This is a genomic window from Flavobacterium galactosi (genome assembly GCF_048158585.1).
Taxonomy (GTDB): Bacteria; Bacteroidota; Bacteroidia; order Flavobacteriales; family Flavobacteriaceae; genus Flavobacterium; species Flavobacterium galactosi.
The window spans coordinates 230,687-346,029 of the sequence record NZ_JBLNKV010000001.1 but is presented as its reverse complement, the minus strand read 5'-3'; the positions used below and the strand labels follow the sequence as shown (position 1 = coordinate 346,029).

The following is a 115,343-nucleotide window of genomic DNA, read 5'->3' as shown; positions in this document are numbered from 1 at the left end:
TGATGAAATTAATGGTTGGCTCGAAACTTCCCAAAATCCAATAGTGTTATGGTTAACCGTGGTTCCTTTAGCTATAGGTTTCTTGATTTTGTTGCTTTATATCATAGTGAAACCTTTCATTTCTAAAACAAAAACTAGGATTCTAAACCATTCGCCACACAATTTAAAGTTGCAATTCTCTAAAACTGCAATCTATAGCAAAAAAAATATTGCTGTTTCGGTAGATTTTTCCAGCGCTGATGAAGTAGCATTGAACAACGCTTTTCAATTAGGCGGAATTGATGCGAAATACACCTTAATTCACGTGGTAGAAACCGTTGGAGCGCTTGTTTATGGCGAAAATATTGACGATCATGAAACTTTAATAGACGAAAAACTATTAAACGAATATAAAGAAATGTTGTCGGAAAAAGGATTTAAAGTGGAAACAAAATTGGGATTTGGGAAACCTAATAAAGTGATTCCTAACATTATCAATGAAGGAAATTTTGATATCTTGGTCATGGGAACGCACGGACATACTGGATTCAAAGATTTAATCTTTGGAACTACTGTTGATAAACTTCGCCATAAAATTTCGATACCTTTGCTGATCGTGAAAAATTAAATTTCAAAAAATTATGAACTTAAAAAGGAAATGGATCGTTTTTTTACTTACTGTATTTTTTCTAAATACAGTACATTCCCAGGGATTTAAAGCCGATATTTTGGCATTTAAAAAACAGGATTCGATTGTGTTTCCGCCTGGTAATGCAATTCTGCTTGTAGGAAGTTCATCATTTACAAAATGGAAAGATGTCTCCTCTTATTTTCCAAATTATACGATTATTAATAGAGGTTTCGGAGGGTCAACTTTGTTGGATGTTATCCGATATGAAAACGATATTATTTTTCCTTACAAGCCCAAACAAATTGTAATTTATTGTGGAGAAAATGATATCGCTTCATCCGATTCAATCACTGGGAAAATTGTTTTTGAAAGATTTAAAATATTATATCAGGACATTCGAAAAGAATTTCCCAAAACAGCAATTGTTTATATCTCAATGAAGCCAAGTCCAAGTAGGTGGAAAATGAATGAAAGACTAATTGATGGAAATGAACGAATAAGAAAATTTATCAAAAGGCAAGATAATACACTTTTTCTTTCTGTTTGGGAAAAAATGCTTGATGCCAATAAAAAACCGATACCGACAATTTTTTTAAAAGATAATTTGCACATGAATGCGCAAGGATATTCGATCTGGCAAAAAATTATAGAGCCAGTATTATTAAAATAATTTTATTCTTAAAACTTACAACAAAATGACTTTTTCAGAAGAAAATTATCTCAAAACCATATTTCATCTAACGATTCTTTCGGATTCAGAAATAAGCACTAATGCCATTGCCGAAAAAATGGAAACAAAAGCTTCTTCAGTGACTGATATGCTCAAGAAATTGGCGGAAAAAGATTTAGTTAATTACGTAAAATACCAAGGCGTTTCTCTCACCGATAAAGGGACATTGTCTGCAAAAATGATTGTGAGAAAGCACCGTCTTTGGGAAGTTTTCTTAGTCGATAAGTTAGATTTTTCCTGGGACGAAGTACATGATATTGCGGAACAACTTGAACATATAAAATCAGAAAAACTCATCAACAAACTCGATGATTTTCTGGGAAATCCGACCGAAGATCCACATGGCGATCCGATTCCAAATGCGAAAGGACAGATTATAAAAACGGAAAAACAGTTGCTTTCTGAATTGACGGTGGACCAAACAGGAATTTGTGTTGGTGTTAAAGATTCCTCGGCAGATTTCTTGAAATATTTGGACAAGCAAGGAATCGCATTGGGCTCTAAAATTGAAATCATCAGTAAGGAAAGTTTCGACTTGTCTCTGAAAATAAAAGTGGATTCAAAAGAAATGACGATTTCGAACAAAATTGCAGCAAATCTATTTATGAAAGTGGGTTATTGATAATTATAATCGTCACCACAGTTTTATCGGATTTTTTCTTTTTGAAAAAGAATTTTTTAACAAAAAAAATACGGCAATTCCCAGAGCGACAAAGCTGAAATTTCTTGAAATATCCTGCTATATTTAAAATTTATTGTACATTTACTATACAATTTAGTTGCAACTTTCGGATTTTAAATAATCCAGCTTCTGAAAAAGAACACACACACAAATAGCCCCTCTATTAGTTTTTTTGTACTCAATACATATCAAATTTATTCGCAAAACATATCAATAAACGCACCTTGTTTTATTTGTTAGAGGAAAAGATCGAAAATGTAATTTAAAATTTCGCAAAATGTATTCAAAACTAAAAAATACCTAAAGCAGGTTTTCCAATAGCCCGCAATCACTTTGGAAATAACCGGCAAAAAGAACACATCGCAGGGAGCACCGGCATTGCTACGAATGAAGTTAAAATTTTCATGACCATCCTTCTTTTCTTAGCCCTTTTTTTTCACAAGCACAGAATGATTCCATTATGAAAATTGCCTCACTTAGTGAGCGTCGTTAGATGAACTAATGACATCACCGTTGATACTTGTAATTACTGCACAGCAGATTATGGAGGGTATAAGGAATTGGATGACGTGCCAGGATATTGCTCGCAATTGATGAAACTGGCAATAATTTGATTAAAACTTAAAAAGATGAAAACTAAAACTTTTTTTACGCTTCTGCTTGCAATGACATATTATTTGTCAAATGCTCAGGAAGATACAGTTTTAACGGCTTCGAAATTGTTTGAGCTCTCTCTGGAACAATTAATGAATATAGAAATTACAACGGTATCAAAAAAAACTGAAAAGGTAAGTGAAGCTCCTGCAACGGTTTTTGTAATTACTCAGGAAGATATAATGAATCGTGGTTATTTGTATTTGAAGGATGTGCTGCGTGATTTGCCGGGAATGGAAACTATTGAAAATTATTTTTCAGAGCAGGGAACACTCGTTCCTGTGAGGGGTGTGGTGGGAAACAATAAAATAATTGTATTGGTAAATGGTAGTAGAGTAAATCCGCCCGGAGGCGAAGAAATGATGTTTCGCAGCGATTTTAATATTTTACAAGCCAAACAAATTGAAATAATATACGGACCCGGTTCCGTCCTTTACGGACAGGATGCTATAAGCGCTGTAATCAATGTTATTACCGAACAACCACAGGAAAAAATAAAAGTAGATGTATTTAGCCGTGGCGGAATGAATAATGATAAAGAGCTGGCAATATCCATTTCAAGCAGGCTAACGGATGATGCTCATCCCTATATCGGACTTTCTTCATCCTTCAGTTATATCAATTCCGACCTTAGCAAGATTGATAAAGAATATCCCAAATGGTGGGACAGTACTTATAACAAAGTAATTGCAAAAACTAAAATAAGAAATACTCCTTATCGTTTTGATACAGGTTTCAATGGTTTCCTGAGAGTGGAAAGTGAGAATTCATCCATACAATTATGGCACAGAGAATCATCGCGGAGTTCTGCCGAAGGTGGATATACTCCAGTTCTTCAATTTGTAAATGAAGCAATATGGCACGACAGGACAACTGTAGTTTCGGGAACTAATAAATTTAATGTTTCTGATAAAGTAAAATTAAACGCATCAATAACCTATAGTAGGTATGAAATTGCACCGGAAACCCGCTATGTTTTTCCAATAAATGATTCCACCATTATTCTTAATGCCTATAAATATGGAATAGGTACAGGAGTTAGAATAGAAGAACAACTTGATTATGAAATTTCAAATAAAATATCGCTGACAGCCGGATTACTTGTCGGCCTTTATGATATTATTCCTAAAGCGACAGTATTTGGCGGTGCCGATCCTAATAAAGACATTATTTCCCAAGCTGGCATTTTTAATTATTACACAATAAAAGGGGACCCGTTTTCCAAAGTTGAATTGCAAAACGCCACGGATGTAAATTACAGAAATTACGGTGCATATATAGAGGGAAGATTTCAACTCTTAAAAAACTTAAAAGCCATTACAGGTTTCAGGATGGATGTTGACACTCGATTTACAGAATCTCCGTTTAGCCCGCGACTGGCTTTAATTTACAACCCGAGTGAACATTTTAATATAAAATATATTTTTAATAAAGGATATCTTGCCCCAGCGCCTTATTTCAGTTACAATGTATTTGATAACGGGGAAAATATAAATACCTTTAATGCAAGCCTTCAGGCAGAGCGAGTTATATCCAATGAAATCAATTTCAATTGCCAATTCAAAAAACTTTCTTTGAGTTCGGCATTTTATTACAATACCCAGCAAAACCTTATTGAGCTGGATGATGGTCGCGTGAATCCTGCAAACCTTGTTAAGGATGCTGTTTGGGTAAATCCCGATGGAACAGGAGAACGCGTGCTTTCACAAACAGCAAACTCAGGTAATACAATTACCTATGGAACGGATTTGTTTGGTACGTATAAAACTAAATATTTTTCATACTGGGCTTCCTTTTCGTATGTAAATTATACTGTCAATCAAAATAATATTAAATCAGGATTAAGCGGTATATCTCCGGTTAATATTCGTTTTGGACTAACGTGGTTTCCTGTTAAAATGTTATCGATCACTCCAAGTATTATTTTTCGCAGCACACCAGATAATATTATAACTACATTTGGATTAGATGAGGAGATAAAAAATCCATACCAGTTGAATCTCAATATCAACTATAAACCTACAAAATGGCTCAATATATTTATTAATGGCACTAATATTACAAATCATAAATATGCTCTAAAAGGTGTAATTGGTCCTACTCCGCAGGAAACTATCCATGTATTGGCCGGATTAAGATTTATGTTTAAAAAATAAAAATAGATCACAAGGATTTAACTATTTCGAATAAAATTGCCACCAATCTTTTTGTAAAACCGCCTAATCAAAGGCACTATATTTGATATGATTAAAAGAAAAATCAAATGAAAAATAGTCTCTTAGTCTTTTTATTGGTTTTTAGTGTTTCCGTTTTTGCTCAAAACACTCAAAAGGAAAACATAAAATACGTAAAAATCACCCAAAAAATATGCCTTAAAAAAACAGGATATCAATTGGTTCTGGCAGCAGTCATTTCTGATTCCCGTTGTCCGGAAGGCGTTACATGCGTTTGGGCTGGAGAAGCTTCAGCAGTTATTTCTGTTTACAAAGATTCAAAATCAGTTGAGGGCAAAACCATCGTTTTTTCTCACAAAAATGAAGAAGAAAACAAGCAATGGTTTGCTAAATATTTGCCTGAAAAACAAAGAAAAATTAAAAGCATCAGTGTTTTTCCTTATCCAAAACAAGTTGTAACCGTTGTTAAAAAAGACTATTATATAAAAATTGAGTATTTGAAATAAACCTGGATCCAACAGCAAATAACTGTGTTTTACTATCATTCTTAAATGAACTTAAATTTAAAAAAGAGTTCAGTATTTATGTTTAATTGATAGTATAGCTCTATTTTTATCGCTTTTTAAAACCAATTAATTTTCGGTATTTTTGCTCGCTTTCTTCTAAAGCGACCTCAAGTTCTTTGTAAGAGGTAATGTCTTTTATATTAGCAACCGCGGCTATAACATAGTTGTTTTCGTCGATTATTGGTCTACCGCTAATGATAACCCTTTTTTTTGCTTTAGTTTCAGAATCTTCAATTATTATCTCCACATCATCCGTTGATTCCCCTTTTAGTGCTTTTTCCAGTGGAAGATTCTGGGCAGGAAAAATGGTTTTTTCGTCAGGATAATACAATTCATATTTAGTTGACCAATCTAGGGTTGTTGGGGTTGTAGCATCTTGTTTTATTCCTATGATTTCTTCCGCCATGTGATTGGATAAAACAATTCTTTTTTGGTTATCAGTTACAATAATTCCCTCGCCAATATTTTCTAGAATTAATTTTAGTTTAAGCTCATTAAGATGCACTAACTTATCGGCTTCTTTTTTTTCATTTTCCATTTTTTTTCTTAGTGAGATATCTTTGATAAAAGCAATGAAAATATATTTACCTAAAATTGTAGCTGGCGATACAGTTAATTCAACATCAAATTCGACATGTTCTTTGTTAAGGGCTGTGATTTCTATTGTTTTATTAATAATAGGTCCCTCACCTGTTATAAGAAAATTTTGAAACCCTTTAGTGTGATTTTCTCTATACTGTGGAGGAATAATTAACGTATGCATAGGTTTCCCCAAGACTTCCATTAATGACCATCCAAATATTTTTTCGGCTTGTGGATTCCATCTAATAATGTTTCCCTCATCATTTATTACAATTAAAGCATCTGGTGCCTCATTAAATATGGTTTGCAATTGACCTTCGCTTTCTTTTAATTTTTGTTCGGCTGCTTTGCGTTCCGTAATATCTCTCATAATAGATTTATGTCCGGTTATTTTATTTCCTTCTCTTAATTGCATTACCGTTTGTTCTACCCATTTTTCTTCTCTGGATTTGGTAAGGATGGGAAATGAGAATAATGTTTCATCTGTTTTATTTTTAAATTGGTTAAAATAGAACTCCGCCACACGGTCTTTCCACTCGGGAGCCACGATTTCTGAAAAATGTTTTCCTATAATTTCATTTTGAGTGTAACCCGTTAGTTTTTTACATGCAGGATTGATATAGGTAAAATAACCTTTGTAATCAGAAGTATGGACAACATCACTGATATTTTCCACGATTTCACGATATTTTTCTTCGCTTTTGCGAAGGGTTTCTATGGCTTCTGCTAATTGTGAAGTACGTTCTGTTACTTTTCGTTCCAGTTCTTCATTTAGGTTTTTAATTTCGGTTTCTGAAGTTTTTCGTTCTGTGATATCATGAATAACCAGAACTCCGCCTGTTATTCCACCGGCAGGATTTTTTAAAGGTCTGGCAGTTATAATTACAGAAAGACCCTCAGGTTTTTTGTAATTTTGGATAAATAGTTCCATATTATCCACTTCTTCACCATTTAATGCTTTAACCAAAGGAAGTTCGTTTGTGCTAAAAGCTGTTTTGGTGTCGGGCAAAAAGAAGCCATAGGTTTCGGCCCATCTTTCGATAGGAATATCCATAGGTCCCATTCCAATTATTCGTTCACTGGCAGCATTCCAGAGGATGAATTTTTTGTTTTCATCAGCAACTATTAAGCCATCACCCATATTTTGTATGACCGATTGTAAAAGGGTATTTTGTTTATTCAGTTGTTCTTTGGATTGTGCCACTTCATTATCTCTCTTTTCAATATTTTCCAGCATATTATTAAGTCCCACGGAAAGAATGCTGATTTCATCTTTTCCTTCAACGACCATGCGGGTTTTATAATCACCGGTATCCTTTATCTGTTGTATGACTGTTACCAAGTTTAACAAGGGTTTTGAAATGTATTTTTTAATGATCATGGCAATTAAAAAGGCAAGTCCGATTCCGACAATTAATAATACGATTCCTAGACGCAAAACATCCATTTTTATTTTATTCAATTCTGATAGTTCAAAGTTGATACAAACCAATCCTATTGTTTTATTGTCTTTTTTGATTTTGCTGTAAACAAAAAGATTTTTATTGGTAAACAGAAAACTTTTTTGATCCATTGCGGGTACAACAAACCGAAATTTAGGATCGGCTCCCGGTTTAGTGTAGGATGCAAAAACATGGCCCTTTTTGTCCAGGATACTTGCATTTAAAATGTCGCTTTGTACTGTTAATTCGGATAGAATTTTCTTTGCGGCAGCATTATCCAAAAATTCAAGAGCGGAAACACTATTAAAACCTACCACTTGCGCAATGGCTATTGAACTTACCATTTTCCGGTCTTTGAACCCTTTTATGTCTATTAGAACAAAAGCTGCAATACAAAGCACTAATACAAATGCGGAGGTGAAAACCTGCATGAGTACCAGTTTATTTTTAATGGAGATGTTACGTAGATTCATCATTTGTTTGTTGTTTTCCAATATTAAAATAGAGTACTTGGCACACTATAAGTGCTCTGTAAAGTTGCTTTCTTTAATGTCTCCCTTTTTTGCTCAAATTCACGCACAAATGGAACCATACTAATGTGTGATTTGAAACGATTATTGTACGATTATTGCATGTTGCAGCAAGAATGAACTAATCCCAATTCCGGATTTATTTATTGCTTTTAGATTTACTTCAAATTTTAATTTATTTTCGACTATAACAAAATTCATCTGTGCCCCTTTTTTTCCATAACCATTTCGTTCTGTTACAATTAATACTGGCTTACCAGAAAATTTAGAAAGAATGGTTTCAATTGGGATGGTACTATTATATGGGACAAATAGAATATTACAAAAACTAATTTCGTCCAAATTTTTATATTCTTTTATATCAATTTTTTTATTTTTAGGCATCTCAAGTAATGAAGCGGTAATTGGACTTTGTTCCAAAACAGCAATCTTAAAAGCTTGATTTTTAGAATAATCTTTCCAATTAACATAATCTATAAAACGATAAAGAAAAGCAGCTTTTAAAGCATATTCCTTTCCCCCGGCATTCACTTGGGCCGCTATTGAATTTCCCCCCATCAGTATGATGATTACCCCCCAAAAAAAGATGTGATTTTTAAGTATCATGACATTTATTTTTAACGAAGTTTCTACGTAATTTAAAAAATTAATTCTATTGTTTTTTTAAATTCTGATTTTAGAATTTATAGCTTAATGACAAGCTGAACAAGGTTTTCAATTCGCTAAAGTGAAATCGATTGCATCAGAATAACTGTAAAAAGCTTTCATTTACACTCTTAATACATTTTTTTTTGTGAAAAAGTAGCCAATGAAATGAATAATTATAAAAAAAGTTAAGTTGCTTTTTTTATAACGAATAGGTGCTATATCGAGATTTCTTGTAGTTTTCTCCTTTAAATTATTAAAAGATACCGATTACCAATTCATTAGTGGTTCTATAATTCCAATTGCTGGGTAGGAGTAAAGCTAAAAGTCCTGAAATTATGTTCAAAAGCATCTTGATTCAAACACAAATCACAAAACATTTTTTTAAATAAAAATGGAAGTGACTGATTTTGAGTCTAAAACGCGCTTTTATATTATGTAAATTTAGTTAATTTAAATCAAATAGTTTAAATTAATGGCTGGATTTTATTCTTTTAAATTAGTCCAGTTTAATTGTCTCTTCATTCTTAAAGTTTAAAAATGAAATGAATTTAGAAAATAATTTTAATGACAGCCACAATCATCATCATTACCGCAATTTTTATCTGATTTTTTCTTTTTGAAAAAGAATTTTCGGATTAAAAAAGCAAGTGCAATCGCGAGCGCTACAAAAGCTATAATTTCCTGAATATCCATAAATTTATTTTAGAATTTGATAGGCAATAAATGCTACAACATAGGCAAAGCCACTCATGAATATAAGTTGTCCTAATGGCCATTTCCAACTGTTAGTTTCTTTTTTGGTAATGGCAAGTGTGCTTGCACATTGCAATGCAAAAGCATAAAATAACAATAACGATATCCCTGAAGCAAAATTGAATATTTTCTTTCCTGTTTCAGGATTGATCTCAGCAGCCATTTTATTCTTTATAGTGACCTCATTGTCGCTGCCACCAACACTATAGATGGTTGCTAATGTTCCCACAAATACTTCTCTGGCCGCAAACGAACTGATAATGGCAATACCTATTTTCCAGTCATATCCCAAAGGAGAAATCGCAGGCTCAATCGTTTTTCCCATTAAACCAATATAAGAATTTTCTAATTTTTGTGAGGCAACTGCATTTTCAAATTCTGTTTTTGACAACGGTTTCTCTTTGGTTTTTTCAACAACAATAGTTTCTGCATTATTGAATTTCTCTCCAGGGCCGTATGAAGCCAAAAACCATAAAACGATCGAAATTGCTAATATGATTTTTCCTGCACCAAAAATAAATGCCTTTGTTTTTTCGATTACATTAATTCCCACGTTTTTGAAAAGCGGTAATTTATAATTGGGCATTTCAACAACAAAGTAGGTTTTCCCTTTTATTTTTAGAATCTTATTTAAAATGTAAGCCGAAAAAATCGCCATTCCAAAACCCAAAAGATACAATAACATTAAGGTCATTCCTTGCATATTCAAAATTCCAAAAACGTGAGTATCAGGAATTACAAGTGCAATAATGATGGCGTAAACAGGCAACCTGGCAGAACATGTTGTAAAAGGAGTTACAAGTATGGTGATTAATCTTTCTTTCCAATTCTCTATATTTCTAGTTGCCATAATCGCTGGAATTGCACAGGCTGTTCCTGAAATAAGCGGTACAACGCTTTTACCAGATAAACCAAATTTTCGCATGATTTTATCCATCAGGAAAACAACTCTGCTCATATAACCACTTTCTTCGAGAATGGAAATGAACATAAACAAGAAGGCAATTTGTGGTATAAATATCAAAATTCCGCCAATTCCGGGAATAATTCCTTGCGAAATTAAATTGGTTAAAACTCCCGCAGGTAAATGGTCGGCGGCCAGAGAGCTCAACGATGCAAAAGTGCTATCGATGAAATCCATAGGAATTTTGGACCATTCGAAAATAGATTGAAAAATTACAAATAAGATTAAAAAGAAAATTACATAGCCCCACACTTTATGCGTGAGTACACGATCCAGTTTGCTTCGGAAATCTTTAGCGACAGTTTCATCTACTTTCAATCCTACTTTCAGCACGTCATTGATAAACTGATAACGTTTTATGGTTTCTTTTTGTTGCAAACGTTTCAAATCCGAGTGCGATTTTGTCAACGAGCTTCGAATTTCATTACGATCTAAATTCAAGAAATTTACATCCTGAGTAATTACCAACCATAATTTATACAACAATTGATTCGGGAATGTTTTGCGTAACGTATTGAAATATTCTGGATCAATACTGGACGCATTCAAACACGGTTCGCTAGAAATTGTTTTGTAGGTGACAATTAATTTTTTTAATTCATCGATTCCAAAACCTTTTCGGGAACTAATCAACGCAATCTTGGTTTTTAGATGCTCTTCAAGATAAGGAATGTCAAGTGTTATTCCTTTGTATTCCATTCTATCAGCCATGTTTATGACTAAGATAGTAGGGATTTCTAAATCTTTTATTTGTGTAAAAAGAAGTAAATTACGTTTCAAATTTTCAACATCGGTAACTACAAGGGCTACGTCTGGATATAATTTGTCATTTTTATTCAGGAGCAATTCAATAACTACATTCTCATCAATAGAACTTGCATTCAAACTATAGGTTCCCGGTAAATCTAGAATATTGGCTTTTACATTATTGGGTAATTTGCAAAATCCAATTTTTTTCTCAACCGTAATTCCAGGATAATTACCCACTTGTTGGTTTAAACCCGTCAATTGATTGAAAACGGAAGTTTTACCCACATTAGGATTTCCTATAAGAGCGACATTAATGTTTCGATTGCTTACCATAAGTTGGTTTTCATGATTTCAACTTCGATTTCTTTCGCCGTTTCTATACGGATAGCAACATGTGAACCATTAATATTCAAATATAAAGGATCTCCAAAAGGAGCAATTTGCAGTAATTCTACCATATTTCCGGGTAGACAACCCATTTCTAATAGTTTTAAAGGAACGATATCAATATCAAAATCTTTGATAATGGCTTTTTCGCCTTTTTTGAGGGATTGTATCGTTGTTCGCAAGACTTATTTAGATTGAATTAAGATTGCAAAAGTACATATTATAATGCCAAAACAAATGATAATTATCATTTTTGTAATTTTTTGGGATAAATAAAAGCTAAGAAATGGAGACTGTTTATTGGACTAATAAAGAAGGGAAACGGCTGGAATCCAATTTTTTAATTTTTTATTCGGTACACAAAAAATTAATATCCTCTATCAAACGTTTCATGTCTTCTTTTTTAGTTCCGTCATAAAAACCGCGAACCCGTCTTTTGGTGTCGACCAAAACAAAATTTTCGGTGTGAACCATATCATACAACTGTTCTGGCTTTCCTAATTTGACTGCCAAATAGGATTTTCTTGCCATCGTATAAATGGCTTTTTTATCTCCGGTGACCAAGTTCCATTTGCTGTCAACAACCCCATGTTTAATAGCATACGCTTTCAAAACAGGAACGCTGTCAGTTTCTGGGAAAACGGTATGGGATAGCAGCATTACTTTTGGATTATTAATAATTGCTTTTTGAACTTCGGCTAAATTAGTTGTCATTTTGGGACAAATAGAACCACAGGTGGTAAAGAAAAAATCAGCTACATATACTTTGCCTTCGTAATCCTTTTGAGTGATGGTTTTTCCGTTTTGGTTTACAAATGAAAAATCAGCAATGGTATGGTATTTACTGATGTATTGAACGGTACTGTCTACTAATTCCGGGTTTACATCTGATGGATTAAAAATAGGTAGTGTTTTATTTGGTTTTAGAGCCACATAAAACAAGTAAATTGTTATGATAGAAAAGACTAATAAAACACCAAAGAACTTTCGGTATTTATAAAAAATAGATTTCATAAAAGTAATTTGGAGCAAAAATACGAAAAGGTAATTTTAAAAAAGAATCTCTTTTAATTTTATCAATTTTGAATAGCATAAAAATTAAAAACTGCTGTATTTTTAGGACAAATACTATTGCATTCCTTTATCTTTTTTAAAATTTAACTATTAAATTACAAAACAGTTGTCTTCCATGCTGTAAAAATTGTTTTGGACCACCTATTCTTATATTGGGTTGGTAAAATTGGGAATCAAATACATTCGTAACCAGTAATTGTGTAGTGATTTCGGCATCGTATACTTTTATTTTCACATAAGAAAATGTGAAATCAACCTTAGTAAAAGCTGGAATGGTAATTATTTGTGTAATGTCCTTATTACCATGTTTTGCTTGAATTTGAGAATAATAATTGATTCTTGAATTGATTGTAAAGTTATCAGTTGCATTAAAAGTCAAGCCTCCGGTTATTCTGTGCGGATAAACACCAAGATTTACGGTGCTCACCCCAGCGTAATCGTCAGCATCTTTTTTAACATAAGAATAACCAATTTCAGTTTTAATTTTTCCTATTTTATAAAAAAATTGGCTTTCAATACCAAAGACATTTATCACATTACTTGAATTTATGAACCCTCCCGTTTCGGTAGGTTCAATAAAATTTGTTGCTATATTTTTGTAGGTAACGATATTCGCTATTAAATTACTTGTAAACGATTGATTAATTCCAATCTCAAAAGTATTCATACGTGCCGGATCAAGTTCATTAACTACATTATTTACGGATGAGGCACCAAGTTCAAAAATATTAGGTTCACGGAAAGCTTGCCCAAAAAGAAATCGTATTGAAGTTTTTTGAAATGGTGTGTAAACCAAACCACTGCGAAAAGTAAAAATGGATTTATAAATATTGTGGTGATCAAATCTTCCACCCAGCGTGACATATAATTTATCGAAAAGCGTTTTTTGCAACTGTAAAAACAGTGAATTTTTATACTGACGAAAAAATGGTTTGCGCATTCTATTTTCAATAGAGCGTGTTTCATCAAAACTAATATTTAATCTATCTGTAGAACGAGCTAAACCTAACAAATCAAACATATCAAAAGTATAACCACCAATAATAGATAGGGTTTGACTTGGAACATAATTTAATTGGATATTTCCTTTATATCGTTTTGAACCTGAACTCGATTGTTGTGAATAGGCCATCATAAAATTGTCTTTAATTTCATGATCCGTAAGGGAAAAGTCCGGATTATGCCCATTTTTCACAAGAGTGTCATAGATAGCGTTGTCAAAAGTGTAATTTACTCCCCAGAATCTTTCTTTATAAAATTGAAGTTCTGTATTAATTTTAAGTTTGGCAGTAATTTCTTTTTCCATACCGGCATAATACAAGGCTAATTGACGGTAATCACTTTGATTAATGTAATCTAACGAAATATTTTCAAGTCCTTTACTGCCTTTAAGCTCATAACCTTCTATTCCCAAATAAAAACCTTTATAAGAAATTTTTGCAGCATAGGGAAGCGACCAGCTCCTTTGTTTAAATTCTTGGTTTGCGGGAAACGCGTTATGAGGAACTCCTTGTCTGAAATTTATGGTATCTTTTATAAAATCTTTATAATCCCAAAGATTGCTACGGAAATATCTAAAACTCCCACTAATACGAAAATCATTTAGATTTCTTCCAAAAACAATGCTTTGAGATTGAGTTCCTTGTGTCCCAATTCCAGTATGATACTCTATTTTATTAAATTCAGATGAATCATTTTTTGTGATGATATTAATAACACCAACCAGAGCATTTGCACCATAAAGAGCAGAAGCTGGACCTTGTAAAATTTCAACCTGTTTTATGTTATGCGTTGCAAATTGTGTTGAAATAAATGTTTCGGAAGCAAATAAATTTTGCATTTCTCGTCCGTTTACCAACAGTATCGTTTGCGAAAAATTACTTAAAAAACCACGTTGCCCGCCAAAAGTAAAATGGTCGGTTCTTATAGCTACCACACCCGGAACGTTTTCCAATAAATTTGTTAAATCAGTGTAACCGTTTTCAATAATATCTTTTTCAGTGACAACATAAATTGTTGCCGGTGCAATTTTCTGGTTTTCTGATTTTTTCGAAGCAGTTATAACTTCAATATTCATCAGTTCTTCTAAACTGAGTTCAAATAGCTCAACTCCAGCGATCAATGTCATGTTTAAATTTACCATATCACTGGTGATTTCAACCACCTGAACTTTGAAATTTTCTTTTGCAAATTCAAGTATTCCAGAAGTTACCGGCACTTCAATGGAATACTTTCCAGCGGCATCTGTAAAAGTTTTTAGGTCAGTGTTTTTTACACTAACTTTTACACTTTCAATAGGTCTGTTTGTTTTGTCGGTTATTACCCCAGTTACTATTCGTTGTGCAAAAATTATATTTACTGTGAGAACCAATATAATAAATAAAGACTTTTTCATGATTTCTTTTTTTATTAATAATTGATAAAAAACTGTCTTTTGAGTTGTGAATAAATATCTCAATCAACGCTATAAAATATTTCCTCCTGTTACCTTTTAAATAACCACTGGCTCTGGTATGTTTTGGTCGATGGCTTTGCTCAATTTCCATTTTTTTTAATACAACGGTCTTGAAAAATAGTTTTATCGCATTTACAATTTGGTTTTGAATACATGCTGATAAATTATTTTTAAGGATAAAACTAGTATTGTAAAGTATCGCATCTTAGGTGATTTCGGTAACTTTTTTTTTATAGTAGAAAACCAAAAACGATTTTAATGCCTCAGTATAAGTGTTTATCGTGCTCTAAGTATAGCGTTTGGATAGTAACGATTGTTTAATTTTTCTATTTACGTCCTTACCTTTTATAGCTCGAAGTTTAGGATTTTCTTCTTCTATATCTTAAAAATAATTTTATTATCTGATGTATTGGGTAAGCACCAACGTCCAAAGTCGGACTCCATCTTGGACCTTCTTTTAAATAAGCCACAAACCGATTTTCACTTCAGTTTTTTTTATGGGTTTCGCTGTTGATACTTTTTTTGGTTTTGGCGTACTAAAGTTAGTGAATTTTTTGTTTAAGATCGTTGCTTTTCTGATAAAATGGATAAAAAACAACCAAAAACCCGCTTCTCAATTAAAATCGTAATCTAATAGTTGTGAAATTTAAAATACAATTGGTGAAAGTAATAAGTCGATTTTGCGCCAACTTATTTCAGAATGAGACAATGACCAATAATATATATTATCTGCGCCCTTTTCTCAAGGAATAATTCACCATATACAATCCGAATAATGTTACCCCACCTCCTATGCCTAATGCAATAGTAAGCTCTTCTCCAAAAATAATTGTGCCTAGAATTACGGCCACAATTGGGTTAATATAAGCATAAATGCTATTTATTTCTGCAGGTAAGTTTTGAAGCGCATAGATAAAGGCAATGAAAGTAAGAATAGAACCAATGATAATCAAATAAGCAATTGATAACCAGGAGATCATGGGAATAGAACTTAAACTGACGGATGTTCCAGTTGCGCCTGTAAAGGCAAAAAGCAAAATACTGGACAGGAACATTTGCAATCCTAAACTAAAATAAGGATTAAAACTAGCTGCTTTCTTCTTGGTATATAAAGATCCAAATGCCCAAGTTAAAGTAGCAATTATCGAAATAAAAATCCCAAACCTAAAATCAGGGAGTAGGAAATCACTTAGATGATCATAGAAAATTACGCACACACCACCAAAACTGACTATCAAACCAATAACTGCTAGTCGTACCAATCGTTCGCCTCTAAAAAAGCTGATGATGACAACCCATAGTGGAACAAGAGCGCCTATGATAGCACCTAATCCACTACTGATATACTTCACGCCCCAGGTACTTAGTCCGTTGCTTAAAACAAAATTAAGGATACTGAGAATGATAATAGTTTTCCACTGTTTTCCTTTTGGCCAAGGGGTTTTTTTAAACATAAAAAAGGCAATATAAAGAAACCCGGCTAGAAATTGTCTGATGGCGGCAAGTTGTATCGCTGGCATGTGTTTTACGCCTTCTTTTGAAGCAATCCACGTGGTGCCCCAAAAAAAACTGACCCAACATAACGCTAATATAGGTAATCCAATCGCGTTAACTTTAGATGAAAAAGCGTTTTTAATTTTAGTTCTCACTTTATAAATTTGGTTTGGTAAAAGTATAATTTAAAACAGTTTCTATTTTATTACTCAAAATAGTTTTCCCTATTGATGGCGCCGAATGATTAAATTTTGGTAAAGGCAAATTCAAATTTATAGCTTTTTGGGTATAATACCTTTCTCGTGAAGGATGCGATGGTGTTACCGCATTGAAGGTTTCATTCCAAGAATTCGTCTCAATAATCTTTAGAATAATACCAATGCAATCTTCCTGATGGATTAGATTTATAGGAGCTTCGGGATTATCCAGATTTTCACGACCCGCCAGAAATTTTATAGGATGTCGGTCTTCGCCAATTAAACCGCCAAAACGCAGCACAGTAGTTTCAAAGTTTTCATTGCTTTGCAAAAGCTGTTCTGTCTCCAGTAATTGTTTTCCGCTTTCGGTATCCGGTTGAGGTGTTGTTTCTTCTGAAACGACAGTATGAGTATCTCCATAAACGGAAGTGGAGCTAATGAAAATCGCTTTATCAATAGAAGATTTTTCTATAAATGGAATCACATTTCTGATTTTTGAAACGAAGTTTTCTTTTTCTGAACCACGAAGTTTAGGCGGTACATCAACTATCAAAATTTCAGAATCCCCCAGAAAATCGGTTATGTTTCCATCAACTTTACGTTCTGAAAGCGCAATTAGAAAAGGATTGATTCCTAAGTTTTCCAACACTGATAATTTTTCCACTGAAGTTGTCGATCCATTTACTGAAAATCCTTTTCCTAATAAGGCTTTCGCCAAAGGTAAACCCAACCAACCACAACCTAGAATGCTAACTTTTGTCATTTTATTTTTTGTAATCAATTTTTTTTTCAAATTTATATGCGATACAAATATTAAGATATAAAAGTCAAACACGAATTTCACTAATTCGCACGAATCAATTAGCGAAATTCGTGTTTGATTTTTATATGTCTTCACAATTTGTGACCGTATATTTTTAATTACTTTACTTTCATACTGTCTTTCACAATCGTCAAACTATCTTTTGCAACAGGAGTTGCAATCGCACTATTTAAAGTGTTTACAACCACTACTGGACTTAGTTTTATTTTTTCTTTAATCACTACGGCATCATTTAGAACGAAAGGCGTTGGCATCATCCAGTTTTCTCTTTTTGCCATTCCAAATAAAGGATTGGTCATTAAATCAAAAGAACTTTCCATTAATTCCATGTCTAAAACAGCAGAAGCATTAATGCTGAATTGCATTTCCAAAGGGGCATTGTCAACTACATAGTAACTCAATATTTTTTTGCCTTTTCTTTCATACTTGGAACCTTTTTGATCTAATGAAGTTACGCTGTTAGCCCTGAAATTATGAATAGTCATCTTTTCATTGGCAAAAACATCATAACGGTTTACGTTTCGATTCGGTGAGATTCGTATTTTTAAATACCTTTGATTGCCCACGATTCGGTCTTCAAGAAATGCTATAGTTGGTTTTTCCAATACTTTTATGGGAGCTTCGGCTTGATATGTAAATTTGGAATTGTATTTGCTTGGTAATGGCGTGTCCTCCATGGTAGTCGCTTCTTTCGGGTTTTCGCCTAAATAACTTTTGGTCCAGGAATCAAGATTGGTGTCGTACGTTACCCAATTGGCTTGGTTCGTATCAGCATTATAGATGTACAACATACTGTTTGATTTGGCTTTTCCAAATTCGTATCCTGATTCCGAATGCGCTTTCGCAAAAAAGCCAATAGCGAGTACAAAAAACACGAATGACCAGATTCCCTTTTTGGCGAAAGCCCCAAAAACAGGCAACAATAAACCGAAAGTCAAAACGGTAAGAATGGCGCTTCCAAACAGCACTTTTAATCCCAACCCAACAGGGAACATTTGGATAAATGGCGCTATGATGATTAAAGCGGGAATGCTGCAAATAAGATTTAGTATTTTGTTGGATTTTTGGGTTACAATAAAAACGCCAAAAATAAAAACACCAAAGTAAACTGGAATAATCAGGAATCCTGCGCCTTGTAAAACAAAAGCAAGAATCCCATTGATGACAATCCATAAAAATAATGGTGCCACATAATGATTCATCGTGACTTTTTTAGCAGAAAAACGGTTGTAAAATGCCAAACTTATTGCCAAGGCCAAAAGTACAAAGGCTGCGATATAAGCGTGTCCATTATACGTAAATCCGTTGAGTAAATCGTTGTACTGCGGGTAGATTTTCAACAACGTTTTCCATCCGAAGAAAGTAATTAATCCGGTAACAATTAGGGAGCCTAAAAATGGAATAAATCCTCGGCCAATTTCGCGAAAAGATAAAATACGTTTGGCTCTTCCTAAAAATAACAGGAAAATAAACAGTGTCAGTGCGATTACTACCATTGGTAAAACCCAGCTGAAAGGATAACTTATAAAAGTATATGGAATAGTAAAATAAACATTGTCATCAGTGGCCCGCGTGTTAATCAAATCAGCATTCGAAAAGTAATTTAGTAAAGGCATTAAATATGTGCCTTGATGTTCTAGGGTGTTTTTGTTCAAATGATTGATGTCATCCTGAGTGGTATGATAATTAAAATGGTCGTCTATGAATGCAAAATTATATCCTTGAATATTGCCTTGTTCTCTGAAAACGGTCAAATCGGTATCATTGGGCAACATTTTATAAATGCTATACATTAGCGAATTAGAAACAGGAAAAGTAGCTTTTGCAGCAGCAAATTCTTTCACCAATCCTGCATTTCCCTGGTTGGTTTCCATCAACATATAACTGGGTCCTGAAGAACCTCGTGCTTCAAAGTTCAGTACCAAGCCCACTTCTTTTGCCCATTGATGTTGGGTTACAAAAAGAGCTGCACCATTTAATCCCAATTCCTCCGCATCCGAAAATAGGATAATAATGTCGTTTTTATGCGGTGTTTTATTATACAAGAAAGCACGAACACTCTCCAATATTGTCGCTACGCCTGAACCTGCATCACTGGCGCCGTGAGAATAGGAATGTGGTGCGCTGTCATAATGTGTAAGTAGTAGTAAGGCTTTAGAACTATTGGTTCCTTTTATTCGAGCTAATATATTTTTAGATTTTACCAGATTTCCCCAATCGCTCAATGTATATCCTTCTTGAACAGCTGCTTCTAATCCGAGTTTCTTGAGTTCTTTTTGGAGATAGTTGGCTACAACTTCATGATTCTGGGAACCTACGTAATGGGGTTGTTTTGAAATGGCTTCCACTTGAACCAAAGCTCTTTTGGTTGAAAATTCAGAAAGTGGACCTTCATCATCCGAAGTCCAATGTGGCATCATCGTAAAGTAAATCAATCCCAGAATGACTAGGATGAATAAATTGGCAAAAATAGAGGAATAATCTTTTTTCATTATTGGTTAGATAGATTTTGGGGTTGTGGTATTAAATATCTTTTTTGACTAACATATAAAAATCATTGTCCAAGGGTAGGTAGCCTTGGTCGTACAGAAAATAGTAGGTATTTCCTGTTTTGGTTTGTAAAATATTGGTAAAAAATTCAAAATCAAAACCTTTGCTTAGGAGTTTTGCTCTAGTGGTTTTTGATTTTCCTTCAACATTAAGTTCGGATAGAATGCGGTAATTCTTGCGTAATTTATTGTTGATGTTGCGCATAAAATTAGTACTGTCCTTATTTATCTTGTTATTATAAGCGTTACGACAACCGTCGCTGCAAAATTTTTTGTCTTCGCGGCCTACAATTTTTTCTCCACATTCTAAACAGGTTTTATTCATGGATTGATTCTTTTTATTTCGTATAAATCAGTTCTACGGTCTTTTAGGATTCTGGCGCTTCCATGTTCGTGAAGCTCTTTAAGTAAATTCAAATCGACATCTACAATCAAAGTCATTTCGGTATTAGGCGTCGTTTCCGCTTTTATTCCGGTGCTGGGAAATGCAAAATCCGAAGGCGTAAATACCGCCGTTTGTGCATATTGAATATCCATGTTGTTCACTTTTGGAAGATTCCCAACACATCCTGCAATCGCTACATAACATTCGTTTTCTATCGCTCGGGCTTGCGCACAATGTTTTACTCTTATATAGCCACTTTGCGTATCGGTTAAAAATGGTACAAATAAAATATTCATTTCTTCATCGGTCAATAATCTGGAAAGTTCTGGAAACTCAACATCATAACAAATCATGATTCCTATTTTGCCACAATCGGTGTCAAAAGTTTTAATTTGTGAGCCGCCTTTCATTCCCCAATGCAGCACTTCATTTGGAGTGATGTGAATCTTATAATACATTTCAGAGGTTCCGTCTCTTTTGCAAAGAAACCCAACATTGTACAAAGTGCCATTTTCTAAATAAGGCATGCTTCCTGAAATGATATTAATATTATAAGAAATAGCAAATTCCTGAAATTTTTTGCGAATGGGGTCTGCATATTTCGCAAGCTCTCTAATGGCATCAGGTTCCGATAAATGATTGTAATCTGCCATAAGAGGGGCAATAAACAACTCCGGAAAAAGGGCGAAATCACTTTTATAACCGGATACGGCATCAATGAAAAATTCAGCCTGTTCAAATAAGGCATCTATGTTTATTAACGGACGCATTTGCCATTGAATTAAGCCAAGTCTGATGATACTTTTTTGGGTGTTTATTAATTGAGGGCTTTCATCGTAATAAATATTGTTCCATTCTAATAGCACAGCAAATTCTTTGGAATCGGTGTCTCCGGCCAAATAGTTTTTCATAATTCTCATTACGTGGAAATCATTACTCAACTGAAAGGAAAGCACGGGGTCATGCAATTCTTTTAGTTTTACTTTTTCGATATATTTTTTTGGAGTCAGCTTTTCAGCGTATTTTTTATAATTTGGAATCCTTCCGGCAAAAACGATAGCCTTTAGGTTTAATTTTTCACACAATTCTTTTCGGGCATCATACAATCGTCTGCCAAGTCGCAAACCTCTATAATCAGGATGAATAAATACATCAATTCCATACAATATTTCTCCTTTTGGGTTGTGTGTCGAGAAAGTAAAATTTCCGGTTATTTTAGCATAATTAGGATTTTTGTCAACTAAAACTTCGTCCACAATTAATGATAGCGCAGCGCCAACCACTTTTTCGTCGGCTAAAATTACTAATTGTCCTTCAGAAAATAGACCCAGTAATTTCTCAATATCTTGTTCTTTCCAATACGAATCCACCAACTCCGGATAAGATACCACCATAGATTTTTTTAACTGCTTATAGTCGTCAAGTTCTAGATTTCGTAATTCTACTTTTTTTATTTTTGCTTGCATAAGAAGTTGATTTCCATCAAATATAATCAAATATTTCCATTTACAAACGGTTACAAATAGTTACAACCGAAAGTAAACAGTTAGTAACCGAATAATTTTTGGAATGCGCCGCATCTTTGCAATGTTGATTTGAAATAAAAATAATTTTGATGATACACTATCAATAACAAAATTTGATGATACACTATCAATAACAAAAAAAGAATCTGAAACGAGTTCAGATTAAAACATTTAAATTTTACACGCCATGAATGCATTAAGAAACAAAGTACAGTTAATTGGACACGTAGGGAATGATCCAGAAATCAAAACATTTGACGGAGGAAAAAAATTAGCCAATTTCACTTTAGCGACAAATGAAAGCTACAAAAATGACAAAGGAGAAAAAGTAGAAGAAACGCAATGGCACAAACTAGTTGCTTGGGGAAAAACTGCTGAAATCTTAGAGAAATATGTAACCAAAGGAAAAGAAATTGCCATTGAAGGTAAATTAACCCACAGAAGTTACGATGATAAAAACGGAGAAAAACGCTATATTACGGAAGTCGTGGTTAATGATGTGCTTCTTTTAGGGAAATAGTGTTCAGATAGCAGGTTACAGATTTCAGTTTATCATTTGATACTGTTTTGTCATTTCTCCTGAAGTTTCGGAAGAAGGAGCGATCCAATCGAGTTAAGTTAATAGTTGCGGTATTCGGTTATTGTAGAACTGCAATCTGCCGATTTAGACCTGATAGTAAAACAAAAAACCATCGAGATTTTTCGATGGTTTTTTTATGTAAAAATTAATCTTCTTTTTTTCATAAATCAAATCTAGGGCAACGTTTGCAACGCTTGTCTTCCCCTTTTTTATAACTTTCACAACATTTTGATTTGAGTTTACCCTTAGGAACATCCTTTTTATGGGACTCTTTTTTATCCTTTTTCTTTTCCTTATTTTTTTTCTTTTTACTCAATTTTCAAAGAATTAAAAGCAAGTTATATTTCATCATTCTATAGATTCCAAAAAATGTTTGGCTATTTAGAATCGTTGCTTGTAGAACTATTTAAAGCCATTTGTTGGATGTCCCTGTCAAACAAATACAAACCGCCTTTGTCGTCACCAATTAGGTTTATCTTATCTAAAATAAGCTTAGCCTGAGCTTCTTCTTCAATTTGCTCGGCTACATACCATTGCAAAAAATTATGTGTGGCATAATCTTTTTCTGAAAACGAAATGTGAACCAGTTCGTTAATTGATTCAGAAACAAAAATTTCGTGTTTGTAAAGTTCTTCAAACATTTCCTTGAATGTTTCATAACTAATTTTTGGAGCTTTTAATTCGCTTACCCTTGCATGGCCGCCACGTTCATTTATATACCGGACTAATTTAAGCATGTGTGCTCGTTCTTCGTCAGATTGGGCATACATAAATTTTGAAATTCCTTCCAAACCATGAGTTTCTGACCAAGAAGCCATAGAAAGATAAGTTTGAGATGATTCTGCTTCAATACGGATCTGATGATTAAGCGCAAGTTCTATGTTTTTTGATAGCATGGTAGTGAGTTTTAAGTAAAGTTACAAAAAATACTTAATTTATTGATTCCTAATCTCCTGAAATAATCTGCGAATTACTTCACATATAAACTTATCATTAGTTCATGATGCACATGAACGGACATCGCTAGAGCTTCTCTTTCCAGTCTCTGAAATAATCATTTTTGCAAATAAAATTTAAAAGCGACTATCTTTAAGACCAATAGTTTCAGAACGATTAATTTGATTCCAGGCATATATTTGTCATCAGAAATCCTATAGCGAAAGATTTGATTGTATTGACTGCACCAGTGTTTTTGTGTAAGTGATAGATAAATATGCGGCCCTTGCCCATTTTCTAAAATTCTTAAAAATGAAATTTTTAGACATAAAAAAAGCCCTAAAAGAAATTTCCTTTAGGGCTTTTTGATATAAAAGAAGTAGATTATTTTACTATGAAAGTAACTCTTCTAACTAATTTTCTTGCATTTTCTGAAGTTTTATCAACTGAAGTATCTTCACCAGCAGCAATCACATTCAATCTTGAAGCATCAACTTTAGCTTTCACTAATGTGTTTTTTACATTAGCAGCTCTTGCATTAGATAATTTATCATTGTATGCAGATCTTCCTAATTCGTCAGCATGACCAGTAATGTCAACTGAAGCAGAAGGATTGTTTCTCAAGTAAGTTAAGATAAAATCAATACCTTCAGTAGAAACATTCGTTGGTTTAGATTTATCGAAATCAAAATAAACAGCAACATAACCACCATTAATTAAACTTTTAATTAATTCGTTATCATATACAGTAGTCGTATCACCAGTTTTACTAGCGTAATTTTTCAAGATATAAGCTTCTGTTTCATCAGGAACGTTATTGTTGTTCTTGTCAATTGATCTACCTTTAGTGTCAACCATTGCACCAGCAGCAGTATTTGGCTCTTGATCTAAATAATCAGCTACACCGTCATTGTCAGCATCAGCCATCTTTGTTTCGATAGTTGAAAGTCTATTTTCGATAGCAACGAATCTGTCTTCGTTATCAAGAACCCAGTCAGCATGTTTTACATTTTTACCTAAGTAAACTGTTATACCTGCAGTACCGTTAAAAAGAATTCCACCGAAACCTCTAGTGCTTGATTTGCTAGCGCCATCAAAAGCAACATTTTGTTTCGCATTAAGAATTGTTGTAAAATCTCCTGTTAATGCAATTCTGTTAGTTAATTTGATTTGACCAGTTACACCCGCCATGAAATTACCCATTCTGTCTTTTAGAGAAGACTTTTGACTTTCCATTTGAGATAAACCAAAACCAGCATGACCTAATAAACCAATAGTATTAGTCCAAGTTTCAAAACTCATGATTCTTCCTAAGTTAGCAACACCCTGTAAGTCTACTCTGTAGTACTTCATGTTAAAATCTTTAGAATTGTCTTTTCCTTCAAAACTGTTGAAACCAAAATCAGCTTTTAAACCGAATTTGTTGTTAAACATGTAACGAACACCTAAATCAACAACATAAGGGCTCACTAATGTAGTTGAATAACCCGGAGTCATTGGTCTTTGTGGTTTGTTAAAACCGCCAGCTAATTCAACTGACCATTTGTTAAAGCCATCTTCTGTGCTTTTTACAGTTTCTGTTTGAGCACTCATAGAGGTCATTGCAGAAGCAAATACTAAAGTAAGTATGATTTTTTTCATATTGTTTCAATTTTAATTTAATGCAAAATTACATCACAAAGTTTGATTAAAAAATTTAAACAGTTAATTATGTAAGAATTAATATTAATTTTACAAAGGGAAAAAACTGTTTAATAAGTTAAGGTATTGATATGTAGTGTTTTAATAATAACAAGAAAAGTATTCTTATTTTAAAAAAATTAACTATTAATTTAAAAAATACATGATTTTGTACTTGTTTAAGGGCTTATTTGATCAATTATGTAGGTGATTTTGGATTAAAAATAAACTGCTTGAACCTTTTTTTACGCTCTCTAATTGTTCAATTTCAGCTAATTTTAGGTATTTAGTCTCAAGAGCATTAGCTATTCTAATCTTTTTAAAACATCAGCTATCTTTTCAAAAGCGCTGAAGTTTTCATGTTCCACGTTATGGTCAATTTTTTCGTGTGCCCAAGTTGTGTGAAACGGAATATGGACTGCGTGTCCGCCAATGGCTAAAACCGGTAAAACATCTGATTTTAAAGAATTACCAATCATGAAAAATTCTTCAGGTTTTATTTCCAAACGTTTGATCAAATCAGAATAATCTATTTCTTGCTTGTCTGACATCACTTCGATATGATGAAAATAATGACCTAAACCTGAATTATGCAATTTTCGACGTTGGTCTAATAAATCACCTTTGGTGGCAACAACCAATTTGTACTTACCGTGTAAAGCTTCTAAAGTTTCTTCTACGCCATCCAATAAAACAATCGGTTTTTCGAGTAATTCTTTTCCGTATTGAATAATTTTTTCAATAATTTCAATCGGAATTGTATGGTTTGAAATATTCATTGCGGCTTCAATCATCGATAAAATATAGCCTTTTATTCCGTATCCGTACAATTTTAAATTATCAATCTCCACCTTAAAGAGTTCTTTGGAAATCCCTTGATGCGACAAATAATCTTCCATCAAACCACAGAATTTCTTCTCGGTTTCATCAAAATAGGTTTCGTTGATCCATAAGGTATCATCGGCGTCGAAAGCAATTACTTTTAAGCTCATATTTGTTTGATTTTACCGCGAATTCGCTAATTAATATATTACAGAATACATATTAATTAGCGAATTCTCGGTTGATTTTTCTTAGTTTATCGTTTCTCCATTAGCAACTCCATCCGTATCTGGATTCACAAAAACTAATTTTCCTTCAGCATTGGTAGTCATCAAAATCATTCCTTGGCTTTCTACACCACGAAGATTTCTTGGAGCCAAATTCACTAAAACAGTCACGCGTTTTCCAACAATGTCTTCTGGTTTAAAACTCTCTGCAATTCCAGAAACAATGGTGCGAACATCAATTCCGGTATCAACTTTCAAAATCAAAAGCTTGTTGGCTTTCGGCATTTTTTCGGCTTCCAGTATCGTTCCTGTACGGATATCCATTTTGGCAAAATCCTCAAATTGAATTGCTTCTTTTTGCGGTTCGGCTACTTTATTCTCCGCTTTGTTAGCCGTTTTAGTCGCTTCCAGTTTGTCTATTTGTTTCTGGATTTCCTCGTCTTCAATTTTAGCAAACAACAATTCCGCTTCTCCAATTTGATGTCCAGCCGGAATCAAATCAGAATTTTGAGCAATAGTATTCCAGTTCAACGGACTTTCTATTTTTAGAATTCTTGATAATTTTTTTGCTGTAAAGGGCAAGAACGGTTCGCAAAGAGAACTCAACGCAGCAGCAATTTGTAACGCCACATACATTTGTGTTTGCACGCGTTCCGGATTGTCTTTGATAACTTTCCAAGGCTCTTCATCCGCCAAATATTTATTTCCTAAACGAGCCACATTCATTAATTCGCTCAAAGCTTCACGAAATCTGTAACGCTCCAGAGAACTTGAAATCACAGCCGGATACGCTTTCAATTCGGTTAGAGTAGCTTCGTCCACTTCTGAAAGTTCATTCGGTTGAGGTATAATTCCATAGTAATATTTATTGGTTAAAACGACTACACGATTAATGAAATTTCCGTAAATCGCAACCAATTCATTATTATTTCTTGCCTGGAAATCTTTCCAGGTAAAATCATTATCCTTAGTTTCTGGCGCATTCGATGTCAAAGCATAACGCAAAACATCTTGCTGATTCGGAAATTCTTCCAAATATTCGTGCAACCAAACCGCCCAGTTTTTAGAAGTTGAAAGTTTGTTTCCTTCCAAATTCAAGAACTCATTTGCAGGCACATTATCTGGCAAAATATAACTTCCTTCGGCTTTCAACATCGCAGGGAAAATGATGCAATGGAAAACAATATTGTCTTTCCCAATAAAGTGAACCAGTTTTGTTTCTTGGTCTTTCCAGTATGGTTCCCAGTCTTTTCCTTCGCGCAAAGCCCATTCTTTCGTAGATGAAATATAGCCAATCGGCGCATCAAACCACACGTATAATTTCTTTCCTTCAGCACCTTCAACCGGAACATCAATTCCCCAGTCCAAGTCACGAGTTACCGCACGAGGCTCCAATCCGCCGTCAATCCAAGATTTTACTTGTCCGTAAACATTCGGTTTCCAGTCATTTTTATGTCCCACGAGAATCCATTCTTTCAAGAAATCTTCATAACGGTCCAAAGGTAAAAACCAGTGTTTCGTTGATTTCAAAATCGGAGTTTCTCCAGTTATTGTCGATTTTGGGTTGATTAAATCCGTAGCATTCAGTGTTGAGCCACATTTTTCGCATTGATCACCGTAGGCTTCTTCGTTGCCACATTTTGGACAAGTTCCCACCACAAAACGGTCTGCCAAGAATTGATCTGCTTTTGCATCATACAATTGCTCGGTCACTTCTTCGATAAAATCACCTTTATCATACAGTTTTTTAAAAAATTCCGAAGCCGTATCATGATGAATTTTAGCCGAAGTTCTGGAATAATTATCAAACGAAATTCCAAAATCAGAGAATGATTTACGGATTATTCCGTCATATTTGTCAATTACTTCCTGTGGCGTAATGCCTTCTTTTTTGGCTTTCATCGAAATCGCCACACCATGTTCATCACTTCCGCAAACAAACAAAACGTCTCTTCCCTGCAATCTTAAATATCTGGAATATATATCCGAAGGTACGTAAACACCCGCCAAATGGCCAATGTGAATCGGTCCGTTCGTATACGGCAATGCCGCTGTAATCGTATATCTTTTTGGATTCTGTATCATGATTCAATTTTATTGAGTGCAAAAATAAGCAATAGAATTTTTATTTGAAGCTATTTCCCGCTATCCGTTGCAATCTTTTACTTTTTAAAGAAAAAAGTAAAAGGATTTTCACTGCTATCAGGGCTAAGGAATCGTATTGCGACAACTTTTTAAGAGAAGCATATTTAGTTAATTTACAATACTGAAAGATTAAAAAACTTAAGAATAGGAATTTATAGCACTCTAAAAAATAGTATTATATTTACATTTTTTTACTAAAACATTTTAAATCTAAACGCCTACAATTAAATTCAACAATTTATAAGATGAAAAAAATAACGATACTGTTACTGTTTTTAAGCATTTTTTCTGCTCATTCCCAAACTCAAAAAGAAGTTTCTAGCGATTGGACTTCTTTTAATCAAACTATTAGCATTCAAACTGCTGTGCCAAAAAAGTTTAAAGTAATTGCCTCTGTAAAAATGGAGTCCGAAGAACCTATGGCTTGGGCTGGGGTTTGGGCTAGAGTAGATACTAAAAATGAAGAAGATGGCTTTTTTGATAACATGAGTGATAGGCCAATTAAAGCAAAAGCTTGGCAATCCTATACTGTTGAGGGAATCATCGATGCTAATACTAAATCATTAAGTTTTGGCGGCTTGTGTTTATATAACGGAAAATTCTATTTCGATAAATTTGAATTGCTTATTGAAAATGGAAAAGGCGTTTTTGAACCAATTACGGTTTTAAATGCCAGTTTTGAAACTCCTATTAAAAATGGTGAAATTCCAAAATGGGACTTAGGTATATCCAAAAATAAAATAGTTAAAGTGAAAGAATTTAAGATTACATCTGATAAAAGTAGTGCAGAAGGAGTTTTTGGGTTACTGATTGAAGGAAGTGGCATAAAAATTAAAGAAAAAGGGAAAATAGGCAATATTGAAGGAGCTTCACCTCAAATCGGGGCTATGATTTCGATGCTTGAAGATCTTAAAGGGAGAGTTGAAGATGCAGTTAAAGACATGAGTCAGTATGAATTAGATTATTTGCATGATGAGCAAGCGAATAGAATTGGTTCGTTAATCATGCATTTGGCCGCAGCCGAAACTTATTACCAAGTTTTTACCTTTGAAAACAGAGATTTTAATGCGGAAGAAAAGAAAAAATGGAGTACTGCTTTGAATCTAGACCAAGGTGGTCAAGACGAATTTAAAGGGCATGAGGTGCAGTATTATTTAGATATTTATAATCAAGTAAGAGCAAAAACCATAGCTGAATTAAAAAAACGAGATGATGCTTGGTTTGCAGAGGTACAAACACGTTATGACTGGACTAATCATTATTGCTGGTTTCATGTTATGGAGCACCAATCGAGTCATTTAGGTCAAGTTTTATTTTTAAAGAAACGAATTCCGCCTCAAAAAGAACTAAGATTGGAACAAAAGATTAAATACTAACTTAATAAAGATTTATCAATAACTCATCAATTAGGAAGTCGCATTTATAATGTGGCTTTTTTTATATTTGTAAACGTAAATAAAGTAGCGTATAAATTATGGCAAAAGGACCCGAAAAAAACACTAAAAATAAGGCTTTACACACCAAATTGCTAAATCGGAAAAAAGCCAAACTTCAAGAGGAGAAAAAAGAAAAAGCCTTGCGTTTGAAAGCTTTGGTTACAAAAATGAACCAGAAAAAAAATGGTAACGAATCGGATGTCATATAAATCGAATTGCATTTCTTTTCTGTAATAATTTACCCGAAATTTGCAGCACATATTCAAACACAAAACCTATGGAATTCGGTAGAATAATTATTTCAGAAACAGCCTTTAATAGTGAGAACCTTCAAGATGTGATTCACTCTAATATTTCGGTAATCAACTTAATGCGTGAGGAAGGTATAAACGATGATTTGATTCACGAAGATGCTATAATGAGTTATTATTTAGATTATTATACCTCACAATATACCGAAGGAAATTTTGCTCAGTTTGTACACAATTCGGGTTGGGATAAGGAACTAAACGAATTGATAGAAGAAGGTTTGGCACTAATTGGCGCCGAAAAACATTTGGAATTATTTCAACAACAATCCAAAAAAGTAAAATTAATGAGCAGTGTCAAGCTCAACAAATTCTTGAAAGGGAAATTGGAGGGCGTAAATCCGATCCGAGATTTGCTCAACAACGACACTTTTTTCGAAATTGAAGAAAATTTAGTTACGTTGAATGCTGAATTTTTAAAAACGCACCCCGATTTCGAAGTCCTTTCTGTAGATGTCATGTTTGCAACTTTAGAAGAATTTGTAGGTCATGAGATTAAAAGAGCCTAAACTAAGTCCAAAGTCTTAAAAGTGTTTTCTATTGTACGCTATTGCCTTTTCAACATAATATTTAAATAAAGGGTGATTAAATAAGGTTATTTTTAGAGCTTGACTTTGTGACTTTATGACTTTCGACTTTCGACTAATTTTTTGTCCCGTTTCTAGCAAACATTTCCTTAAATTTGCTCCCATTATTATAAAAGTTAGCGTTAAAAAAATAAACTATGTTACAAATCGCATTTATTAGAGAGAATCAAGAAAAAGTAATCAAGGCTTTGGCAAAGAGAAATATCGATGCTACAAGTGTTGTTGAAGAAGTGGTACAACTGGATGAAAAACGTCGCACTACGCAAGTGGAGTTAGACGGAATTTTATCCGAATCTAATAAATTATCCAAAGATATTGGCGAATTGATGAAAGGCGGAGAGAAATCTAAAGCCGCTATTCTGAAAGAAAAAACAGTTTTATTAAAAGAAAAAAGCAAGAAATTAGCCGAAACTGCTGATGTACTTGCCGCAGCACTTTTAGAAAAATTATATACGTTACCCAATCTTCCTGCAGATATTGTTCCTGTTGGAAAAACACCGGAGGAAAACCTAAATGTTTTTGAAGAAGGTGAAATTCCAGTTTTACACGAAGGAGCACAACCGCATTGGGAATTGGTGAAAAAATATGACATCATTGATTTTGAACTTGGAGTAAAAATCACTGGCGCTGGATTTCCGGTTTATAAAGGAAAAGGAGCACGATTACAACGCGCCTTAATCAATTATTTCTTGGATAAAAATACGGCTGCAGGGTATAATGAAGTTCAGGTTCCGCACATGGTAAACGAAGCATCAGCCTATGGAACGGGACAATTACCAGACAAAGAAGGGCAAATGTACCATGATAAAACCGATGATTTGTACTTGATTCCAACGGCTGAGGTTCCTGTAACCAATTTGTTCCGTGATGTAATTTTAAACGAAAATGAATTACCCGTTTTAACTACGGCTTATACGCCTTGTTTCCGTCGTGAAGCAGGTTCTTATGGTGCGCATGTAAGAGGATTGAACCGTTTGCATCAATTTGACAAAGTAGAAATTGTACGTGTAGAACATCCTGATAAATCATATGAAGCTTTAGACGGAATGGTAGAACACGTTAAAAACATATTACAGGAATTGAAATTACCATATAGAATATTGCGTCTTTGTGGAGGCGATATGGGTTTTACAGCTGCTTTGACATATGATTTCGAAGTTTTTTCTACGGCTCAAGATCGCTGGTTAGAAATCAGTTCAGTTTCTAATTTTGAGACTTTTCAAGCGAATCGTTTGAAATTGCGTTTCAAAGACAAAGACGGAAAAAACCAATTGGCACACACTTTAAACGGAAGTTCATTGGCTTTGCCAAGAGTCTTGGCTGGAATTTTAGAAAATTACCAAACTCCGGAAGGAATAGTAATCCCAGAAGTTTTACGTCCGTATTGTGGGTTTGATATTATAAACTAAAAATTTTCAACATATAAGTCATATAAGTTTTTACGAAATTATATGACTTATATGTTGAAAAAAGAGATGTTTGACGAAACAAATTGCAATTAAAAAATGAAAAAGCTCTTTCTTTATATCACTTTGTCATTCTCGCTATTTGCTTTCGCCCAAAACGAACAATTGGCGCAGTATTATTATGACAAAGGCGATTTTGAAAAAGCCAAAATCAGTTATGAAGAGTTACTGGAAAACCTGCCACAAAACACACAGTATTTTTTAAGAACCATTGACTGTTACCAACAATTACAGCAATTTTTTATTGCCGAAAAAGCAATATTAGACCGATTAGACAAATACAAACAAGGGAATCTTCTGGTCGAATTGGGATACAATTACCAGTTGCAAAAAAATGATGCCAAAGCGAAAATTTACTACGAGCAGGCATTAGACAGAATCAAAAAAAATCCAAATGAAGTGTACGGTATTTCCAATTCTTTTGAGAGAAAAGTGTTGCTGGAATATGCCTTGAAAGCGTATCAAACTGCAACAGAATTGGAAGCTAATTTTAATTTCAATTATCAAATTGGGTTGCTTTATGGGCAATTAGGCAATCAGGAAATGATGATTAATACTTTTCTGAATGAAGCCTATGCGAATCCCCAAAATTCGATACAAATTCAAAATCAACTATCTCGTTTCATAGTGGATGAGGGCGATGCCAATTTTAGCGAAATACTTCGAAAAGCATTAATTATAAGAGCTCAAAAAAACCAAGATCTTTTTTGGAATCATTATTTGAGTTGGTTTTATACCCAACAAAAAGAATTCGAAAAAGCATTTATTCAGGAAAAAGCCATTTATAAGCGCGATCCGGAATCCCTTTCTAATATTGTGAATTTAGGGCAACTCGCTATTGAAGAAGACAATCAGGAAGCAGCCAAAGAAATTCTGGGTTTTGTTTTGGAAAACACAAAAGATTTAGAACTGTTGATTCAGGCGAATTCCTATTTGATAAAAATGAAAATAGAAAAAGCGCAAGAAAAAGAGTATGCTGCCATCAATACGGAATTAGAGGGTTTGTTGAAACAATTTGAAATAAGTCCTTTTACCTTATCTTTGCAGCTGATTCAGGCACATTTTGTAGCTTTTAATTTGAAAAAACCGGAGGAAGGAAAAGCAATAGTCAAAAAAGCACTCGAATTACAGTTGAACGATTACGAAGTGGCTCAGGCCAAAATGGAATTGGCGGATATTTTGCTTTACGAAGAAAAATTCAATCAGGCTTTGATCTATTATTCACAGATAGAATTGGATTTAAAAAATGATATTGTGGCGCATGAAGCGAGTTTGAAAGCCGCTAAGACGAGTTATTTTAAAACGGATTTTATTTGGGCTTTGAAACAATTCAAAGAATTGAAATCGGCAAATACACAATTGATTGCCAATGATGCTTTGGAATATTTCCTTTTGATAAATGACAATACCGTTGCCGATTCGACACAAACAGCTTTGAAACAATTTGCCAAAGGAGATTACCTTTTATATCAAAACAGAAATCAGGAAGCGGTAGCGCAGTTTCAAACAATATTGAAAAACTATAAAGGACAGGAAATAGAGGCGGTGACATTGTTGCGTTTGGGTGAAATTTACGAAAAATTAGGTGATTTTACTTTGGCTTTAAGCCAATATCAAAATATAATAGACAAGCACAGCGACTGCATTTATATTGATGAAGCCTTGTATTTCTCGGCAGAAGTTTACAACAAAAAGTTACAACAGCCCGAAAAGGCAAAACCATTATACGAAAAGATAATTTTCAGTCACGAAGACAGTATCTATTTTGTGGAAGCCAGAAAGAAATTCAGGCAATTGCGAGGCGATAAGAATTTATAAATCAGGACTTAAAGATAATAGACTGGTAATATTTTAAAAATAAGAAAATTAGCGTAATTATAATCTACTCTGGCTCCCTCTCCTTCGGAGAGGGCTGGGGAGAGGAAAAACCAAAAGAAATGATAATATACAACGTTACCACAAACATACATGAAAGCGTTCACGATCAATGGATGATTTGGATGCAACACAAACACATTCCCGAAATTTTGGCTACTGGAAAATTTTCCTCGGCAAGAATGGTGCGGGTTTTAATAGAAGAAGAGATGGGCGGAGTGACTTATTCTGTTCAATATATTACGGATAGCAAAGAAACTTTGGAGAGATATTATCAGGAAGATGCACCTACTTTTCGTGAAGAAGGAGTGAAATTGTTTGGAGACAAAATGCTTGCTTTTAGAACCGAGTTAGAATTGATTTCGGATCATTAGAAAAAAGTATTCAGTGATTAGTTTTTAGTGATCAGTTGAGAAATGAAGAATAAAATTGGAGGTCGCAATTTGCGACCTCCAATTTTAAAAAACATATAAATAACACTTTGCGCCTTTGTGCCTTCGTGGCAAAAAAACAAACAAAATGGAAAAAGTAAAAGCCAAAAAACACCTCGGACAACATTTCTTGAAAGACGAAAGCATTGCAAAAGACATTGCTGACACGTTGAACTTAGAAGGATATGATGATGTATTAGAAATAGGTCCCGGAATGGGTGTTTTGACGAAGTATTTATTGGACAAACCAATCAATACGTATGTGATAGAAATAGATACCGAATCAGTGACGTATTTAGACGAAAATTATCCGAAATTGAAGGATAAGATTATCTCTAAAGATTTCCTGAAATACAATATCAACGAGATTTTCGAAGGAAAGCAATTCGCTATTATTGGGAATTTCCCGTATAATATTTCCACTCAAATTGTCTTTCGAGCATTAGAATACCGCAATCAGATTCCTGAATTTGCAGGTATGTTCCAAAAAGAAGTGGCACAACGTATTTGCGAAAAAAAGGGAACCAAAGCGTATGGAATTCTGTCGGTTTTAGTTCAGGCTTTTTATGATGCCGAATACCTATTTACAGTTGATGAAAATGTATTTATTCCGCCGCCAAAAGTAAAATCGGGAGTGTTGCGTTTGCGCAGAAAGAAAGATTACAGCTTGCCTTGCGGCGAAAAATTATTTTTCACTGTGGTTAAAACGGCTTTTCAGCAACGCAGAAAGACCTTGCGAAACAGTTTAAAAACCTTAAATTTGTCCGATAGTTTAAGAGAAGATAAAGTTTTTGATCTTCGACCAGAGCAATTAAATGTAGAACAGTTCATAGAACTCACTCAAAAAATAGAAGCCGATGGAGTTTAAAATCAGCAAAGCGCTAATCCAGGAATTAGAGCAACACATTGTTAATAAAAATGATAAGGAGCTAGAATCCTTACTCAATGACATGCACCATGCTGATATTGCCGAGATTCTTGACGAGCTTGATTTTGACGAAGCAACCTACATTTTTAAAGTATTAGACAGTGAAAAAACGGCAGAGATTCTTCTTGAATTAGAAGATGATTTGCGGGAGAATATATTAAGCAGGCTTTCGCCAAAAGAGATTGCCGAAGAATTAGATGAATTAGAGACCAATGATGCTGCCGATATTATTGCTGAACTTTCGCAAGAGATTAAAGCAGAAGTAATATCAGAACTTCAGGATGTTGAGCATGCCAAAGACATTGTTGACTTATTGCGTTATGATGAGGATACAGCGGGTGGAATTATGCACAAAGAGTTGGTTAAAGTCAATGAAAATTGGAACGTACTGACTTGTGTAAAGGAAATGCGAATCCAAGCTAAAGATATCTCTCGGGTGCATTCTATTTATGTAGTGGATGATGAAGACCGGTTAAAAGGACGTTTGTCGTTAAAGGATTTATTGACGACTTCAACCAGAACGGCGATAAGTGATGTGTACATTCGGAAATTGAATTCGGTGAATGTAGATACCGAAGATGTTGAGGTGGCCAGAATCATGCAGAAATACGATTTAGAAGCCATTCCTGTTATTGATGAATTAGGACGACTTGTAGGCCGAATCACCATTGATGATATTATAGATGTAATCAAGGACGAAGCCGACAAAGATTACCAATTGGCTGCGGGTATTACCCAAGATGTTGAAACGAACGATAGTATTTACGAACATACCAAAGCGCGTTTGCCTTGGTTGTTGATGGGAATGCTCATTGAACTTATAGCTTCTTATGTCATTAAAGGCAATGAAGCCACTTCACAAAAATTTTACACACTAATTATTTTTATGCCTTTGCTATCGGCAACAGCAGGAAATATTGGGGTACAGGCTTCGGCAATTATTGTACAGGGTTTGGCAAATGGTACTTTGAAAGAATTTAGCCGAAGTTATTTTAGTAAGGAAATAGCAGTAGCCATGATTTCCGGGACTATAATAGCACTGTTGGTATTGGGCTATCATACGTTTATGTATGGACAGTTTCAGGTGGGAATGGCGATTTCCATATCCATTGTTGTCGTTATCTTATTTGCTGCTACTTTAGGAACATTGGTGCCGCTTTTTTTGCATAAAAATAATATTGATCCAGCCATCGCAACTGGGCCTTTTATTACAACAACAAATGATGTTTTTGGAATTATGATCTACTTCGGAATAGCCAATATCATTTTAGGATTTTAATTTTAAAAAAAATCATAAAATAGTTACCCCTAAAAGTGAACGATTTAATATGGTAAACGGATGACAGAGATTAAAACAGATTAACATGGGTTTTAATTCATGAAAATAATTTGTGATTAAGAATAAAACCAAAAGACAAAAAAATACAATTAACACTTTTCCATATCGGCTCCCTCTCCTTCGGAGAGGGTCGGGGAGAGGAAAACCACAATCAGCATGAAAGTACACATAATTGGCGGAGGAAACTTAGGCGTTGCTATCGCAAAAGGATTGTCAAAATTTTCGCAAGGAAATCAAATCACCGTAACCCGAAGAAATACAGCGAGCATTCTTTATTTGGAGCAATTGGGCGTAACTGTTTCAACAGACAACACGCATCAAATTCAAGATGCAGATATTATCATTCTTACTATAAAACCGTATCAGGTAGATACCGTTTTGGCCGAAATTCTTCCTGTGATTTCTAATAAAGTAATCGCTTCGGCAGTAAGTGGATTGTCCATCGAAAATTTACAAAATAAGATAGGCGAAGGGAATAGTGCCGTTCGTATTATGCCAAATATTGCATCACAATTTGGTGCTTCGGCGACCTGTATTGCGTTTAACGAAAAAAACAAAGAGAAAGCACAAAATACAGTCGCTCTTTTCCAAGATTTAGGAACAGCTCCTATTATAGACGAAAAATTAATGGATGCAGCAACCGTTCTTGCGGCTAGTGGAACAGCTTTTGCCTTGCGTTACATTCGTGCATCGATGCAAGCCGGAATCGAAATAGGGTTTGACTGGCAAACCGCACTGGCAATTTCGGCACAAACCGTAAAAGGCGCTGCCGAAATGATCATGGAAGAGCAAGTGCACCCAGAACAATTAATTGACCGTGTAACCACTCCACAAGGCTGTACCATTGCAGGATTGAACGAAATGGAAATGCACGGATTCAGTTCGTCATTGATACGCGGAATCAAAACTTCTTTGAAACAAATCAAGGGATAAACGGCATTTTGGCGTCCCCCAATAAAAAAAGGGTCTTCTCAGCGTAACTGTTGAGAAGACCCTTTTTTTATTGGCGTCTGGCTATCCGCGCTACTTAGGTAGCTTGCTACAAATGAAATTCACTGAACTCCTATGAAAATAAATATAATGTGAAGTAATCCCTCACGCAGCTGCGAGCGATTTTGTATGCGGTTTTCTACATCTAAAATCAAAAATCGTTGATCAAAAATCTTCAATCATTTTATTTTTTACTCAAATTATGAAAGCCGTAAAATATTGTGTTTTCTTCCTGATAGATTTGTTAGCGAGACTATTTTGTTTAAAATACTAGTTAGTTTTTACGTCAAATCTGGCGTAGTTAAAATGCATTTTATTGCAAAAATCAGTTTTATGTAAGTAAAATCATTAGTTTTGGTAGAGAATGAATAAACTCTATTTATAGCGCAAAGCCACAAGTTGTGCGCAAGCTTAAAAAATGTATCGTCCTAAAATAGGTTGACTAAAAAAAAATCAAAAAAATGAGGAAAAATATAATAATATTGATTTTGGCAACAACAGGACTTATTTCCTGTAAGCAAGGTAGTAAATCAACACCAAACACTGTTGATATTGAAACTTTGGATTCGACAAAAAATGTCAAAAGTCAAAAGCCATCGGCTAAGCATAATGAAAATAATTTTTACACTAAATATGAATATACTGAGTCTAACGGCGCACGCCTAATAATACAAAACAGCTTTCCAAAAAGTGGAATAAACTACACTGATCCCAATGGTAAGAAATATATTTATGCTGTATTTTGGACTCGAATAACCAATAAGACCAATAATCCTATTGAATTGACAATTGATTTCCCTTTAGATTCATTTGAGATTCCGTCTTCATCGGGCAACTATATGAAATTACTTCTTCCTTCCGACACATTGACAATTGATAAAGAACCCTTGAATGATTATGGTTTGACAATAAAATCTTTTTTAGATAATCATCGTCATAAATCGTCTTTGTTGAAAAGAACTATTAATGCAAAAGGTTCAAGCGCTTTTTATGTTGTGACTCTCTCTAATCGTGGAGTAGGCGGAACTTTGCGAACAGGATTTAGCTTAAAAGGGCAAAATCTATTTTATAGGGTTAACGATAAAGAAATTCTTTGCGGAAAGATTGATTTAACAAAATTAATGTTACGAAAATAAATAAAAAGCCAGCGCACAACAGCTACTCTGCTCCGCAAAGTCTTTGTTGTGCATGCTCTGCAAATATCTTTTTTTTTCGCCCACAACAATGAGCAAATAAAGCAAGTAATTATAACATCACTCTCCCCTGCAAATCCAACTCAAATAAATCGTATATTTCAAAAAAAACTACCATGAAAAAACTATTGCTAATAACCCTTATTTTACTTTCAATCCATACCGTAAACGCTCAACAAGGCAAACAAAAACAAGTGCTACGTCATGTAGTAATGTTTGGATGGAAAGAAGGAACGGATGCCGCATATATCACGAAAGTGGTAACAGCTTTGAGTGATTTAAAACATAAAATCCCAACCATTAAATCATTTGAATGGGGAACCAATAAGAGTCCTGAAAACTTGAACAATGGTTTGACGCATTGCTTTATACTTACATTCAGTAGTGAAAGTGATAGAGATGCCTATCTCATTCATCCGGATCATAAAGCTTTTGTAGCGCTGTTGAATCCTGCTCCTGAGAAAGTCACGGTGTTTGATTATTGGGCTAATAAGTAAGCGAAATCTATTTTAAAAACATAAAACAAATAACTACTAAATAATTAATTCGCATCCTTTAAATGAAAAAAGTAATAGTATTTCTAATTCTGGCATTCAATCTAAATGTAACTGCTCAAGAGGTTAGCGTTGAAAAATCAATTTTTGGAATGCAAACCGGTTTTGGGGTACACACAGGAATTTGGTTCAATAATGAGAGTAAACTATCAAATACTATCGCGTTAAGAGGCGAGATTGGTCTTGAGAAAGATTTTACGGTTGGTAATCATTATGATGGAGCCGGTTTTATTTTGCAACCGGTACTAACAGTAGAACCAAGATATTATTATAATCTCGAAAAAAGGAATTCAAAAGGTAAAAATACTACCAATAATAGCGGAAATTATTTGTCCATTAAAACAAGTTATCATCCGGATTGGTTTGTAATAAATTTAGCCGATAATGTAACTAAAACAGCTGATTTAGCAATTGTTCCTACCTGGGGTTTAAAACGTCTGATAGGGAGTCATTTTACATATGAAACCGCTGTAGGATTTGGGTATCGCGTGGTGTATTTGAAAGAGAATTCGGTTAATGGGAATGTTCAAAATGTAGATGGTGCTTATAATAGAAATCAATACACTCCCTATGTGCATGTGGGAATTGGCTACATTTTTTAGTAAAAAAACCGAACCAATCAAATATATATTGCTATAAAAATAAAAAAATTTTTATACAGCCTGTTAAATGAAGTAGCTTATAAATAGCTCAATTACAATCATAAGTTTCAATAAAAAAAGGGTGTTTAGCTTAAAGCTAAACACCCTTTTTTTATTGGACAAATCAATTAAATGATGGGTTTAATCTTCATTTTTTTAATTGGGTTTTCAAGGTGTATTTCAACCAAAGAAAACCAGCTGTTCCTGCGATAAAGGAAGCAATCAGAATCGCAATTTTAGAATAGGTAATTACTTCTTCGCCGTCATTTTTAAACGCAAGCAGTGTTATAAATATGGACATCGTGAAACCAATTCCTCCCAACATTCCTGCGCCAATAATAGTTTTCCATTGTAAATCTTTGGGCAAAACACAAATCCCCAGAGTAACGCCTAAAAAAGAGAAAAGCCAAATTCCGAGCGGTTTTCCAATCACAAGTCCTAATATGATTCCTATCGTGTTAGGATGATTCAGTCCTTCATGCCAATTAGAATCTATCGCAATACATGTATTGGCTATCGCAAACAAAGGCAGAATAAAAAAGGCTACGGGTTTGTGTAAAAAATGCTGAATTTTATAAGATGAGGTTTTTTTGCCTCCATCGCCAAACGGAATCGCAAAAGCCAATAAAACCCCGGTTATAGTGGCATGTACTCCAGAATTAAGCATGAAATACCACATGATAACGCCACCAATTAAATAAGGGAATAAATTGTGAACCTTCATTCGATTCAGAATAAATAAACCACCAAGAATACCTAAGGCTATAAATAAATTTACGAAAGCAATTGTTGAAGTGTAGAATATAGCTATGATGATTATAGCACCCAAATCGTCAATTACTGCAAGTGCAGTTAGAAATATTTTTAAAGAAGTAGGAACACAATTTCCTAATAAGGATAAAATACCGATGGCAAAAGCAATGTCCGTAGCCATAGGAATTCCAGCTCCGTTTTGTGTTATAGTTCCAAAATTTAATGCTAAAAAAATTCCGGCAGGAACTACCATTCCGCCTAAAGCACCAAAAATAGGCAAGGCAGCATTCTTGATACTGGATAATTCACCATTATAAATTTCGCGTTCCAGTTCTAAACCGATTAACAGGAAAAAGATAGTCATCAGTCCGTCATTAATCCAATGGGTAATGGAATGGTGAGCCAATTGTGTTTCCCAAAAAGCAATATATTCCGTTTGAAAAGGGGAATTAGCAAGGCAAAGAGAAAAAATGGTTGCGAATAGCAAAAGTAATCCTCCCGCTTTTTCACTTTTAAAGAAGGCCTTGAATGTTTTTGTTAATTTCATTTTTGAATGTTTGTTGTAAATAGCTTTAATTTATCCTAAAATAGAAAGCACGCTAATTTAGACATTTGGGAACTATTTTTTTGTTAATTTGGGGTACTAAACTTAGAAACCTTTTTTATGGACATTAAAATCCTTCATATCGATAGTAATAATCCTTTGCTTTGGGATCAACTGCAAAATTCCGGATTTATAAACCACAGCGATTTTACTTCATCCAAAGAAGAAATTGAAGCCAAAATTCAGGATTATCAGGGAATTGTCATTCGGAGTCGATTCAAGATTGACAAAACATTCTTGGACAAAGCAACTAATTTGCAGTTTATAGCGCGTGTGGGAGCAGGTTTAGAAAGTATTGATTGTGAATATGCTTTGTCAAAAAACATTACGCTTATTGCAGCTCCGGAAGGAAATAGGAACGCCGTTGCCGAACATACATTGGGCATGATTTTATCTCTTTTTAATAAATTGAATGAAGCTGATAGCGAGATACGATCCGGTCACTGGAACCGGGAAAGCAATCGCGGTTACGAACTCGATGGTAAAACGGTTGGGATTATTGGTTACGGTAATATGGGAAAATCCTTTGCCAAAAAACTTCGGGGTTTTGATGTCGAAGTGTTGTGTTATGATATTCAAGAAAATGTAGGGGATAGTAATGCTAAGCAAGTTTCCTTCGAAGAATTCCAGCAAAAAGTGGATATGGTAAGCTTGCATATTCCGTGGACACCCGAAAGTGATAAAATGGTTGATGCGGATTTTATCAATGGGTTTGCCAAATCCTTTTGGATTGTAAATACCTCTCGTGGCAAGAATATTGTCACTGCCGATTTAGTTGCAGCGATGGAATCTGGGAAAATACTTGGAGCCGGTTTAGATGTTTTGGAATATGAGAAATTATCATTCGAAACACTTTTTCAAGATAAAAATACGCCAGAAGCTTTCCAGTATTTGTTGCAAGCAAAGAATGTAATTCTGAGTCCACATATTGCCGGTTGGACATTCGAGAGTCATGAACGGTTGGCACAAGTGATTGTTGATAAAATTAAAGCAAAGTATTTTGGTCCAGCCAAAGATGCGGAGCTGGAAAAACGAGTTACGGGAATTGGCGGTTTTTTCTTTAAATCAAAAAATCCTAAAGAAATGGTAGCTTGGTATGGAAAATATTTAGGTTTAAAAACCGATGATTATGGTTCCACTTTTTGGTGGAAAGATAAAGAAGGGAATGATTGTTCTACCCAATGGTCGCCATTTGCTGATGATACTACTTATTTTGCACCAAGCGAAAAACAATTCATGCAAAACTTCAGAGTGGATGATTTAGAAAATTTGTTAAAAAAATTATCGGAGGAAGGTGTAACAATTGTGGGTGATATGGAGTCTTATGAGTATGGGAAATTTGGTTGGATTTTAGATATCGAAGGAAATAAGATAGAACTCTGGGAGCCAATTGATAAAGTATTCCAATAATTTTTATATTTTTAACCACTGAAAAACAACCTTATAACAATTAATTATGGAAAATTCAAAACCAGAGGCATGGAATAATCCACAACCTAATCAACAAGATAATAAAAAACTTGCAGCAGGGCTTCTTGCTATTCTTTTAGGACCTTTGGGGATCCATAAATTCCTTTTAGGTTATACAACCGAGGGGATTATATGGTTGGTAATTAGTTTGTGTACTTGTGGAACAGTAACAGGTATATTAGGAGTGATTGAAGGAATTCTATATTTAACAAAATCAGACGAAGAGTTTTATCAGACCTATCAAGTAGGTAAAAAAGGCTGGTTTTAAAGCATAAAAAATCCCGAATTAATTCGGGATTTTTTTATAATTCGGCATTCTACAGTCAATCTTCCTTTTCGCTCAGTTTTCTTTCCAATTCAGCCTGAAATTCTTCCATTACAGGTTTCATGGTGCTTTCTGGAATATCCGCAATTCGAATGTACATCAATCCATCAACGGCATTGTTAAACAGTGGATCCACATTGAAAGCAACCACTTTTGCATTTTGTTTGATGTATTTTTTAATCAAAACCGGTAAACGTAAACTTCCAGGTTCCAGTTCATCGATAATTTTATCAAACTTATTCAAATCCGATTCGGTTTCATTAAAAATGAAATCTTTGTCGGCATCTTTTAGTTTTACTTTATAGGCTTTCTTGGGGTGAATGTATTGCGCAATATAAGGATCATAATAATTCGACTTCATGAATTCAATCATCAGTGATTTTGAAAAATCTGAAAATTGATTGCTGATACTCACGCCTCCCAGTAAAAATTTATGCTCTGGATAACGCAACGTGGTGTGCATAATTCCTTTCCATAGCAAGAAAAGTGGCATTGGTTTCTGTTGGTATTCTTTGATGATGAAAGCGCGGCCCATTTCTATGGATTTGTGCATCATATCATGTAATTCAGGTTCAAATCGGAAAAGATCGTTGAGGTAAAAACCATTTATTCCGTATTTGGGATAAATTTCTGAACCCAATCCCATTCGGTAAGCACCTGCAATTTTATTGGCATCGGCATCCCACAAAAATAGATGATGGTAATATTGGTCGTGCTTGTCTAAATCAATCGATTCATTTGTTCCTTCACCTACTTCCCGAAAGGTAATTTCTCGAAGTCGCCCAATTTCATGTAAAATATTTGGAATTTTAGATGCTTTAGCAAAGAAAACTTCATAGTTTTTACTTTGTAAAAGTCGGCAATCAGTACTTCGCAAGGCGTCTACTTCCTTAATCATTTTGTCCTGACTGGCAGCAGTAACAATTTTTTTCGGGCTTTTAGGAATCTTTAAAGTTGGTGTCGGTAAAAAAGTACTTTCTTTTTCGAAAGGATTTGCAAGCATGTATGTTTTCTTTCTCAAAAACTCTGAATATTCCTCTAGTGTTGTGTGTTCATTTTGTTCACTTACAGAAATAGGTTTGCCAATACGCACTTTTATCACACGATGTTTTTGGCTAAACACTTCAGAAGGCAATTTTGCAGTTCTAAAAGTTCCGCTTATTTTAGAAAGAAGATAGAATAATCGGCTGTTTTTAGCATGGAAATAAATGGGTACAACAGGAACTTGTGCTTTTCTGATTACTTTAATAGCCCCTTCTTCCCAAGGTTTATCCACCATTAATTTGCCGTCTTTATACGTAGAAACTTCCCCTGCAGGAAACATTCCCAAGGGTTTTCCATCACTTAAATGACGCAGCGTTTCCTTTATTCCTACTACACTTGACTTAGTATCCTTATGATTTTCAAAAGGATTCACTGGCATAATGTATTTTTTGAGAGGCTCAATTCGATGTAAAAGAAAATTGGCGATAATTTTGAAATTAGGTTCCTTGTCAAGCATTAATTTCAATAATAAAACACCGTCAATTCCTCCCAACGGATGATTTGAAATCGTGATATAAGCACCCTCTTTTGGTAAACGTTTTAAATCCTCTTCCGGGATTTTGAATTTTATTTGTAAATCATCCAATATTCCATTGAGGAAATCAACATCTTTCAAATGTTTATTTCTGTCGTATACTTTGTTTAAGGTAGAGATTTTTAGCACCTTCATCAGCATCCATCCGGAAAAAGTACCTAAAACCCCGTACTTATCTACATTTATCGCTTTGGCAACTTCTTTGGCGGTTACTAAACCCATGTATTTTTGTTTTTTTGAGCAAGAAACAAAGATAGCAAAAAACTCCATTTTCTCTCTTTTTCTGAATCAAACTTATACTTTTTTATTACATTTGAAAACTACATACAAACAATATAATTTTTTCGAAAGAAATTCAAAAAATACTTTAATGAGAATTATTTCATATAATGTCAACGGAATCAGAGCCGCTATTTCAAAAGGTTTTATTGACTGGCTGCAACACGCAAATCCTGATATTATTTGCCTTCAGGAAATTAAAGCAACCGAAGAGCAAATTCCGGTAGATGATATCACAAAAGCAGGATATCCCTATCAATATTATTATTCAGCAACTAAAAAAGGCTACAGTGGAGTGGCCATTCTTTCCAAAATCAAGCCTAATAATGTGGTTCATGGAACCGGAATTCATCACATGGATTTCGAAGGAAGAAACCTTCGGGCTGACTTTGATGGTTTCTCCGTAATGAGTTTGTACTTGCCATCAGGAACAAATATCGAGCGATTGGACCATAAATTTATGTTCATGGATGATTTTATGAATTACATTGGCGAACTCAAAAAAGAAACGCCAAATCTGATTATCTGTGGCGATTACAACATTTGTCACGAAGCAATCGACATTCATGATCCCATCAGAAACAAAACCGTTTCGGGATTTTTGCCACAAGAAAGAACCTGGCTCGACGGATTCATGAAGTCTGGATTTGTGGATAGTTTTCGCCATTTCAACAGTGAACCGCATCAATATACGTGGTGGAGTTACCGCGCCGGAGCCAGAGGAAACAACAAGGGTTGGCGCATCGATTACAATTTAGTTAGCGATTCCTTAAAACATAAACTCAAAAGAGCCGTTATCCTTCCAGATGCAGTGCATTCGGATCATTGCCCAATTTTGGTAGAAATAGAGTAACGTTTTCAGGAGCTGTTTCCCGCTATCCGTTACAAATGAAATTCACTGAACACCGAAATAAAATATTAACTTGGTGAAGTAATCTTTCTAGTCCTGAACTTGTTTCAGGATCCTGAAACAAGTTCAGGACTAGAAATGATTTTCACTTTTATCGGGGCTAGGGCATTCGAATATAATTTGATTTTTTGCTTTCAAAACAATAATAGAAACAATATAAATACTAATAAAATGATTAAAAGAGTTTCCATCGGATTACTAGTGCTGGCACTTTCAACTTCATGTGTGTCCAAGAAAATATACAATGATTTAGAAAGCAAGTACACCGATTCCAAAAAAGAAAATAGAAAATTAACGGATGAGAATGAAGATCTTTTAAAGACCAAAAATCAATTAGAACTAGACCGAAGCGCTTTAACATCAGATTTAAGTAAATCAAAATCGGAACTGGATAAGTTGAAAGCGGATTATGTGGCAGCTCAAAATAAATTTAAAGTGTTGCAGGATTCCTATACAGCTTTAGAAAAAAATAGCAGTGACGCTTTGCAAAACAACATGAAGAAAAATCGTGATTTGCTGGATCAATTAGACGAGAAAGGGAAAGCGTTAGCATTAGAACAAGAACGTTTAAACAAAAGCGCACAACGTTTAGATGAGTTGGAATCTTTGATTGCTGCCAAAGAAGCCAGCATGAAAAAACTAAAAGAAACACTGTCTAAAGCCTTGAATAGCTTTGAAGGAAAAGGGTTGACGGTTCAACAAAAAAATGGGAAAGTATATGTTTCCATGGAAAACAAACTACTTTTCAATTCTGGAAGCTGGGCAGTAGGTTCCGAAGGTAAAAAGGCAGTTGTAGAGTTAGGAAAAGTTTTGGGTGATAACCCTGAAATTTCGGTTCTTATTGAAGGACATACAGATGACGATGCTTTCACGGCTTCAGGACCAATTGCTGACAACTGGGATTTATCGACTAAAAGAGCCACAGCGATAGTTGCTATTTTGAGTGAAAACAAGAAAATCAATAAGGAAAACTTAACCGCTGCTGGTAGAGGAGAATTTTCTCCTTTGGGAAGCAATTCAACAGCTGAAGGAAAAGCAAAAAACCGCAGAATCGAAATTATTTTGACACCAAGATTAGACGAGATTTCTAAAATGTTGAATGATATCAATTAAATTGAAGCAAAGGTTCAAAAAATACAAAGGTTCAGAGTTTATACTTTGGGCCTTTTTTAGTGTCAAAACGTATAAACGTTTCCAAAATTTCTGTTAACTGGAAACCAAAACAATAAACTAATTTTATCTTTGTTTTTGAAAAATTAAAATACAATTTTCTTAATTATGAAATATACTACTTTACCGAATACCGATATAAAAGTCAGCAAAATTTGCCTTGGAACCATGACTTTTGGGCAACAAAATACAGAAGCTGATGGTCATGCACAAATGGATTACGCTTTAGAAAATGGAGTTAATTTCTTTGATACCGCCGAGATGTATTCTGTTCCAGCACGTCAGGAAACATACGGAAGTACGGAGAAAATACTAGGAACTTGGTTCAAAAAAACAGGCAAAAGAGAAGAGGTAATTTTGGCTTCAAAAATTGCGGGACCAAATCCTAATTTCACGTACATGCGTGAGAAAAATGATTTTTCGCCAACAAGTATCAAGTTTGCATTAGACCAAAGTTTGCTTCGCTTACAAACCGATTATCTTGATGTGTATCAGTTGCATTGGCCGGAACGCAAAACTAATTTTTTTGGACAGCGTGGTTTCAAAGTGCAAGAAGATGATTGGGAAGATAATATTCACAATGTTCTAGAAACCTTAGACGGTTTTGTCAAAGAAGGGAAAATCAAACATATTGGCCTTTCTAATGAAACACCTTGGGGAATTATGCGTTTTCTGGAGGAAAGTAAATACCATAATTTACCAAAAATAAAAACCATTCAAAATCCGTATTCCTTATTAAACAGACTTTTTGAAGCGGGTTCTGCTGAAATTTGTATGAAAGAAAATGTTGGGTTATTGGCCTATTCTCCAATGGCTTTTGGTGTTTTATCGGGTAAATTCCTAACGGGTGAAAGTCTTCCAAATGCCAGAATCAATTTATTTCCACAATTTTCAAGATACAACAGCGAACAATGTTATGAAGCTACTCGATTGTATCAGGAAATTGCCAAGAAAAATGGACTGACCTTGACTGAATTGTCTTTGGCATTCATAGAGCAACAGCCGTTTGTAACTAGCACGATTATTGGCGCCACCACAATGGAACAATTGAAAGAAAACATTGAGACAATTCATATTTCACTTTCTGATGAAATCTTAAAAGCAATTGACGAAGTTCAAGCGGTAATTCCAGACCCGGCACCGTAATTTGTTGAAAAGAATAGATGTGAATTTAAATTTTCGAGCAACCCTGTCAGAGTTCAAAACTCTGACAGGGTTGCTTTTTAATTTTAGAATTAAAGATCAAATTCTTCGTCAACTGCCAAAGAATCGATTTTTATTTGTGTGGTATCTTGAGCTTTTATCCTTAGAAAAGATTTTGCAGGTCCTGAAATCAGGATAGTCTGTGTTTTGTAAATGGTATCGTCAGGACTCAAAAGTCCTCTCCTAAACATGATATTCGTTAAAAAGGATTCTTGTTTGATGGCGAAATCTTTCAGCATCCCTTGGTCATTAAACTGGTACATGAATTTTCTTGGGCTTGGAATAATTCGGGCAAGATAAAGACATTCATTTAAGTTCAATTCTGAAGGACTCTTCTGGAAATAAAACCGACTCGCTTCCCCTATTCCATATACGTTTGGTCCCCATTCGATGATATTAAAATAGACTTCCAGCATGCGTTCCTTGCTTGCGATGCGATTGTTTTCTAGAATGTAAACCAGTAAAATTTCTTCCAGTTTGCGCGATACTGTTTTTTCACGGGTAAGAAAAACATTCTTTATCAACTGCATGCTGATGGTACTGGCACCGCGGGAAAACTTTTTGGTTTTTATATTTTTAACAATGGATTGTTTGAATGCTTCGCTAATAAAACCATGATGCGAAAAGAACGAAGGATCTTCGGTTGTTAAGACGCATTTTCTTAAATAAGGGGAAATTTGGTCTAATGGCGTATAATTAGGATTCGCTGAGCCAACTAAAACAGGACGTTGCAACACATTTTTTATAAGTGCCCGATAAATAAATTCTCCATTGAGTTTGTTAAGGTTCGCTTCGCCGTATTTTGTGATTTTTAGATTTTCTTTATTCAATTTACTGTCAAAAACCAGTTGATTGGGTTTGTTTTTATTGAACATGAAATTCAAGTTGTAGTCAAAATTGCCTTCGGCTTCCATCCCTTGAAAATGGGTGAATAAACCGTCGGGTAAGGAAGAGATAAAGTCCTGCGCTTTCATTTTTGGGATAGCCACTTTGAGTTTGTAGATGGTATCTTCCTCGGTTTCATAAGCTACATAAGGATGGAATTTGACTTTATTGAATTGAACCGTTGAAGTACTGTCTATTGAAATGAAATCAGAACCCAATAAGAATCGGTAATCAAATTTAGCATTCTTGATGACAACATCTTTATTGGCAATTTTTGGATGATTTATTTTTAAATTGGTAATAGCCATAAAACCATCAATATGAAGTTCGTCACCATCTTTATCGATGTTTTCAATATTCAACCGGATGGATTCAAAGCTCGATTTCAGATTGAAACGTTCGTCAAAATAAGGAACTTTAATGGCACCAGTGTCAATATTTACAAACCGAATATCGGCTTTTTTATTTCTAGGATCTGCAAATCCTTTGATTTTCCAACGTTGTGTAAAGGTATTGGTTTGGACTTTTATCGAAGTTTCAAGCTGCTTATTGACCAATCGTAATTTTTGAAAATTAATCAACGCTTTTTTTCCGTTGTCATCTAGCCGAAACGAAAGATTGTCCAAAACCATATCTGTTGGAACTAAATTCAGCGCTTTCGAGATGATTCTATAAGCAAATTGGGCGTAATCTCTTTTCTCGTTGCTTATTTCTGTTTGTTTGTCTTTTTTTAGAAAAGCATCAAAATTCCTCACTTTTCCCTTCTTCACTAATTGTACAAAGCCATTCTTGATTTCTAAAGTTCCAAGCTGAAGATCACCTACTACTAATTGCCATAAATTGACACTTGTTTTCAGTTTTTGTATTTTAAAAAGGGTATCGGCATTTTTCGGCGCTAATACTACATCAGAAAGATTTATACCTGAGATTCCGTCAAAAGAAGCTTTTTTTACTGAAAAAGTACTGTTGTAATCGACTTTCATTTCATTAGAAACCTTGGCAATGGTCTGCTGTAAAACCGCATCACGAAAGATGTAAAAAGTAACAATTAGAGCTACAAACAATACACAAAGTATTTTTGTCGCTAGAATTATTTTTTGTTTTCCGGTTCTCATAAACAGTTTGATAAATTGGGATAGCAGACCTAAGATAAATTTGGTTTGGCGATCTTTATCTATAAAGAAAAGGAAAAATATTCCTAACGGAAGTAATTTTATGTTTTTCTTTATAATTTCGATTAAATTTCGTCTTTTTTTAGGGTATAAAAAAACTACAATACTTTTGATATCGTAGTTTTTTAATTAATTTGTTAATCAGGATTTATATCCAAGCTGACAAAATCTCACTATTGTATTTTAGGCGTGATTATAGAAATCTTTCACTTTAGCCACAATTTGATTTGATGTCAAGCTATCAGTTGTTTCTACTGATTTTAGTTTGTTGTTGATGGATTTATCCTCTTTTATTTTTTTTTCTAGTTCTATTTTGGTTTCAGCAGGACCAAAAACAAAAAGTTCATCCGATCCGTGGACATGCGATAAAACATCTTTTAAAAAATGATTCATTTGATTTTTTTTTCGTTCCTCTAATTTAGTTTCATTACTTCCATGATGACTTCCTGAGAAGGTTCCTTTGTTGCCTTCGTCATTATGATGAATACGATTTTCAATGTCGGATTCAATTTCCATTATTTTTTCTTTTCCACCATCAAGAGTAACAATAATTGCTTTTGAGGTATCAATCCAGATGCCGGTTTGCTTTTTCATGTCTTTTTTTTTTATGTTAAAACGCCTGTTTTCAAACAGCTTTAAATTTGATTGAATAATACGGTTTCAATATTGATTTAATCTTGTTGTGACAGAATAGTGTTTAATTGACTTAGAAAAACGCGTTCCGATTTATTTTTCCCCGAAAAAGAAGTCGCAATGCTTTTTGCAGTATTTTGTATCAGAGCATTAACCTGCGGGGTGAACAGATTTTTGTGTTCTTGCCTGAACGTTTTGAAGTCAGGAAGTACTTGTTCAAAACCCCAATTACTTTCTATAAACCAATCAAAAACAATTTCGATTTCAAAGGCTGTGTCGTCCCCAAATTCATTCAAAGTGTTTTCAAACGGAAGCCATTCAGTCTTTACAATTTCTTTGAGTTGTTCGATTTCTTCTTGGCGAATGGTTTTATCTATGGCCGCAATACAATAAAACACTTTTCCTAAGTGTTCATAGAAATGCATCATGGTTTGGTGCGATGGTTTCATTTTTCAATCTTTAGATAAAAAACAACACATAAATTTACAACAAAATAATGATTCTTATTCTAGATTTTAATTTTTTATTAAGTGTTGTTTTTATTTCATAGAATAGAATCGATTGATTTTCAGATGAAATAAAAATAATTAGTTGAAGTAACGGGATACAATTATGGCTTTTTTAGTACTAATATAAATCTTATAAAAAAGAGGGCGTCATATAATTGGACGCTCTCTTTTATGGAAACAATAAATTCCTATTTTTTCGAATATTCTTTTTCTAAAAATAAGTAGCGGGTGTCATTTTCTGCTTTTTTTGATTTTGAATTTACATCAATAACCATAATTTCGGGGTTTTCTTCGTTTTTTGCGATAGGCCAAACGGGAAGTTTTTCACCGTTTGGATTTCCTGTTTTAATGAAGTTGGCAAAAAAGTTCATCATTGTATCCGAAACTTTATAATCATCGTCTGTCCAAGCATAATTTGTATTAGATGCTAAATTTCCCATTGCATATTCTATTTCTGCAGAGTGAACCGCTCCTTTTGGAATAGGTGCTTTTGGTGTGTGTTTGTCTTTTTTAATGACGCCTCCTGCAAGAGCTGCTTCAAGTTCATTGTCGCGTAATTCTGGTCTTGGATGTACATAATAATAACGATATACAGGTTGTGTGCTGTTTTTTCGATGCAAATCAAACCATTTCCAGGTGCTGTAGGCAATAAAACGGTCTCCAGCCAAATCCGTGGCAGATTGCTCCGTTACTTCAGGAGTTCCTACGGGATATAATTTCAATATTTCATCTGCTTTGTTGCCATATAATTCCTTGATTTTTTGAATATAACTTTCATTGTTTAAGTCTTTTCCCATCGTTAAAGCGCGATAAGTCATTTCCTCTGAATTCCATCCTAATAGTAAAGGAATCATAGCTTGTTGTTTGGCTTCAAAAATTTCCAGTACCGATTTTGGTAAAAAATAACCGTCAATCGTTGTTTTAAAAACACCCAAACTTGTTCCGAGGGATTTTTGATACAGCTCAAAAGTGGACATTGCGCGAAGGTCTTTTAAGGATGATGCACCAATTTTTTTGGCAAATTCAACTCCTGTTTTTTCGGCTTCCGCCAATGGTACCGGAGACAAAGTCGGAAAGATGGAACCGCCGCTTTTGCCAATAGCTCCTGCAATAAGCCCTTTTGATAACGGAGAAGCCATTTGAGCACTTACGGAAATTGAACCTGCTGATTCTCCTGCGATAGTGACGCGTTTTGAATCCCCTCCAAATTTTGAAATATTGGCCCGTACCCATTTTAAGGCAGCATTTTGGTCTAATAATCCGTAGTTTCCTGAAGCGTGATTAGGAGATTCTTTGGTTAGTTCCGGATGGGAGAAAAATCCCCAAATCCCTAATCTATAGTTTACAGTTAAGGTTACTATTCCTTTTTTGGCCATATTTTCGCCATCATACCGATTTTCCGAACCATCGCCAGCGGCAAAACCACCACCGTAGAAATAAACTAAAACGGGCAGTTTTTCATTGGCAGATTTGGCTGGAGACCAAACATTAAGATATAAGCAATCTTCGCTTGTACCGTCACTTCTAAAACCCATGTCACCAAATATATAGGATTGGATTGCTCTTGGTCCAAATTTTTTAGTTTGTTTTATTCCTGGCCAATTCATTAAAGCTTGAGGAGCTTTCCATCGTAAATTACCCACTGGTGGCTGTGCAAAGGGAATTCCTTTGAAGCTTTGAATGTTTGTTTTTACATCAAATTCACCTTCTATAATTCCATTTGCAGTGGTTACCTGAACAGGAAAAGCATTTAGGTTTTCGGCGTGTTGCGCTTTGGAAAAGAAGGGAATTGCCAATAGCATCAATCCAATGCATTTTATTTTTAGATTCATAATTTATTTGTTTTATCGTGTAATATTTTTTATGAGATAAAAATTCTACCCAAACAATTCGCTTGCGATGTCTTCAATCTTTGCTACCAATCGAATTTTAATTCCAGTATTTTTCAAGGCAATTTTATTGTATTTCGAAACAAAAATGGTCGAAAACCCTAACTTTTCGGCTTCCTGAATGCGTTGGTCTACGCGGTTCACAGGACGTATTTCACCGGAAAGGCCCACTTCGCCAGCAAAACAAAAATCTTTATTTACGGGAATATCTTCATTCGATGATAAAATGGCTGCCACCACGGCTAAATCTATTGCAGGATCATCTACAGAAATTCCTCCGGTTACGTTGAGGAAAACATCTTTGGCGCCAAGCCTAAAACCAGCTCTTTTTTCTAAAACTGCCAGAATCATATTCAGTCTTTTGGCATTATAACCTGTCGTGCTACGTTGTGGTGTTCCGTAAACAGCGGTACTCACCAACGATTGAATTTCTATCATTAAAGGACGCATTCCTTCCAATGTCGAGGCGATTGCCGTTCCTGATAATTCCTCGTCTTTGTGCGAAATTAATATTTCCGAAGGATTCGAAACTTCACGCAAACCATTGCCTAACATTTCATAAATACCAATTTCAGCAGTGGAACCGAAACGATTTTTTAGCGAACGCAAAATACGATACACGTGATTTCTGTCGCCTTCAAATTGCAAAACAGTATCCACCATGTGTTCCAATATTTTTGGTCCGGCAATATTTCCGTCTTTGGTAATGTGACCAATAAGAATCACAGGAATATTAGTTTCTTTGGCAAATTTTATCAATTCGGCAGTAGTTTCGCGTATTTGAGAAATACTTCCCGGAGTAGATTCGATATAATCCGTATGAAGCGTTTGAATGGAATCGATAATCACGATTTCAGGTTGTATGGCTTCAATTTGCTTGAAGATGTTTTGGGTTTTGGTTTCGGTGAGAATATAACAATTGTCTCCGCTTGGCGTGATTCTTTCGGCGCGCATTTTAATTTGTTTCTGACTTTCTTCGCCCGAAACATACAAGGTTTTGTAAGGTAATTTTAAGGATATTTGAAGTAAAAGGGTGCTTTTTCCAATGCCGGGTTCACCACCTAAAAGGATCAGAGAACCGGGAACTATTCCGCCACCAAGTACCCGATTGAGTTCGCCGTCAGTAGTATCCATGCGGATTTCCTGAGTGGAATCAATTTCGTTTATTTTTAATGGTTTTGGGGCTTTATTGCTGGAAGTTGGTTCGCTTTTCCAAGCTACTTTTTCTTGTTTTTGAATGATTTCTTCCGCTATCGTATTCCATTCTTTGCAGGAATTGCATTGCCCTTGCCATTTGGCATATTGGGCTCCACAGTTTTGACAAAAAAAAGTAGTTTTTACTTTTGACATTATTTTTTTGGTGTTAGGCTTTTCATATCATCATATTTTTGATACATCATGTCTTTGGTTAAATTGCCAATTTCTTCTAATTGGGACGCTGTTTGATATGATTTTGCGGCTTTTTTTGTGTCACCTGTTTTTTCATACATAAGCCCCAATTCATAATCGGCAAGCATGGATTTCGGGTAGTTTTTCTTTGCAATATCAGAGAGTTTGTCTAATTCCGGATAGGCTTTGTTTTTCAGAATTGCTGCTTCAATTGCTTTGAAATCATTGATTCGAATGGGAATTTTTAAGCCTAAATTTTTTGAAATAACGTCGTATTTATTCGTCAAATAATCTACATAACCAGCGGGAAGCACAGCAATTTTATCGGTGTATTCCGTTGATGAGATGGGTTTGTAAGAGTCGAAAAACTGATACAAAGCATTTGGTATCGAATACAGTACGAGTGAATAATGTGACGCTCCTTTGAAATTATCAAATTTATAATTGACTAACGGGTTAGCAACCAGCTTCATGTTTTGGTCGAGGCTTTTTATAGGCTCCTGAAGTTGTCTTACATCACCATCTCCAGTGGATTGATAGTAAAAAATGGGTTGTTTTATGTTTGAAAATTTTTCTGGAATATGGTTTTCCATGCCAGGGGCAAGTTCTGGACTTAAAGAAATATAGGCGTTAAATAATGGTGCGTCTTTGTACAAAAAAAAGTTTAAAAAACCTGCTGTGGTATCATGTCCCGCAATAATTCGGAAGGGTACAGTACGGTATTTTTTTTCAAGAAAGGGAAGCAGTTCGTTACCGATAAATTCGAAAAAATCAGCTCCTTTTCCTGATGGTACGCCATTTGTAGCGTCATAATTGCTGTCGTCTACTCGTTCGTCTTTTTTATTTTGAGTGATGCCAACAACTATTGTTTCCGGCAAATCATCCCAATAAGCGCCGTAGTTCAAAGCGCCGTAAAAAGGATCAAAGAGGTAATCTCCATCCAGTAAAATCAGGATTGGATATCTTTTGTTTGTATTTTTTTCATAGGATGGCGGTAATCCAATTGTGATTTCCCGGCTTCCTAATTTGTTTGAATCGAATGGCAGTGTTGTTTTTTGAGAAAATACTGAAATAGAAAAGAGTAGTAAGAGTAATGTCTGTTTCATGATTTTGGAGTGTTTTAGAAATTAAATTTATTCTAAATGGAGTAGCAATATACTACTTTTATTAAAATAGAAATAGCAAAAAACACGGCACTTCAAAAAAGCAAATAATTTGATCTTATTCTAAAAATCTACGTCAATGAATTGTCATTCTCATTTGGAAAAATAATCCAAGGCTTGAAGGTTTTAGCCTCTTCGAATTCTAAAGTTGCATAGGATATAATGATGATAATATCATCTTTTTGTACTTTTCGAGCTGCTGGACCATTTAATGTAATGATGCCTGAATTTTTTTCGCCCTTGATAGCATAAGTATCAAAGCGCTCCCCATTGTTGATGTTTACGATGGAGACTTTTTCACCTTCAATGATGTTAGAAGCATCTAGTAAAGCTTCGTCAATAGTAATGCTTCCGATATAATTTAAATCGGCTCCAGTTACTTTTACTCGGTGTATTTTTGATTTTACGACTTGAATTTGCATGCTACAAAAGTAAATTAATTTAATGAAATGGTATCAATCAAACGAATATTGTTGACAAAAACGGCTATAAAAGCACGGTATTTCTTATTTGGTTCTTTTATTACGCTGGGCAATAGTGTTTCTTCATTAGCAATTACAAAATATTCTAATGCGAAAAGGGTGTTGTTTTCGAAAGCTTTTTTAACCCATTCCGTTACTGATTCGGGACTTTCTGTTTGAAATTTTTCTTTGGCAATAGTTAGTCTTTTGTAGATTATTGCGGCTTCTTCTCTTTCATGTGGGGATAAACGTTCGTTTCGGGAACTCATGGCAAGATGGTTGGATTCCCTGTAAATGGGACAACCAATTACATTTACTTTCAAGTTGGCTTTAGCAGACATTTTTTTGACAATTTGTAACTGTTGAAAATCTTTCTCGCCAAAATAGGCGTTTGTAGGTTCTACAATTTCAAAAAGCCGTTTTACAATAGTGCCAACACCATTAAAATGACCAGGTCTGAATTCTCCTTCCATTTGGTTTTCTAACCCATCAAAATCAAAAGATTGAGACAGGGGCTGTCCGTCATAAATATCTTCGACAGTTGGGGCGTACAAGATGATTTTTGGACTTAATGCAGTAAGTTTTTTCACATCTTCTTCTAAAGTCCTTGGGTATTTTGCTAAATCTTCCGGATTGTTAAATTGGGTAGGATTTACAAAAATACTCACTACAGTATTTCCATTTTCCAATAGCGATTTTTGCATTAAAGCCAAATGACCTTCATGTAAAGCGCCCATAGTTGGGACAAATCCAATGGTGGAATCTGAAGTTTTGATAGATTTCAAATAGTCTCTCAAAGCTGCTTTTCCATAGAAAATATGCATGGTGGTATTATTAAAATTAAATGCAAACATAATATTTTAGTTAATAACTGCATAAATTTTTGTAATTTTGCATGGTTTTTATTACCAATAAATTAAGTAAATTACAATATGAAAGATAAGAGGATATTATATGTATCATCTGAAGTGGTGCCTTATCTCGCTGAAAATGAGGTTTCTTTAATGTCTTATGACGTTCCGAAAATGATTAATGATCAGGGAGGACAAATAAGAATTTTCATGCCTAGATATGGAAATATAAATGAAAGAAGACACCAATTACACGAAGTAATTAGACTTTCGGGGATGAATTTGGTAGTAAATGACTTAGATATGCCATTGATTATAAAAGTGGCTTCAATTCCTAAAGAGAGGATACAAGTTTACTTTATTGATAATGATGAATATTTCAAAAGGAAAGCCACATTTGCAGATGAAGAAGGGGTTATGTATCCTGATAATGATGAACGGGCTATTTTCTTTGCAAAAGGAGTTGTAGAAACCGTAAAAAAATTGAATTGGGTTCCGGACATTATTCATGTTCACGGATGGATGGCGGCGATGTTGCCTATTTATCTGAAACATTTTTATAAAAATGAAGCTTTATTCTCAGAAACAAAGATTGTTACTTCGGTTTATAGTCAGTCTTTTGAAGGAACTTTAGACGTAGAAATGATTAATAAGGTGAAATTTGACGGTATTCCTGATGAAGCAATTGCGGACTTAGAAATTCCGGATTATGAGAGCATTATAAAAGTAACTGTTATGCATTCAGATGCTGTAATTATTGCTTCAGAAAACCTATCTTCAAGTTTAACAAAATTTATAGAATCTTCGGGTAAACCTTTTTTACCTTTCGTGCCGAAAGACAAATTCGCGGAAGCGTATACTAATTTCTATAAAAACGAAGTTCTTTAAATTAAACTTTTATTATTAAATATGTACAATAATTCTTTTTTCAAGAAAATGCTGGTTTTGGCTGGCATTATTCTTTTGTATTCATGTGATAAAGATTATAATGTAATTGGTGGAGATTTAATTGGTGACAACCACTTTGATCTTAGCAAGTATACATCAAGTGTAGTAGCTTACAATCAAAAAATTGGACCTATTCAGTCTAATGATCTTCCCGTGAATCCATTAGGGATTTACAATAACCCTAATTTTGGTGAAACTACTGCTAATTTTAATACACAATTGGTTTTGTCAACTCCTCTAACTTCCCTTAGTACCAGACCTCATGTAGTAAGTGTGGTTTTGACTATTCCTTATTATTATGACGCCAATAAAACAGTTACAAATACTGATGGTAGCCATGTTTACACATTAGATTCCATTTATGGAGCGGATAAAGCACCAATGAAACTAAGTGTGTATGAGTCTGGATATTATATGAGAGATACAGATCCTGTAGGTGGATTTCAACAAACTCAAAAGTATTTTACAAATCAAAATGCTGATTTTGAAAATGTAAAAGTTGGAAGCCGTTTAAATACGGATTCGAATCTGGCTCAGAATGACAATTTCTTCTTTGACCCAATAGAGCATGTTGTAACTACAACAGATTCTATTACAAAAGTTGTTACCACTACAAGAACACCTCCTGGGATGCAATTGAATTTGAATAAAAGCTATTTTAAAACTAGAATTATTGACGCTGTCGCAGCAGGTAAATTGGCTACAAATGATATTTTTAAAGAGTATTTTAGAGGACTTTACTTTAAAATGGAAAAATCAGGAAGTAGCGCCGGAAATTTAGCGATGTTAAATTTTAAAGCTGGAAAAATCACCATTAATTATAATGAAGATTTGGCTTCGGCAACTGCTGGTGGTGAGCCAACAAGAGTTAAAAAAAGTATAGTTCTTAACATGACCGGGAATTCCGTGAGTTTGTTGAATAATAATTTTACAAATAGTGGGCTTGCTTATAATGCGTTGCCAAATACGGGAAATACTTCTGGGGATGAAAAATTATATCTAAAAGGCGGAGAAGGTTCTCTTGCTATTCTAGATCTTTTTAGTACTGCTGGTGAGCTTGAAAACATAAGAAGTAAAGGTTGGTTGGTTAATGAAGCGAATCTTGTTTTTCATATTGATGCAAGCACAATGGCAAATAGCTATGAGCCAAGAAGGATTTATTTGTATGATTTTACAAATCATAGGCCTGTTGTAGATTATTATAATGATGCGAGTACAAGTACGGATGCTAAAAAATCAAAATTTGTTTTTGATGGTAATATAAATACAGATGCAACATCCAAAAGAGGATTAACATATAAGATCAGAATTACAAATCAAATCCGTAATCTTATTAAAAATGCCGATTCAACAAATGTTAAATTAGGTATTGTTGTTACAGAAGATATCAGTACTATTGCTTCTTATAAAATTAAAACTCCAAATGCATTTATCTCTCAAGCTCCAAAAGCTAGTGTAATGAATCCATTAGGGACAATCCTTTATGGTGGAAAATCAACGGTTCCTGAGGGAAAAAGATTAAAACTTGAAATTTTTTATACAAAACCTAATTAAGTAAAAATTATGTGTGGAATTGTTGGATATATTGGATATAGAGAAGCTTACCCTATTGTTATAAAAGGGCTAAAAAGACTAGAGTATAGAGGTTATGATAGTGCTGGTGTTATGTTATATGACGGCGAGAACTTAAAAATTTCTAAAACTAAAGGTAAAGTTGTAGATTTAGAAGAGAGGGCGTCTAAAGAAATCTCAATAAATGGAACTATAGGAATGGGACATACGCGTTGGGCGACACATGGAGTTCCAAACGATGTTAATTCTCATCCACATCTTTCTAATTCAGGTGATTTGGCTATAATTCACAATGGAATTATTGAGAATTATGCTCCATTGAAAAAGGAATTATTGAAAAGAGGGTACGTTTTTCATTCTGACACTGATACTGAAGTTCTTGTAAATCTTATAGAAGAAGTTCAGAAAAAAGAAAATTTTAAAATTGGTAAAGCAGTTCAGGTGGCGCTGAATCAAGTGGTTGGTGCTTATGCAATTGCGGTTTTTGATAAAAAGAATCCTGATGAAATTGTTGCGGCACGTTTAGGAAGTCCGCTAGCAATTGGTGTAGGCGAAGGGGAATATTTTATAGCTTCTGATGCTTCTCCATTTATTGAATATACATCTAACGCTATTTATTTAGAAGATGGTGAGATGGCAAATATTAGGTTGCATAAACCCATGAAAGTAAGAAAAATTAAAGATGATTCTTTAGTCGATCCTTATATTCAAGAACTTCAAATGAACTTGGAGCAAATTGAAAAAGGAGGTTACGATCACTTTATGTTGAAAGAGATTTACGAGCAGCCAGATGTTATAAAAGATACGTATCGTGGAAGACTTCATGCAAATGAAGGAATTATCCAAATGTCAGGTGTTGAGGATAATTTAGAAAAATTTTTAAATGCTGACAGAATAATAATAGTAGCTTGTGGTACTTCATGGCACGCAGGTTTAGTCGCAGAATATATATTTGAAGAGTTTGCTAGAATTCCGGTAGAAGTTGAATATGCTTCTGAATTTAGATATAGAAATCCTATAATAAATAGTAAAGATATAGTTATTGCAATTTCGCAATCAGGAGAAACGGCTGATACAATGGCTGCCATTAAATTAGCCAAAGAGCACGGTGCTTTTGTATTTGGGGTTTGTAATGTTGTAGGTTCTTCTATTTCTAGAGAAACTAATGCAGGAGCTTATACTCATGCGGGACCTGAAATAGGTGTTGCTTCCACAAAAGCATTTACTACACAAATCACTGTGTTAACAATGATGGCGTTGCGTTTGGCGAAAGCTAAAGGGACAATGTCGAACACAGATTTTCACAGATATTTGCAAGAATTAGAAATTATTCCTGAAAAAGTTAAAGAAGCCTTAGAAACAAATGACAGGGCAAAAGAAATTGCTGCTGTGTTTAAAGATGCTCCTAACTGTTTGTATTTAGGAAGAGGTTATAACTTTCCGGTAGCTCTTGAAGGGGCATTGAAGCTTAAGGAAATATCTTATATTCATGCGGAAGGTTATCCTGCTGCTGAAATGAAACATGGTCCGATTGCATTGATTGATGAACATATGCCTGTTGTTGTTATTGCGCCAAAGCAAGGTCATTATGATAAAATTGTAAGTAATATTCAGGAAATTAAATCCAGAAGCGGAAAGATTATTGCAGTAGTAACCAAAGGCGATACTCAGGTTCGTGAATTGGCAGATTATGTAATTGAAATCCCAGAAACATCAGATGCATTGTCTCCGCTAATCACTACGATTCCTTTACAACTTTTATCCTATCATATTGCCGTGATGAGAGGATGTAATGTAGATCAACCTCGTAATTTAGCTAAATCAGTTACAGTAGAATAATAAGATATTATTTACTTTAGATATAAGACCTTGGAAGATTTTTCTTTCGAGGTTTTTTTATGTTTTGTTTTGACTAATTTGAAAAATATCTTGAAAAATTAATTTTTTTTTTCGGTCTATTCATTTTTATTGAATAGCTAATAATTAATAAAATTATTAAGATTAATGTATTTATTGTATGCATGCATAGTGTTATTTTGATTTTTTTACTTAATTTTTTACAAAATACAGAATTCGTAAAATGTAGAATAAGTTCAAATGAGTTAAAATCATTGATAATTATTAAATTTTAAAGGCTGTTTTTTATTAATATCAAAAATATTTGTACTTTGGCGTTATAAACCAACAAATTATAACCCAATGAGAGTGTATTTACTTTTTTTGTCATTGTTTTTTTGTAGCCTAACTTTTGCTCAAAATTCAATTTCAGGCATTGTTACAGACAGTAACAATCAACCTATTCCTGGAGCCAACATCAAAATTGTTGGAGAAACAGCTGGTAGTATTACCGACATCGATGGAAAATTCACTTTAAATTCATCAACAAAGCTACCCTATGTGCTTAACGTTACAAGTGTAGGTTATGGTTCTCAAAAAGTAACTATTTCTTCAAATAATCAAAAAGTAACGGTTAAACTTGTCGATGAAGAAACAAAACTGAATGAGATAGTAGTATCAGCTTCAAGAACCCCAGAAAGAGTATTAGAATCTCCGGTTACAATTGAAAGAATGAGCGTTGCGGATATTAAAAAGACTGCATCTGCAACTTTTTATGATGGTTTAGAAAACTTGAAAGAAGTGCAAATGAATACAAGTAGTTTGTCTTTTAAATCAATAAATACCCGTGGTTTTGCTACTGTTGCCAATACCCGTTTTATGCAATTGGTTGACGGAATGGATAACTCTTCTCCATTATTAAATTTCGTGTTGGGAAATATGATTGGTGTTTCTGAAATCGATGTTCAAAGTGTGGAGTTGTTGCCAGGAGCATCGTCGGCATTATATGGTGCAAATGCCTTCAATGGTATTTTGTTTATGAATAGTAAAAGCCCATTTACAAGTCAGGGAATTACTGCTTACGCAAAGTTTGGACAGACAGTTCAAGATGCCGCCGGGTCAAATGATTTCGTTGATTATGGAGTAAGAATGGCGCATGCGTTTAGTTCAAAATTAGCTGGAAAAGTTAATTTCACTTACATGCACGGTACGGATTGGCATGCGACAAACTATGATGACAAGACCGTTGTGGGAAGAGATAGAAGCAACGTAAATTATGATGGAATTAACGTTTATGGTGATGAAGTTACCACTAATATAAAAGGAGTTGGGCAATCTTTAGCTGCTTTGGGTTTAATACCGGCTGGTGCTGTGAATTTACTTCCAAATTATAATGTAAGTAGAACAGGATACAATGAAGTGGATTTAACAGATAATAAAGCAAGTAATACTAAAATTGATTTTTCTCTTCACTATAGACCTTTAGGGAATGAAAATTTAGAAGTTATTTGGCAAAGTAAATTTGGTTTCGGAAATGCAGTGTACCAAGGAGCCAATAGATATTATCTGAATGATTTTTTTATGCAACAGCATAAATTAGAAATAAAAGGGAAAAACTTCTTTGTAAGAGGGTATACTACTAACGAAGATGGAGGGAAATCGTATGATATGCTTTTTACAGGAATAAACATAAATAGAAAATGGAAAGATGATAAAACATGGTTCGGACAATATGCAGGAGCTTATATTCAATCTACATTAGCGGGCATGACGCCTGAAAATGCGCATATAATGGCAAGAAATACAGCTGATACAGGAAGATTTCTTCCTGGTACCCCTGAATTTAAAGCTGCTTTTAATGGTGTGATTAATGAGCCAAGTGTGCTTACGGGTTCAAAATTAGTAGATAATTCTAAAATATACCATTCTGACGCTAATTATAATTTTAAAGACATTATAAAATTTGCTGAGATCCAAGTTGGAGGGTCTTTTAGACTTTATGAATTAAATTCTCACGGTAGAATTTATACCGATGCAAATGGTCCTATTAATTATAATGAATATGGTGCTTATACGCAATTAACAAAAAGATTTGTAGACGATAGATTGAAATTTACAGGATCAGTTCGTTATGATAAATCAAAAAATTTCGATGGTAGTGTTTCTCCTAGAATATCTCTAGTATATTCTGGCGGTGAAAGCAAGAAACATAACTTTAGAGCTTCTTTTCAAACAGGTTTTAGAAATCCATCAACACAAGATCAATACATTGGGTTTAATGTAGGAAGTGCCATACTACTTGGGTCAGCTCCAGATAATTTAACAAGATACAGTGAAACTTTACCGGTCTCTACAGTTGTTGGTCAAACTTTTGCTGGTGGAACTTCTGTTGTTATGACTGGCTTGAATGCTTATAATAATTCATACACAGCTTCATCTGTAAGCGCATTTAGTGCTTTAGCGGGTAGTAATCCTATTGCAGGATCGGCTTTGTTAAGAAAAACAAATGTAAATTATGTAAAACCGGAACAGGTTAAGGCATTTGAAATAGGATACCGTTCATTTATAGAAAATGTATCTATTGATATTAATGGATATTATAATATCTATAATGATTTTATCGGTAATTTAAATGTTGTAGCTCCCTTTTATGGTACAGCAGCAGATTCTCCGAATCCTTTAGCCGGGCCTACCGATTCAGGTGCTCAATCATTGCATGCGCTTCAAAATGGTAATTACAGGGCGTATCAATTGTATACGAATACTGACATAGAAATCAAATCACTTGGTTTTGGTCTTGGACTTTCTAAAAAGGTATATAGAAATTTTGAAGTAGGTGTGAATTATAATTATGCAGAATTTAAATTCGATCAAGAAAAAGATCCAAGTTTTGAAGCGGGTTTTAATACGCCAAAACACAGAGTAAAAGCATCTTTTGGAAACGAAAAGTTGTTTGATAATTTTGGTTTTAACGTAAGCGGAAGATGGAATAGTGCGTATTTATGGCAATCTACAATGGTTGACGGTATGATCGATGCAGCTACGGTAATTGATGCTCAGGTTAATTACAATATGCCAAAATTAAAATCAACTCTTAAGCTTGGAGCATCGAATATTGGAGGAAAAGAATATACTCAAGTATTAGGTGCAGGGTTAATTGGGCAGCAGTTTTTTGCTTCTTGGACAATCAACCCGTAATTGAGTCAATAATATAAAAAACATAACCATGATAAAAAATTTCAAATGGCTACTATTGGTTTCTTTAAGCTTTGTAGCATGTAATAATGACGATGAAAATGCAACTCTTGTTGAAGAGCCCGTGACTTCTGGAACAGCCAGTTTTACAAAATATGTAGCATTAGGCGATTCTTTTGCTGCGGGATATAGTGATGGTGCCCTTTTCAAAAAAGGACAAGAAGGTTCTTATGTTACTATACTATCGCAACAATTTGCGGCAGCTGGAGGGGGTGAGTTTAAAACGCCTTTTACATCCGATAATGTTGGAGGATTGCTGTTGGGAGGAAATGTAATAGCAGCCGTTCGTTTGTATTTTAACGGTACAGCGCCGGTGCCGGTTAGTGGGACTCCTACTACTGAAGTGACTACTAAGATTACAGGGCCTTTTAATAATTTAGGAGTTCCTGGGGCAAAGAGTTATCATCTTGTGGCTTCAGGATATGGAAATGTGGCGGGTGTTGCTAGTGGTGCTGCAAATCCTTATTTTGCACGTTTTGCCACTGCGTCTGGAACAACAGTTTTAGCTGATGCTTTAGTTCAAGCACCTACTTTCTTTTCTTTATGGATTGGAGGGAATGATGTTTTGGGTTATGCAACATCAGGAGGTATTGGTGTTAATCAAACAGGAAATTTAAATCCAGCTACTTATGGAGGTAATGATATAACAGATCCTACTGTTTTTGCAAATGTTTATTCGGGTTTAGTTACTAATTTAACGACCAATGGCGCAAAAGGAGTGGTGGCAAACCTTCCTTATGTAAGTACGCTTCCTTATTTCACGACCGTTCCTTACAATCCATTGACGGCTAAAGTTCTTGGTGGGGGTAGTGAAGCCGTAGGGCAAGCTACTATAGCTGCTTTAAATACTCAATTGTACGGACCCTTAAAACAGGCATTAACGGCATTTGGAGCTGGAGATAGAATTAACCTTCTTTCTGTAGCAGTTGCTAATCCAATGTTGATTAAAGATGAGTCTTTGACGAATTTGTCTGCCCAACTAAAGGCAGCTTTTACTCCAAGTTTGGGTGAGGCCACTGCAGCTTTTTACGGAAGTGTTTTTGGACAAGCTCGCCAAGCTACTGCTACGGATTTAGTACTTTTGCCAACGCAATCTGCAATAGGGGTAGCTCCTACTGCAACTGATTCCGGTATTGGGATGGCGCCACCATCGCCTTTAAATAAATTCGGAATTACCTATCCATTACAAGACAAGCATGTATTAATACCAGCTGAAGTTGCTGAAGTAAAAGTTGCTACCGATGCTTATAATATCTCTATAAAAACAATCGCTGACGCTAAAGGGTTGGCTTTTGTGGATACAAAAGTGATTATGACGCAATTGTCAACTGTGGGAATAGTAAGTAATAGTTTTACGCTTACTTCGACATATGTAACTGGTGGAGCGTTTTCGCTTGACGGTATACATCCGGGTCCTAGAGGGTATGCTTTGATAGCAAATGCATTTACGGCAGCCATTAATGCTAAATATTCGTCAACATTAAGACCAGTTGATTTAAGTCGTTATCCAATATTGTATCCAGCCATAATTCAATAAATCGTATTTTTGGTCAGACTTAAAAAGCCATCCGTTTTATGACGTGGTGGCTTTTGTTTTTGTTTAAATAGTATGATTTTGTTTGTTTTAAAACAATATTAGAAACAAAGCAGTAAAATTGTATTGTTTTTTATAAAAAAAAATATTGATTTTATATTTTAAAAAATTATCTTTGCGCACTGAAAAAAGTGTCTAATCGATAAGTTTCGATTAGGATTATTTCATAAACCTAAATAGCTATTTAATAAATACATAAGTAATGTCAAAAGTAATAGGAAAAGTTGCCCAGATCATTGGACCAGTAGTTGATGTAGTTTTCAACGGTAAGGATGTTGAACTTCCAAAAATTTATGATTCGTTAGAAATCACAAAAAAAGATGGTACTTTATTGGTACTTGAAGTACAATCTCACATTGGTGAAAATACCGTTCGTACCATTTCGATGGACTCAACAGATGGTTTGAGTAGAGGTTATGAAGTAGTTGGAACAGGAAATCCTATCCAAATGCCAATTGGTGCTGATGTTTACGGTCGTTTATTCAACGTAATTGGAGATGCCATTGATGGTTTAGGAAACTTGCCAAAAACAGGTGAAAATGGAATGTCTATTCACAGACAAGCACCAAAATTCGAAGATTTATCTACTTCTTCTGAAGTTTTATTCACAGGTATTAAAGTAATTGATTTAATTGAGCCTTACTCAAAAGGGGGTAAAATTGGATTGTTCGGTGGTGCTGGTGTTGGTAAAACAGTATTGATTCAGGAGTTGATTAACAATATCGCAAAAGGTCACGGTGGACTTTCCGTATTCGCAGGAGTAGGAGAAAGAACACGTGAAGGAAATGACTTACTTCGCGAGATGTTAGAGTCAGGAATTATAAAATACGGGGATGAATTCATGCACTCTATGGAAAATGGAGGATGGGATTTATCTAAAGTAGATATGCCAGGAATGAGAGAGTCTAAAGCTACTTTCGTTTTCGGTCAAATGAATGAGCCACCAGGAGCTCGTGCTCGTGTAGCACTTTCTGGATTATCTATTGCGGAATATTTCCGTGATGGTGCAGGAACTGATCAAGGAAAAGATGTATTGTTCTTCGTGGATAATATCTTCCGTTTTACACAAGCAGGTTCTGAGGTTTCGGCACTTTTAGGTCGTATGCCATCAGCGGTAGGATACCAACCAACATTGGCTACTGAAATGGGTGCGATGCAAGAGCGTATTACATCCACAAATAAAGGTTCTATTACATCTGTTCAAGCGGTTTACGTTCCTGCGGATGATTTAACGGATCCAGCTCCGGCTACAACCTTTGCTCACCTTGATGCTACTACTGTATTGTCTCGTAAAATTGCTGAGTTAGGAATTTATCCTGCAGTGGATCCATTGGATTCCACTTCAAGAATCCTTACTCCTCAAATTTTAGGTGATGAGCATTATGACTGTGCACAAAGGGTAAAAGAAATTTTACAAAAATACAAACAATTACAAGATATCATCGCTATCCTTGGTATGGAAGAATTATCAGAAGAAGATAAATTAGCCGTTTCAAGAGCGCGTCGTGTTCAACGTTTCTTATCTCAACCTTTCCATGTTGCGGAGCAATTTACAGGATTAAAAGGAGTTTTAGTTGATATTAAAGATACTATCAAAGGATTTAATATGATTATTGACGGTGAATTAGATCACTTGCCAGAATCAGCTTTTAACCTTAAAGGTACTATTGAAGAAGCTATCGAAGCTGGAGAAAAAATGTTGGCGGAAGCTTAAAAAGAATTATAAATTATGAATTATAAATTATGAATTGGGTAGCCTCAAATAATTTATAATTTATAATTCATAATTCATAATTGAAAAAATTATGATTTTAGAAATAGTATCACCAGAAGCAAAATTATTTTCAGCAGAAGTTACTTCGGTTACATTGCCAGGAGTTGATGGAAGCTTTCAAATTTTGAATAACCACGCACCAATCGTTTCTATTTTAGGAAAAGGTGTTGTGAAAATTACAGCTTCTAATTTTGCTTTCGCAAAAGAAGTAGCCAGTAAATTCATAAAGCTAGATGATCAAAATTATACGCTAGCAATCACTTCAGGAACAATTGAAATGAAAGATAATAAAGTTATTATTTTAGCGGACTAAAGTAATTTCGATTATAAAAAATTAAAGTCTAACTTAATCGTTAGGCTTTTTTTATGTCCAATCCCAAAGCATGATATTCCAAACAATCCCATCTTCTTCATAATTATCGATTGTTTTGAAACCAACGGCTTCGTGAGCTTGCATCGAACGAAGGTTTATAGCGGCAACTTCAGTGATTAAATAATCATATTCATGTTGTAGCTCCTCTCTGTAAAAATGATAAAGTCCTCGAAATATTCCTTGTTTTCTATAGTTTTTAGCTACGCAAATTTGGCCCATTACAACGAATATTTTATCCTTGGAGACTATTCCGTCAATTCTTTCAAATAGGGGAATAAGAACCTTAATTTCGTTTCTAAAACTGGAAAGCATTACCAATGCAAAACCTACTAAGATATCATTGTTTTTGGCAATAATATGTGCACTGGCTGAATTCATTTGTTCCAGTAAAGCAACGGTGTGTTGTACGGTAACAAATCCTTCTTGAAGTTTCTCTTCAGCACTTATGTTTTGAGAACTGTTTTGTAACTGTAGTGTTCTAATTTGTTCAAGTTCGTCCAGTGTTGACGCTCTTTTATAATTTATAGGTTTCATCCATTCTTTTGATTAACAAGTTTATTTAATTACGATTTGTTTTAGCTGTAATTATAAAAATAGATAATCTTTTGATTATGTAAAAACGGATTTTAATTTTTATTTTATAATTAGTTTTGAATTCATTTCTGCATAATACTTTTCATTGTATTTTGCTGCAATTACTAGGGCTCCAGAAATCAAGATAAGATTTTTAATTATGTATTGGCCAACTAGAGTAGGACAGTAAGGGAAAGAGTCAAAACAGGCTGTTTTTAGTATAAAAATGGGAAAAAATGTAACTGCCATATGCATCAATAACAATACAATTGTATAAGGAATGAATCGTTTTATGAGCAAACCTAGACCTATAATTACTTCGCAAATGCCAAGAATTGGAATAAATATTTCTGGTTTAAACCAATAAACAGTTTGTTCTACCAGATCACCGGCAGGACTCATACCGAAAATTTTCAAAGCACCAAACCAGACATAGACTATTGCAAGAGAAATTCGCATCATATTGACACTGTGTTTTTCCATTTTTTTACTAAATCTAAAATAAAAGGAGTTGAATATTGGTTTCATAATGAAATTGTTAGTTGTGTGCGTTTCCTGTTTTTCGATATCAGAAAAGATTGTAATTGTGTTTCAAACTTCAATAGTTAAAGAATAAAAAGCCTAACAGATTTCCAACGTCTGTTAGGCGGTAGTTGATAAAATGAAATATTAAAACAAACCATTAAAACAAAGTATCAACTCATTTATTTGAATTATTCAGCACCGTCTGTGGCTGCTCTGGCAACGGCAAATCCACCTACTTTTTCGCCTAATTGAAGTCCTTTTTCGCAATCACTTCTGTAATGTATACAGCCAAACATTCTAGAATCAGATGCTTCTTTTGCCATATTTATGAAACTTTGAGCTTTTGCGGGAATGAAATGCGATAAAACTACACAAGCTGCGCCACTAAAAGTAGAATGGCCCGATACATAGGAAGGGAAGTTAGGCGTTCCGGTCATTGTTTTTATAGAAGGGTCCATTTGTGATGGTCTTGGATTAAAGTAAAAATACTTTGCATCCCAACAACTGATAGCAGCATCCATCATCGCAATATTTAATAATGCCATATTTCTTGCCCATCGTACTTCACTATAATTTTGTTCTACAAATGACTCTGATGCTATAGCATTCCAGTGCCCAGGGGGTGTATAAGTTCCTACACCATCAGCCCAAAAAGTAACAATTTCCATGTTCTTTCTAGATGGATTATTACCATAATTTTTTATTTCAGCTAATTCTTTTGCAAATTGTTCTGATTTTGTTGAAGGTGGCGGAACCGGGCGACTGGCAACAACCATTTCAGGAGTCATTATAAATGACTTTACTTTTCCAAATAATGGTAACATTGGAGGTCTTGCAGGTAAATCTAATGACAACCATGGTGTTTCTCCAGTAGCCGCAGTTTGCGTCTCCAATTGAGTCCAAAGCACTTGATTTCCTATAGCAGCTCCAGTTCCATCAGTAGAGGCTCGGGCAATAAATTTAGCGGCAATTTTTCTACCTAAAATAATTCCTGCATCAACATCACTTCGAACATTGGCACCGCTAATAATACGATATAGTTTTTGTTCTTCCGCTTTTCCAGTAATGTATGCGATTTCAGTTGGGAATAATAGTTTTAATAATTCAACTGTAACACCAGACAATACACCATCTTCTGAAGGATAGGACGGCATACTGCTTTTTGGAATTAAAACTTGTAAAGTTGCATCAACGGTAAAAGGAGCTGCCCTGTTGTATAATTTTTTATAATACCATGTGGCAACCATTGCATCATATTGCGCTGCACTTACATAAGCATAGGCTCTAGCTGCATATGGTGGATTTGAAAATGGAAATTCAGGATTCGCAAACGGATTTGCTGCCGATGGTGCGGGATAGGTTCCATCTTCATTTTGATAGGGAGGGCGGTTATGTCTTGCCACTAAAGTTCGCATAATTTCATTCCAGCGTAAAACACCACCAGCACTCCAATATTTTATTATTCTTTTTTGATCTTCTGAGATGTTGACTTGGTAGCTTTTTATTTCGTTAATTTCTCTTGTGAATGCTGGCGTATTTGTGGCAAGAGGTACATCAAGTGGGAATTCGTTTGGAGTCGCCAATAAAAAAGTTTTCCAAGTTCCAGCTAAATCGTCTGTATTGGTAGGGTTTAAGGCATGAAATTGTTCGTTTTTTTCAGTAATATCATCACTACACGAATAGGTGCAGGCAAGAAATAAAGCTAGAAGAGTAGTATAGGCTGTTTTTTGTATATTATTTTTCATCTTGTTTGCTTGTTTTTTTAAAATTAATCACATAAAATACACCTCCATAGAAGGTGTCTGATTTTCCAACGTTTCTTCCTTCCACTACATAGTTATAACCACCTACGAGAGATAATTCAGGTATTTTTTTAAATGTATATTTAGAATTAACACCATATTTTAACGCATTCATGGTATTACTTGGAAAAGGCATATTATTTTTTGTAATATCAAATCCTCCGGATTGCGTTACCCAATTGTCTATAATAAACTCGGCAATCAATCGATTAGAACGATAACCTGCTCTGAAATTCACTGAAATGACATCAGGCATATTGACTTCATTCGTATAATGGATTTCGTCAGTTAGATAGGCATTTCTATCAATTGTTATATTCGCTCTTTTTACATAAGCGCCAGATAATGTAGCAAAGAAGTTTCCTCTCTGGTAGTCTCCCATTAATCGCAATGAAGCTGTTTTGCTGCGTAAACCAAGGCTTAACGGTAAATAATCAGCAGGATAATCGGATAGTGGTGTTGAAAAACTTCCCAAAGCATAAATGGAATAGGTTGACTGACCAACTGTTTTCTCCAGAGGCATGTATTTTAGCGTAAGCGAAAGATCTTGTATTCCCTTTTGACCTTTCATGGTTCCGGCAGAAGCATTGGTTTCTACATACGGCACACTAAAAATAGCATTCAACTTATCAGAGATACCATAGTTTCCCATAAGTCCAATGGATTTTGTCGATACGGTACCAAGATTTAGATTCTCTCTTTTAAGAGATCCTTCCCAATATTCATCCCAGCTACTGTATTGATATATTGCTCCAACACAAAAATTATTTTTGCTCATCATGATCCCGTCAATATCTGTTTGGGCATTCAGAAAGATAGGTGCTAATAATAAGCAACTTAAGTAAAATTTTTTCATTTTAATAAAATAGTTTAATTATGAGATGGCATATGTAATCTTTTGATTTAAAATCTTTTTCTAAAAAAATAACTAAAAAGAATTGATTCTCTTCAGTTATTAATCTAAAATTAATGCTTCATTGACATTGTCATTTTTTTATTTAAATTGAAACGATACGAATAACCAACATTGATAGAGTAATCAGCAAAAGCTGCATCACCTTGTACATGTACATATTTGCTTGGGTCAGTTATTACTGAATTTTGTAAATCTTGAGAAGCAATATCAGCTGCGCTTTGAATACGGTTTTTTACAACATTGTAAGGGATGTAAAGACTGAAACCATGTTTCCCTATGCGATATGAAAATCCATATTCAACTGCAATAACATATCCAGGGCGACGATACGCTACCTGACCACCAAAAGCATCGTAAGCTGGAATTCCTTCAAATCTTCCTGCCAATGATACGGTGAAATTTTCTTTTTTGTCAATAGCAGCCATAAATCCTGCACGTCCAAAATATTGGTCTGGACTTGCGTATATTTCATATCCTTCTAGTCCTGCTTTTGGAGCGGATTTAAATGTACCGTTTGATTCTCTTGGATTGAACAAATAATATCCATTTGCAAAACCATAAAGGCGTCCTGTCAATTGACGGAATGCTTGAAGTTCTACTGAAAAACCTACGCCACCGTCTCCCGGTTGAATAGCTTGATCCATTACAAGACTTTTGGTAGTTCCATCAGTTTGTGGGGCATCGTCCATTTCATCATGACTACCATTATTTAATTTTACACCTAATCCTACCATAAGGTTTCCTTTTTTGGCTGTTTTAGGATTAAAAACCCAATAGTTTACACTTAAACGTGCATCTGCAATTCCATCTGCATAAACACTGTAACGGTAGGTGTTTTTTACAGGAGTTGTTTGTCTCAATATTTGAGAACGCTCATTGTTTACATAAGGTAATGTTGCGTTCAACTGAATACGGTCGGTTAGTCCATAAGAAACATTTAAATCGACTGCATGAGAATAAATGTTTACTGCATTGCCGCGTTCTTTTCCATTTGCATCAAATCCACCGCCTGTTAATTGACGTTGTAGTTGTTCCTCTTTGCCAACAAAGTGTCTCCAAGAGTGAAAATAGCGATAATTTGCTCCTACTTGAAATTCACCACTATCTAGATTGTAAGAATTTGAAGAATTTAAATTTTGCCCTCCCATTTGGCGAACTGCCACACAACCTTGTGCAGTCATGTGTTGGGTGTTAAAAGCAATCGTAAGGAATAAGATAAAAATACAAGCGGATTGTAAAGCGGATAAATTTTTCAAGGTTTGGTTTTTTTGAATGGTTAATAGTATAAAATATCCCAACAATAACTTCTTTCCACAAAGAGGGGTTGGGTGTTAAAAAAATAAGTTAGTTGATAGTTTTCTTGTTGTAAAACAAGATTCATTTTTGACTTTCGTCCAAAAAGTTTCGTTTGATTTTACACGGCAAAACAGATAGAGTACGTGTTTATTTGAAATAAATAGCACCTTTAGAAATCCATTTTAAATTTGTAAAAAATGAATTTAAGTCATGATTCTGAACGCTAGTTGTACAAAATAGACAGAATTTAATTGTAAAGTAGGCCTGTGAACTCTTTTAAAAAAGTGAATTCATAAAATACAAAAGACTGTTTTGTATTTGTAAGGTTTGGCTTAATTTTCAATAAAATTGTAATAATTGTACATCTTAGCTAAAACAATCATGAATTATCTTGACTTAACAAATGCCGGATAACAGTGAGTGATTTCACTAAAATAGTAGAAAGAATTATGCGATGTCTGGTGGGGAATACGATAAGGAAATGTATCCAGAATCTAATGCCTGTTGTGGCGTAATAATAGGTTTAATTGCGCCAATAGCTGTTTTTGGAGAAAAATCAACCGAGACAGTATTGTTTGGGATATAATCTTGCAGAAAAGATTTCATCAGTTTTTTTACAGGAGTATCTTTGGAAGAAGATTCATTGAATAATTGATTGTCGACAATGTCTTTTAAGTCTTTGCCTATTGCATCTTGATGTGAATTATGAAGATAGTAAAGGCTTAGGATATTATTTTGAATTCTTTTTTTGAAAATATGGTAACTTTTATTGTTAATAAGAACATCCTCATTTACATATTCAAAATCAGTGTCTTCAATGAAAGAATATAAAGTTGCATTCAATTTAATTACGTGCATCTCTGAACTAGGTGCTTTTTCCATACTAGTCACCCATGCTTGCTCTTGTTGATAGGCAAACATCAGATAGTATCCCAGAACATTGTAAAACAATGTTACTAATAAGAAAAGTGATGCAATTCGTTTCATAATGGCCGAAAGTAGAAAACTATTTTATAATGAAATATCTTTGAAGTTAATTTTAAGATAATTTTAACATAATTTTAACAATGTGTTGAATCGAAACCGTTTTCGTAAATTTTTATCAATTTTATTCCGACTATTATTTTTCAGTTGTTAATTTTTAAAGAATTTAATTTTTATGAATAATGTAATCCGATTTGGAAGCGGAGTTAATACCTTATAAACGCATTAATTTTAAAATGGCATTAAACTAAAATGGTACAAAATACATAAACCGAAAAAGATGCTTATTTTTGTGACGTATGAGAAAATTTCCAAAAAATCTATCTGTTAAACTTGAAGCCCGAAAGCAAAATAATGCTTTGCGACAATTGCCTTTATCCAGCAAAGGGATTGATTTTGCTTCCAATGATTATCTTGGATTGTCTAAATCAGAAACTATTTTCCACGAGACACATCAGTATTTAATTAAAAACAATGGGATTCAAAATGGAGCTACGGGTTCCAGATTATTATCTGGAAACCATAAACTATATCCGGAAACCGAAAACTTCATCGCGCAGTTTCATAAATCAGAATCGGCGTTAATTTTTAATTCGGGTTATGATGCTAATGTTGGATTTTTTAGTTCGCTTCCGCAAAAAGGGGACTTGATTTTATACGACGAATTGTGTCACGCTTCCATTAGGGATGGAATTCAATTATCGAATGCCAAAGCCTATAAATTTAATCACAATGATTTTGAGGATTTGGAACGATTAATTCTTCGAAATCAAAACACGGTAATTTATATTGTTACCGAATCTGTTTTTTCAATGGACGGAGACACGCCCAATCTTGAAGAATTAGTAGAAGTATCCGAAAAACACAATTGTTATTTAGTTGTCGATGAAGCGCATGCTTTGGGTGTTTTTGGAGAGAAGGGGGAAGGATTGGTTCAGGATTTAAATCTGCAAGATCAGGTTTTTGCTCGAATTATGACTTTCGGAAAAGGATTGGGATGTCATGGTGCCGCGATTTTAGGCTCTGCAGAATTGAGGGATTATTTAGTGAATTTTTCACGAAGTTTTATTTACACCACAGGACTTTCGCCACATTCCGTTGCCACGATTTTAATGGGGTACCACTATTTAGACAAAGAAAATAAAAATATAGAACAGCTTCGAGAAAATATCATTCATTTCAATCAGGAAAAGAACTTAGTCGGATTAAAACAATTGTTTGTTAGAAGTAAATCGGCCATACAATCCGCCATTATTCCGGGAAATGAAAATGTTAAATCCATAGCCCAAAAACTACAAGAAAAAGGATTTGATGTAAAAGCCATACTTTCGCCAACAGTTCCCGAAGGGCAGGAACGACTGCGATTTTGTTTGCATAGCTTTAATTCAAAAGAAGAAATCTCCAAAGTAATGCGATTGTTAAGTACTTTTGTTTTTTAGTTCAAAACACCCTGTCATGGTTCAAAACCCTGACAGGGTAAAATTATAATAAATGAAACTATTCATCACAGGAATATCTACCGATGTCGGCAAGACTATTGCATCAGCCATTATAACGGAATCACTGGAAGCCGATTATTGGAAACCCATTCAAGCAGGTGATTTAGAAAATTCGGACAGTCATAAAATTAAATCGTTTTTGTCTAATAAAAAGACGGTAATTCATCCTAACAGTTATGCTTTGAATACGCCGGCAAGTCCGCATCTCGCAGCAGAATTAGATGGAATTGTTATTGATTTAAAGAAAATAACCGAACCTAAGACAGCGAATGATTTAGTAATTGAAGGGGCTGGAGGCGTTTTTGTACCATTAAATGCGAATGATTTGGTTATTGATTTGATTCAGCCCGATTATAAAGTGATTGTTGTTTCCAGACATTATTTGGGAAGCATCAATCATACTTTACTCACTATTGAAGCCTTACAAAACCGAAAAATAAATAGTGTCGGAATCATTTTTAATGGCGAAGAAAACAAAGCTACAGAAACAATAATTTTGAATAAAACAGGTATAAAATGCATTGGAAGAATTGAGCAGGAACCGTATTTCGACCAAAATGTAATAAAAGAATATGCTGATTTGTTTCGAGAGAAACTATTGGAGTTGTAACTTCTAATTTTGAAATCTGAAATCAGTAATCGTTAATCAAAAATCAAAAATTCAAATGAATTTAACCGAAAGAGACCGCCAATATCTTTGGCATCCTTATACACAACACAAAACCGCAGCGTTGCCCATTGCCATTAAAAAAGGCGAAGGCGCTTTGCTTTGGGACGAAAATGATAAAGAATATATTGATGCAATCGCTTCTTGGTGGGTAAATCCTTATGGCCATTCTAATAAATTCATTGCGGATGCGATTTACAAACAACTCACAACATTAGAGCATGTTCTCTTTGGTGGATTTACCCATGAGCCAGCAGTTTTGGTTGCCGAGAAGTTGATAGAAATTTTACCAAAAAACCAACAAAAAATATTCTTTTCGGATAATGGTTCTACGTCGGTTGAAGTAGCGATTAAGGTCGCTTTACAATATTTTTTCAATAAAGGGGAAAAGAGAACTACAATAATAGCTTTTGAAAATGCTTTTCATGGTGACACCTTTGCGGCAATGGCGGCAAGCGGAATTTCGTTTTATACGCAGGCCTTTCAAGGTATGTTCATTGATGTGGTTCGGATTCCAGTTCCGGTAAAAGGGAAAGAAAAGGAAAGTTATGATGCTTTAGAATCAGTTATAAAAAACAATAACTGTGCGGGTTTTATTTACGAGCCATTGGTTCAAGGAGCGGCAGGAATGGTGATGTATGAGCCGGAAGCATTAGATCAATTAATCCGGATTTGTCAGGAAAATAAGGTGCTCACCATTGCTGATGAAGTGATGACGGGTTTTGGAAAAACAGGAAAAATTTTTGCCACGGATTATCAGGTTGAAAAACCAGATATGATGTGTTTATCAAAAGCGTTGACCGGAGGTACTATTCCTATGGCAATTACCACTTTTACCCAAGACATTTTCGAAGCGTTTTATGATGAGGATATTAATAAAGCATTGTTTCACGGACATACTTTTACGGCAAATCCTACAGGTTGTGCGGCGGCTTTGGCAAGTTTTGAATTGTTGCAAACAAATGAAATGCAAGCTAATATTGTTCGCGTAAATAAAAGGCATTTAGACTTTCAGGAACATATAAAAAACCATCCAAAAGTAACCACAACTCGTGTGCTCGGAGTCATTTTTGCTTTAGAAATAAAAACCGAAAGTGCTGCCAGTTATTATGGAACCTTGCGTAACAAACTCTATGATTTCTTTATTGAAAATGGAATAATTCTGCGTCCAGTTGGCAACATAGTTTATATTTTGCCTCCTTATATTATCACCGATGAGCAATTGCAAAAAGTATATCAAGTGGTTGAAAAGGCTTTAGAAATAGCTTAAATTTATAACAATAAAGCGGTATTTTGAATGTATAAATTTTCAAACCCTCGTGAACTTTGCAAAAACTTTGCGACCTTTGCACTTAAATAACAACACTATTTTGTCTCAAACAATCTCTATAACTGCCATTGCTTCCATTTCACCTTTAGGGAATACACCAGAAGGGATTTGGGAAAATTATCTTAATAAAAATCATTGTTTTACGGAACATGTTTTAGATAATAAAAAAACTTTTATAGCAGCGTTAGACAATGATTCAGAACAAGTTATTGCTGAATTACGAGAATCAGACAATAAATACAAATCGTTAGATAAATCCGTTTTGTATGCTATGGCGGCTTCCAGAAAAGCGATGCTAAATGCAGGTTGGACTCAAAATGATATTTTCGGAATCAACATTGGTTCTTCTCGCGGTGCAACTGATTTATTCGAGAAACACTATCAAGAATATTTAGAAACAGGAAAAGCGCATACACTTGCTTCACCTACAACAACTCTGGGTAATATTTCGTCGTGGGTAAGCCATGATTTGCAAAGTTTAGGTCCAGAAATTTCACACTCCATTACGTGTTCTACTGCTTTGCATGCAGTATTAAATGGTGTCGCTTGGCTACGGTCTGGAATGTCGGATAAATTTCTGGTTGGTGGTAGCGAAGCACCTTTAACCGATTTTACGATTGCGCAAATGCGGGCGCTTAAAATTTATTCGAATAGTGAAGAGACGTATCCCAATCGTGCTCTTGATTTAGAAAAAAAACAAAGCAGCATGATTCTTGGTGAAGGCGCGGGTGTCTGTTGTCTCGAAATTGGTAAAAAAGAAAAGGCACTGGCTTATATCGAAGGAATTGGTTATGCAACAGAAATTTTGGAACATAATATTTCCATTTCGGCAGAAGCGACTTGTTTCCAGAAATCAATGAAAATGGCCTTACAAAATACGGATTTATCCGAAGTTGATGTGATTGTCATGCATGCGCCAGGAACGATAAAAGGCGATTTGACAGAATACAAAGCGATTGAGAAAGTCTTTGGAGCAAAGCTTCCTTTATTGACTACCAATAAATGGAAAATTGGACACACTTTTGGCGCCTCAGGAATACTCAGTATGGAATTGGCCATCATGATGATGCAACACAATAGGTTCATTGGAGTCCCTTTTGCGGAAGCACAATTACAGACAAAACCGATTAGAAAAGTATTAATTAATGCTGTAGGTTTTGGTGGAAATGCGGTAAGCGTACTTTTGAGTTTGTAGTTAGGATTAAACCTGTTTTTTATTCTTCTTTTGAATTCTCCAGCTCTTTGACTTTTTCAAAGACTAAATTACTTTCAAATCCTCTGCGTAACATATAATCACAGAATTTTTTACGTTTTTTCATCAAATTAGTTTCTCGTATGAATTCCCAATGTCTTTCGGCTAACGTGTGAAAAGTTGCTGCATATTCTTCAGGAGAGATTTCCTTCAGTGCAATATTAATAAGAGTTTGTGTTATTTTTTTTGACTTTAATTCGTTTACTATCCTAATTTTTCCCCAATGTTTAATGCGGTGTTTTCCTCTTGCAAAACTACAGGCAAAACGTTCTTCATTGAGAAAATTATCACTAATGAGATGAACCATAATGGTATCAATTTCTTCAGAATCCATCTTCATGCTTCTCAATTTTTGCACCACTTCTTCATGACAACGTTCTTGATAGGCGCAAAAATGTTCTATCTTATGTATGGCTTCTTTTATGGAAAAAACGTCATTCATTGGTTTTCTTATTTATTGACTTTGTGAAATAATGAGTGCCGTTAAATAAAAAACAGCGCTATTAATTGGTACAAAAATAAGACTTTAATCAGAGACAATCCGAAACATGAAAAAACATTTAATCTTCTTACAATTCCAAAACGGTATTGAAACAAAAAACCGTCGCAAGAACATTCCTGCAACGGTTTAATTAATTTTATCTGATAAATGGGTATCGCTTTTTAGGGCGAGGACATTTTTAATTTAGTATTATAAGGTGTGTTTTGGATTAAAACCATCTTCACTTAATTCAGTATGGACATAATCGGCAACCATTTCAGCTTCATAATCTGTTTTTTCTCCTTTACTAAATTTAGAAATTAATTTTTCCATAATTTCATAAATCACAGGAACGACAATCAAGGTTAAGAATAACGAGGAAATTAATCCTCCGATAATTACCCAAGCCAAACCATTTTTCCATTCGGCTCCAGCTCCAGATGCTAATGCAATTGGGAACATACCAAATACCATTGCAATAGTCGTCATCAAAATTGGACGAAGTCTTGCATGATTCGCTTGAATTAATGCATTTCTTATCGATTCTCCCGCAGCCCTTCTTTGATTAGTATAATCGACTAGCATAATCGCATTTTTACAAACCAAACCAATTAGCATAATCATACCAAGAATGGTAAATATATTCAATGTTTTGTTCGTCAATGCCAAAGCTAATAAGGCTCCAATAAACGAAAGCGGAATAGCAAACAATACTACAAATGGATGCGCAAAACTGTCATACAATCCAACCATTACAAGGTAAACTAATATAATAGCCGCTAGCAATGCAATTCCTAATGTTCCAAAACCTTCCGATTGATTTTCCTGATCTCCACCCCAAATATAATTTACACCGGTTGGCTTTTTCAGTTTGTCTAATTTTTCTTGCCATTGATTGACAATAGTTCCAGCTGGGACACCAATATTTTGTCCTTTTACAGTAACCGATGCTGTTTTATCTCTACGTTCCAATTGACTTGGCCCAGAACCTTCTTTTACAGTCGCAAATTGTGATAATTTGATTTGCTCGCCTCTATCATTTATAAAAATCAAGTTGCTTACATCACTAATGCTTTTTCTGTCAAAACTATTGTATTTGATATTGATGTCATATTCATATTCTCCAGCTCTAAATTTCCCATCCGTATTTCCGCTGTAGGCCGTTTGCATGGTTAAACCAACAGTTTGAAGACTCAATCCAAGTGCTGCCATTTTATCTCTATCTACTTTGACATTAATTTCTGGATTTCCATCTTCTACAGATAATTTAATTTCTGTTGCTCCTGGAATTTTATATAATTCAGCTTCAGCCTGTTTTGCAAAAGCCATCGCGCTTTCTAGTGAAGAACCTGTTACGATTAATCCTAATGTAGCATCTTCGGCAGTTCCTAAAATACCAACAGGGGCAGTTTTTACTTTTGCTCCAACCAATACTTTTTCTAACTTCCGTTTTATTTTTGCAGAATATACAGAGGCTTCATCAGAACGGTCTTTTTTATCAACCATTTTCACGTCAATCTCTGATTTGTAGGCGGTGGCTTGTGATGCTCCTAAACCTTCACTGGTTTGCCCAACGGTTGTGATTTGACTTTTTACATATTCTTGAGTTTTCAAAAAGGCTTCTGCTTTTTGAGTCATAAAGTTAGTTTGTTCTAATGACGCATCTTTTGGCATTTCTATTTGAACTAAAAATTCCCCACTATCTGATGCTGCAAAAAACTCTCCACCAATAAATCCTGCTGGAATAAGTGCTATGGAACTAAAAAATAACAATAGTACAATCGCTAAAGTAGTCTTGTAATGGTCTAAAGACCACGTTAACAAGCCAGAAATCCAGTTGATAAAACGAGTTAAGTAGCTTTCGAACCCAAGAATAATTCTTCCAAAAAGATTTTTACCTTCTATGTGTTCTAATTTTCCATAACGGGAAGACAACCAAGGGATAATGGTAAACGAAGCTAAAAGTGACAGTAAGGTTGAGATAATTACAGTGACACAAAATTGTGTAATAATGTTTGAAACCATACCAGAACTCATTGCAATTGGTAAAAATACGACAACAATTACCAGGGTAATTGAAGTTACGGTTCCTCCAATTTCGGCAGTTCCATCATAGGAGGCACGTACTCGGTTTTTACCCATTTCCATGTGTCGGTAAATATTCTCCAATACCACAATGGCATCATCCACCAAAATACCAACAACAAGTGATAATCCTAATAAACTCATTAAATTTAGTGTGTACCCTAGCAAGTAAATTCCAATAAATGTTGAAATCAATGAAGCAGGTATAGAAACCATTACAATCAAGGAGTTTCTAATACTATGCAAGAAAAACAACATTACGAAAGCTACCAAAAATACGGCAATCAATAAATCGTGTACTACAGAATCTGCTGCTTCTAATGTGAAAACGGTACTGTCTTTTGCTACTTCTAGTTTCAGTTGATTGACTTTGTAGTCACTTTCCAGTTTAGTAACTGTTTTTAATAATTCTTCACTTACTGCAACTGCATTGGCGTCAGATTGTTTTACGATTTGTAAAATAATGGCGCTTTTTTGATCAATACGAGCGACTTTTTCGGCAATTTTTTGTGTGTCTTGAACATCGGCAATATCACCCAAGCGAACTTGAATTCCATTGTTTGATGAAACAATTAGGTTTTTTAATTCCTCAACGTTTTTGTATTTTCCGGCTAAACGAATTAAGATTTTTTGTTCACGAGTTTGAATATTTCCTGTAGGGAAATCAAGATTAGAACTCAAAATATTTTGTTGCACTTGTGGAACAGAAAGTCCATATCCCTGCATTTTTACGGCGTCTAGATTGACTTGAATTTCACGTTCTTGTCCCCCGATAATACTTACTTGAGCGACACCGGCTACACGAGATAAAACAGGTGCTATTTTTTTATCAATTAAATCATAGAAAGCTGCTTCATCCATCTTTCCATTGGCACCAATGGTCATAATTGGTAAATCACTTAAGGAGAATTTACTCAAAGACGGTGTTTTCGCATCATCCGGTAAATCACTGATAATAGCATTTATTTTGCGTTGCGCATCATTCATGGAAATATCAACATCAGCATCAGAGGTTAAAGTGATAGAAACTGTTGATAAACTTTCGTATGATTTAGAGTCTAATTTTTTGATATTTTCTAAAGAAGCAACCGCATCTTCAATTTTTTTGGTCACTGTATTTTCGACTTCACTTGGAGAAGCTCCAGGATATACGGTCGCAATGGTAATTACATTGGTTTCGAATTTAGGAATTAATTCGTAGCCCAATTGAGTGTAACTGAATAATCCTCCTAGAATTAGAATTGTAAACAATACAATTACTAATGAGGGACGCTTTATGGATATTTCTGCTAATTTCATATATTTTTATTGTTGATTATTAATGGTTCATCTAGTTTTTAAGGTCAATTAGTTATAATTGGCCATTACCATTAACAAATTATTTAATAATATCCACTTTATACCCGTCTTGAAGGTTGATTTGACCTGTAACAATTACAGTTTCACCATCAGAAAGGCCGTTTAAAATTTCTACTTTGTCGCCAAAAATTCTTCCGGCAGTTACCGTTTTTAGTTTAGCAACTCCGTTTTCTGCTACAAATACTTGGTTGGTGCTTACACTTCCTACAAATGCATTTCTAGGAACAATCATCAACGATTGTTTTTGTTGGCTTGAAGCAAATTCAGCAGTTCCATACATCCCTGCTTTCAAATCATTAGAGGAATTATTAGCAATTTCTATTTCTATAGGAAAGTTTAAACGGGAATCCGCTTTTGGGGCGATAAAAGTAATCTTACCTGAAAAAGTAGCATCAGGATAAACACTTGCTTTAACATTCACAATGTTTCCTAATTTTAAACCGGCTACTTGATTTTCATTAACCGTAACTTTTAATTTTAACCGGGTAACATTTACAATGTCAAACATTTGCGTTGCAGCACCAAGAACGGATCCTGGCTCAATATATTTTTTATTTACAATACCGTTAATGGTAGATTTGATATTAGTATCGCCAATATTAACTTTAGCTTGCTGTAATCTTGATTTTGCAGTTACTAACCCTAATTTTGCCTGATCTAATTGTTGTTTGGTAACTCCTCCTGTTTTGAATGCGTTTTCAAAGCGATTGTAATCACTTAATGCATTTTGATAGGAAGCTTGAGCTGTTTCTAAGTCCGAAGAAATTTGTTCGCTTCTTACAATTGCCAGGGTTTGACCTATATGTACTGTTGATCCTTCGTCTACTAAAACACGTACCACTCTTCCTGGTTTTTCTGCCGAAAAACTCAATTCTTGCAGTGGCTCAAAATTTCCATTTGCCGAAAAATCAAGTGAAACTTCTTCCGTTTTTACCGTTCCAACTTTAACGGAAACACTTGCGTTTTTTTCAGCTACAAGAGCTGTTTTTGCTTCGTTTTCTTTTTTGTTATTAGTTAAAACTACTGCTATGATTGCTATTGCGCTTAAAATGATTATTCCGGTTATTATATTTTTTTTCATGTTCTTAGTTGTTTAGTAATGTTTTTAATTCTCCTTTTGATTTGATTAATTGAATTTCTGCCAGTTTGTAATCTAATATTGCAGAAGTATAATTGTTTTGTGCTTCTGTTAATGAATTTTCCGCATCCAATAAATCGGTTAGAGAAGCTAATCCTTGTACGTAATTATTTCTGGTGTTGCTTAAAACGTCTTGTGCTAATTGCGCATTTATCTTTTGGTTATTGATGGTAATGACGCTGTTATTAATTTGAATGTTTGCATTTTCATACGCCAAATCAAGACTTAATTTGGTGTCATTTATGTCTTCTTTCAAGGATCTTAAATTGACATCTGCTTGTCTCACTTTTGCTCGAGTTGAAAATCCTGTAAAAATGGGCACTTTTAAATTCAAACCAATCGAAGAGAAATCAGACCAATAAACGCCGTCAGCCGGTTTTGCTCCCCAAGGCATTTTTGGACCTTGACCAATATAATTGTAACCTGCTGAAAGGGATAGCGTTGGGTAATAGGCGGCTTCGTCCGCTTTCTTTTGAAACATTAATAATTGTTCTTGTTTTTTCAAAAGCAAATATTCCGTTCTGTTTGCCGTATTTGGCGCTTCAGATAATGCTTGAGGTGTAACTTGAAATTCTGTTTGAGGAATACTGATTTTAGTTTCAATTGGCATCCCGATGTAAAATTTTAAAGCGTTTTCCTGCAATTGAACCGCATTTAAAACTTGTTGGCGTTGGGTATTAATGTTTGAAATTTTTACTAAAATTCTATCCAAGTCAATTTTTTTGGCCAGACCATTATCAAATTGCCCTTTTATTATAGTTTTTACTTTATTGGTGTTAACATAATTGCTGTCCAGTACATTTAATCGTTGACGTTGAACATATACTTGGTAATAATTATTTGCCACTCTTTCAATTACTTGCTCTTCGGTCAATTGATCGTTTATCTGATAGAATTCTCTAGTTGATCTAGCGGCTTTTAAACCTGTAAAGACAGATTGGTCAAAAAGAGTTTGTGTCAAAGAAACACCAGCTGTTGAATTCCATTTCTGGCCAAAATTAGCTTGAATGGTTGTCCCTTGTTCCCCGCCAAAAGAACCTGCGTCAAGGAAAGTAGTTTGCAAAATTGGGTTGTATGTCAATCCTCCATTTGCAGAAATTTGCGGTAGCGCTTTGGAACGAACTTCTTCAATTTGATATTCGCTATTTTCTACTTTTAGTTTTGCTTTTTTTGCATCTGCTTTATTTTCCAGAGCATATGTAATCGCATCTTTTAGCGTTAACGATTTGGTTTCTTGTGATTTTGCGGTCACAGCAAAAACCAAGAATGTGAGTAAAATTATATTCTTCATTATATAGTATGGTTTAGTAAATGTTTTTCAAGTTCAAGTATTCCTTTTGGTGTCGCCATGGCTCTGGTATGGTATTCCAAAATTTCAAGTTCTATTTTTTGAGCTTCTTTTTCAGAACTTGTGTTGGCTTTAATGTTGAATACCAAGAGGTAATAAAATTGGATATAATTTTCAATGTTGATGTTTTCTCGATACAAACCTTGTTGGATTCCTTTTCTTATATTTTGTTCGAAAGCCGCATTGCATTCGTTTATTTCTCGCGACATTACCTTTTCATATATTTCCGGATAATGTTTTTTCAATTGATATATGGGAGAGTTATCAGATGATTTAAACATTTCTTTGAACATTTTTCGTATCTCGAAATTTTCCTCAATTGCGTTGTGATTTTTGGTTATGATGTTATCAATAATTTGGTGTACTTCTTTATGTATTGACGCAGTGCTTTCCTCAATAAGTATTTCTTTATTGCAAAAATATTTATAGATTGTTTTTTTAGAAATGCACATTTCCCCAGCAATATCATCCATAGTAATGCTTTTAAAACCTAGTTTTAGAAACATGTCGCTTGCTTTTGATATAATTTTCTCTTTCATTTTCGTATGCTAAAATCGTTTCAGTATTTGGGTTCTTTTATTTAAAGTGTTTAATTTCGATGCAAATATAACTCGGAAACGTTTAACACTGAAATAGTTTCCTTAAATTTTATGATTATTTAACATTTGTTTAAACAGTGAATTCTAAATTTGCAATAAGCTTAATGTCTTGTCCTATAGCTAAACCTCCCGTTTGGTTAAAGGAATTGAAAGTTAATCCAAAATCTTTACGGTTGATTGCTCCTGTTATTTCAAAAGCTGCTTTTTGATCGCCATTATAAGAGTTGATTCCAATGAACTCTGCATCAAGTTCAACAACTTTTGTGACGTTTTTAATGGTTAAATTTCCTTTCAAAAAATTAATATTCTTGTTGACTTTTTGAAAAGAGGTAGACTTGAAACTTATTATTGGATACTCATTTACATCAAAAAAATCATTCAGTTTTAGATGAGAATCAATTTGCTCCAGTTTTGTATCGGTGTTGTTTACGTTTAAATAAAATTCGATTGAAGCATCTTCAATTTCATCGTCCTGAATGTCTATGTGACCTTTGAATTTGTTGATTGTTCCTGCTAAGTAGGCAATTATGGAGTGTCTTATTTTAATCAGAACATCAGATTGTGTGGAATCAATTGTCCATGTTGTTGTCATAATATTTTAGGTTTTATTTAGGTTTCAGAATGGTTTGAAATGATTTTAATTGAAATGTTAAATTTGGATGCAAATGTAAATAGGAAACTTTGAATACCAAAATAGTTTCCAATGTATTTTTAATTATTTAACATTTCATTAAGAAACGTAATTTGGAATTAAGAGTGAATACTGTAAATTAGCCAAAAATTAATTTATGCATACCATTTATCAGTATCAGGAGTTTATTTCGGAATATTTGCAATCGCAATATGAAGCCAAAGAGCCCAAAAATTTGTATGAACCCATACATTATATTTTAGATCTTGGAGGGAAAAGAATGCGTCCGGTACTTACACTTATGAGCGCTGAAGTTTTTGATGCAGATTATAAAAAAGCGTTGCCAGCTGCTTTGGCTGTTGAGGTTTTTCATAATTTTTCGTTGGTTCATGATGATATTATGGACGATGCTCCTTTGCGAAGGGGGAAGCAAACGGTACATGAGAAATGGAATATAAATACCGGAATTTTATCTGGTGATGCGATGTTGATTTTGGCATATCAATATTTTGAGAAATACCAACCTAAAATATTTCGTAAACTGGCTAAATTGTTCAGTAAAACTGCTCTTGAAGTTTGCGAAGGACAACAATGGGATGTGGATTTTGAAGTTAGAGATGATGTTACCATTCCGGAATACCTTAAAATGATCGAATATAAAACAGCCGTTTTAGTTGCTGCAGCAATGAAAATGGGTGCTATTATTGCTAAAGCCTCAAAGGAAAATGCAAATCTAATTTATGATTTCGGACTAAATTTAGGATTGGCTTTTCAATTGCAGGATGATTATCTGGATGCTTTCGGTGATCCGGAAACTTTTGGAAAACAAGTTGGCGGTGATATTATTGAAAACAAAAAAACGTATTTATATCTAAAAGCTGTTGCCTTTTCAGAAAAAGAGCAGCAACAACAATTGATGGATTTGTTTTCTGTTCAACCAGAAGATAATTCAGATAAAATCAAGGCGGTGAAAGAGATTTTTAATACTTCAGGAGCTTCAAAAGCAACACAAGATGCCATTCAGGATTTTACATTTAAAGCTTTCCAAACATTAGATAAAATGAATATCAGTGTTGATAAAAAAGCAATGTTAAGAGCTTTTGGTGAAAATTTAATGGGAAGAAAAGTTTAGATTTTTGATTGCAGAAGTTTTACTTCGGATAAATAATGGTTTATTTCAAAAATCAGTATAATTCAAAAAAATCAAACATTTAGAGCAGTTTCTTAAAATCAAAAATCTAAATTCGTTAATCAACAATCTGAAATCAAATGTTTATAGCTCCAAAAAATACTGATTTACTACTTACCGAAGCGGAAGGAGAAAATTTATATTTGAAATTAATTGAACAGATGAATAAGGATTTCAATCTTGCGAACGAAGGAATTGATTTTCCGTTAAGTATTTCTCCCGATGAATTAAAGATACAATTACATGAAAAAATCTACAGACTAATTCAATATAAATTTGCCGAGTATCTTAATCTACTTTACATAATTGATGTTTCTGAAGAACAAATAAAAAAGCTGGACGGTTCAGATTTAGTAATTCTTTCCGAACAAGTAGCTTTTCTAATTCTAAAAAGAGAATGGCAAAAAGTATGGTTTAGGAATAAGTATTAGTTACTGTAATTCTTTTTTTAAGATTATTTTATTCCATAATTCATTTCCATTTACATCAAATAAAGTAAGTTTCATTTGTCGGTTTTCTTTCGAACCTAAAAACGAGATTGTCCCAAAATTATTCTGTACAAATGCGCTCCCAATAACTTTATATTTATTGTTTTCATCTAACACTTTTTTAGAGACAATTCCAGCTGTCAATGGCGAAACGGTCCAGTCATAAATGGGATAAGTGTTTTCACGAGGAAGCATTGACATTTCGGCAAAATGCCTGTCGCCAGTTAGAAAAAAGACTCCTTTTATTTTATTGTCTATAATCTCCTTCAGTAGTTTTTCTTTTTCTTCAGGAAAGCGGTCATAATTCTCGGTGTCTGGAACAGTGTTAATTACCTGACCGCCAATTACTATTATTTTAAAACTGGCATCTGATGAACTTAAAGCATCAATAAGCCATTCGAATTGTGTAGTTCCTATCATAGTTTTATCGCCAGTAATTCTATTGTCCGGAGATCTGAAAAAGCGGTCGTCAATTAGAAAAAACTGCGCATCACCCCAATTAAAAGTAGAAAAAATACCTTCATTTTGATTCGGACTTATTCCATAACTTTTATTACCCCAGAAATCTTTAAATGCTTTTTGAGTGATGTGTTTGTTATAAAAACTACGGTCGCTGTCATCCGGACCAAAATCATGATCATCCCAAATTGCAAAATTTTGAGTTTTTGCCAACAAGGGCTGAATCTCCTTGATAGATCTCGAATGTGTGTTTCTATGGTAAATTCCTGTTTTGCTATCCCAATCAGCTTCTCTAAGATAGGAGTTGTCTCCGCCCCAAATCATAATGTCTGGATTTTTTTTAGCAATACTTTCAAAAATAGAATATCCGCTTCCATACGGTTTTCCGGGTCTGTCAAATTCAGTTTCATTGATATACATGCAGCTGCCAAATGCTACTGTGAAATCAGGTGCATCTTCTCGCCATTGCCATAATTTTTTTGACGAAAACGAAGTTTCATAAGGCAATTCAATTTTTTTATTGTTTATAAAAATGTTGTAATTGTATTTTTTGCCAGGTTGTAACTGGTCTAAAATAATATGATAGGTATACCCGACATCTTTTGAAGAAGTGTAATTATCAGAGTAAAATATTTTGGACGGATTATCAGTTGAGAAATAGGCAACTTTGACTGTAGCGTCTTTATTGGTTTGTAACCAAATAACGGCTTCTTTCATTTCACAATAACCTACCATAGGGCCAGATTGTAAAATATTATTTTGCGCAAAACAAGTATTTATAAATAGAATGCAGAATAATTGTAGTGTCTTTTTCATGATGTTAAATTAAAAATAAACCCTTACAAAAGGCATAAAGGCGCTGCCATAAACATTGTTATTGTCATTTAATACATTGTAACGAGCACCAATAGTTACATTCCCAGTTCTATAACCGGCACCAAGAAACAAACCGGTGTTCCAGTAATCTTGGGAATTGCTATTGGAACCATCTAAATCTACATTGACTCTTAATTCCTCTAACTCAGCCGAAAGTTGAATTTCGTTAATGGGATTAAAGAGTCCTATAATACTGCCGCCATATAAATGGGAGGCATAATAATTCCTTTGTTTTACATACTTGTATTGTGCTCCAAGACCCAAAGCTACATATTGATTGAAATTATAAATAGCACTTGGGGCTATGGAAATATCCGTATAGCCAGAGCCAAAACTTAATCCGATTCCGCCTCCAAATTGAACTTTTTTCCAAAAATTACTTTGCGATTGGGGATCAATCGTTTGTTGTTGTGCTAATAAAAAACCGGAAGAGAATAAGGTTATCGAAATCAAAAAAGTTCTTAAAATGGCTAATTGATGAGTTTTTTTCATGTTTTAAGGGTTTTTTTAACAAATTTTTACGTAAAAGTACGTAAAAAATCGATTTAGATAGAATTGATTATCGTACTTTTGTCAAACTATTTAACAAAAAGTATATTCACTAGCATTATGGATAGGTTTTCATTTTTAAACGCAGCACACACCGAATTTTTCGCACAATTATACGATCAATATTTAGTAAATCCAGATAGCGTAGAGCCAAGTTGGAGAAGTTTTTTTCAAGGTTTCGACTTTGGAATGACTACTTATAATGAGGAGAATCCCATAACCTACATCGCAAATGTAGCTGCTGGGAACATGGAGAGTACGAATGTATCGGAAAAACTTCAAAAAGAATTTAACGTACTAAAATTGATTGACGGGTACCGTTCTCGTGGACATTTGTTTACAAAAACAAATCCCGTAAGAGAAAGAAGAGCTACTTTGCCTACACTGGACATCGTGAATTTTTCGCTTTCGGCAGCAGATTTAAATACTGTTTTTGATGCGGCAAAGGTTATCGGTATTCAGCCTTGTACACTTCAGGAAATTATAATGCACCTTGAGGCAATCTATTGTCAGCACATTGGGGTCGAGTATATGTATATTCGTAAACCGGAAGTGGTGGACTGGATTCAGAATAAATTGGGGATAAATGATAATCAGCCTAATTTTTCTGCTGAGGAGAAGAAATCCATTCTTGATAAATTAAATGAAGCAGTTTCTTTCGAGAATTTTCTACATACAAAATATGTCGGTCAAAAACGATTTTCACTTGAAGGAGGAGAATCTGTAATTCCAGCTTTGGATGCTTTGATTGAAAAAGCAGCCGAAAAAGGAGTGGAACAATTTGTAATGGGAATGGCTCATAGAGGTCGTTTGAATGTTTTGGCAAATATTTTTGGTAAATCTACCCAAGACATTTTTGGAGAATTTGACGGAAAGGATTACGATCAGGAATATTTTGATGGGGACGTAAAATACCATTTAGGTCTTACAGCTGATAAAGTTACCCGTACAGGAAAAAAGATAAATATTAATTTAGCTCCAAATCCTTCTCACCTTGAAACAGTGGGTGCAGTAATTGAAGGAATTACAAGAGCAAAACAAGATAAATATTTCCCTAATGATTTCTCTAAAGTATTGCCAATAGCCGTTCACGGGGATGCCGCAATTGCTGGTCAGGGAATTCTTTATGAAATAGTGCAAATGGCACAATTGGACGGATATAAAACGGGAGGTACCATTCACATTGTAATCAACAATCAGGTAGGTTTTACAACTAATTATCTGGATGCCCGTTCCTCAACCTATTGCACAGATGTTGCCAAAGTAACCCTTTCGCCAGTATTGCACGTAAATGCAGATGATGCAGAAGCGGTAGTACATGCGATGTCTTTTGCTTTGGATTTCAGAATGGAATTTGGTCGTGATGTATTCATCGATTTATTAGGATATAGAAAATACGGACACAATGAAGGTGACGAACCTCGTTTCACGCAGCCAGTTTTGTATAAAATTATTGCAAAACACCAAAATCCTAGAGACATTTATGCTGAAAAGTTACTGTCCGAAGGAGTTATTGATGCTACTTATGTAAATGGATTAGAAAAAGAATACAAATCTAATCTAGAAGTAAATCTTGAGGCATCCCGTAAAAAAGACTTGACAATTATTACTCCATTTATGAAAAATGAATGGAAAGGATTTGAACAAGTGACAGATACTCAAATGCTTGAAAACGTAGATACTTCTTATTCTAAAGACGAATTAGATTCTATCATAAAAACAATCTCAAGCTTACCGTCAGATAAGAAGTTCATCAATAAAATAAGTAAAATTGTTACTGATAGAAAAACGGGTTACGACAATAACACTATAGATTGGGGAACTGCAGAGGCATTAGCTTATGGTTCGCTTTTGACAGAAGGTTTTGATATTCGTATTTCAGGTCAAGACGTGGAGCGTGGTACATTCTCTCACCGCCACGCTGTGGTTAAAGTAGAAGATTCTGAGGAAGAAGTAATCTTATTGAATGCTATCGAAAATAAAAAAGGGAAATTCAATATTTTTAATTCTCTTTTATCTGAATATGGTGTTTTAGGTTTTGATTATGGCTACGCTCTAGCAAACCCAAATACACTTACAATATGGGAAGCACAGTTTGGAGATTTCAGTAATGGAGCTCAAATTATGATTGACCAATACATTTCTTGTGGGGAAGATAAATGGAACAATCAAAACGGTATTGTTTTATTATTGCCTCACGGATATGAAGGACAGGGAGCAGAACATTCCTCAGCTAGAATGGAACGTTATTTACAACTTTGCGCCAGACAAAACATGTATGTTGCTGATTGTACAACGCCAGCCAACTTCTTCCACTTGTTGAGAAGACAAATGAAAACCACTTTCCGTAAACCACTTATTGTGTTTACACCAAAAAGTTTATTGCGTGATCCAAGAGTAGTTTCTTCTGTTGAAGACTTTGCAAATGGTAGTTTTCAAGAAACATTTGATGATGTAACAGTAAATAAAGCGGAGGTGAAAACATTAGTTTTCTGTACGGGTAAATTCTATTATGACATTACTGCCGAAAGAGAAAATAACGGTCGTAACGATGTTGCAGTGGTTAGAATCGAACAATTATTCCCATTACCGGTAGAACAATTAAAAGCCATTATCGCTAAATATCCAAACGCCGATGATTATGTTTGGGCACAAGAAGAGCCTAAAAACATGGGAGCTTACAGTTATATGTTGATGAATTTCGATTTAGTAAAATGGAGATTGGCTTCGCTAAAAGCATATGCAGCACCGGCAGCAGGAAGTTATACAAGAGCGAAACGCCGTCAGGCCGATGCAATACGAATGGTATTCGATAAAAACTTATTTAGATAGTTTAATTATGAAAAAAATTATAGTATTATTATTTTTTAATCTGATTTTTGCTTTTTCATATTCTCAAGAATTAAGAAAACCAAGTGAAGGAAAGTCAATAGTTTATTTCACCAGAATATCATCAACAGGATTTTTAATTAATTTTAAATATTTTGATGGAGATAAATATTTAGGAAAGTTTAATCATGGAAAGTTTTTAGCTTACGAATGTGAACCAGGAAAACATTTGTTTTGGTCTAAATCTGAAAATATAGATTATCTGGAAGCTGAATTAGAAGCAGGGAAAGTCTATATAATTGATTCAGAGCCTCAAATGGGTGCTTTTAAGGCTGGAGTGAAATTAGTTCCTTTTGATAATAATCAGAATAATTATAAAAATATTAAAAAGTACGAAAGGAAAAAAGCAAATATTTTAGAAGCTATTTCAGGTGCAAAAGAATACAGTATTAGTGATGATGATTTGGATGAAGCCAAAAAAGATCAAGAGGATTTAATGAAACGTTCGATGGAAAAATATACCAAGCGAAAAGCAGATGGAGAAGTTTATACTATATTGCCAGTTAATAATAGTTATATTTCGACACCATAAACAAAAAAATAATCCAATTATTTTGTTAGTAATAAAGTAATTGTTGTAAAAATTAAAATTCATAATTTAAAATAATAGAACATGATTTTAGAAATGAAAGTCCCATCACCAGGGGAATCTATAAAAGAAGTTGAAATTGCAACTTGGTTGGTAAAAGACGGAGACTATGTAGAGAAAGACCAAGCAATTGCTGAGGTTGATTCTGATAAAGCAACATTAGAATTGCCTGCAGAAGCAAGCGGAATCATTACATTAAAAGCAGAAGAAGGCGATGCTGTAGCAGTAGGAGCAGTAGTTTGTTTAATCGACACTAGTGCTGCAAAACCATCTGGTGCTGCACCAGCGGCAGAAGTTGCAAAAGCAGTTGAAGCACCAAAAGCTGAAGTTAAAGCAGAAGCGCCAAAAGCGGCTCCGGTAGCGGCAGCTCCAGCAGCAACTTATGCTTCAGGAACTCCATCTCCGGCAGCAAGAAAAATATTAGACGAAAAAAATATAGCACCAGCTTCAGTAACAGGAACTGGAAAAGACGGAAGAATAACTAAAGATGATGCAGTAAATGCAGTTCCATCTATGGGAACACCTACAGGTGGATCTCGTGGAACAGAGCGTACTAAATTATCTATGTTGCGTAGAAAAGTAGCTGAAAGATTAGTTGCCGCTAAAAATGAAACAGCGATGTTGACTACTTTCAACGAGGTAAACATGACGCCTATCAACTTGATTCGTAATGAGTATAAAGATGCGTTCAAAGCAAAACATGGTGGAATTGGTTTAGGATATATGTCTTTCTTTACAAAAGCAGTAACCAGAGCATTAAAATTATTCCCAGATGTAAATTCAATGATGGATGGTGATCATAAGATTGCTTTCGATTTTTGCGACATTTCAATTGCGGTTTCAGGACCAAAAGGATTAATGGTTCCTGTAGTTCGTAATGCTGAAAACTTGACTTTCCGTGGAGTTGAAGCGGACATTAAAAGATTAGCATTAAAAGCTCGTGACGGTCAAATCACAGTTGACGATATGACTGGCGGAACGTTCACCATTACTAATGGTGGTGTTTTTGGAAGTATGTTAAGTACGCCAATTATTAATCCTCCACAATCAGGAATCCTTGGAATGCACAACATTATCGAGCGTCCTATTGCAGTAAATGGGAAAGTGGAAATTCACCCAATGATGTACGTAGCTTTATCGTATGACCACAGAATTATTGATGGACGTGAGTCTGTTGGGTTCTTGGTAGCAGTAAAAGAAGCTTTAGAAAATCCATTAGAATTATTGTTGGATAACAATCCTAAAAAAGCATTAGAATTGTAATACCTATTTTGTCATTCTGACAAGAAGAATCTCTATCCCGTTTAGTAAAACTAAACGGGATTTTTTTATAATTTTTTTTAAATTCCTTTAAACTCCACCACATCAAAAAGAGTATAATTTTGACTTTGCGGAATGTGTTCGCCTATAAATTGTAAGTTCTCGACACTGCAATAGATCTTAAATTTGGTGGTTTTTCCATAACTAAGTTGAACAGTTGCCATAATTGCATCATTGATTTTCCAACTTACGGTATAACGCCCGTTTGAGGTTAGTGTTAATTGTAACGTAAGATTATACCATTGTCCTCTTTTGATCTTCTTTTGAACAGATTGGAATGGATAGCCCTGTGAGGTCATATATACGATAAGATCGTCTGGTTCTGCCGCTAATTGATCTCGGATAGCTTGCTTTCCGTAACCAATCTCAAAATCAAGTTCGTGTGTGTCATTATTGTATAAAAAAGCTCCAATACTTGCCATGTCGCCAACGCCCATTTCAGGCACAAAAACAGTCCAACGGTATGTTCCTGCGGCAAAACTTGAAATCGTTTTTACTTTTGATCTTTCCCAAGTATTTGGATTGGTAAAAATGCGCAAACTCCCATTTTCAATCCAATAATTTGGATTGCCAACTTGAGTAGCATCTTCCCATTCCGTTAAATTATCGAAGTTCCAAATTTTTGAAGCGCTGGTTTTCAAAATACTGGAATTGTTGGAATCTGAATTGGTTATTGTTTCATTTTCGTTTGTTAAGTTATCGGGAGAACAAGAAAATAAAAGTAGTGCCATAAATATCAATAGTTTTTTGAAAATATTTTTCATGTTTCTTTGAGGTTTAAATGACGGTTACTATTGTAAATATAAACAATAATTAAAATAGTCCACGATCGCTTTTCCTTTCATTAAAACATCGGCACCTATGATTCCATGTACGGGTTTTGATTTGTGTTGCATGAGAGCTTCATTCACATGGGATAAATCGAAAATTATGAGATCAAACGCTACATCTTTCCAGTTGCCCAGTTGAAGAATGTTAGTTGTGGCAATTTGTGTATGCATTCCGGTTGCGCCAGCTCCCGAAGCTTTGGTTTTAGATTTTTTGGCTTCCAATGAAAACAAATCAATACTCTCAAATCCTACACAACTATTTGAAGCTCCTGTGTCAAGAATAAAGTTGCCAAGTACGCCGTTAATCTTTGCTTTTATTAATAAATGCTGTGTTTTGGTAATCTTAAATTTTACTTTTTTGTACTTTTCTTTTTTAAGAATATCGTGGAGGTTTTTCATTTATGCTGAATTTATTTCAGTATCTGGTTTTATGTTAGAGGAAAGGGTCTTTACAAAGATACACGAAGGATTCGTTGTTTAAGGAACTTTGCTAATCTTCTTTTTTACTTTGGAAAATAATTTTTTCAACAGGAAAAATAATCCGAAGCAACCCAAAAACAGCAACAAATAGATTAAGAGACTAGTGTTTTTTGGAGTTTCAATTCCGCCGTAAAAAACAAAAGCGCTCCAGTAATAAGGAGATTTTTTGGCGTTTGAAATCGATTTGTCTTGTAAGAAACCCAGTTTGGCATTGGCATTGGCTTCAAAATAGGATTCGTCATTTTTTATATTTTTATAAAAATAATCCATAAAAACGGAGGTGGTATAATCATTTACTTTCCATAACGAGAACAACAAATTTTGTGCTCCAGCAAATTGAAAACCTCTGGCAATACTCATGGCCCCTTCGGACTTATAAAGTTTTCCTATCCCCGTTTCACAGGCGCTCAGCACGACCAAATCAGGACTGATTTTTAAATTGTACAATTCTGAATATAGGATTTCCTGATCGTAAAATTTGATGCTGGCCGGTGTTTCAGTATCACCTGCACTTGCATGTGTGGATAAATGTAAAATGGAATAATTAGGGGCATTCGTTTTGAAATTATTGAATGTTGCGGTTGCGTTTTCAAAAAACTGCCCTCCAAAATCCTTTTTTATGGATTGCATTTCGGCTTTCGAAAAAGCTAATAGATAATCGGTATTTTCAAAAATAGGAAATATCCCTAGAACAGTTTGCTGTCCAGTCGAATGTGGTTTTGCATTCAAATAAAATGTAGCCGAATTGCTATAGGCAATCTTGAAATCATTCAATAAATAATGCATTTTGGCAAAATTACTCGTTGCCGTTTCTTTTGTGATTAAAGCTTCAAACGGAAGAAAATTCAATATGCCATCAGGAACAATAATGAGATTTTTGTTGGTTGTGTTTTTGGGTAGTTTCAGCAAATCAAAAGCAATTTTACCATGAAGGTTGTACCCTTTTACATCATTTATAATGGCATTGGCATCACTAAAATAGTCTAAGAATTGCCATATTTTAACACTGGAATTTGCATTATTACTAAAAGAGTTTAATTTGATTCGTCGGTTTTCCAAAGTAAAATAATACATTTTTTCGGAACCGGAGAAATAGCAAATCATTATGGTTTTGTCTTTTTCCAGTTTTGAAAATAAAGCGTTTAGATCTAAATTTTCAGGAACAGAATTAGCATTTTTGATGCGAATATCTTTTAGCGAAAGCATCAATGAATTTTGCTTTTTGATGGCTTCGTTTATTTTTGAAATATCGGCTAAAACGCCTTTTTGTTGCTCTTTTGTGATTTCATTATTCCAGTTTTGAAGTTGTTCCAAATGCAGTTTTTCTTCCTTTGTGGCCGTTTTGTTTTGGGCAATGTAGCTTTTTAAAACACCTGATTTTGTTCGTTCGGCTAATTGGAAAGCGCTTTCTATATAGTTGCTTTTTTTCTCCTTTTGATAAAGTAAACCATAAATGGCGATGCATTTTTCGGTACGGTTTCTAACTCGGGTTTGGTTGATGATTTTCGAGTTTTCATAAACTAAAAGATTGGCAAATAAATCTTCGATATGGAATGAAAGCGCATAGGCTTCCAATGCTTTTTTGGATTGATTTTGTCTTTGGAAAATTTCGGCTTGTAAATCTAACGCGTCCAGCAAAACGGTTTCAGCGTAAAGGGAACTTTGATTGGGCAGAATGTTTTTTTTATTGGAATAATTTGTAATTAAATTTTTGAAAACATTCGAAATTAAGACACTTGCTTTGGTGTATTTTTTCTGTTCAAATAGCAGTAAAGCATTTTCATAATTGAGTTTTGCTATTTTTCTTGTACCGAAACTTCGGGATTTATTGTTGGTTTCTAAAAAAAGCTTTCTTGCCTTTTCAAAATACGAATTGGCACGTCCATAGTCTTGTTGCTGGCTATAAATCGAGACTAAATTTCGGTAAACGTTAGATAGTGTTTCAGATTGATTTTTTTCTTTTTCTAATAATTTTTTAGACATTTCGAATGCGCTTTGAGCTTTTCGATATGCATCAGGATTTATATTTGTTGCGTGACCGCTAATGATATAATTGGCTCCCAAATTATTGAGTAGAATTCCTTTTTGGGCGTTTGAGAGCTGCTTCGTTTTAATCGTTTTTTCTAATAATTCTATAGCCAATACACTCTTGCCGGAACTTTGGTACACGTTTGACAAATTGAGAATGGCCGCTATTTTTTGTCCCGAAGCTTCGGGAGTTTTTTCTTTTTCTGCAATGAAATAATACTGTTTTATGGTATTTTCGGCATTGTCATAATCGCCTAAAATTGTGTATAAATTCCCTAACGGTTTTAGACAATATTCGATAATGTCATAATCCTGAAGTTTGTTTTTCTGAAAGATTTGCCACGCTTTTTCGTAGCTTGAAATCGCTTGATTGGTTCTGCCAAATTGGTTTTGATAGAAAGCAATGTTGCAATTTAAAACCACCATGGCCAGCAGTTCATTCTTATATTTTGGCTTTGAATTCTTCCAAAATTCTTTTTCTGTTGTGGTAAGATTTTGTAAGTTTTCAGCAGATGGATTAGCTACAAAAACATCAATTGTATGGTATATTTTGTCTTCTTGGGTGGGTGGTTTCTGTCCGAATATAGTCAGAGTTGTAAAGAATAAAAAGATGAAAATAGGTTTTGCCATTAAATAGGTTTTTTAAACACAAAAGTCATAAAAGAAAAACAAAGGCGCAAAAGTTTTGTTAGACACTAAAATGCAAATAGAACACATACACGCTTTTGTTTCTTTTGTGTTGAATTTTTTCGCCACAAAGAGCATAATTTAGTTTAATCTTCCAGAGCGCTAAAGTATTCATTTACGAATGTCTTTTGTCCTTCGTTGTATAAGTTAATGCAATGAAAATTATAAAGGATTCCTTTTGGTTTCTTTAAGAGTTTCATATACGTTAATATTTGTGCTTGATGAATTGGAGGGAGATTATCTTGTGCTTTTAATTCTACTACAATACAATCTTCCACTAATAAATCACATCTATAATCTGTTTCAAGTTCATTTCCCTTGAAGTTTATTCTCACTTTTAATTCTGATTTGAATGAAATTCCTCTTAACGTTAATTCTGTTTTTATACATTTATGATAAACACTTTCTAACAATCCAGGGCCTAATTCTTTATGGACTTCTATTGCAGCTCCATTTATTTTATATGTTAAATCCTTTAAATACGTTTTCGTTATTTTCATCATTTTTCTTTTGTGACTTTTGCTTTTCTTTTATGGTTTTTGTGTTTAAACTAAAACTTCCATATCCTATAAATTGGAATTTTTTAATCATTTTTTCTTTTGTGATTTTTGCTTTTCTTTTATGACTTTTGTGTTTAAACTAACTCAAAACTTCCATATCCCATAAAACTGAAAATAATTAAAATTCTCCTTGAAATTTATTACATATCGGGCGCCTAAACTTGGACCAATTCGGGCTGCACCGATCGTTAAATCAATCAACAAACCTGTTTTTAAATTGGTAAAAGAGTCAGAAACCGCATTAGATTCCTTGCTTGTGCTGATTAAAAATTTATCGGTAGGGCCTTCAAAAGTCTCTATTGTACGACTTTGTTGCTGTTTTTCCGAAATATTGATGTTCGCTTGTAAACCGGCTCCAACCCCAATATAATTATTGATGTTATAACGAACCAATACCGGGATTTCCCAATTGACATTTTGGTTGCTGGTAGCTTTTGTGGTGCGTTGTAGTTGCCGAACACCATTAGCAGTTGTGATGATTGTTTCATTTACAGCAATTGAATTGTCAAAGGAATGAATTGTATTCAAGAATTCGGCCTGCCAATAATAGCGATAGGATTTGAAAGGCGAAATGGTTGCGCCAACAAAATAGCTTTTGGAGTTTTCTAAATCTGGATACAAATTATAACCGGCTTTCGCGCCAATGGAGATTCCCGGTAAGAATCGGGTAGTGGCATAATTGGTAATAATAGGCTCGTTTTTGTCAAAAATTATCGCGGTTCTGCTTTTGGTTTTTATCTTATGAAAGTCTTTGTTGAATTTCATGGAGTATTTCACAAAGCCCTTGGTACTGTCAATTTCTTTTACATTTTTTTGGTTGCTTCCGGGTAAATAAATATTTTTGAAGGTGAAGAATATCTGATTTTGTTTGATAATTGTGTCCAGACAACTCGTTGTGGGTACTTCGCCTTTGGGACAAATAGGGCATTTTGGATACATATCATCAATTTGAAATGTTTTCTTGTCAAACATATCCGGAATATCAGTTTCTAGCCGAATCATTCTGGCCGGGCCTTCGCCATTGTTCTGGAAACGGGTTTTGAAGTTAACTCTCTTGAAACGCACCAATCTGTAATTCAGAAAACTTCCATTAGAACCCATTTTGTTAGGATCGTGCGAAGTGACGATTTGCATTTCCAGATTTTTTATTTTATGGTTTTTGAAGCTTCGGTTGGGAACAAATATGCCTCGCATGGTTACGGTTGCGCTGGTATCTTTGATCATTTCGGGAGTAGTTTTGAACGTGTAAAAAATATTTCGGGTTTCAGTTGGATTACTGTCGTCAAATTCCAAAATAGAAACGTTTTTGTATGTTTTATTTGCGTCTAAAAGCGTGGCGTCCAAATCCTCTTCGGTGGTGGTGGTTTTGTATTTTTTGGCTGGAAACAAAGTTTCATTGGAGGCCAAATATGAATTAGAATCATCCAAATCATTTATCGATACAATGGTGTTTTCCTTGATTTCGCGTTCGCCAGCATGTGCTCTAAAATCAACCAATTCGAAGTTGTTGTTTTTGAATTGTTTTTCATTGTAGAAAAGATACAATTTACCGTTGCTCACATAGTTTGCCATGTTTTGGTAACTTAAAATAACAACCATTTCCTGTTCCGGAATGGGGTCGCAATTTTTTTGAATGGAGAATCCGTTTTGGTCTTCGATAGAAGCAATGTCTTTATAAACGTCTTCTGAAACTTCGTTTATCGCTACTTTTTTTGGTCTTGTTGCCGGCGGTTTACCGTTATCGTAATTATTGGTGACGGTAAGTCGGGCGGTATAAGTTCCTTTGGTTTTGTAAACGTGTTTAGGTTCTGCTTCTTTGCTGTAATGTCCGTCACCCATTTCCCATAAGTAGGAATAACTGGGTTTTGGTGCGCCGGCGATTGGGATAAGCGCCGGTGTTTCTGGCTTGAAAGTGACTAGATTCCCTTTTTGATTGTAACCAATGTTTGCTCTTCGGGTGATGGTATCTTTTACTTTTGTTTGGGAATAAAGTAGAAAAGAGGTTAGAAATAAGAGGAGAAATAAAGTTGGTTTCATAATCGGGGTGGTTTTAGCCCTGATGGAAACGGCATCCTTTCTTGTCCTGAATTTAGTTCAGGCTCCAGAAGCAAGTTCTGGACAAGAAAGATACAGTATACAGCAGGATTAGCTCCTGAAAAAGCATCAGGATAAATTCAAAAATATTTTTAAATGTAAAAAAAAGTGATGAGCAAATCACCACTTTTTTATTAAATTTATTTTGTAAGCTACTGAATAGCATTGATTGCGGCTACTAATTGGGCTTCGGTACCTAGTGTAGTTTCAGCAAGAGTGAACGTGTACACATCGTTTGCCTGAACGGTAACGGCTTTGATGGCGTATCTCCATTGTCCGTTGTCTTCGGTTGCAAAAATCACGTGACATGCTAATCCTATTGGAATTTGACCGTAATGTTCGCTGAATAATCCGGCTGCAGTGTAGGTGTCTAATTTTGCCAATGCATTTTGTCCTTCGCCATCGTATGATAAATAAATCGCGCTATTAGTGTTGTCATAACCGTCAGGTGCATCAGCAAGAATGGTAGTTCTAGGCCTTGGGTCGCTGTAAAATTTATCTACATTGGTCCATCCAAAGTTTCCAAAAGAAACATAATAGTTGTTTCCTTCTGCTTGTACGCCGCCTTTACCTCCGTTTGTTCCAGCTGCATCTCTGGCATCTTTCCAGGCCAAGTCTCCATTAGCATCTATAATTCCAGTCCAAAATGTCATGGCAGTATCTATACCGTCTGTTAAACTTGCGGGAACCATTAGATTAATGTTACAGGTGGTTGCAAGTTCGACTCCTCCTTGTGTTGCCTTGATAAAGAATTCTCCGCCGGAAATCAGTAAGTTTCTATTTCCATTTCCCATTATTCCCATGGTAGGTTTGTTAGTTACTAACATATTTCCTTTGTCGAATAGTTCTACAAATTGTATGTCAACGGTTCCTGTTACTGGGTTTCCTGCTTTGGTCAAACAATCGCCGTTTATTTTTATTTTTACTCCTTTGGCTGAGGTTAACGTGATTACTCCAGTTCCTGCGGTCATGGTGAAATCTTGTGTTTGTCCCTCTAAAGCCGCTGCTCTGACAGCTGTAAATTCTGCTGCCGATGCCGGTGAAATAGTGGTGTCGTCGCCATCATTACAGCTTACTAATGAAATTGTTGCTAAGAATAATAATCCGATGTTTTTAAAATTTGTTTTCATGATTTCTAATTTTTTAAATTGTTTTTTCTAATTGTTTTTTTAGTAGATACTTTTTGTTTTGTAATTGTTACCCCTTTAATTTGAATTTATTTCAGATTCTTTTTTACATTAGCCTTAAAATGTTTTTTATGGCTAACAATAATGCGATTCATGCAGACCAAATGTATATAGACGGACTTGCCAATAATAATTCGGCAATCATTCAATCTATTTATAAGAAGTTTGTTCCCAAAGTGGTTTCCTATATAAGGAATAATTCCGGTGATGAAGATCAGGCTCAAGATGTGGTACAGGAAATTATGATTTTGCTTTTTAATCAGGCTAAAGCCAATAAATTGCAACTCACCTGCCCGTTTGATGCGTACTTTTTTTTATTGTGTAAAAGGAAATGGTTGAATGAATTGAAAAAAGCATCAAATAAAGAGGTAACAATTGATGAAGATTTTACATCTAATAATGAACCCACAGCCGAGATGGTTACAGAAACCGAAGCATTCGAGGAAAAACAACAGCTTTTTGATGCTATGTTTCAAAAACTGGGCGACAAATGCCAAGAGTTATTAAAATTGAGTTTTACTATTAAGTCAATGGAAGAAGTGGCGGAGAAACTCAATGTGACTTACGGGTATGTCCGCAAGAAAAAATCGTTGTGTACGGGGCAATTGACCCAGTGGATTCAGGAAACGAGTCGTTTTAAATCTTTAAAAATCACCTAGCCATGAACGAGAAACATTATATACTATTCGACCAATATCTTCAGGACGAATTGTCTGCCGAGGATAAAGTAAAGTTCGAGAACCAATTGGCTGAAGATCCGGAATTGGCTTCAGCATTTGACACTTTCAAGGAATTGAATCTTCACCTGGGAAATAAATTTGGGAATGCCGATGCGTTTGATGCTTTCAAAGAAAATTTACAATCGATTTCTAATAATCATTTTAAAGATTCTAAGCCGAAAGCAAAAGTCATTGCATTCAAGCCTTGGATTTATTTGGTTGCCGCATCAGTTGCTGTTTTGTTTGGGTTGTTTCTTTTTAATCCAAATCCAAATTTTGAAGATTTCAACCAACAGGAGAATGCTTATTTCACTGAAAGAGGCACTGTTGTTGCCAATTTGAAACAAGCAGAAACGACTTTCAATGCCAAAAATTATGCAGCCGCTATTCCGTTTTTTGAAGCGGTTCTAAAAGAGAAAAAAACTCCCGAAATTCAATATTTTTATGGAATTTCATTATTGGAATCGAATAAAATTCAAGAAGCTGAAGCTGTTTTTAATGAACTGAAAGCAGGAACTTCCATCTATAAAAATAAAGCGATTTGGAGTCTTGCCTTGTCTAAATTAAAACAGAAAGATTATAAATCATGTAAGGAAATCTTGTTGATGATTCCTTCAGATTATGAGGATTATGATCAAGTTCAGGAATTGTTGAAGGAGTTGGATTAGGTTTTTTGAGTGTAAAAGTCACAAAAGAAGCATTTTTATTAGCACAACAAAAAGATACAAAAGAATTTTCTGGAGTATCTTTTTTTCTTTTGTGACTTTTGTGGGTAAATTTTAAAAAACTTCGCAACTTTGTAACCTTAAACTTTACACTTGGAAACAAACATAATAATCACCGATACACATACGCATTTATATTCGGAGGAATTCGATCAAGACCGTGGCGAAATGATTCAAAGAGCCATTGATGCCGGAGTTTCCCGATTTTTTATTCCTGCAATCGATTCTACTTGCGCGGAATCGATGTATGATTTAGAGCATAAATATCCAAATAATGTGTTCTTGATGATGGGTTTGCATCCTACTTATGTAAAAGATAATTATCTGGAAGAGTTGCAACATGTGGAAGACGAGTTGGCTAAAAGAAAATTCTATGCTATTGGCGAAATAGGAATTGATCTGTATTGGGATAAAACGCATTTGGCACAGCAAGAAATTGCTTTCAGAAGACAGATTCAACTGGCAAAACACTATAAATTACCAATCGTGATTCATTGTCGCGAAGCTTTTGAGGAGATATTCGAAATTCTGGAAGAAGAAAAATCTGAGGATTTGTTTGGGATTTTTCATTGTTTTTCGGGGACTTATGAGCAAGCATTACAAGCGATTTCGTATAATCTGAAACTTGGAATTGGCGGAGTGGTTACTTTCAAGAACGGGAAAATCGATCAATTTCTGAATCAAATAGATTTGAAACACATCGTTTTAGAGACGGATTCCCCTTATTTAGCGCCTATCCCTTATAGAGGAAAAAGGAACGAAAGCAGCTATCTTGTTAATGTTGTAAATAAGTTGTCTGAAATTTATGGTCTGACGCCAAATGAAATTGCGACAATAACAACAGATAATTCTAAAGCAATTTTTGGGATTTAAAACAAATTTACTTTATTTTAACTTTTTTTTTGTTCTTTTGCCCAGACAAACATAGAAAACTAACAATGCAGAAATTTGACGCGATTCGGCCATTTTATGACTCCGAAATAAACGAGGCTCTACAAGATGTGATTCATCATCCGATGATGAAGGCATTAATGAATTTTTCTTTTCCAGATGTTGCTGACGAAGTTTGGAAAGAACAGCTCAGAAAAACGCATTCTATTCGTGATTTTCAATGTAATTTTATTTACCACTCTGTTCAGAAAGTATTAGAAAAAAGTTCGGAAGGGTTAACCACTTCAGGGTTCGAAAATTTAGAACCCAATACCTCTTATTTGTTTATTTCGAATCATCGTGATATTCTTTTAGATACCACATTATTAAATTCTGCTTTATTTGAGCATGGATTAGTGATGACTGCATCTGCAATAGGAGATAATTTAGTAAAGAAATCTTTTCTAAAGACATTAGCAAAATTGAATCGTAATTTTCTGGTACAACGGGGCTTAACGCCAAGAGAAATGTTACAGAGTTCAAAACTGTTGTCAGAATATATAGGTCATCTGTTACTTCATGAAAACCGTTCCGTTTGGATAGCACAGCGCGAAGGAAGAACAAAAGATGGCAATGATGCCACTAATCCGGGTGTTTTGAAAATGTTGGGAATGGCTTCTGATGAAAAGAATTTGATGGATTATTTCAAAAAAATCAAAATTGTACCGGTTTCTATTTCCTATGAATATGATCCAACGGATGCGTTGAAAATGCCTCAATTAATGGCCGAAGCCAATAATGAAGTTTACATTAAAGAAAAAAATGAAGATTTCATGACAATTCTTAGTGGCGCTTTGGGACAGAAGAAAAGAATTCATATTCACGTAGGGAAAGTTTTAGACACTGAAACAGACGCAATCGTTGCTGAAAATGATAATTGCAATAAGCAAATAGTAGCATTAGCACAAGTTATTGATGATGCGGTATTGAGTAACTACAAATTGTGGCCAACAAATTTTATTGCTTATGATATTGTAAATAAAACGAATACCTATTCGCATTTATATACTGAAAACGAGAAATCACTTTTTGAGCGTAGATTAGAAATGCGTATTGATCATGATAATCCAATTGCATTGGAAGGATTTCTAGCGATGTATGCCAATCCGGTTGTGAATAAATTAAAATACCATAATGTTATCTAAAGCCAAAATACTTTTAATTTATACTGGTGGAACCATTGGTATGAGGAAAGATTTTGAAACAGGTGCGCTCAAGGCCTTCAATTTTAGTAAATTATTACAGAGAATCCCGGAATTGAAACAATTGGATTGTGAGATCGAAACGATTTCTTTCGAAAATCCAATCGATTCCTCCAATATGAATCCTCAAGAGTGGGCTAAAATTGCTTCAATCATAGAAGAAAATTATGCTGAATTTGATGGATTTGTGGTGCTCCATGGTTCGGATACCATGTCGTATTCGGCATCAGCATTGAGTTTTATGCTCGAAAGCTTATCAAAACCAGTCATTTTTACCGGATCACAATTGCCTATTGGAGATCTGCGTACGGATGCTAAAGAGAATTTGATTACGGCTATCCAAATTGCTTCTTTACGTGAAAATGGAAAATCGGTTATAAGAGAAGTTTGTCTTTATTTTGAATACAAATTATACCGTGGCAATAGAACGACAAAAATAAATGCAGAAAATTTCAAGGCATTTACATCCCCAAATTACCCTTCTTTGGTAGAATCTGGCGTGCATTTAAATATGAATCCCGAATTATTTTTACCGATACCAAGGGTCAGAAAATTAAAGGTTCATAAAACTTTAGATAATAATGTGGTCATCATAAAAATGTTTCCTGGAATAAACGAAACCGTTCTGTCAGCTATTTTTAATATTCAAAATCTTAAGGGGATTGTCTTAGAAACCTACGGAGCCGGAAATGCTCCTACCGAAGAATGGTTTATAGCACTTTTAAGAAAATCGATTGAAAAAGGATTGTACATCATCAATGTTACCCAATGTTCTGGAGGAAGTGTTAGCATGGGGCATTATGAAACTAGTACAGGAATGAAAAAAATAGGAGTGATCTCAGGTAAAGACATCACTACCGAAGCGGCAATAACAAAATTAATGTATTTATTAAGCCAAAAAATAGCTCCAAAAGACTTCAAAACTATCTTTGAAACGGCTTTACGGGGAGAAATGGTATAATATTCAGATTTTACTTTTCTAAGTCAGTTTTTTTTGTGTTCTTTGCAAACCAAAATAGAGAGGTGTCCGAGTGGTTGAAGGAGCTAGCCTGGAAAGCTAGTATGTGGGTAACTGCATCGTGGGTTCGAATCCCATCCTCTCTGCAAAAAAATTAATGCTTCCTGAAAGGGAAGCATTTTTTGTTTTATAGCGTGACAAACTTTTTGTTTTCACGCTATAAAACAAAAAAGAATCAGGCGTGAAATACCAAGCATTGATTTCCTTGTGAGACACTCCTTTTTGGAATCAACAAAGTTAATTTCTTCCTCTCTGCTGATTAAGCTTGATTTTCATGCTTTAAAAAGAGCTACACCCAATGACTATACAAAAAAGGTAGAGTGTTTTTTTATGTGTATTAGTACCTTTTAAATTAATTTATAATTTGCTTCAAAGTTGCGTAGAATGTATTTGACTGGTAGTCAGTGTAATTTAACATAATGGTTTTGGTATAATGAGCAATTTTATAATACACTACGTATTAAATTAACAAGATTTTTATATATCTTCACTTTTTTTTGATATTGTTTAACATAATCTGTATTTTATATGTTTGAATTTTTTAATAGGAATAAAAATAGCAATTTACTTTGTTTTTTAGGGATGTTTTTAACATCTGTTTTTTTGAATGCACAAGTTCAAAAAACAATTCCAGATATTGAGAAAGTCTATCTGCATACAGACCGATCAACCTATTTTATAGGGGAAGATTTATGGTACAAAGCCTATAATGTAAAAGCCTCTAATAATTTGCTTTTTGATAATAGCAATATTTTATATGTAGAATTAATTTCGCCTGATTCTAAAATAATTGCCCAGAATAAGACCAATTTAGAAATGGGATTAGGCCATGGTGATTTTCAACTAACAGATTCACTTGGTGTAAAACCAGGGGTTTACCAAATACGGGCTTACACCAATTGGAATAGAAATTTTGGGGATGATTTTGTGTTCAAAAAGAATATTGAAATTATCGATGTTTTTGAAGCACATTCGAAAACCAATAAATCAGAAAATTATACTGTAGAAAAGAAACCCACAGTAGATGAAACTAGCAAACAAAATAAGTTTACGGTTGATTTCTTTCCTGAAGGGGGTTCACTTTTAGAAAATGTGGCTAGTATTGTGGGCTTTAAAGCCGTCGATAATAATGGAAACCCAATACCTATTAAAGGTGAAATTTACGATTCCGAGAACGAATTGGTCACCACTTTTTTAAGTCCACATGATGGCATGGGAAAATTTCAAATGATACCCACTGAAGGGAAAAATTATTACGCAAAAATTAAGACCTTAACTGGGGCAGAACTGCGTCAAGAGCTTCCAAAAGTAGCTAAGCAAGGGTATATATTAAGTTTTAGAACATTTAAGGGCAAAAACATTATAAGTATCAATACTAACGCAGCGACTCTGGTACAAAATCCTAATGCGCCGCTAACGGTTGTTTGTAAAGCAAAAGGAATTTCTTATTTAGAAACGACACAAACACTTACCGAAACGGCGTTGTCTTTTGAGTTGACAAAAGATAAAGTTCCCGAAGGGATAAGCCAAATAACGCTATACGACAGCAATAAGAAACCACAAAGTGAACGCTTAGCGTATATTGAAAAAGACCAGGATCTAGAGGTACAACTGGCAACCGATAAAGCGAGCTACAATCCTAACGAAAAAGCTACCGTAAATGTGAGTTCGAAATCGAAGACTGGCGCAGCCAAATCGGCTAGTTTTTCATTAAGTGTAACCGACATGAATGGGGTTTTAGACGACAAAGATTATGGTACAACCATTAGTTCTTATTTCTTGATGGAATCTGATATTAGAGGCAAGGTGCATAATCCGAGTTATTATTTTAATCCTACTAATTTAAAACGCCTGGGTCACTTAGACGACTTGCTTTTAACCCAAGGTTGGCGTGATTTTTTATGGAAAACGATGCCGAAATTCAACGATACGATTAGTTATAAAGCAGAAAAAGGAATTACTGTATCCGGTAGGGTTAAGCAACTCCTTGGAGAAAAGGCATTAGTAAATAATAATATGACATTGGCTTTAATTAATAAAAAGCACATGAATATTTTTAATGCTACTACCGATTCTATCGGAAGTTTTAAATTTGAAAACATAATGTTTTCAGGAAAAACAAACATGTTTTTAAATTCCAGAAATGTAAAAGGAAAGTTTAGAGGGGAAATAGTAATAAATCCTATTGAACAAACTCCAATTCCTGTTTCTTTTCAAAATGAATCCATTAAGTGGACCGAAACTACACGGACAATAGTTGAAAATGTGTTTAAGAAATTTGTAGCTTTTGGAATAAAGCCTGAAAATGTTTTGAACGAAGTTAAAATTGTAGCTAAAAAGAAAAATCAAACGCCTGTGTTTTATGGCATTCCAGACAATAGTTATGTTCCAGACGAAAGTGTTGCTACATTTATTGATATTTTTGATCTTATTGTACAAAAAGTCCCTGGTATTATTTCTGATGAGGACTCCGTTCGTTTTATACGTTTTGATGGAGCACCGCTTTTTTTATTAAATGGGAATACGGCGTTTAAGGCGGAAATTGATTTTATACAACCTAGTGATGTTGAAAGAATAGATGCAATAAAAGGGGCGCAAGCAACAATGTTTTATGGACAAGAAGCGGCTAATGGTATTATTGCGGTTTATACCAAACCAGGTACCAAACCCTACGAAAAAGGAGGTTTTCATTCTATTAAAAAAGAAGTAGAGGGTTTTTATACGGCACGTGTTTTTTATATGCCAAATCCAGAAAAACCTAATTTAGAGTTGGATAATAAAGCGTCTGTAAGAAACACGCTTTATTGGAATCCCTATGTGCATCCAGACAAAACGGGAAATGCTAGTGTAAGTTATTATAATATCAAGGTAGAAACCAAAGTGAAAGTAGCTTTAGAAGGGATTACCGCAGCTGGAATACCTGTTGTTAAAAACACCTATTACACCATTAAAAAACAAGAGAATTTAAAATAGTATTACGGTATTTTACTGCTTTTTTAGGAGTTAGTGTGATTTGATGAAAAAACAGTATTTTTTATGTTAGATAGGCGGTTAGTTTTAATATATCGTTTCCTAGTGCTCTTAGTAAATAATAAGAAGCAGCAATAGCTACAGTAGGATTTTCTTTCTATAATTTGATGTTTTTCAACAAAGGATAAACTCGTTTGAATTTCTCAAAACCCTGTTCGTAGATTTCTTTGTTATCCTTATTGGGTAAAAAGATTTTGCCAATTCTGGAATGATTTGAAATAGTAATGCCAGTAGCTTTGAACCCAATTAAAACAGCTCCCCAAGCAGAAGCTTCGATTGTTTCGGCGACGATTACTTTCATTTGAAAAATATCAGCGACCATTTGCAGCCAAAGGCCACTTTTTCCAAAACCTCCGCTGGCCATGATAGTAGTTGCATGTCTTTCTTCCGGATTAGGAAGTAAGATTTCAGTAATGCTTAATAGACCAAATAAAATGCCTTCCAATGTCGCTCGAATCAGGTGGGCTTTGGTATGAATAATTCGGATACCTAAAAGTGTTCCCTGAGCAGAAGCATCCCAAATAGGAGCTCTTTCGCCTAATAAATAAGGAACAAAAAGCAATCCTTCGGATCCGGCAGGAATTATTTTAGCTTGTTCCAACAATTCTTCAAAAGATTCGTCTGTTTTTAAGATGGATTCTTTCAGCCATTGCAAAACAATTGCACCATTGTTAACCGCTCCTAATTTTAAGTATTGATTGTCCATCAAATGGTAGCATTGTGTTCGCATTTCGGAATCAATATAAGGTTTGTCAACTGGCAAACGCACCGCACCGCTGGTTCCAATGGATAACCCAATATGTCCAGTTTCCATTGCTCCGGCTCCTAAATTCGCCAGCACTCCGTCACCGCCACCTAGAATATAATCAAAACCATCGGAAAGCCCTTTGCTTTGATGCGTTGGACTAACAATAATGGAAAGTTGGGATGCTGCTATTTTTAAATAATCCAAAATATCCGATTCCCATTGCAGTGTGTGAATATTCATTAGGCCTGTTCCTGATGCCATTGAGGAATCGATTGCATATTCACCAGTAAGATGATGCCAAATGTATTCTTTGATGCTAATAAATTTATGCGCTTTAAAAAAAGTTGCAGCATCATTTTCTCTCAACCAAGCAATTTTAGTCATGGGAGAAAAAGTATGAATAGGAATGCCTGTTTTTTGATAAAAACGGAGTCCTTGTTCTGATTCTTTTATTGTTTCGGCAAGTGAATGCGCTCTATTATCTGCCCACAGAATGGCATCGGTGAGCGGTTTTCCGGTATCGTCTATAGCCATTATACTTTGCATAGCCGAACTAAAACTGATGAATTGAGGTTGAATCCCTTTTGTGATTTCTTGGATGCATCCAAAAACTGCCGCAACAATTTCATCGGGTTTTTGAATGCTCCAATCCGCTTCCGGATGATACATGGGATAGGATTGGCTGCATTCCCGAATCACTTTTCCAGTTATGTCAAAACACACGGCTTTTGTTGCTGTGGTACCAATGTCTATTCCTATGTAAAATTGCTCCATTTTTTAGTTTAATTTGGGTTATCCCACCAGTAAATTCAGGAATAGGACACCAGTCAATCCCATTACTCCAATGATAGTTTCCATGATGGTCCATGTTTTAAATGTATCCGAAATACTGATTCCGAAATACTCTTTAAACATCCAGAAACCCGTGTCGTTCACATGTGAACACATTAAACTTCCTGCTCCAATGGATAGTACCATTAATTCAGAATTTATTCCTGAACTGGCCACTAAAGGCTGTACAATTCCTGCAGCGGTTAATCCTGCTACAGTTGCTGAACCCAGTGCAATGCGAATAATTGTTGCGATTAACCAACCTAAAAGTAAAGGAGAAAGTGTTGATTGTTCGAAAGAAGTAGCTAAATCAGTACCGATGCCACTGTCGATTAATACTTGTTTGAAAGCGCCCCCAGCCGCAATAATCATTATAATCATCGTGGCAGAACTCAATGCCGAGCTGGATTTGTCCATAATGTCCTGCATTTTTCTTCCGCGATTGATTCCTAAAAATACAATCGCAAACAGCACCGCAATTAGCATTGAAGTGGTTGGATTTCCAATAAAGCCAAGAATATGACGTAAAGAGGATTCTTCGGGTAAGGATAATTCGCTTGTTGTTGCCAATGCCATCAAAATGACAGGAATTAGCGCCGTCAGAAAACTGATGCCAAAAGATGGCATTTCGTTTTCGTCGAATGTTTTGCTTTCGAATAATCCTTTGGGTGGATTAGCGACAATTTTCTTAATGAATTCTGGAAAAACAATCCCCGCAATCACTAAAGTAGGAAGGGCAATTATTAATCCGTAGAGTAGTGTTTTTCCAATATCAGCTTTAAAAATCACGGCAATGGCTGTTGGTCCAGGATGAGGTGGTAAAAAACCGTGTGTTACTGAAAGTGCCGAAGCCATGGCAATTCCAAGATAAATAATGGGTTGCTTAGTAGTTTTTGCGACAGCGAAAACCATTGGAATCAAAATCACAAACCCGGCATTGTAAAACATCGAAATTCCTACTGCAAAACCCGTAAGCAACATCGCCCATTTGATGTGTTTTATACCAAAAGACCGAATCATCACCGAACTTATTCGTTGTGCTGCGCCACTATCTGAAAGTATATTTCCCAAGATAACTCCAAGGGCAATAATCAAAATCAAAGAACCCAGTGTGCTTCCTATTCCTTGTTGAAGGGAATTTATTATGTCAGGAAATAGCATGCCTTTGGTAATTCCCACAAAAAAGGAAGCAATAATCAATGAAATGAAAGCATTGAGTTTTACTGCGGATATCAAAACAAGCAATAAAAAGATACTTGCAATTAAGATTATTATGGACATAGACAGGAATTTGATAAATTAGAAATCAGATAATGGGTGCCAAATCAAGCGCAGTCGAGATTGTTTTTAAATGAAATAAAAAAATCTATTACTCATTTTTTTCTACTGCATGACCGCCAAATTCATTGCGAAGTGCTGCTACTACTTTTCCGGAGAAAGTATCCTGCATTTGGGAACGATAGCGCATCATGATGGAAAGGGCAATAACCGGAGTAGGAACGCCTAAATCTAAGGCTGTTTCGAGTGTCCATTTTCCTTCACCGGAGGAATGCATAATTCCTTTAATGCCATCTAATTTTGGGTCTTTCGAAAAAGCATTTTCTGTTAATTCCATTAACCAACTACGAACTACGGAACCATGATTGAACAGTTTAGCCGTTTTTTCGAAATCAATATCAAATTCGGAGTGTTCAAAAACTTCAAAACCTTCAGCTATAGACTGCATCATTCCATATTCGATTCCGTTGTGAACCATTTTAGTAAAGTGACCGCTTCCGGCAGCACCGGTATATAAATGACCATTTTCAACAGAAATATCCTTGAAAACTTGCGCGACATGTTCAAATACTGGAGCGTCTCCACCAATCATCGTACAAGCACCATTCAAGGCTCCTGAAGTTCCTCCTGAAGTTCCACAATCCAAAAAGTCAATACCCAATTCTTTGAGTTGAGAATAGCGACGTTTCGAATCTTTATAGTTAGAGTTTCCGCCGTCAATGATAATGTCATTTTTTTCTAAAAAAGGAATTAGGGAAGTGATCACTCCGTCTACAATTTCTCCTGCCGGAACCATTAGCCAAATCACTTTTCGGTCGTTCAGTTTTTGACACAATTCTTTCACGGAATGTGCGGTTGTGATTCCTTCCTGACCAATTTTTGTTACAAAGTCAGTATTGACATCTTGGGCTACTACATCGTAGCCATTTCGTTGTAAATTAAGGGCAAGGTTGAAGCCCATTTTTCCTAATCCTATAATTCCAATTTGCATCGTTGTATTGTTTTAAGTCTTGATTTGAAGACGTTTTTGAGTAATCGTTAAAAATTTTTAAAGTAAAAATATTGGTTTTAATTTTTTAACAAGCAATTTTTTCAAAAAATGTTTAAACTTCTTTAAATCAATAGATTAATTTGAGTCGTTTTAATTTAGTGACTTTGATATAATTACAGCAATCAGGATAGTTCTACAAAATTAGATTCTTATTATTGCGCTTGATTAATTTTAAAGGAGATAACGATTTTATTTAAGCAAAAAGCAAAATAGAAATTATTGGACAACTGGAAGAAAATAGTTGCGTCCGGGGAGTAAATTTTGTGATAATTAAAAGTAATTTATATGGAAAAAACATGGAGGTGGTTCGGTAAAAAAGACAATATTACCCTTACTATGCTTCGTCAAATAGGCGTAGAAGGAATTGTGACCGCATTGCATGATGTCCCTA

The 115,343-nt window shown here is 34.6% G+C and carries 95 protein-coding genes, 1 tRNA gene and 1 pseudogene (2 of these 97 running past the window's edge); 48 read left to right on the top strand and 49 right to left on the bottom strand.

What is annotated here, in order from left to right; all coding sequences use genetic code 11:
• From ACM55M_RS01485 to ACM55M_RS01465, 5 genes are all read left to right on the top strand, one after another.
• Window positions 1-607, top strand: the 3' end of a protein-coding gene (locus ACM55M_RS01485; protein ID WP_416855691.1) for an Nramp family divalent metal transporter. Its footprint begins 1,265 nt before the window's first position; only the last 607 of its 1,872 coding nucleotides appear in the window; its start codon lies off the left edge, out of view; its stop codon occupies window positions 605-607.
• A gap of 100 nt (window positions 608-707) precedes the next feature.
• Window positions 708-1,280: a GDSL-type esterase/lipase family protein gene (locus tag ACM55M_RS01480; RefSeq protein ID WP_416855690.1), complete on the top strand. Its 573-nt coding sequence runs from the start codon at window positions 708-710 to the stop codon at window positions 1,278-1,280.
• Window positions 1,281-1,305: 25 nt separating this feature from the next.
• The gene (locus tag ACM55M_RS01475) at window positions 1,306-1,962 is read left to right on the top strand and encodes a metal-dependent transcriptional regulator (protein ID WP_416855689.1); all 657 of its coding nucleotides are present in this window, start codon (window positions 1,306-1,308) and stop codon (window positions 1,960-1,962) included.
• A gap of 689 nt (window positions 1,963-2,651) precedes the next feature.
• Window positions 2,652-4,832 carry a TonB-dependent receptor plug domain-containing protein gene (locus ACM55M_RS01470; RefSeq protein ID WP_416855688.1) on the top strand — a complete coding sequence of 727 codons (2,181 nt, stop codon included), beginning with the start codon at window positions 2,652-2,654 and terminating at the stop codon, window positions 4,830-4,832.
• Window positions 4,833-4,939: 107 nt separating this feature from the next.
• Window positions 4,940-5,356: a hypothetical protein gene (locus tag ACM55M_RS01465; RefSeq protein ID WP_416855687.1), complete on the top strand. Its 417-nt coding sequence runs from the start codon at window positions 4,940-4,942 to the stop codon at window positions 5,354-5,356.
• A 106-nt stretch (window positions 5,357-5,462) separates the two neighbouring features.
• On the opposite strand, the gene ACM55M_RS01460 is transcribed toward ACM55M_RS01465, so the two are convergent.
• The 12 genes from ACM55M_RS01460 to ACM55M_RS01405 form a co-directional block, all read right to left on the bottom strand.
• On the bottom strand, window positions 5,463-7,916 hold the full coding sequence (locus ACM55M_RS01460; protein WP_416855686.1) for a PAS domain S-box protein: 2,454 nt from the start codon (window positions 7,914-7,916) through the stop codon (window positions 5,463-5,465).
• Between the two features lie 138 nt (window positions 7,917-8,054).
• Window positions 8,055-8,576 (bottom strand): YfiR family protein, encoded by a 522-nt coding sequence (locus tag ACM55M_RS01455; RefSeq protein ID WP_416855685.1) that lies wholly within the window; start codon window positions 8,574-8,576, stop codon window positions 8,055-8,057.
• Window positions 8,577-9,179: 603 nt separating this feature from the next.
• Entirely contained in the window at window positions 9,180-9,311 is a 132-nt protein-coding gene (locus ACM55M_RS01450) for a FeoB-associated Cys-rich membrane protein (RefSeq protein WP_416842136.1), read from the bottom strand.
• Between the two features lie 4 nt (window positions 9,312-9,315).
• Window positions 9,316-11,418 carry a ferrous iron transport protein B gene (gene feoB, locus ACM55M_RS01445; protein ID WP_416855684.1) on the bottom strand — a complete coding sequence of 701 codons (2,103 nt, stop codon included), beginning with the start codon at window positions 11,416-11,418 and terminating at the stop codon, window positions 9,316-9,318.
• Window positions 11,412-11,654, bottom strand: coding sequence for a FeoA family protein (locus ACM55M_RS01440; protein WP_039108275.1), 243 nt, complete (start codon window positions 11,652-11,654; stop codon window positions 11,412-11,414). The genes feoB and ACM55M_RS01440 overlap by 7 nt, the downstream gene beginning before the upstream one ends.
• Window positions 11,655-11,820: 166 nt before the next feature.
• Window positions 11,821-12,486, bottom strand: coding sequence for an SCO family protein (locus tag ACM55M_RS01435; RefSeq protein ID WP_416855683.1), 666 nt, complete (start codon window positions 12,484-12,486; stop codon window positions 11,821-11,823).
• Between the two features lie 136 nt (window positions 12,487-12,622).
• Window positions 12,623-14,941, bottom strand: a complete 2,319-nt coding sequence (locus ACM55M_RS01430) for a TonB-dependent receptor (RefSeq protein WP_416855682.1) — start codon at window positions 14,939-14,941, stop codon at window positions 12,623-12,625.
• A 785-nt stretch (window positions 14,942-15,726) separates the two neighbouring features.
• Window positions 15,727-16,650, bottom strand: coding sequence for a DMT family transporter (locus tag ACM55M_RS01425; RefSeq protein WP_416855681.1), 924 nt, complete (start codon window positions 16,648-16,650; stop codon window positions 15,727-15,729).
• A 1-nt stretch (window position 16,651) separates the two neighbouring features.
• A complete protein-coding gene (locus ACM55M_RS01420; protein WP_416855680.1) occupies window positions 16,652-17,455 on the bottom strand; it encodes an SDR family oxidoreductase in 804 nt (267 codons plus the stop codon).
• A gap of 158 nt (window positions 17,456-17,613) precedes the next feature.
• The gene (locus ACM55M_RS01415; RefSeq protein ID WP_416856273.1) at window positions 17,614-19,935 is read right to left on the bottom strand and encodes a M28 family peptidase; all 2,322 of its coding nucleotides are present in this window, start codon (window positions 19,933-19,935) and stop codon (window positions 17,614-17,616) included.
• Between the two features lie 103 nt (window positions 19,936-20,038).
• Entirely contained in the window at window positions 20,039-20,389 is a 351-nt protein-coding gene (locus ACM55M_RS01410; RefSeq protein WP_416848702.1) for a hypothetical protein, read from the bottom strand.
• Window positions 20,386-21,915, bottom strand: coding sequence for a GNAT family N-acetyltransferase (locus tag ACM55M_RS01405; RefSeq protein WP_416855678.1), 1,530 nt, complete (start codon window positions 21,913-21,915; stop codon window positions 20,386-20,388). The genes ACM55M_RS01410 and ACM55M_RS01405 overlap by 4 nt, the downstream gene beginning before the upstream one ends.
• Before the next feature lie 247 nt (window positions 21,916-22,162).
• Here ACM55M_RS01405 and ACM55M_RS01400 point away from each other — a divergent pair, with 247 nt between their 5' ends.
• Window positions 22,163-22,495 (top strand): single-stranded DNA-binding protein, encoded by a 333-nt coding sequence (locus tag ACM55M_RS01400; RefSeq protein ID WP_416855677.1) that lies wholly within the window; start codon window positions 22,163-22,165, stop codon window positions 22,493-22,495.
• 437 nt (window positions 22,496-22,932) lie between these two features.
• On the opposite strand, the gene ACM55M_RS01395 is transcribed toward ACM55M_RS01400, so the two are convergent.
• The 4 genes from ACM55M_RS01395 to metG form a co-directional block, all read right to left on the bottom strand.
• Complete coding sequence (locus ACM55M_RS01395) at window positions 22,933-23,451, bottom strand: ferritin (protein ID WP_416855675.1); 519 nt, start codon at window positions 23,449-23,451, stop codon at window positions 22,933-22,935.
• Between the two features lie 424 nt (window positions 23,452-23,875).
• Window positions 23,876-25,132 carry an OmpA family protein gene (locus ACM55M_RS01390; RefSeq protein WP_416855674.1) on the bottom strand — a complete coding sequence of 419 codons (1,257 nt, stop codon included), beginning with the start codon at window positions 25,130-25,132 and terminating at the stop codon, window positions 23,876-23,878.
• 344 nt (window positions 25,133-25,476) lie between these two features.
• A complete protein-coding gene (locus ACM55M_RS01385; RefSeq protein WP_416855672.1) occupies window positions 25,477-26,163 on the bottom strand; it encodes an HAD family hydrolase in 687 nt (228 codons plus the stop codon).
• 81 nt (window positions 26,164-26,244) lie between these two features.
• Window positions 26,245-28,305: a methionine--tRNA ligase gene (metG, locus tag ACM55M_RS01380; protein WP_416855670.1), complete on the bottom strand. Its 2,061-nt coding sequence runs from the start codon at window positions 28,303-28,305 to the stop codon at window positions 26,245-26,247.
• 305 nt (window positions 28,306-28,610) lie between these two features.
• Here metG and ACM55M_RS01375 point away from each other — a divergent pair, with 305 nt between their 5' ends.
• The 12 genes from ACM55M_RS01375 (at window position 28,611) to ACM55M_RS01320 (ending at window position 40,074) form a co-directional block, all read left to right on the top strand.
• Complete coding sequence (locus ACM55M_RS01375; RefSeq protein ID WP_416855668.1) at window positions 28,611-29,741, top strand: DinB family protein; 1,131 nt, start codon at window positions 28,611-28,613, stop codon at window positions 29,739-29,741.
• Between the two features lie 98 nt (window positions 29,742-29,839).
• Entirely contained in the window at window positions 29,840-30,010 is a 171-nt protein-coding gene (locus ACM55M_RS01370) for a hypothetical protein (protein WP_193743720.1), read from the top strand.
• Between the two features lie 68 nt (window positions 30,011-30,078).
• Window positions 30,079-30,618: a DMP19 family protein gene (locus ACM55M_RS01365; RefSeq protein ID WP_416855667.1), complete on the top strand. Its 540-nt coding sequence runs from the start codon at window positions 30,079-30,081 to the stop codon at window positions 30,616-30,618.
• Window positions 30,619-30,833: 215 nt separating this feature from the next.
• The gene (gene serS, locus ACM55M_RS01360; protein WP_416855666.1) at window positions 30,834-32,105 is read left to right on the top strand and encodes a serine--tRNA ligase; all 1,272 of its coding nucleotides are present in this window, start codon (window positions 30,834-30,836) and stop codon (window positions 32,103-32,105) included.
• Between the two features lie 96 nt (window positions 32,106-32,201).
• A complete protein-coding gene (locus tag ACM55M_RS01355; protein WP_416855665.1) occupies window positions 32,202-33,980 on the top strand; it encodes a tetratricopeptide repeat protein in 1,779 nt (592 codons plus the stop codon).
• A 119-nt stretch (window positions 33,981-34,099) separates the two neighbouring features.
• A complete protein-coding gene (locus ACM55M_RS01350; RefSeq protein WP_416855664.1) occupies window positions 34,100-34,411 on the top strand; it encodes a DUF4286 family protein in 312 nt (103 codons plus the stop codon).
• A gap of 145 nt (window positions 34,412-34,556) precedes the next feature.
• The gene (rsmA, locus tag ACM55M_RS01345; RefSeq protein ID WP_416848713.1) at window positions 34,557-35,336 is read left to right on the top strand and encodes a 16S rRNA (adenine(1518)-N(6)/adenine(1519)-N(6))-dimethyltransferase RsmA; all 780 of its coding nucleotides are present in this window, start codon (window positions 34,557-34,559) and stop codon (window positions 35,334-35,336) included.
• Window positions 35,326-36,675 carry a magnesium transporter gene (gene mgtE / locus ACM55M_RS01340; RefSeq protein ID WP_416855662.1) on the top strand — a complete coding sequence of 450 codons (1,350 nt, stop codon included), beginning with the start codon at window positions 35,326-35,328 and terminating at the stop codon, window positions 36,673-36,675. The genes rsmA and mgtE overlap by 11 nt, the downstream gene beginning before the upstream one ends.
• Before the next feature lie 216 nt (window positions 36,676-36,891).
• Window positions 36,892-37,668 (top strand): pyrroline-5-carboxylate reductase, encoded by a 777-nt coding sequence (gene proC / locus ACM55M_RS01335; RefSeq protein WP_416855661.1) that lies wholly within the window; start codon window positions 36,892-36,894, stop codon window positions 37,666-37,668.
• Window positions 37,669-38,186: 518 nt separating this feature from the next.
• Entirely contained in the window at window positions 38,187-38,861 is a 675-nt protein-coding gene (locus ACM55M_RS01330; RefSeq protein ID WP_416855660.1) for a hypothetical protein, read from the top strand.
• 173 nt (window positions 38,862-39,034) lie between these two features.
• Entirely contained in the window at window positions 39,035-39,415 is a 381-nt protein-coding gene (locus tag ACM55M_RS01325) for a Dabb family protein (protein ID WP_416855658.1), read from the top strand.
• Window positions 39,416-39,477: 62 nt separating this feature from the next.
• Window positions 39,478-40,074, top strand: a complete 597-nt coding sequence (locus ACM55M_RS01320) for a hypothetical protein (protein ID WP_416855657.1) — start codon at window positions 39,478-39,480, stop codon at window positions 40,072-40,074.
• 187 nt (window positions 40,075-40,261) lie between these two features.
• On the opposite strand, the gene nhaA is transcribed toward ACM55M_RS01320, so the two are convergent.
• On the bottom strand, window positions 40,262-41,413 hold the full coding sequence (gene nhaA / locus ACM55M_RS01315; protein ID WP_416855656.1) for a Na+/H+ antiporter NhaA: 1,152 nt from the start codon (window positions 41,411-41,413) through the stop codon (window positions 40,262-40,264).
• A gap of 117 nt (window positions 41,414-41,530) precedes the next feature.
• On the opposite strand from nhaA, the pseudogene ACM55M_RS01310 reads away from it, so the two are divergent.
• The 3 genes and pseudogenes from ACM55M_RS01310 to ACM55M_RS01300 form a co-directional block, all read left to right on the top strand.
• Window positions 41,531-42,469: pseudogene (locus ACM55M_RS01310) on the top strand (2-hydroxyacid dehydrogenase); the annotation flags it as partial.
• On the top strand, window positions 42,443-42,880 hold the full coding sequence (locus ACM55M_RS01305) for a VOC family protein (RefSeq protein WP_416856272.1): 438 nt from the start codon (window positions 42,443-42,445) through the stop codon (window positions 42,878-42,880). The pseudogene ACM55M_RS01310 and the gene ACM55M_RS01305, both read left to right, overlap by 27 nt.
• Before the next feature lie 46 nt (window positions 42,881-42,926).
• Window positions 42,927-43,208: a TM2 domain-containing protein gene (locus tag ACM55M_RS01300; protein ID WP_416855654.1), complete on the top strand. Its 282-nt coding sequence runs from the start codon at window positions 42,927-42,929 to the stop codon at window positions 43,206-43,208.
• Between the two features lie 55 nt (window positions 43,209-43,263).
• Here the strand turns inward: ACM55M_RS01300 and ACM55M_RS01295 are convergent, their stop codons facing one another.
• Entirely contained in the window at window positions 43,264-45,066 is a 1,803-nt protein-coding gene (locus ACM55M_RS01295; protein WP_416848720.1) for a GNAT family N-acyltransferase, read from the bottom strand.
• Window positions 45,067-45,214: 148 nt separating this feature from the next.
• Here ACM55M_RS01295 and ACM55M_RS01290 point away from each other — a divergent pair, with 148 nt between their 5' ends.
• From ACM55M_RS01290 to ACM55M_RS01280, 3 genes are all read left to right on the top strand, one after another.
• Complete coding sequence (locus ACM55M_RS01290; protein WP_416855652.1) at window positions 45,215-45,976, top strand: exodeoxyribonuclease III; 762 nt, start codon at window positions 45,215-45,217, stop codon at window positions 45,974-45,976.
• Between the two features lie 228 nt (window positions 45,977-46,204).
• Window positions 46,205-47,146, top strand: coding sequence for an OmpA family protein (locus ACM55M_RS01285; RefSeq protein ID WP_416855651.1), 942 nt, complete (start codon window positions 46,205-46,207; stop codon window positions 47,144-47,146).
• Between the two features lie 165 nt (window positions 47,147-47,311).
• On the top strand, window positions 47,312-48,349 hold the full coding sequence (locus ACM55M_RS01280; RefSeq protein WP_416855650.1) for an NADP(H)-dependent aldo-keto reductase: 1,038 nt from the start codon (window positions 47,312-47,314) through the stop codon (window positions 48,347-48,349).
• A gap of 89 nt (window positions 48,350-48,438) precedes the next feature.
• On the opposite strand, the gene ACM55M_RS01275 is transcribed toward ACM55M_RS01280, so the two are convergent.
• The 8 genes from ACM55M_RS01275 to panC form a co-directional block, all read right to left on the bottom strand.
• Window positions 48,439-50,406: a transglycosylase domain-containing protein gene (locus ACM55M_RS01275; protein WP_416855648.1), complete on the bottom strand. Its 1,968-nt coding sequence runs from the start codon at window positions 50,404-50,406 to the stop codon at window positions 48,439-48,441.
• Window positions 50,407-50,646: 240 nt separating this feature from the next.
• Window positions 50,647-51,057 carry a hypothetical protein gene (locus tag ACM55M_RS01270; protein WP_416848725.1) on the bottom strand — a complete coding sequence of 137 codons (411 nt, stop codon included), beginning with the start codon at window positions 51,055-51,057 and terminating at the stop codon, window positions 50,647-50,649.
• Between the two features lie 77 nt (window positions 51,058-51,134).
• On the bottom strand, window positions 51,135-51,545 hold the full coding sequence (locus ACM55M_RS01265) for a hypothetical protein (protein WP_416855646.1): 411 nt from the start codon (window positions 51,543-51,545) through the stop codon (window positions 51,135-51,137).
• 248 nt (window positions 51,546-51,793) lie between these two features.
• Window positions 51,794-53,437: a carboxylesterase/lipase family protein gene (locus ACM55M_RS01260; RefSeq protein ID WP_416855645.1), complete on the bottom strand. Its 1,644-nt coding sequence runs from the start codon at window positions 53,435-53,437 to the stop codon at window positions 51,794-51,796.
• 45 nt (window positions 53,438-53,482) lie between these two features.
• A complete protein-coding gene (gene radA / locus ACM55M_RS01255) occupies window positions 53,483-54,844 on the bottom strand; it encodes a DNA repair protein RadA (protein ID WP_039108230.1) in 1,362 nt (453 codons plus the stop codon).
• Entirely contained in the window at window positions 54,844-55,989 is a 1,146-nt protein-coding gene (locus ACM55M_RS01250; protein ID WP_416855644.1) for an alpha/beta hydrolase, read from the bottom strand. The genes radA and ACM55M_RS01250 overlap by 1 nt, the downstream gene beginning before the upstream one ends.
• 128 nt (window positions 55,990-56,117) lie before the next feature.
• Window positions 56,118-56,468 (bottom strand): aspartate 1-decarboxylase, encoded by a 351-nt coding sequence (gene panD, locus ACM55M_RS01245; protein ID WP_035668843.1) that lies wholly within the window; start codon window positions 56,466-56,468, stop codon window positions 56,118-56,120.
• 14 nt (window positions 56,469-56,482) lie between these two features.
• Complete coding sequence (gene panC / locus ACM55M_RS01240; RefSeq protein ID WP_416855643.1) at window positions 56,483-57,361, bottom strand: pantoate--beta-alanine ligase; 879 nt, start codon at window positions 57,359-57,361, stop codon at window positions 56,483-56,485.
• Between the two features lie 78 nt (window positions 57,362-57,439).
• On the opposite strand from panC, the gene ACM55M_RS01235 reads away from it, so the two are divergent.
• From ACM55M_RS01235 to ACM55M_RS01205, 7 genes are all read left to right on the top strand, one after another.
• Entirely contained in the window at window positions 57,440-58,246 is an 807-nt protein-coding gene (locus ACM55M_RS01235) for a glycogen/starch synthase (protein WP_416855642.1), read from the top strand.
• A gap of 21 nt (window positions 58,247-58,267) precedes the next feature.
• Window positions 58,268-59,860, top strand: coding sequence for a DUF4270 domain-containing protein (locus tag ACM55M_RS01230; protein WP_416855641.1), 1,593 nt, complete (start codon window positions 58,268-58,270; stop codon window positions 59,858-59,860).
• Window positions 59,861-59,869: 9 nt separating this feature from the next.
• Complete coding sequence (gene glmS, locus ACM55M_RS01225) at window positions 59,870-61,717, top strand: glutamine--fructose-6-phosphate transaminase (isomerizing) (protein WP_416855640.1); 1,848 nt, start codon at window positions 59,870-59,872, stop codon at window positions 61,715-61,717.
• Window positions 61,718-62,077: 360 nt separating this feature from the next.
• Window positions 62,078-64,912 (top strand): TonB-dependent receptor, encoded by a 2,835-nt coding sequence (locus ACM55M_RS01220; RefSeq protein ID WP_416855639.1) that lies wholly within the window; start codon window positions 62,078-62,080, stop codon window positions 64,910-64,912.
• 28 nt (window positions 64,913-64,940) lie between these two features.
• The gene (locus ACM55M_RS01215) at window positions 64,941-66,506 is read left to right on the top strand and encodes a G-D-S-L family lipolytic protein (RefSeq protein ID WP_416855638.1); all 1,566 of its coding nucleotides are present in this window, start codon (window positions 64,941-64,943) and stop codon (window positions 66,504-66,506) included.
• Window positions 66,507-66,765: 259 nt separating this feature from the next.
• The gene (gene atpD, locus ACM55M_RS01210) at window positions 66,766-68,277 is read left to right on the top strand and encodes a F0F1 ATP synthase subunit beta (RefSeq protein ID WP_073204939.1); all 1,512 of its coding nucleotides are present in this window, start codon (window positions 66,766-66,768) and stop codon (window positions 68,275-68,277) included.
• A 91-nt stretch (window positions 68,278-68,368) separates the two neighbouring features.
• Window positions 68,369-68,650 (top strand): FoF1 ATP synthase subunit delta/epsilon, encoded by a 282-nt coding sequence (locus ACM55M_RS01205; RefSeq protein WP_416834936.1) that lies wholly within the window; start codon window positions 68,369-68,371, stop codon window positions 68,648-68,650.
• A 51-nt stretch (window positions 68,651-68,701) separates the two neighbouring features.
• Here the strand turns inward: ACM55M_RS01205 and ACM55M_RS01200 are convergent, their stop codons facing one another.
• From ACM55M_RS01200 to ACM55M_RS01175, 6 genes are all read right to left on the bottom strand, one after another.
• On the bottom strand, window positions 68,702-69,244 hold the full coding sequence (locus tag ACM55M_RS01200; protein WP_416855637.1) for a GNAT family N-acetyltransferase: 543 nt from the start codon (window positions 69,242-69,244) through the stop codon (window positions 68,702-68,704).
• Between the two features lie 99 nt (window positions 69,245-69,343).
• On the bottom strand, window positions 69,344-69,766 hold the full coding sequence (locus ACM55M_RS01195) for a DoxX family membrane protein (RefSeq protein WP_416855636.1): 423 nt from the start codon (window positions 69,764-69,766) through the stop codon (window positions 69,344-69,346).
• A gap of 230 nt (window positions 69,767-69,996) precedes the next feature.
• Window positions 69,997-71,553, bottom strand: coding sequence for a vanadium-dependent haloperoxidase (locus tag ACM55M_RS01190; RefSeq protein WP_416855635.1), 1,557 nt, complete (start codon window positions 71,551-71,553; stop codon window positions 69,997-69,999).
• On the bottom strand, window positions 71,543-72,466 hold the full coding sequence (locus tag ACM55M_RS01185; protein ID WP_416855634.1) for a hypothetical protein: 924 nt from the start codon (window positions 72,464-72,466) through the stop codon (window positions 71,543-71,545). Before ACM55M_RS01185 ends, ACM55M_RS01190 begins: the two co-directional genes overlap by 11 nt.
• Window positions 72,467-72,576: 110 nt before the next feature.
• A complete protein-coding gene (locus ACM55M_RS01180; RefSeq protein ID WP_416855633.1) occupies window positions 72,577-73,782 on the bottom strand; it encodes a hypothetical protein in 1,206 nt (401 codons plus the stop codon).
• 487 nt (window positions 73,783-74,269) lie between these two features.
• Entirely contained in the window at window positions 74,270-74,809 is a 540-nt protein-coding gene (locus ACM55M_RS01175) for a hypothetical protein (protein WP_416855632.1), read from the bottom strand.
• Between the two features lie 296 nt (window positions 74,810-75,105).
• On the opposite strand from ACM55M_RS01175, the gene ACM55M_RS01170 reads away from it, so the two are divergent.
• The 4 genes from ACM55M_RS01170 to ACM55M_RS01155 all read left to right on the top strand — a co-directional run bounded on the left by ACM55M_RS01170 (window position 75,106) and on the right by ACM55M_RS01155 (window position 79,497).
• Window positions 75,106-76,245 (top strand): aminotransferase class I/II-fold pyridoxal phosphate-dependent enzyme, encoded by a 1,140-nt coding sequence (locus ACM55M_RS01170; RefSeq protein WP_416855631.1) that lies wholly within the window; start codon window positions 75,106-75,108, stop codon window positions 76,243-76,245.
• Window positions 76,246-76,297: 52 nt separating this feature from the next.
• A complete protein-coding gene (gene bioD / locus ACM55M_RS01165) occupies window positions 76,298-76,915 on the top strand; it encodes a dethiobiotin synthase (RefSeq protein WP_416855630.1) in 618 nt (205 codons plus the stop codon).
• Between the two features lie 55 nt (window positions 76,916-76,970).
• The gene (bioA, locus tag ACM55M_RS01160) at window positions 76,971-78,242 is read left to right on the top strand and encodes an adenosylmethionine--8-amino-7-oxononanoate transaminase (RefSeq protein WP_416855629.1); all 1,272 of its coding nucleotides are present in this window, start codon (window positions 76,971-76,973) and stop codon (window positions 78,240-78,242) included.
• Between the two features lie 100 nt (window positions 78,243-78,342).
• A complete protein-coding gene (locus tag ACM55M_RS01155) occupies window positions 78,343-79,497 on the top strand; it encodes a beta-ketoacyl synthase N-terminal-like domain-containing protein (RefSeq protein ID WP_416856270.1) in 1,155 nt (384 codons plus the stop codon).
• A 19-nt stretch (window positions 79,498-79,516) separates the two neighbouring features.
• Here ACM55M_RS01155 and ACM55M_RS01150 read toward each other — a convergent pair whose 3' ends face one another.
• From ACM55M_RS01150 to ACM55M_RS01125, 6 genes are all read right to left on the bottom strand, one after another.
• Window positions 79,517-79,996, bottom strand: coding sequence for a regulatory protein RecX (locus ACM55M_RS01150; protein ID WP_416855628.1), 480 nt, complete (start codon window positions 79,994-79,996; stop codon window positions 79,517-79,519).
• 249 nt (window positions 79,997-80,245) lie between these two features.
• Entirely contained in the window at window positions 80,246-83,419 is a 3,174-nt protein-coding gene (locus tag ACM55M_RS01145) for an efflux RND transporter permease subunit (RefSeq protein WP_416855626.1), read from the bottom strand.
• 79 nt (window positions 83,420-83,498) lie between these two features.
• Entirely contained in the window at window positions 83,499-84,560 is a 1,062-nt protein-coding gene (locus tag ACM55M_RS01140; RefSeq protein ID WP_416855625.1) for an efflux RND transporter periplasmic adaptor subunit, read from the bottom strand.
• Between the two features lie 4 nt (window positions 84,561-84,564).
• Window positions 84,565-85,908, bottom strand: coding sequence for a TolC family protein (locus ACM55M_RS01135; RefSeq protein ID WP_416855624.1), 1,344 nt, complete (start codon window positions 85,906-85,908; stop codon window positions 84,565-84,567).
• On the bottom strand, window positions 85,908-86,504 hold the full coding sequence (locus ACM55M_RS01130) for a TetR/AcrR family transcriptional regulator (protein WP_416855623.1): 597 nt from the start codon (window positions 86,502-86,504) through the stop codon (window positions 85,908-85,910). Before ACM55M_RS01130 ends, ACM55M_RS01135 begins: the two co-directional genes overlap by 1 nt.
• A 130-nt stretch (window positions 86,505-86,634) precedes the next feature.
• Window positions 86,635-87,156 carry a YceI family protein gene (locus ACM55M_RS01125; RefSeq protein WP_416855621.1) on the bottom strand — a complete coding sequence of 174 codons (522 nt, stop codon included), beginning with the start codon at window positions 87,154-87,156 and terminating at the stop codon, window positions 86,635-86,637.
• 196 nt (window positions 87,157-87,352) lie between these two features.
• Here ACM55M_RS01125 and ACM55M_RS01120 point away from each other — a divergent pair, with 196 nt between their 5' ends.
• Window positions 87,353-88,327, top strand: coding sequence for a polyprenyl synthetase family protein (locus ACM55M_RS01120; protein WP_416855620.1), 975 nt, complete (start codon window positions 87,353-87,355; stop codon window positions 88,325-88,327).
• Window positions 88,328-88,464: 137 nt separating this feature from the next.
• Window positions 88,465-88,815 carry a hypothetical protein gene (locus tag ACM55M_RS01115; RefSeq protein WP_416855619.1) on the top strand — a complete coding sequence of 117 codons (351 nt, stop codon included), beginning with the start codon at window positions 88,465-88,467 and terminating at the stop codon, window positions 88,813-88,815.
• Here ACM55M_RS01115 and ACM55M_RS01110 read toward each other — a convergent pair whose 3' ends face one another.
• Together ACM55M_RS01110 and ACM55M_RS01105 are read right to left on the bottom strand one after the other, a co-directional pair.
• Entirely contained in the window at window positions 88,816-90,147 is a 1,332-nt protein-coding gene (locus ACM55M_RS01110; RefSeq protein WP_416855618.1) for an alkaline phosphatase D family protein, read from the bottom strand. It lies immediately after the preceding gene.
• A 9-nt stretch (window positions 90,148-90,156) separates the two neighbouring features.
• Window positions 90,157-90,699 (bottom strand): hypothetical protein, encoded by a 543-nt coding sequence (locus ACM55M_RS01105; protein ID WP_416855617.1) that lies wholly within the window; start codon window positions 90,697-90,699, stop codon window positions 90,157-90,159.
• Between the two features lie 117 nt (window positions 90,700-90,816).
• On the opposite strand from ACM55M_RS01105, the gene ACM55M_RS01100 reads away from it, so the two are divergent.
• From ACM55M_RS01100 to odhB, 3 genes are all read left to right on the top strand, one after another.
• Window positions 90,817-93,588 (top strand): 2-oxoglutarate dehydrogenase E1 component, encoded by a 2,772-nt coding sequence (locus ACM55M_RS01100; RefSeq protein WP_416855616.1) that lies wholly within the window; start codon window positions 90,817-90,819, stop codon window positions 93,586-93,588.
• Between the two features lie 7 nt (window positions 93,589-93,595).
• The gene (locus tag ACM55M_RS01095) at window positions 93,596-94,177 is read left to right on the top strand and encodes a hypothetical protein (RefSeq protein ID WP_416855615.1); all 582 of its coding nucleotides are present in this window, start codon (window positions 93,596-93,598) and stop codon (window positions 94,175-94,177) included.
• A gap of 81 nt (window positions 94,178-94,258) precedes the next feature.
• Window positions 94,259-95,497, top strand: a complete 1,239-nt coding sequence (gene odhB, locus ACM55M_RS01090; RefSeq protein ID WP_416855614.1) for a 2-oxoglutarate dehydrogenase complex dihydrolipoyllysine-residue succinyltransferase — start codon at window positions 94,259-94,261, stop codon at window positions 95,495-95,497.
• Between the two features lie 77 nt (window positions 95,498-95,574).
• Here odhB and ACM55M_RS01085 read toward each other — a convergent pair whose 3' ends face one another.
• The 6 genes from ACM55M_RS01085 to ACM55M_RS01060 all read right to left on the bottom strand — a co-directional run bounded on the left by ACM55M_RS01085 (window position 95,575) and on the right by ACM55M_RS01060 (window position 103,363).
• On the bottom strand, window positions 95,575-96,318 hold the full coding sequence (locus ACM55M_RS01085; protein WP_416855613.1) for a hypothetical protein: 744 nt from the start codon (window positions 96,316-96,318) through the stop codon (window positions 95,575-95,577).
• Between the two features lie 27 nt (window positions 96,319-96,345).
• The gene (locus tag ACM55M_RS01080; RefSeq protein ID WP_416855611.1) at window positions 96,346-96,783 is read right to left on the bottom strand and encodes a retropepsin-like aspartic protease; all 438 of its coding nucleotides are present in this window, start codon (window positions 96,781-96,783) and stop codon (window positions 96,346-96,348) included.
• A gap of 78 nt (window positions 96,784-96,861) precedes the next feature.
• Complete coding sequence (locus tag ACM55M_RS01075) at window positions 96,862-99,522, bottom strand: CHAT domain-containing protein (protein WP_416855610.1); 2,661 nt, start codon at window positions 99,520-99,522, stop codon at window positions 96,862-96,864.
• A 143-nt stretch (window positions 99,523-99,665) separates the two neighbouring features.
• The gene (locus ACM55M_RS01070) at window positions 99,666-100,082 is read right to left on the bottom strand and encodes a GxxExxY protein (protein WP_416855609.1); all 417 of its coding nucleotides are present in this window, start codon (window positions 100,080-100,082) and stop codon (window positions 99,666-99,668) included.
• A gap of 141 nt (window positions 100,083-100,223) precedes the next feature.
• Window positions 100,224-102,176, bottom strand: coding sequence for a PKD domain-containing protein (locus ACM55M_RS01065; RefSeq protein ID WP_416855608.1), 1,953 nt, complete (start codon window positions 102,174-102,176; stop codon window positions 100,224-100,226).
• 209 nt (window positions 102,177-102,385) lie between these two features.
• Entirely contained in the window at window positions 102,386-103,363 is a 978-nt protein-coding gene (locus ACM55M_RS01060; protein WP_416855607.1) for a hypothetical protein, read from the bottom strand.
• 128 nt (window positions 103,364-103,491) lie between these two features.
• Between ACM55M_RS01060 and ACM55M_RS01055 the strand changes: the two genes are divergently transcribed.
• The 7 genes from ACM55M_RS01055 (at window position 103,492) to ACM55M_RS01025 (ending at window position 110,987) form a co-directional block, all read left to right on the top strand.
• The gene (locus tag ACM55M_RS01055; RefSeq protein WP_416855606.1) at window positions 103,492-104,079 is read left to right on the top strand and encodes an RNA polymerase sigma factor; all 588 of its coding nucleotides are present in this window, start codon (window positions 103,492-103,494) and stop codon (window positions 104,077-104,079) included.
• Between the two features lie 2 nt (window positions 104,080-104,081).
• The gene (locus ACM55M_RS01050) at window positions 104,082-104,807 is read left to right on the top strand and encodes a tetratricopeptide repeat protein (protein ID WP_416855605.1); all 726 of its coding nucleotides are present in this window, start codon (window positions 104,082-104,084) and stop codon (window positions 104,805-104,807) included.
• Window positions 104,808-104,969: 162 nt separating this feature from the next.
• Window positions 104,970-105,737 (top strand): TatD family hydrolase, encoded by a 768-nt coding sequence (locus tag ACM55M_RS01045; RefSeq protein WP_416856269.1) that lies wholly within the window; start codon window positions 104,970-104,972, stop codon window positions 105,735-105,737.
• Between the two features lie 65 nt (window positions 105,738-105,802).
• On the top strand, window positions 105,803-106,939 hold the full coding sequence (locus ACM55M_RS01040; RefSeq protein ID WP_416855604.1) for a 1-acyl-sn-glycerol-3-phosphate acyltransferase: 1,137 nt from the start codon (window positions 105,803-105,805) through the stop codon (window positions 106,937-106,939).
• Window positions 106,929-107,957 carry an asparaginase gene (locus ACM55M_RS01035; RefSeq protein ID WP_416855602.1) on the top strand — a complete coding sequence of 343 codons (1,029 nt, stop codon included), beginning with the start codon at window positions 106,929-106,931 and terminating at the stop codon, window positions 107,955-107,957. Before ACM55M_RS01040 ends, ACM55M_RS01035 begins: the two co-directional genes overlap by 11 nt.
• 56 nt (window positions 107,958-108,013) lie before the next feature.
• Window positions 108,014-108,100, top strand: a tRNA-Ser gene (locus ACM55M_RS01030).
• A 517-nt stretch (window positions 108,101-108,617) separates the two neighbouring features.
• On the top strand, window positions 108,618-110,987 hold the full coding sequence (locus ACM55M_RS01025) for a TonB-dependent receptor (protein ID WP_416855601.1): 2,370 nt from the start codon (window positions 108,618-108,620) through the stop codon (window positions 110,985-110,987).
• A gap of 154 nt (window positions 110,988-111,141) precedes the next feature.
• On the opposite strand, the gene ACM55M_RS01020 is transcribed toward ACM55M_RS01025, so the two are convergent.
• The 3 genes from ACM55M_RS01020 to gnd all read right to left on the bottom strand — a co-directional run bounded on the left by ACM55M_RS01020 (window position 111,142) and on the right by gnd (window position 114,892).
• On the bottom strand, window positions 111,142-112,566 hold the full coding sequence (locus ACM55M_RS01020; RefSeq protein ID WP_416855600.1) for a gluconokinase: 1,425 nt from the start codon (window positions 112,564-112,566) through the stop codon (window positions 111,142-111,144).
• Between the two features lie 18 nt (window positions 112,567-112,584).
• A complete protein-coding gene (locus ACM55M_RS01015; protein WP_416855599.1) occupies window positions 112,585-113,904 on the bottom strand; it encodes a gluconate:H+ symporter in 1,320 nt (439 codons plus the stop codon).
• Window positions 113,905-113,992: 88 nt separating this feature from the next.
• On the bottom strand, window positions 113,993-114,892 hold the full coding sequence (gene gnd / locus ACM55M_RS01010; protein ID WP_416855598.1) for a phosphogluconate dehydrogenase (NAD(+)-dependent, decarboxylating): 900 nt from the start codon (window positions 114,890-114,892) through the stop codon (window positions 113,993-113,995).
• Between the two features lie 345 nt (window positions 114,893-115,237).
• Between gnd and uxuA the strand changes: the two genes are divergently transcribed.
• Window positions 115,238-115,343: the 5' end (the start) of a mannonate dehydratase gene (gene uxuA, locus ACM55M_RS01005; protein ID WP_416855597.1), read on the top strand. Its footprint extends 1,067 nt past the window's final position; the window shows 106 of its 1,173 coding nt (coding positions 1-106); its start codon is at window positions 115,238-115,240; the stop codon falls past the right edge of the window.

Bases quoted from the DNA above. Each gene is read 5' to 3' on its own strand.
- atpD (WP_073204939.1), top strand. From the start codon at position 66,766: ATGTCAAAAGTAATAGGAAAAGTTGCCCAGATCATTGGACCAGTAGTT.
- ACM55M_RS01145 (WP_416855626.1), bottom strand. From the start codon at position 83,419: ATGAAATTAGCAGAAATATCCATAAAGCGTCCCTCATTAGTAATTGTA.
- ACM55M_RS01125 (WP_416855621.1), bottom strand. From the start codon at position 87,156: ATGACAACAACATGGACAATTGATTCCACACAATCTGATGTTCTGATT.
- ACM55M_RS01080 (WP_416855611.1), bottom strand. From the start codon at position 96,783: ATGAAAAACCTCCACGATATTCTTAAAAAAGAAAAGTACAAAAAAGTA.
- ACM55M_RS01040 (WP_416855604.1), top strand. From the start codon at position 105,803: ATGCAGAAATTTGACGCGATTCGGCCATTTTATGACTCCGAAATAAAC.
- ACM55M_RS01135 (WP_416855624.1), bottom strand. From the start codon at position 85,908: ATGAAGAATATAATTTTACTCACATTCTTGGTTTTTGCTGTGACCGCA.
- feoB (WP_416855684.1), bottom strand. From the start codon at position 11,418: ATGGTAAGCAATCGAAACATTAATGTCGCTCTTATAGGAAATCCTAAT.
- ACM55M_RS01455 (WP_416855685.1), bottom strand. From the start codon at position 8,576: ATGATACTTAAAAATCACATCTTTTTTTGGGGGGTAATCATCATACTG.
- ACM55M_RS01205 (WP_416834936.1), top strand. From the start codon at position 68,369: ATGATTTTAGAAATAGTATCACCAGAAGCAAAATTATTTTCAGCAGAA.
- serS (WP_416855666.1), top strand. From the start codon at position 30,834: ATGTTACAAATCGCATTTATTAGAGAGAATCAAGAAAAAGTAATCAAG.
- ACM55M_RS01095 (WP_416855615.1), top strand. From the start codon at position 93,596: ATGAAAAAAATTATAGTATTATTATTTTTTAATCTGATTTTTGCTTTT.
- ACM55M_RS01070 (WP_416855609.1), bottom strand. From the start codon at position 100,082: ATGATGAAAATAACGAAAACGTATTTAAAGGATTTAACATATAAAATA.
- gnd (WP_416855598.1), bottom strand. From the start codon at position 114,892: ATGCAAATTGGAATTATAGGATTAGGAAAAATGGGCTTCAACCTTGCC.
- ACM55M_RS01320 (WP_416855657.1), top strand. From the start codon at position 39,478: ATGAAAAAAGTAATAGTATTTCTAATTCTGGCATTCAATCTAAATGTA.
- ACM55M_RS01475 (WP_416855689.1), top strand. From the start codon at position 1,306: ATGACTTTTTCAGAAGAAAATTATCTCAAAACCATATTTCATCTAACG.
- ACM55M_RS01035 (WP_416855602.1), top strand. From the start codon at position 106,929: ATGTTATCTAAAGCCAAAATACTTTTAATTTATACTGGTGGAACCATT.
- ACM55M_RS01260 (WP_416855645.1), bottom strand. From the start codon at position 53,437: ATGAATCTAAAAATAAAATGCATTGGATTGATGCTATTGGCAATTCCC.
- odhB (WP_416855614.1), top strand. From the start codon at position 94,259: ATGATTTTAGAAATGAAAGTCCCATCACCAGGGGAATCTATAAAAGAA.
- ACM55M_RS01400 (WP_416855677.1), top strand. From the start codon at position 22,163: ATGAATGCATTAAGAAACAAAGTACAGTTAATTGGACACGTAGGGAAT.
- ACM55M_RS01280 (WP_416855650.1), top strand. From the start codon at position 47,312: ATGAAATATACTACTTTACCGAATACCGATATAAAAGTCAGCAAAATT.
- ACM55M_RS01300 (WP_416855654.1), top strand. From the start codon at position 42,927: ATGGAAAATTCAAAACCAGAGGCATGGAATAATCCACAACCTAATCAA.
- ACM55M_RS01410 (WP_416848702.1), bottom strand. From the start codon at position 20,389: ATGAATAAAACCTGTTTAGAATGTGGAGAAAAAATTGTAGGCCGCGAA.
- ACM55M_RS01100 (WP_416855616.1), top strand. From the start codon at position 90,817: ATGGATAGGTTTTCATTTTTAAACGCAGCACACACCGAATTTTTCGCA.
- ACM55M_RS01385 (WP_416855672.1), bottom strand. From the start codon at position 26,163: ATGAGCTTAAAAGTAATTGCTTTCGACGCCGATGATACCTTATGGATC.
- ACM55M_RS01270 (WP_416848725.1), bottom strand. From the start codon at position 51,057: ATGAAAAAGCAAACCGGCATCTGGATTGATACCTCAAAAGCAATTATT.
- ACM55M_RS01140 (WP_416855625.1), bottom strand. From the start codon at position 84,560: ATGAAAAAAAATATAATAACCGGAATAATCATTTTAAGCGCAATAGCA.
- ACM55M_RS01465 (WP_416855687.1), top strand. From the start codon at position 4,940: ATGAAAAATAGTCTCTTAGTCTTTTTATTGGTTTTTAGTGTTTCCGTT.
- ACM55M_RS01130 (WP_416855623.1), bottom strand. From the start codon at position 86,504: ATGAAAGAGAAAATTATATCAAAAGCAAGCGACATGTTTCTAAAACTA.
- glmS (WP_416855640.1), top strand. From the start codon at position 59,870: ATGTGTGGAATTGTTGGATATATTGGATATAGAGAAGCTTACCCTATT.
- ACM55M_RS01215 (WP_416855638.1), top strand. From the start codon at position 64,941: ATGATAAAAAATTTCAAATGGCTACTATTGGTTTCTTTAAGCTTTGTA.
- mgtE (WP_416855662.1), top strand. From the start codon at position 35,326: ATGGAGTTTAAAATCAGCAAAGCGCTAATCCAGGAATTAGAGCAACAC.
- radA (WP_039108230.1), bottom strand. From the start codon at position 54,844: ATGTCAAAAGTAAAAACTACTTTTTTTTGTCAAAACTGTGGAGCCCAA.
- ACM55M_RS01060 (WP_416855607.1), bottom strand. From the start codon at position 103,363: ATGAAAACAAATTTTAAAAACATCGGATTATTATTCTTAGCAACAATT.
- ACM55M_RS01050 (WP_416855605.1), top strand. From the start codon at position 104,082: ATGAACGAGAAACATTATATACTATTCGACCAATATCTTCAGGACGAA.
- ACM55M_RS01195 (WP_416855636.1), bottom strand. From the start codon at position 69,766: ATGGAAAAACACAGTGTCAATATGATGCGAATTTCTCTTGCAATAGTC.
- ACM55M_RS01075 (WP_416855610.1), bottom strand. From the start codon at position 99,522: ATGGCAAAACCTATTTTCATCTTTTTATTCTTTACAACTCTGACTATA.
- ACM55M_RS01020 (WP_416855600.1), bottom strand. From the start codon at position 112,566: ATGGAGCAATTTTACATAGGAATAGACATTGGTACCACAGCAACAAAA.
- ACM55M_RS01185 (WP_416855634.1), bottom strand. From the start codon at position 72,466: ATGAAAAAATTTTACTTAAGTTGCTTATTATTAGCACCTATCTTTCTG.
- ACM55M_RS01085 (WP_416855613.1), bottom strand. From the start codon at position 96,318: ATGAAAAATATTTTCAAAAAACTATTGATATTTATGGCACTACTTTTA.
- ACM55M_RS01370 (WP_193743720.1), top strand. From the start codon at position 29,840: ATGGCAAAAGGACCCGAAAAAAACACTAAAAATAAGGCTTTACACACC.
- ACM55M_RS01170 (WP_416855631.1), top strand. From the start codon at position 75,106: ATGAGAAAATTTCCAAAAAATCTATCTGTTAAACTTGAAGCCCGAAAG.
- ACM55M_RS01250 (WP_416855644.1), bottom strand. From the start codon at position 55,989: ATGAAACAGACATTACTCTTACTACTCTTTTCTATTTCAGTATTTTCT.
- proC (WP_416855661.1), top strand. From the start codon at position 36,892: ATGAAAGTACACATAATTGGCGGAGGAAACTTAGGCGTTGCTATCGCA.
- ACM55M_RS01350 (WP_416855664.1), top strand. From the start codon at position 34,100: ATGATAATATACAACGTTACCACAAACATACATGAAAGCGTTCACGAT.
- bioD (WP_416855630.1), top strand. From the start codon at position 76,298: ATGAAACTATTCATCACAGGAATATCTACCGATGTCGGCAAGACTATT.
- metG (WP_416855670.1), bottom strand. From the start codon at position 28,305: ATGATACAGAATCCAAAAAGATATACGATTACAGCGGCATTGCCGTAT.
- rsmA (WP_416848713.1), top strand. From the start codon at position 34,557: ATGGAAAAAGTAAAAGCCAAAAAACACCTCGGACAACATTTCTTGAAA.
- ACM55M_RS01460 (WP_416855686.1), bottom strand. From the start codon at position 7,916: ATGATGAATCTACGTAACATCTCCATTAAAAATAAACTGGTACTCATG.
- ACM55M_RS01230 (WP_416855641.1), top strand. From the start codon at position 58,268: ATGTACAATAATTCTTTTTTCAAGAAAATGCTGGTTTTGGCTGGCATT.
- ACM55M_RS01235 (WP_416855642.1), top strand. From the start codon at position 57,440: ATGAAAGATAAGAGGATATTATATGTATCATCTGAAGTGGTGCCTTAT.
- ACM55M_RS01415 (WP_416856273.1), bottom strand. From the start codon at position 19,935: ATGATGCCACATTGGACTTCGGATGATGAAGGTCCACTTTCTGAATTT.
- ACM55M_RS01420 (WP_416855680.1), bottom strand. From the start codon at position 17,455: ATGACAAAAGTTAGCATTCTAGGTTGTGGTTGGTTGGGTTTACCTTTG.
- panD (WP_035668843.1), bottom strand. From the start codon at position 56,468: ATGCAAATTCAAGTCGTAAAATCAAAAATACACCGAGTAAAAGTAACT.
- ACM55M_RS01365 (WP_416855667.1), top strand. From the start codon at position 30,079: ATGGAATTCGGTAGAATAATTATTTCAGAAACAGCCTTTAATAGTGAG.
- ACM55M_RS01120 (WP_416855620.1), top strand. From the start codon at position 87,353: ATGCATACCATTTATCAGTATCAGGAGTTTATTTCGGAATATTTGCAA.
- ACM55M_RS01430 (WP_416855682.1), bottom strand. From the start codon at position 14,941: ATGAAAAAGTCTTTATTTATTATATTGGTTCTCACAGTAAATATAATT.
- ACM55M_RS01265 (WP_416855646.1), bottom strand. From the start codon at position 51,545: ATGAAACCATCGCACCAAACCATGATGCATTTCTATGAACACTTAGGA.
- ACM55M_RS01450 (WP_416842136.1), bottom strand. From the start codon at position 9,311: ATGGATATTCAGGAAATTATAGCTTTTGTAGCGCTCGCGATTGCACTT.
- ACM55M_RS01395 (WP_416855675.1), bottom strand. From the start codon at position 23,451: ATGCTATCAAAAAACATAGAACTTGCGCTTAATCATCAGATCCGTATT.
- ACM55M_RS01375 (WP_416855668.1), top strand. From the start codon at position 28,611: ATGAAAAAAATAACGATACTGTTACTGTTTTTAAGCATTTTTTCTGCT.
- nhaA (WP_416855656.1), bottom strand. From the start codon at position 41,413: ATGAAATTAACAAAAACATTCAAGGCCTTCTTTAAAAGTGAAAAAGCG.
- ACM55M_RS01150 (WP_416855628.1), bottom strand. From the start codon at position 79,996: ATGAATGACGTTTTTTCCATAAAAGAAGCCATACATAAGATAGAACAT.
- ACM55M_RS01200 (WP_416855637.1), bottom strand. From the start codon at position 69,244: ATGAAACCTATAAATTATAAAAGAGCGTCAACACTGGACGAACTTGAA.
- ACM55M_RS01295 (WP_416848720.1), bottom strand. From the start codon at position 45,066: ATGGGTTTAGTAACCGCCAAAGAAGTTGCCAAAGCGATAAATGTAGAT.
- ACM55M_RS01325 (WP_416855658.1), top strand. From the start codon at position 39,035: ATGAAAAAACTATTGCTAATAACCCTTATTTTACTTTCAATCCATACC.
- ACM55M_RS01065 (WP_416855608.1), bottom strand. From the start codon at position 102,176: ATGAAACCAACTTTATTTCTCCTCTTATTTCTAACCTCTTTTCTACTT.
- ACM55M_RS01220 (WP_416855639.1), top strand. From the start codon at position 62,078: ATGAGAGTGTATTTACTTTTTTTGTCATTGTTTTTTTGTAGCCTAACT.
- ACM55M_RS01015 (WP_416855599.1), bottom strand. From the start codon at position 113,904: ATGTCCATAATAATCTTAATTGCAAGTATCTTTTTATTGCTTGTTTTG.
- ACM55M_RS01115 (WP_416855619.1), top strand. From the start codon at position 88,465: ATGTTTATAGCTCCAAAAAATACTGATTTACTACTTACCGAAGCGGAA.
- ACM55M_RS01470 (WP_416855688.1), top strand. From the start codon at position 2,652: ATGAAAACTAAAACTTTTTTTACGCTTCTGCTTGCAATGACATATTAT.
- ACM55M_RS01110 (WP_416855618.1), bottom strand. From the start codon at position 90,147: ATGAAAAAGACACTACAATTATTCTGCATTCTATTTATAAATACTTGT.
- panC (WP_416855643.1), bottom strand. From the start codon at position 57,361: ATGTTTGCATTTAATTTTAATAATACCACCATGCATATTTTCTATGGA.
- ACM55M_RS01285 (WP_416855651.1), top strand. From the start codon at position 46,205: ATGATTAAAAGAGTTTCCATCGGATTACTAGTGCTGGCACTTTCAACT.
- ACM55M_RS01355 (WP_416855665.1), top strand. From the start codon at position 32,202: ATGAAAAAGCTCTTTCTTTATATCACTTTGTCATTCTCGCTATTTGCT.
- ACM55M_RS01330 (WP_416855660.1), top strand. From the start codon at position 38,187: ATGAGGAAAAATATAATAATATTGATTTTGGCAACAACAGGACTTATT.
- ACM55M_RS01105 (WP_416855617.1), bottom strand. From the start codon at position 90,699: ATGAAAAAAACTCATCAATTAGCCATTTTAAGAACTTTTTTGATTTCG.
- ACM55M_RS01175 (WP_416855632.1), bottom strand. From the start codon at position 74,809: ATGAAACGAATTGCATCACTTTTCTTATTAGTAACATTGTTTTACAAT.
- bioA (WP_416855629.1), top strand. From the start codon at position 76,971: ATGAATTTAACCGAAAGAGACCGCCAATATCTTTGGCATCCTTATACA.
- ACM55M_RS01055 (WP_416855606.1), top strand. From the start codon at position 103,492: ATGGCTAACAATAATGCGATTCATGCAGACCAAATGTATATAGACGGA.
- ACM55M_RS01405 (WP_416855678.1), bottom strand. From the start codon at position 21,915: ATGCAAGCAAAAATAAAAAAAGTAGAATTACGAAATCTAGAACTTGAC.
- ACM55M_RS01390 (WP_416855674.1), bottom strand. From the start codon at position 25,132: ATGAAAAAAATCATACTTACTTTAGTATTTGCTTCTGCAATGACCTCT.
- ACM55M_RS01290 (WP_416855652.1), top strand. From the start codon at position 45,215: ATGAGAATTATTTCATATAATGTCAACGGAATCAGAGCCGCTATTTCA.
- ACM55M_RS01190 (WP_416855635.1), bottom strand. From the start codon at position 71,553: ATGAAAAATAATATACAAAAAACAGCCTATACTACTCTTCTAGCTTTA.
- ACM55M_RS01275 (WP_416855648.1), bottom strand. From the start codon at position 50,406: ATGAGAACCGGAAAACAAAAAATAATTCTAGCGACAAAAATACTTTGT.
- ACM55M_RS01435 (WP_416855683.1), bottom strand. From the start codon at position 12,486: ATGAAATCTATTTTTTATAAATACCGAAAGTTCTTTGGTGTTTTATTA.